Annotated in this window: 108 protein-coding genes and 4 tRNA genes (1 of these 112 running past the window's edge); 79 read left to right on the top strand and 33 right to left on the bottom strand. The window is 70.4% G+C overall.

Annotated elements, in window-relative coordinates:
* The 3 genes from NCG93_RS03650 to NCG93_RS03640 form a co-directional block, all read left to right on the top strand.
* A protein-coding gene (locus NCG93_RS03650) for a PAC2 family protein (RefSeq protein WP_194415365.1) crosses the window boundary here: on the top strand, positions 1–336 show its final stretch. It extends 585 nt beyond the left edge of the window; the window shows 336 of its 921 coding nt (coding positions 586–921); the start codon falls outside the window, past its left edge; the stop codon is at positions 334–336.
* A gap of 249 nt (positions 337–585) precedes the next feature.
* Positions 586–1,929: an RNA polymerase sigma factor gene (locus NCG93_RS03645; protein ID WP_252787430.1), complete on the top strand. Its 1,344-nt coding sequence runs from the start codon at positions 586–588 to the stop codon at positions 1,927–1,929.
* Positions 1,926–2,621 (top strand): coenzyme F420-0:L-glutamate ligase, encoded by a 696-nt coding sequence (locus NCG93_RS03640; protein ID WP_194415367.1) that lies wholly within the window; start codon positions 1,926–1,928, stop codon positions 2,619–2,621. Before NCG93_RS03645 ends, NCG93_RS03640 begins: the two co-directional genes overlap by 4 nt.
* A 79-nt stretch (positions 2,622–2,700) precedes the next feature.
* Here NCG93_RS03640 and NCG93_RS03635 read toward each other — a convergent pair whose 3' ends face one another.
* On the bottom strand, positions 2,701–3,723 hold the full coding sequence (locus NCG93_RS03635) for a sugar-transfer associated ATP-grasp domain-containing protein (RefSeq protein ID WP_194415368.1): 1,023 nt from the start codon (positions 3,721–3,723) through the stop codon (positions 2,701–2,703).
* 45 nt (positions 3,724–3,768) lie between these two features.
* Between NCG93_RS03635 and NCG93_RS03630 the strand changes: the two genes are divergently transcribed.
* Together NCG93_RS03630 and NCG93_RS03625 are read left to right on the top strand one after the other, a co-directional pair.
* A complete protein-coding gene (locus tag NCG93_RS03630; protein WP_252787429.1) occupies positions 3,769–4,497 on the top strand; it encodes an alanine racemase C-terminal domain-containing protein in 729 nt (242 codons plus the stop codon).
* Positions 4,494–5,540: an alanine racemase gene (locus NCG93_RS03625; protein WP_194415369.1), complete on the top strand. Its 1,047-nt coding sequence runs from the start codon at positions 4,494–4,496 to the stop codon at positions 5,538–5,540. The genes NCG93_RS03630 and NCG93_RS03625 overlap by 4 nt, the downstream gene beginning before the upstream one ends.
* Before the next feature lie 137 nt (positions 5,541–5,677).
* On the opposite strand, the gene NCG93_RS03620 is transcribed toward NCG93_RS03625, so the two are convergent.
* Entirely contained in the window at positions 5,678–5,896 is a 219-nt protein-coding gene (locus NCG93_RS03620) for a DUF7455 domain-containing protein (RefSeq protein ID WP_194415370.1), read from the bottom strand.
* Between the two features lie 168 nt (positions 5,897–6,064).
* Between NCG93_RS03620 and NCG93_RS03615 the strand changes: the two genes are divergently transcribed.
* Positions 6,065–8,164 (top strand): DNA gyrase/topoisomerase IV subunit B, encoded by a 2,100-nt coding sequence (locus tag NCG93_RS03615; protein WP_194415371.1) that lies wholly within the window; start codon positions 6,065–6,067, stop codon positions 8,162–8,164.
* 37 nt (positions 8,165–8,201) lie between these two features.
* Here the strand turns inward: NCG93_RS03615 and NCG93_RS03610 are convergent, their stop codons facing one another.
* A complete protein-coding gene (locus NCG93_RS03610; RefSeq protein WP_194415372.1) occupies positions 8,202–10,661 on the bottom strand; it encodes a DNA gyrase/topoisomerase IV subunit A in 2,460 nt (819 codons plus the stop codon).
* Between the two features lie 68 nt (positions 10,662–10,729).
* Between NCG93_RS03610 and NCG93_RS03605 the strand changes: the two genes are divergently transcribed.
* Entirely contained in the window at positions 10,730–11,848 is a 1,119-nt protein-coding gene (locus tag NCG93_RS03605; RefSeq protein WP_194415373.1) for an alkaline phosphatase family protein, read from the top strand.
* 7 nt (positions 11,849–11,855) lie between these two features.
* Here the strand turns inward: NCG93_RS03605 and sepH are convergent, their stop codons facing one another.
* Positions 11,856–12,896 (bottom strand): septation protein SepH, encoded by a 1,041-nt coding sequence (gene sepH / locus NCG93_RS03600; RefSeq protein ID WP_194415374.1) that lies wholly within the window; start codon positions 12,894–12,896, stop codon positions 11,856–11,858.
* Between the two features lie 262 nt (positions 12,897–13,158).
* Here sepH and NCG93_RS03595 point away from each other — a divergent pair, with 262 nt between their 5' ends.
* Positions 13,159–13,452: a DUF4193 domain-containing protein gene (locus NCG93_RS03595; protein WP_194415375.1), complete on the top strand. Its 294-nt coding sequence runs from the start codon at positions 13,159–13,161 to the stop codon at positions 13,450–13,452.
* On the opposite strand, the gene NCG93_RS03590 is transcribed toward NCG93_RS03595, so the two are convergent.
* Positions 13,427–13,945, bottom strand: coding sequence for a DUF3093 domain-containing protein (locus tag NCG93_RS03590; RefSeq protein WP_372495941.1), 519 nt, complete (start codon positions 13,943–13,945; stop codon positions 13,427–13,429). The genes NCG93_RS03595 and NCG93_RS03590 overlap by 26 nt on opposite strands.
* A gap of 12 nt (positions 13,946–13,957) precedes the next feature.
* Here NCG93_RS03590 and dut point away from each other — a divergent pair, with 12 nt between their 5' ends.
* The 5 genes from dut to dxs all read left to right on the top strand — a co-directional run bounded on the left by dut (position 13,958) and on the right by dxs (position 20,837).
* Positions 13,958–14,410 (top strand): dUTP diphosphatase, encoded by a 453-nt coding sequence (gene dut, locus NCG93_RS03585; protein ID WP_194415376.1) that lies wholly within the window; start codon positions 13,958–13,960, stop codon positions 14,408–14,410.
* Complete coding sequence (locus NCG93_RS03580) at positions 14,407–15,006, top strand: DUF3710 domain-containing protein (RefSeq protein ID WP_194415377.1); 600 nt, start codon at positions 14,407–14,409, stop codon at positions 15,004–15,006. Before dut ends, NCG93_RS03580 begins: the two co-directional genes overlap by 4 nt.
* Positions 15,003–15,800 (top strand): DUF3159 domain-containing protein, encoded by a 798-nt coding sequence (locus NCG93_RS03575; RefSeq protein WP_372495940.1) that lies wholly within the window; start codon positions 15,003–15,005, stop codon positions 15,798–15,800. The genes NCG93_RS03580 and NCG93_RS03575 overlap by 4 nt, the downstream gene beginning before the upstream one ends.
* A 133-nt stretch (positions 15,801–15,933) precedes the next feature.
* On the top strand, positions 15,934–18,762 hold the full coding sequence (gene acnA / locus NCG93_RS03570; protein WP_308212099.1) for an aconitate hydratase AcnA: 2,829 nt from the start codon (positions 15,934–15,936) through the stop codon (positions 18,760–18,762).
* Positions 18,763–18,860: 98 nt separating this feature from the next.
* Positions 18,861–20,837 (top strand): 1-deoxy-D-xylulose-5-phosphate synthase, encoded by a 1,977-nt coding sequence (gene dxs / locus NCG93_RS03565; RefSeq protein ID WP_194415379.1) that lies wholly within the window; start codon positions 18,861–18,863, stop codon positions 20,835–20,837.
* Here the strand turns inward: dxs and NCG93_RS03560 are convergent.
* From NCG93_RS03560 to NCG93_RS03540, 5 genes are all read right to left on the bottom strand, one after another.
* Positions 20,834–21,544, bottom strand: a complete 711-nt coding sequence (locus tag NCG93_RS03560; RefSeq protein WP_194415380.1) for an SPFH domain-containing protein — start codon at positions 21,542–21,544, stop codon at positions 20,834–20,836. The two genes, dxs and NCG93_RS03560, sit on opposite strands and share 4 nt — an antisense overlap.
* Positions 21,545–21,786: 242 nt before the next feature.
* Entirely contained in the window at positions 21,787–23,946 is a 2,160-nt protein-coding gene (locus NCG93_RS03555) for a 3-hydroxyacyl-CoA dehydrogenase NAD-binding domain-containing protein (RefSeq protein ID WP_194415381.1), read from the bottom strand.
* Between the two features lie 13 nt (positions 23,947–23,959).
* Positions 23,960–25,165 carry a thiolase family protein gene (locus NCG93_RS03550; protein ID WP_194415382.1) on the bottom strand — a complete coding sequence of 402 codons (1,206 nt, stop codon included), beginning with the start codon at positions 25,163–25,165 and terminating at the stop codon, positions 23,960–23,962.
* A 72-nt stretch (positions 25,166–25,237) separates the two neighbouring features.
* A complete protein-coding gene (locus NCG93_RS03545; RefSeq protein ID WP_194415383.1) occupies positions 25,238–26,437 on the bottom strand; it encodes a ribonuclease D in 1,200 nt (399 codons plus the stop codon).
* Entirely contained in the window at positions 26,430–27,020 is a 591-nt protein-coding gene (locus tag NCG93_RS03540) for a DUF3000 domain-containing protein (protein ID WP_194415384.1), read from the bottom strand. The genes NCG93_RS03545 and NCG93_RS03540 overlap by 8 nt, the downstream gene beginning before the upstream one ends.
* 25 nt (positions 27,021–27,045) lie before the next feature.
* On the opposite strand from NCG93_RS03540, the gene NCG93_RS03535 reads away from it, so the two are divergent.
* Complete coding sequence (locus tag NCG93_RS03535) at positions 27,046–28,248, top strand: alpha/beta hydrolase family protein (RefSeq protein ID WP_194415385.1); 1,203 nt, start codon at positions 27,046–27,048, stop codon at positions 28,246–28,248.
* Between the two features lie 23 nt (positions 28,249–28,271).
* On the opposite strand, the gene NCG93_RS03530 is transcribed toward NCG93_RS03535, so the two are convergent.
* Together NCG93_RS03530 and NCG93_RS03525 are read right to left on the bottom strand one after the other, a co-directional pair.
* On the bottom strand, positions 28,272–28,712 hold the full coding sequence (locus NCG93_RS03530; RefSeq protein ID WP_194415386.1) for a SufE family protein: 441 nt from the start codon (positions 28,710–28,712) through the stop codon (positions 28,272–28,274).
* Between the two features lie 54 nt (positions 28,713–28,766).
* Positions 28,767–29,672 carry a sulfurtransferase gene (locus tag NCG93_RS03525; protein WP_194415387.1) on the bottom strand — a complete coding sequence of 302 codons (906 nt, stop codon included), beginning with the start codon at positions 29,670–29,672 and terminating at the stop codon, positions 28,767–28,769.
* A 163-nt stretch (positions 29,673–29,835) separates the two neighbouring features.
* Between NCG93_RS03525 and zapE the strand changes: the two genes are divergently transcribed.
* From zapE to NCG93_RS20295, 3 genes are all read left to right on the top strand, one after another.
* Positions 29,836–30,864: a cell division protein ZapE gene (gene zapE / locus NCG93_RS03520; protein WP_194415388.1), complete on the top strand. Its 1,029-nt coding sequence runs from the start codon at positions 29,836–29,838 to the stop codon at positions 30,862–30,864.
* A 217-nt stretch (positions 30,865–31,081) separates the two neighbouring features.
* Positions 31,082–32,350, top strand: coding sequence for an ammonium transporter (locus NCG93_RS03515; protein WP_194415389.1), 1,269 nt, complete (start codon positions 31,082–31,084; stop codon positions 32,348–32,350).
* Between the two features lie 341 nt (positions 32,351–32,691).
* A complete protein-coding gene (locus NCG93_RS20295; protein ID WP_308212098.1) occupies positions 32,692–32,997 on the top strand; it encodes a type II toxin-antitoxin system PemK/MazF family toxin in 306 nt (101 codons plus the stop codon).
* A gap of 42 nt (positions 32,998–33,039) precedes the next feature.
* Here NCG93_RS20295 and NCG93_RS03505 read toward each other — a convergent pair.
* Positions 33,040–33,115: transfer RNA gene (locus NCG93_RS03505), tRNA-Val, on the bottom strand.
* 155 nt (positions 33,116–33,270) lie between these two features.
* Here NCG93_RS03505 and NCG93_RS03500 point away from each other — a divergent pair.
* From NCG93_RS03500 to NCG93_RS03490, 3 genes are all read left to right on the top strand, one after another.
* Positions 33,271–33,343: transfer RNA gene (locus tag NCG93_RS03500), tRNA-Gly, on the top strand.
* A 53-nt stretch (positions 33,344–33,396) separates the two neighbouring features.
* Positions 33,397–33,467: transfer RNA gene (locus tag NCG93_RS03495), tRNA-Cys, on the top strand.
* Positions 33,468–33,493: 26 nt separating this feature from the next.
* Positions 33,494–33,565, top strand: a tRNA-Val gene (locus NCG93_RS03490).
* A 228-nt stretch (positions 33,566–33,793) separates the two neighbouring features.
* Here the strand turns inward: NCG93_RS03490 and NCG93_RS03485 are convergent.
* The 11 genes from NCG93_RS03485 to NCG93_RS03435 all read right to left on the bottom strand — a co-directional run bounded on the left by NCG93_RS03485 (position 33,794) and on the right by NCG93_RS03435 (position 40,353).
* Positions 33,794–34,147 (bottom strand): hypothetical protein, encoded by a 354-nt coding sequence (locus NCG93_RS03485; RefSeq protein WP_194415390.1) that lies wholly within the window; start codon positions 34,145–34,147, stop codon positions 33,794–33,796.
* Between the two features lie 82 nt (positions 34,148–34,229).
* Complete coding sequence (locus tag NCG93_RS03480) at positions 34,230–35,675, bottom strand: terminase large subunit domain-containing protein (protein ID WP_194415391.1); 1,446 nt, start codon at positions 35,673–35,675, stop codon at positions 34,230–34,232.
* On the bottom strand, positions 35,672–36,190 hold the full coding sequence (locus NCG93_RS03475) for a helix-turn-helix domain-containing protein (protein WP_194415392.1): 519 nt from the start codon (positions 36,188–36,190) through the stop codon (positions 35,672–35,674). The genes NCG93_RS03480 and NCG93_RS03475 overlap by 4 nt, the downstream gene beginning before the upstream one ends.
* 23 nt (positions 36,191–36,213) lie before the next feature.
* The gene (locus NCG93_RS03470) at positions 36,214–37,089 is read right to left on the bottom strand and encodes a hypothetical protein (RefSeq protein ID WP_194415393.1); all 876 of its coding nucleotides are present in this window, start codon (positions 37,087–37,089) and stop codon (positions 36,214–36,216) included.
* Entirely contained in the window at positions 37,086–37,361 is a 276-nt protein-coding gene (locus NCG93_RS03465; RefSeq protein WP_194415394.1) for a hypothetical protein, read from the bottom strand. Before NCG93_RS03465 ends, NCG93_RS03470 begins: the two co-directional genes overlap by 4 nt.
* A 12-nt stretch (positions 37,362–37,373) precedes the next feature.
* Positions 37,374–37,772: a hypothetical protein gene (locus NCG93_RS03460; RefSeq protein ID WP_194415395.1), complete on the bottom strand. Its 399-nt coding sequence runs from the start codon at positions 37,770–37,772 to the stop codon at positions 37,374–37,376.
* On the bottom strand, positions 37,765–38,112 hold the full coding sequence (locus NCG93_RS20035) for a hypothetical protein (protein WP_194415396.1): 348 nt from the start codon (positions 38,110–38,112) through the stop codon (positions 37,765–37,767). The genes NCG93_RS03460 and NCG93_RS20035 overlap by 8 nt, the downstream gene beginning before the upstream one ends.
* Positions 38,109–38,585: a hypothetical protein gene (locus tag NCG93_RS03450; protein WP_194415397.1), complete on the bottom strand. Its 477-nt coding sequence runs from the start codon at positions 38,583–38,585 to the stop codon at positions 38,109–38,111. The genes NCG93_RS20035 and NCG93_RS03450 overlap by 4 nt, the downstream gene beginning before the upstream one ends.
* A 710-nt stretch (positions 38,586–39,295) precedes the next feature.
* Positions 39,296–39,778 (bottom strand): hypothetical protein, encoded by a 483-nt coding sequence (locus NCG93_RS03445; RefSeq protein WP_194415398.1) that lies wholly within the window; start codon positions 39,776–39,778, stop codon positions 39,296–39,298.
* Between the two features lie 15 nt (positions 39,779–39,793).
* A complete protein-coding gene (locus NCG93_RS03440; RefSeq protein ID WP_194415399.1) occupies positions 39,794–40,144 on the bottom strand; it encodes a hypothetical protein in 351 nt (116 codons plus the stop codon).
* Entirely contained in the window at positions 40,141–40,353 is a 213-nt protein-coding gene (locus NCG93_RS03435) for a helix-turn-helix domain-containing protein (protein ID WP_194415400.1), read from the bottom strand. Before NCG93_RS03435 ends, NCG93_RS03440 begins: the two co-directional genes overlap by 4 nt.
* A 282-nt stretch (positions 40,354–40,635) precedes the next feature.
* Between NCG93_RS03435 and NCG93_RS03430 the strand changes: the two genes are divergently transcribed.
* Complete coding sequence (locus NCG93_RS03430; RefSeq protein WP_194415401.1) at positions 40,636–40,905, top strand: hypothetical protein; 270 nt, start codon at positions 40,636–40,638, stop codon at positions 40,903–40,905.
* A gap of 56 nt (positions 40,906–40,961) precedes the next feature.
* Here NCG93_RS03430 and NCG93_RS03425 read toward each other — a convergent pair whose 3' ends face one another.
* The 3 genes from NCG93_RS03425 to NCG93_RS03415 all read right to left on the bottom strand — a co-directional run bounded on the left by NCG93_RS03425 (position 40,962) and on the right by NCG93_RS03415 (position 42,845).
* On the bottom strand, positions 40,962–42,131 hold the full coding sequence (locus tag NCG93_RS03425) for a tyrosine-type recombinase/integrase (protein WP_194415402.1): 1,170 nt from the start codon (positions 42,129–42,131) through the stop codon (positions 40,962–40,964).
* Entirely contained in the window at positions 42,128–42,340 is a 213-nt protein-coding gene (locus tag NCG93_RS03420; protein ID WP_194415403.1) for a hypothetical protein, read from the bottom strand. The genes NCG93_RS03425 and NCG93_RS03420 overlap by 4 nt, the downstream gene beginning before the upstream one ends.
* A gap of 292 nt (positions 42,341–42,632) precedes the next feature.
* Positions 42,633–42,845, bottom strand: coding sequence for a KTSC domain-containing protein (locus NCG93_RS03415; protein ID WP_194415404.1), 213 nt, complete (start codon positions 42,843–42,845; stop codon positions 42,633–42,635).
* 164 nt (positions 42,846–43,009) lie between these two features.
* Here NCG93_RS03415 and thrS point away from each other — a divergent pair, with 164 nt between their 5' ends.
* Positions 43,010–45,004 carry a threonine--tRNA ligase gene (gene thrS / locus NCG93_RS03410; protein ID WP_252787428.1) on the top strand — a complete coding sequence of 665 codons (1,995 nt, stop codon included), beginning with the start codon at positions 43,010–43,012 and terminating at the stop codon, positions 45,002–45,004.
* Positions 45,005–45,069: 65 nt separating this feature from the next.
* A complete protein-coding gene (locus tag NCG93_RS03405) occupies positions 45,070–45,639 on the top strand; it encodes an HIT family protein (protein WP_194416046.1) in 570 nt (189 codons plus the stop codon).
* Between the two features lie 62 nt (positions 45,640–45,701).
* On the opposite strand, the gene pdxY is transcribed toward NCG93_RS03405, so the two are convergent.
* Both pdxY and NCG93_RS03395 read right to left on the bottom strand, forming a co-directional pair.
* Positions 45,702–46,553 (bottom strand): pyridoxal kinase PdxY, encoded by an 852-nt coding sequence (gene pdxY / locus NCG93_RS03400; protein WP_194415405.1) that lies wholly within the window; start codon positions 46,551–46,553, stop codon positions 45,702–45,704.
* 7 nt (positions 46,554–46,560) lie between these two features.
* Positions 46,561–47,904 (bottom strand): aminotransferase class I/II-fold pyridoxal phosphate-dependent enzyme, encoded by a 1,344-nt coding sequence (locus NCG93_RS03395; protein ID WP_194415406.1) that lies wholly within the window; start codon positions 47,902–47,904, stop codon positions 46,561–46,563.
* Positions 47,905–48,032: 128 nt separating this feature from the next.
* On the opposite strand from NCG93_RS03395, the gene pdxS reads away from it, so the two are divergent.
* The 11 genes from pdxS (at position 48,033) to NCG93_RS03340 (ending at position 58,942) form a co-directional block, all read left to right on the top strand.
* The gene (pdxS, locus tag NCG93_RS03390; RefSeq protein ID WP_194415407.1) at positions 48,033–48,920 is read left to right on the top strand and encodes a pyridoxal 5'-phosphate synthase lyase subunit PdxS; all 888 of its coding nucleotides are present in this window, start codon (positions 48,033–48,035) and stop codon (positions 48,918–48,920) included.
* Entirely contained in the window at positions 48,914–49,519 is a 606-nt protein-coding gene (gene pdxT / locus NCG93_RS03385; protein WP_194416049.1) for a pyridoxal 5'-phosphate synthase glutaminase subunit PdxT, read from the top strand. Before pdxS ends, pdxT begins: the two co-directional genes overlap by 7 nt.
* A 37-nt stretch (positions 49,520–49,556) precedes the next feature.
* A complete protein-coding gene (locus NCG93_RS03380; RefSeq protein ID WP_194415408.1) occupies positions 49,557–50,078 on the top strand; it encodes a hypothetical protein in 522 nt (173 codons plus the stop codon).
* Positions 50,079–50,204: 126 nt separating this feature from the next.
* The gene (locus NCG93_RS03375; protein ID WP_194415409.1) at positions 50,205–50,966 is read left to right on the top strand and encodes a YebC/PmpR family DNA-binding transcriptional regulator; all 762 of its coding nucleotides are present in this window, start codon (positions 50,205–50,207) and stop codon (positions 50,964–50,966) included.
* Between the two features lie 65 nt (positions 50,967–51,031).
* The gene (ruvC, locus tag NCG93_RS03370; RefSeq protein WP_194415410.1) at positions 51,032–51,610 is read left to right on the top strand and encodes a crossover junction endodeoxyribonuclease RuvC; all 579 of its coding nucleotides are present in this window, start codon (positions 51,032–51,034) and stop codon (positions 51,608–51,610) included.
* A 77-nt stretch (positions 51,611–51,687) separates the two neighbouring features.
* The gene (gene ruvA / locus NCG93_RS03365; RefSeq protein WP_194415411.1) at positions 51,688–52,314 is read left to right on the top strand and encodes a Holliday junction branch migration protein RuvA; all 627 of its coding nucleotides are present in this window, start codon (positions 51,688–51,690) and stop codon (positions 52,312–52,314) included.
* Positions 52,307–53,332, top strand: a complete 1,026-nt coding sequence (gene ruvB / locus NCG93_RS03360) for a Holliday junction branch migration DNA helicase RuvB (RefSeq protein WP_194415412.1) — start codon at positions 52,307–52,309, stop codon at positions 53,330–53,332. The genes ruvA and ruvB overlap by 8 nt, the downstream gene beginning before the upstream one ends.
* An 84-nt stretch (positions 53,333–53,416) precedes the next feature.
* Positions 53,417–53,878: a preprotein translocase subunit YajC gene (locus NCG93_RS03355; RefSeq protein ID WP_194415413.1), complete on the top strand. Its 462-nt coding sequence runs from the start codon at positions 53,417–53,419 to the stop codon at positions 53,876–53,878.
* A 43-nt stretch (positions 53,879–53,921) separates the two neighbouring features.
* Positions 53,922–55,646 carry a protein translocase subunit SecD gene (gene secD / locus NCG93_RS03350; RefSeq protein ID WP_194415414.1) on the top strand — a complete coding sequence of 575 codons (1,725 nt, stop codon included), beginning with the start codon at positions 53,922–53,924 and terminating at the stop codon, positions 55,644–55,646.
* The gene (gene secF, locus NCG93_RS03345; RefSeq protein WP_194415415.1) at positions 55,646–56,638 is read left to right on the top strand and encodes a protein translocase subunit SecF; all 993 of its coding nucleotides are present in this window, start codon (positions 55,646–55,648) and stop codon (positions 56,636–56,638) included. The genes secD and secF overlap by 1 nt, the downstream gene beginning before the upstream one ends.
* A 54-nt stretch (positions 56,639–56,692) precedes the next feature.
* Positions 56,693–58,942: a RelA/SpoT family protein gene (locus tag NCG93_RS03340; protein WP_194415416.1), complete on the top strand. Its 2,250-nt coding sequence runs from the start codon at positions 56,693–56,695 to the stop codon at positions 58,940–58,942.
* Here NCG93_RS03340 and NCG93_RS03335 read toward each other — a convergent pair.
* The 3 genes from NCG93_RS03335 to NCG93_RS03325 form a co-directional block, all read right to left on the bottom strand.
* Positions 58,912–59,478, bottom strand: coding sequence for a type IV toxin-antitoxin system AbiEi family antitoxin (locus tag NCG93_RS03335; protein WP_194415417.1), 567 nt, complete (start codon positions 59,476–59,478; stop codon positions 58,912–58,914). The genes NCG93_RS03340 and NCG93_RS03335 overlap by 31 nt on opposite strands.
* Before the next feature lie 100 nt (positions 59,479–59,578).
* Positions 59,579–61,369 carry a DUF349 domain-containing protein gene (locus tag NCG93_RS03330; protein ID WP_308212096.1) on the bottom strand — a complete coding sequence of 597 codons (1,791 nt, stop codon included), beginning with the start codon at positions 61,367–61,369 and terminating at the stop codon, positions 59,579–59,581.
* A gap of 110 nt (positions 61,370–61,479) precedes the next feature.
* Positions 61,480–61,788 carry a dioxygenase gene (locus NCG93_RS03325; protein ID WP_194415418.1) on the bottom strand — a complete coding sequence of 103 codons (309 nt, stop codon included), beginning with the start codon at positions 61,786–61,788 and terminating at the stop codon, positions 61,480–61,482.
* Positions 61,789–61,959: 171 nt separating this feature from the next.
* Between NCG93_RS03325 and NCG93_RS03320 the strand changes: the two genes are divergently transcribed.
* The 30 genes from NCG93_RS03320 (at position 61,960) to NCG93_RS03175 (ending at position 96,908) form a co-directional block, all read left to right on the top strand.
* Positions 61,960–63,276, top strand: a complete 1,317-nt coding sequence (locus NCG93_RS03320; RefSeq protein WP_206687932.1) for a replication-associated recombination protein A — start codon at positions 61,960–61,962, stop codon at positions 63,274–63,276.
* 193 nt (positions 63,277–63,469) lie between these two features.
* Positions 63,470–64,099 carry a 30S ribosomal protein S4 gene (gene rpsD, locus NCG93_RS03315; RefSeq protein WP_194415420.1) on the top strand — a complete coding sequence of 210 codons (630 nt, stop codon included), beginning with the start codon at positions 63,470–63,472 and terminating at the stop codon, positions 64,097–64,099.
* Between the two features lie 170 nt (positions 64,100–64,269).
* Entirely contained in the window at positions 64,270–64,566 is a 297-nt protein-coding gene (locus NCG93_RS03310; RefSeq protein WP_194415421.1) for an ATPase, read from the top strand.
* A gap of 91 nt (positions 64,567–64,657) precedes the next feature.
* Positions 64,658–67,315: an alanine--tRNA ligase gene (gene alaS / locus NCG93_RS03305; RefSeq protein ID WP_194415422.1), complete on the top strand. Its 2,658-nt coding sequence runs from the start codon at positions 64,658–64,660 to the stop codon at positions 67,313–67,315.
* Positions 67,316–67,328: 13 nt separating this feature from the next.
* On the top strand, positions 67,329–67,796 hold the full coding sequence (ruvX, locus tag NCG93_RS03300) for a Holliday junction resolvase RuvX (protein WP_194415423.1): 468 nt from the start codon (positions 67,329–67,331) through the stop codon (positions 67,794–67,796).
* Positions 67,796–69,514, top strand: a complete 1,719-nt coding sequence (gene mltG, locus NCG93_RS03295) for an endolytic transglycosylase MltG (protein WP_194415424.1) — start codon at positions 67,796–67,798, stop codon at positions 69,512–69,514. Before ruvX ends, mltG begins: the two co-directional genes overlap by 1 nt.
* On the top strand, positions 69,484–70,359 hold the full coding sequence (locus NCG93_RS03290) for a shikimate dehydrogenase (protein WP_308212095.1): 876 nt from the start codon (positions 69,484–69,486) through the stop codon (positions 70,357–70,359). Before mltG ends, NCG93_RS03290 begins: the two co-directional genes overlap by 31 nt.
* Positions 70,360–70,389: 30 nt before the next feature.
* Positions 70,390–71,619 (top strand): chorismate synthase, encoded by a 1,230-nt coding sequence (gene aroC, locus NCG93_RS03285; RefSeq protein ID WP_194415425.1) that lies wholly within the window; start codon positions 70,390–70,392, stop codon positions 71,617–71,619.
* Complete coding sequence (locus NCG93_RS03280; RefSeq protein ID WP_194415426.1) at positions 71,603–72,139, top strand: shikimate kinase; 537 nt, start codon at positions 71,603–71,605, stop codon at positions 72,137–72,139. Before aroC ends, NCG93_RS03280 begins: the two co-directional genes overlap by 17 nt.
* Positions 72,136–73,212: a 3-dehydroquinate synthase gene (aroB, locus tag NCG93_RS03275; RefSeq protein WP_194415427.1), complete on the top strand. Its 1,077-nt coding sequence runs from the start codon at positions 72,136–72,138 to the stop codon at positions 73,210–73,212. Before NCG93_RS03280 ends, aroB begins: the two co-directional genes overlap by 4 nt.
* Positions 73,212–73,760: a GNAT family N-acetyltransferase gene (locus NCG93_RS03270; RefSeq protein WP_194415428.1), complete on the top strand. Its 549-nt coding sequence runs from the start codon at positions 73,212–73,214 to the stop codon at positions 73,758–73,760. Before aroB ends, NCG93_RS03270 begins: the two co-directional genes overlap by 1 nt.
* A gap of 37 nt (positions 73,761–73,797) precedes the next feature.
* On the top strand, positions 73,798–74,256 hold the full coding sequence (aroQ, locus tag NCG93_RS03265) for a type II 3-dehydroquinate dehydratase (protein WP_194415429.1): 459 nt from the start codon (positions 73,798–73,800) through the stop codon (positions 74,254–74,256).
* A 139-nt stretch (positions 74,257–74,395) separates the two neighbouring features.
* A complete protein-coding gene (efp, locus tag NCG93_RS03260) occupies positions 74,396–74,956 on the top strand; it encodes an elongation factor P (protein ID WP_194415430.1) in 561 nt (186 codons plus the stop codon).
* Between the two features lie 19 nt (positions 74,957–74,975).
* Positions 74,976–75,386: a transcription antitermination factor NusB gene (gene nusB / locus NCG93_RS03255; protein WP_194415431.1), complete on the top strand. Its 411-nt coding sequence runs from the start codon at positions 74,976–74,978 to the stop codon at positions 75,384–75,386.
* A 49-nt stretch (positions 75,387–75,435) separates the two neighbouring features.
* Entirely contained in the window at positions 75,436–78,705 is a 3,270-nt protein-coding gene (locus NCG93_RS03250) for a DEAD/DEAH box helicase (protein ID WP_252787427.1), read from the top strand.
* 87 nt (positions 78,706–78,792) lie between these two features.
* On the top strand, positions 78,793–80,367 hold the full coding sequence (locus NCG93_RS03245; RefSeq protein ID WP_194415433.1) for a Rieske 2Fe-2S domain-containing protein: 1,575 nt from the start codon (positions 78,793–78,795) through the stop codon (positions 80,365–80,367).
* A 172-nt stretch (positions 80,368–80,539) separates the two neighbouring features.
* The gene (locus NCG93_RS03240) at positions 80,540–81,076 is read left to right on the top strand and encodes a DoxX family membrane protein (RefSeq protein WP_194415434.1); all 537 of its coding nucleotides are present in this window, start codon (positions 80,540–80,542) and stop codon (positions 81,074–81,076) included.
* A gap of 143 nt (positions 81,077–81,219) precedes the next feature.
* Positions 81,220–81,768, top strand: coding sequence for a bifunctional pyr operon transcriptional regulator/uracil phosphoribosyltransferase PyrR (gene pyrR / locus NCG93_RS03235; RefSeq protein WP_194415435.1), 549 nt, complete (start codon positions 81,220–81,222; stop codon positions 81,766–81,768).
* A gap of 7 nt (positions 81,769–81,775) precedes the next feature.
* Entirely contained in the window at positions 81,776–82,789 is a 1,014-nt protein-coding gene (locus NCG93_RS03230; protein WP_194415436.1) for an aspartate carbamoyltransferase catalytic subunit, read from the top strand.
* Positions 82,786–84,096, top strand: coding sequence for a dihydroorotase (locus tag NCG93_RS03225; RefSeq protein ID WP_194415437.1), 1,311 nt, complete (start codon positions 82,786–82,788; stop codon positions 84,094–84,096). Before NCG93_RS03230 ends, NCG93_RS03225 begins: the two co-directional genes overlap by 4 nt.
* Positions 84,093–84,602 (top strand): PH-like domain-containing protein, encoded by a 510-nt coding sequence (locus tag NCG93_RS03220; protein ID WP_194415438.1) that lies wholly within the window; start codon positions 84,093–84,095, stop codon positions 84,600–84,602. The genes NCG93_RS03225 and NCG93_RS03220 overlap by 4 nt, the downstream gene beginning before the upstream one ends.
* Positions 84,599–85,822, top strand: a complete 1,224-nt coding sequence (carA, locus tag NCG93_RS03215) for a glutamine-hydrolyzing carbamoyl-phosphate synthase small subunit (protein WP_241742196.1) — start codon at positions 84,599–84,601, stop codon at positions 85,820–85,822. The genes NCG93_RS03220 and carA overlap by 4 nt, the downstream gene beginning before the upstream one ends.
* Positions 85,822–89,109 carry a carbamoyl-phosphate synthase large subunit gene (carB, locus tag NCG93_RS03210; protein ID WP_194415439.1) on the top strand — a complete coding sequence of 1,096 codons (3,288 nt, stop codon included), beginning with the start codon at positions 85,822–85,824 and terminating at the stop codon, positions 89,107–89,109. Before carA ends, carB begins: the two co-directional genes overlap by 1 nt.
* A complete protein-coding gene (gene pyrF, locus NCG93_RS03205) occupies positions 89,106–89,939 on the top strand; it encodes an orotidine-5'-phosphate decarboxylase (RefSeq protein ID WP_194415440.1) in 834 nt (277 codons plus the stop codon). Before carB ends, pyrF begins: the two co-directional genes overlap by 4 nt.
* Before the next feature lies 1 nt (position 89,940).
* The gene (gmk, locus tag NCG93_RS03200) at positions 89,941–90,882 is read left to right on the top strand and encodes a guanylate kinase (RefSeq protein WP_241742198.1); all 942 of its coding nucleotides are present in this window, start codon (positions 89,941–89,943) and stop codon (positions 90,880–90,882) included.
* A gap of 118 nt (positions 90,883–91,000) precedes the next feature.
* On the top strand, positions 91,001–91,255 hold the full coding sequence (gene rpoZ / locus NCG93_RS03195) for a DNA-directed RNA polymerase subunit omega (RefSeq protein WP_252787426.1): 255 nt from the start codon (positions 91,001–91,003) through the stop codon (positions 91,253–91,255).
* Positions 91,256–91,372: 117 nt separating this feature from the next.
* Positions 91,373–92,566 carry a methionine adenosyltransferase gene (metK, locus tag NCG93_RS03190; protein WP_194415441.1) on the top strand — a complete coding sequence of 398 codons (1,194 nt, stop codon included), beginning with the start codon at positions 91,373–91,375 and terminating at the stop codon, positions 92,564–92,566.
* A 10-nt stretch (positions 92,567–92,576) separates the two neighbouring features.
* A complete protein-coding gene (locus tag NCG93_RS03185) occupies positions 92,577–94,598 on the top strand; it encodes a primosomal protein N' family DNA-binding protein (RefSeq protein WP_252787425.1) in 2,022 nt (673 codons plus the stop codon).
* Positions 94,599–94,620: 22 nt separating this feature from the next.
* A complete protein-coding gene (gene fmt, locus NCG93_RS03180; protein WP_194415442.1) occupies positions 94,621–95,541 on the top strand; it encodes a methionyl-tRNA formyltransferase in 921 nt (306 codons plus the stop codon).
* Positions 95,538–96,908, top strand: coding sequence for an RsmB/NOP family class I SAM-dependent RNA methyltransferase (locus tag NCG93_RS03175; RefSeq protein WP_194415443.1), 1,371 nt, complete (start codon positions 95,538–95,540; stop codon positions 96,906–96,908). Before fmt ends, NCG93_RS03175 begins: the two co-directional genes overlap by 4 nt.
* A 20-nt stretch (positions 96,909–96,928) precedes the next feature.
* On the opposite strand, the gene glsA is transcribed toward NCG93_RS03175, so the two are convergent.
* Complete coding sequence (gene glsA / locus NCG93_RS03170) at positions 96,929–98,101, bottom strand: glutaminase A (protein WP_194415444.1); 1,173 nt, start codon at positions 98,099–98,101, stop codon at positions 96,929–96,931.
* Between the two features lie 20 nt (positions 98,102–98,121).
* Between glsA and rpe the strand changes: the two genes are divergently transcribed.
* The 15 genes from rpe (at position 98,122) to pyk (ending at position 114,209) form a co-directional block, all read left to right on the top strand.
* Positions 98,122–98,814, top strand: coding sequence for a ribulose-phosphate 3-epimerase (gene rpe / locus NCG93_RS03165; protein WP_194415445.1), 693 nt, complete (start codon positions 98,122–98,124; stop codon positions 98,812–98,814).
* Positions 98,815–98,846: 32 nt separating this feature from the next.
* Complete coding sequence (locus NCG93_RS03160) at positions 98,847–99,374, top strand: hypothetical protein (protein ID WP_194415446.1); 528 nt, start codon at positions 98,847–98,849, stop codon at positions 99,372–99,374.
* Positions 99,375–99,442: 68 nt separating this feature from the next.
* The gene (locus NCG93_RS03155) at positions 99,443–99,706 is read left to right on the top strand and encodes a phosphoribosyl-ATP diphosphatase (protein WP_045302883.1); all 264 of its coding nucleotides are present in this window, start codon (positions 99,443–99,445) and stop codon (positions 99,704–99,706) included.
* A gap of 43 nt (positions 99,707–99,749) precedes the next feature.
* Positions 99,750–100,592 carry an ATP phosphoribosyltransferase gene (gene hisG / locus NCG93_RS03150; protein ID WP_194415447.1) on the top strand — a complete coding sequence of 281 codons (843 nt, stop codon included), beginning with the start codon at positions 99,750–99,752 and terminating at the stop codon, positions 100,590–100,592.
* A complete protein-coding gene (gene hisF, locus NCG93_RS03145; RefSeq protein WP_194415448.1) occupies positions 100,592–101,380 on the top strand; it encodes an imidazole glycerol phosphate synthase subunit HisF in 789 nt (262 codons plus the stop codon). Before hisG ends, hisF begins: the two co-directional genes overlap by 1 nt.
* On the top strand, positions 101,377–101,742 hold the full coding sequence (hisI, locus tag NCG93_RS03140; RefSeq protein ID WP_194415449.1) for a phosphoribosyl-AMP cyclohydrolase: 366 nt from the start codon (positions 101,377–101,379) through the stop codon (positions 101,740–101,742). The genes hisF and hisI overlap by 4 nt, the downstream gene beginning before the upstream one ends.
* Positions 101,742–102,374, top strand: coding sequence for a Trp biosynthesis-associated membrane protein (locus NCG93_RS03135; RefSeq protein ID WP_372495947.1), 633 nt, complete (start codon positions 101,742–101,744; stop codon positions 102,372–102,374). Before hisI ends, NCG93_RS03135 begins: the two co-directional genes overlap by 1 nt.
* A 50-nt stretch (positions 102,375–102,424) precedes the next feature.
* Positions 102,425–102,655: a DUF6704 family protein gene (locus tag NCG93_RS03130; RefSeq protein ID WP_194415450.1), complete on the top strand. Its 231-nt coding sequence runs from the start codon at positions 102,425–102,427 to the stop codon at positions 102,653–102,655.
* Between the two features lie 2 nt (positions 102,656–102,657).
* The gene (gene trpC, locus NCG93_RS03125) at positions 102,658–103,467 is read left to right on the top strand and encodes an indole-3-glycerol phosphate synthase TrpC (protein WP_194415451.1); all 810 of its coding nucleotides are present in this window, start codon (positions 102,658–102,660) and stop codon (positions 103,465–103,467) included.
* A complete protein-coding gene (trpB, locus tag NCG93_RS03120; protein ID WP_194415452.1) occupies positions 103,464–104,741 on the top strand; it encodes a tryptophan synthase subunit beta in 1,278 nt (425 codons plus the stop codon). The genes trpC and trpB overlap by 4 nt, the downstream gene beginning before the upstream one ends.
* On the top strand, positions 104,738–105,532 hold the full coding sequence (gene trpA, locus NCG93_RS03115; RefSeq protein ID WP_194415453.1) for a tryptophan synthase subunit alpha: 795 nt from the start codon (positions 104,738–104,740) through the stop codon (positions 105,530–105,532). The genes trpB and trpA overlap by 4 nt, the downstream gene beginning before the upstream one ends.
* Positions 105,533–105,596: 64 nt before the next feature.
* Positions 105,597–106,568 carry a prolipoprotein diacylglyceryl transferase gene (gene lgt / locus NCG93_RS03110; protein ID WP_194415454.1) on the top strand — a complete coding sequence of 324 codons (972 nt, stop codon included), beginning with the start codon at positions 105,597–105,599 and terminating at the stop codon, positions 106,566–106,568.
* A gap of 78 nt (positions 106,569–106,646) precedes the next feature.
* Positions 106,647–111,254 (top strand): glutamate synthase large subunit, encoded by a 4,608-nt coding sequence (gene gltB / locus NCG93_RS03105; RefSeq protein WP_372495939.1) that lies wholly within the window; start codon positions 106,647–106,649, stop codon positions 111,252–111,254.
* The gene (locus NCG93_RS03100; RefSeq protein ID WP_194415455.1) at positions 111,247–112,713 is read left to right on the top strand and encodes a glutamate synthase subunit beta; all 1,467 of its coding nucleotides are present in this window, start codon (positions 111,247–111,249) and stop codon (positions 112,711–112,713) included. The genes gltB and NCG93_RS03100 overlap by 8 nt, the downstream gene beginning before the upstream one ends.
* Before the next feature lie 47 nt (positions 112,714–112,760).
* A complete protein-coding gene (pyk, locus tag NCG93_RS03095) occupies positions 112,761–114,209 on the top strand; it encodes a pyruvate kinase (RefSeq protein ID WP_194415456.1) in 1,449 nt (482 codons plus the stop codon).
* Positions 114,210–114,239 lie beyond the last annotated feature (30 nt).

The following is a 114,239-nucleotide window of genomic DNA, read 5'->3' as shown; positions in this document are numbered from 1 at the left end:
ATCCCGCACTACCTGGGTGACACGGAGTACCCGGCGGCCGCGCTGGCCGCCCTGGACAGTCTGACGGTGGCGACCGGCCTCGTTTTCGCGGGCGACGACCTGCGAGATGAGAATCGCGAGTACCTCGAGAAGGTCACGGAGCAGATCGAGGGAAGCGACGAGCTCGCCCGCATGGTCCAGGGGCTCGAGGAGCGCTACGACGCGTACATGGCGGGTTCGACCCTGGCGACCCCGATCATCCATACCGGCGATCTGCCCAGCGCCGACGAGCTGGCTGCCGAGCTGGAGCGATTCCTGGCGACGCGTCCTGCCGAGGACGACAAGCGCGGTTCCTGAGCCCGCCATTCGCCGGGGCGTTGGAATGACCGGCGCTACCGGAGCGTTGTTCCAGGGGATGGAGGTGCGCCGATCCACGCGGGGCGATGCTGGCGGCGCACGGCAAGTATGAGATACTAGACGCTCTGACCCGTTGTCAACCATCTTCGTCCGGCTTCCGGCCGAAGATCTGGACTTGACAAGGGTCTTACTAGTGTCCGAAACCGACCGGAGATGCGCAGGGGTGCGTCGACCGGTGAAAGGCGAAACGTGACTCCAGGCACGAACACCAAGGCTCGCTCGGCCGCGAAGGACACCGAGACGGACGAGACGAAGGCCCCCGCTGCGAAGAAGGCTCCCGCGGCGAAGGGCGCCCCGAAGGCGAAGGCAGCCCCGAAGACCGCGTCCAAGCGCGCGAAGAAGTCCGATGACGACTTCGAGGACGACGTCGAGGAGCTCGACGTCGAGCTCGAGGCCGGCGACGACATCGAAGTGGACGCTGCAGACGACGCGACCGACGCGGCTCCAGCCGCCAAGGACGCGAAGGCCTCGACCGACGAGACCGCCGCTGCCGAGGACGAGGAGGAGGACGAGGAGAGCACCAAGCCCGCGTTCACCGAGCCGCTCCCGACCGGCGCGATCGTCATCTCGTCCAGCGACGACGAGGACGTCCCGGTCTACTCGACGCAGATCACCGGCGCCACCGCCGACCCTGTCAAGGACTACCTGAAGCAGATCGGCAAGGTGCCGCTCCTGAACGCGGCCGAAGAGGTCGAGCTCGCCATGCGGATCGAGGCGGGACTGTTCGCCGAAGAGAAGCTGTCGCACATGTCGGCCGCCGAGAAGACCTCGCAGCTCGGACTCGACCTGCAGTGGGTCGCCCGTGACGGTCAGCGCGCCAAGAGTCATCTGCTGGGCGCGAACCTGCGTCTCGTGGTGTCGCTCGCCAAGCGCTACACCGGTCGTGGCATGCAGTTCCTGGACCTCATCCAGGAGGGCAACCTCGGCCTCATCCGTGCCGTCGAGAAGTTCGACTACACCAAGGGCTTCAAGTTCTCGACCTATGCGACGTGGTGGATCCGTCAGGCCATCACCCGCGCCATGGCCGACCAGGCACGGACCATCCGCATCCCGGTGCACATGGTCGAGGTCATCAACAAGCTCGCGCGCGTGCAGCGTCAGATGCTGCAGGACCTCGGTCGCGAGCCCACGCCCGAGGAGCTCAGCCGCGAGCTCGACATGACCCCCGAGAAGGTCATCGAGGTGCAGAAGTACGGCCGCGAGCCGATCTCGCTGCACACGCCCCTCGGCGAGGACGGCGACAGCGAGTTCGGTGACCTCATCGAGGACACCGAGGCCGTGGTTCCTGCCGACGCGGTGGGCTTCACGATGCTGCAGCGTCAGCTCGAGTCGCTCCTCGATTCGCTCTCGGAGCGCGAGGCCGGCGTCATCCGCATGCGCTTCGGCCTCGGCGACGGGCAGCCGAAGACGCTGGACCAGATCGGCGACACGTTCGGGGTCACCCGCGAGCGCATCCGCCAGATCGAGTCGAAGACGATGGCGAAGCTGCGCCACCCGTCGCGATCGCAGTCCCTGCGGGACTACCTCGAGTGAGCGAGGCGAACGCCGGCAAGGCGCTCACCGTTCAGGTCGAAGGCTCGTCGTTCGCTCGCATCCCGATCCGCACGCGGGTCGTGATGCCGGGCGACGACCTCGATGAGTTCATCCGCGAGTATGCGGCGGATGTCGTGCGCTCGGGCGACCTGCTGTTCGTGACGGAGAAGATCGTCGCGATCACGCAGGGTCGCTCGTACCTCGTGGACGACATCAAGCCCCGCAAGCTCGCGTTCTTCCTCTCGAAGTACGTCACGCGCACCCCGTACGGCATCGGCCTGGGCATGCCCGAGACCATGGAGATGGCGCTGCGCGAGTGCGGCCCGATCCGCATCCTGTTCGCGGCTGCGGTGTCAGCGGTGACGAAGCTGTTCGGCCGCAAGGGCGACTTCTACCGCATCGCCGGCGACAAGGCGCGAGCGATCGACGGCCCGACATCGGGCACCATCCCGCCCTACAACAAGGCAGTCGTGCTCGGCCCGGAGCGTCCGCGCGAGGTCGCCCAGCACATCAAGGCTCTCCTCGGCGATGTGCCCGAGGTGGCAGTGGTCGACATCAACGACCTCGGCGGCAACATCCTGGGCTCCACCCTCGACAAGCCGGCGGAGAAGCGCCTCGTCGCGATCCTCAAGGACAACCCGCTCGGCCAAGGACACCAGTCCACGCCGCTCGGCATCGTACGCGCGGTCTGATCGCCCTTCGACAAGCTCAGGGACCGGTTCCCGACGTCGCGCTCTCGCCGGGGCGCGGGTCGCTGAGCTTGTCGAAGCGTCAGAACCCGATGGCCTCGCGGTAGCGGGGCTTGTGACCGGTGCGGATGCCGGTCACGCTGGGCTTGTTCTCGTACACACCCGCGCCCCAGTTGCCCTCGACGAGCACCGGGCCCTCCGGCGTGACGACGATGTCCCAGCCCACGTACTGGATCTGCGGGACGACCCGCGCGACCTGGTCGACGAACTCCTTGACCTGCTCGACCATCGGGAGCTGGAAGTCGGCGATCACGAACCCGCTGTCGGGGTGGCGCACATGCACGTGGCCGTGGGAGTCGTACCCGGGCCCCACGGCGTGGCCGTTCTCGTCGAGCATCGTGTAGAAGCCGCCGAACGTCATCTGATCGCTCACCGCTCCGCGCCCGAACTTCTGCGCCATCGCGAGGATGTGAGTCTTGTCGCCGTCGAAGAAGGCCGTGACGCGCGTGGTGTTCACCGTGCCGGGGCAGACCGCCGCGAGGTCGGCGTGCTGACGGATGACCTCCTCGATCAGCAGCTCGCCGCGTTCGAGCAGGCCGCGGTGGAACTCGTCCCAGTCCGTGATGTCGGCCGCGTGGTAGCGATGAACGCCGGTGCCGGCCTGTCCGACGGGCTCCTTGGTGACGATGGTGCCCTGCTCCTCGGTGAAGGCGCGCACCGCGTCGGCGTTGCCCTCCCCGACGACCATCCAGTCGCGGCGGAGGAATGTGCTGAAGGTGCGGTCGAACTCGACCTTGTCCTGGAACAGGCCACGGTAGGCGGGCTGGTCGTACTTCTGCGAGAGCTCGTTCGACACCGGGTGGGTCATGTACGTCGCCCGCTCGGCCCGGTTCAGGATGGCGAAGTCGTAGTCGACGTAATCCTGGAACCCGACCTGGCGGAAGCCGGCCGACCACAGCATGTCGACCATCACGGCCGGGGTCCATTTGCCGTGCGCGTGCGCGGTCTCCCGCGCCCGCTCGACCACGGATCCGACATCGATGCGACGGACACGCCAGGCGAGGTAGCGAAGGCGGTTCGAGAGGGCGAGGCCCTGAGAAGGCATGCGTGCTCCGGGGTCGTGTGCGGGGGACCCCGATAGTCTAGAGGCGTGAGTTCCGCGATCCCTGGGCAGGGCATGCCCGTGCCGGGATCGGCGCCTCGCAGCAGCCCCGTCGCCCGGATCTCGCGTGGCGCTCTCACCGGCAACGCACGCATCGCCTGGGACCGCGGCATCCGTTCGTTCGATTCCTCCGTGCTCGAGGCGGATGCCTGGGGCCATGGCGCGGCCCTGGTGGAGGGTGTCCTCGTCACGGCGGGATTCACGCGCGACGAGCACGCGCCGGCGGCGTACGGCAGCGGTGGGGCGAACCACGCGATGGCGGCGCCGGCGCGCCCCGTGCTCACGCCGTCTCAGCTCCTGGGCATGCCGGGTACCGCTGCCACACCCGCGCTGCGGCTGAGCGGCGCCGTGCTGTCGGTGAAACACCTGCGTGCGGGCGAGGGCGTGTCGTACGGGTACGCGTACCGCGCCGAACACGACACGCGTGTCGCGCTCGTCACCGGCGGCTATGCGCAGGGCGTCGTCCGCTCGCTCGGCGGGGCCGTCGATGTCGCGATCGCGGCGGAGCGGCATCCGATCGTCGGGCGTGTCGCGATGGACGTGTGCGTGGTCGAGATCGGAGACTCCGTCGTGCATCGTGGCGACGAGGTCCTGCTCCTCGGCGACGCGGCGGCCGGTGAGCCGTCTCTGGCCGAATGGGTCGACGCGACCGGCATGTACGCGTTCGAGCTCGTCACGACGGTCGGCCTGCGCGCGATCCGGGAGGACGCGCCGTGACCGCGCGGCTGCACGTCGATCTGTCGGCCCTCACCGCGAACATCGCGCGCGTGCGCGAGACCGTCGCGCCGGCCGAGCTCATGCTCGTGGTCAAGGACGACGCCTACGGCCACGGGCTCGAGGCGGTCGTGCGCACCGCCGTGGACGCGGGCGTCCGGTGGTTCGGGGCCTTCGACGCCCGGACCGGAACCGCCGTGCGCGCCGCTGCCGGCGACGCGGTCCGCATCTTCACCTGGATCGCCGCATCGCGCGACGACCTGCGCGCCGCCCTCGCGGCCCACCTCGACCTCGGGATCGGCGACGCCGAGCTTCTCGAGGACCTTGCAGACGCCGCTTCCGGCGCCTCCGCTGCGCCGCGTGTGCATCTGAAGATCGACACCGGGCTGCACCGCAACGGCGTGCGCCCCGAAGCGTGGCCGGCGTTCGTCGACCGAGCCGCCGAGCTGCAGAGCGCCGGATTGCTCGAGGTCGCCGGGATCTGGAGCCATATCGCCGAGGCGTCCGACGCCGAGGATGACGACGCCCGGACCCTCTTCGAGTGGGCGCTCGACGAGGCGGCGGCCGCCGGCATCCACCCGTCCGTCCGCCACCTGGCCGCCAGTGCGGCGTCGTTCGCGCGGCCGGCGTTCCGCTACGACATGGTGCGCGTCGGGGCGTTCTGCTACGGCATCCGCTCGGCCGGCGGTCCGTCGGCCGGCGAGCTCGGGCTGGCCCCCATCGGTCGGCTCGAGGCGGAGGTGGTCGCCGTGCACGACGACGGTGTGCGGGTAGACATCGGCGCGCTCGCAGGACTTCCGACATCGCTGAGCGGTGGTCGGGCGCGCGTCGGCACGCCCGCCGGCGGTCGACGGCTGGAGATCGTGGGGGAGTCGCACTCGCTCGTCGAGGGATGGCCCGATGCCGCCGTGGGCGACACGGTTACGCTTTTCGGACCTGGCACGTGCGGGGAAGCCTCCGCGACGGATCTCGCCGAGCTCATCGGGACGATCGGCGAAGAGATCGCCCTCCGGGTGTCACCGCTGATCCCACGCGTGTACCGCTGAGGATTCACAGGACCTGAGGGCCGCCAGCACCGGGGTTCCGACTGAACCTGGCGCACGCACAGAAACGCCCCGCGAGACGGCGGGCGTCTCGCGGGGCGGTCGTCACAGGTGCCGGCGGGCGGCAGACCTCGCAGGTCTTATTCCGCCAGCCGCGCGGTCTCGTCGTGCCACGACGTCGCGATGCTGCGGAGCTTCTCTTCGTACTTGCGGCCGTGGTGGGCGCAGAAGAGCAGTTCGCTGCCGTTGACCTCGGCGGCGATGTAGGCCTGGGCGCCGCACGAATCGCAGCGGTCGACCGCCGTCAGGCGGTACTCGAGGACGGCGCCAGGCTCTGTGGGTGTCGATAGCGTGGTCATTTCGGTGCCTCCTCGTATATGTAGAACTCTTGGCCGGTGATGAGATACAACCACGCGGACGTTTCGAGAATGCCGCGAACGGGTGACATTTCGCTGAGCGCGTAGCGCTGGTCGGTGTGAAGCGTGTCTGTGCGGCCCGATCGGGCGCGCGGATTACGATGGGAGACTGTGACCGCCGAGTATTCCGCCCATCATCTCCAGGTGCTTGAAGGGCTCGAGGCGGTCCGCAAGCGCCCGGGCATGTACATCGGCTCCACCGACTCCCGCGGCCTCATGCACTGCCTGTGGGAGATCATCGACAACTCGGTCGACGAGGCGCTGGCCGGACACGGCACCCGCATCGATATCGTGCTGCACGCCGATGGCAGCGTCGAGGTGCGTGACCGTGCGCGCGGCATCCCCGTCGACATCGAGCCGCGCACCGGCCTGTCGGGCGTGGAGGTCGTCTTCACCAAGCTGCACGCCGGCGGCAAGTTCGGCGGCGGCTCGTACGCGGCCTCGGGCGGCCTGCACGGCGTGGGGGCGTCGGTCGTCAACGCCCTCTCGGAGCGTCTCGACGTGGAGGTGGACCGCGGCGGCAAGACCTGGGCGATGTCGTTCCACCGCGGCGAGCCTGGGCAGTTCTCCAACGGCAGCCCCAGCTCGACCTTCACACCCTTCGAGCAGCGCAGCGAGCTGCGGGTCGCCGGGCGCGCGGCAAAGGGCGTGACGGGCACCCGCATCCGTTACTGGGCCGACCCGCAGATCTTCACCAAGGACGCCACCTTCAACCTGCAGGAGCTCGAACAGCGGGCGCGGCAGACGGCCTTCCTCGTCCCCGGTCTCGAAATCGTCATCCGTGACGAGCGCCCTTCGACAGGCTCAGGGGCCGGCGCCGGCTCGGGCGAGCCGGTCGAGACGAGCTATCGCTTCGACGGCGGCATCTCCGAGTTCGCCGACTTCCTCGCGCCCGACGCGGGCATCACCGACACCTGGCGCCTCACCGGGAGCGGCACGTTCACCGAGACCGTCCCGGTGCTGCAGCCGACCGGCGCGATGGTGCCGACCGAGGTCGAGCGCGAATGCCACGTCGACGTCGCCGTGAGGTGGGGAACCGGCTACGAGACGATGTCCCGCTCGTTCGTGAACATCATCGCCACGCCGAAGGGCGGCACGCATCAGCAGGGCTTCGAGCAGGGCCTCATGAAGGTACTGCGCGATCAGGTCGCCCAGAACGCGCGACGCCTCAAGGTCGGCAACGACAAGATCGAGAAGGACGACATCCTCGCGGGCCTCACCGCCGTGCTCACGGTCCGCGTGCCCGAGCCGCAGTTCGAGGGTCAGACGAAAGAGGTGCTCGGAACTCCGGCCGTGCGCCAGATCGTCTCGAACGTCATCATCCGCGAGCTCAACGCGCGCTTCACGTCGACCAAGCGCGACGACAAGGCCCAGACCTCCCTCCTCCTCGACAAGGTGGTCTCCGAGATGAAGGCGCGCATCTCCGCGCGCACGCACAAAGAGACGCAGCGTCGCAAGAACGCCCTGGAATCGTCGTCGCTGCCGGCGAAGCTCGCCGACTGCCGGTCGAACGACGTGGGCGAGTCCGAGCTTTTCATCGTCGAGGGCGATTCGGCGCTCGGCACGGCTAAGCTCGCGCGCAACAGCGAGTTCCAGGCGCTGCTGCCCATCCGCGGCAAGATCCTCAACGTGCAGAAGGCGTCGATCAGCGACATGCTGTCCAACGCCGAGTGCGCGGCGATCATCCAGGTGATCGGCGCCGGCTCGGGGCGCTCGTTCGACCTGGAAACCGCGCGTTACGGCAAGATCATCCTGATGAGCGACGCCGACGTCGACGGCGCGCACATCCGCACCCTGCTGCTCACCCTGTTCTTCCGCTACATGCGACCGCTGATCGACGAGGGCCGCGTCTATGCCGCCGTGCCGCCGCTGCACCGCGTGGTCGTGATGAACCCCGGGACCAAGCCGAACGACACCATCTACACGTACTCCGAGGCGGAGCTCCACGGCCTCCTCACGAAGCTCGGCAAGGCGGGCAAGCGCTGGCAGGAGCCGGTGCAGCGCTACAAGGGCCTCGGTGAGATGGACGCCGACCAGCTGGCGACGACGACGATGGACCGCGCCGGCCGCACCCTGCGACGCGTGCGGATGCAGGATGCCGAGGCTGCGGCATCCGTCTTCGAACTGCTCATGGGCAACGACGTGGCTCCGCGCAAGGAGTTCATCATCGACTCCAGCGACCGGCTCGTGCGGGAGCGCATCGACGCCTGACCCGCCACCCCGGCCCACGAGGGAAGGGGCCGACGGCTCAGCGGATGCCGGTGCCGACCGCGCCGACGATGCCGTCGAGCGGCGTGCCGGACGCGTCGCGCTTGGCGCCCGCCGCCGGCAGCGCGCGCACCGCTCCGTCGGAGCCGGTCGCGCGCGGGTCGGTGCCCACCCAGGCGATCGTGAGCGCGTCCTCGCCCCGCAGGAAGCGGTGGGCGCGAACACCACCGGTCGCACGGCCCTTGGCGGGGAACTCGCTGAAGAGCGAGACCTTCGCGCTGACCGCGTCGGTACCGGCGAGTGCCGTCGTCGAGCCCGCGATCGTCACCACGACGGCGTCGAACTCGGACGGTCCGACGACGTCGAAGGCGATGACCTCGGCGCCGTCTGTCAGCCGGATGCCGGCCATGCCGCCGGCGGACCGGCCCTGCGGCCGCACCGACGACGCGTCGAAGCGGAGGAGCTGGGCGTCGTTCGCGACGAACACCAGCTCGGCCCCGTCGGAGGCGGGAGCGGCGCCGACGACCCGGTCGCCGTCCTTGAGGGCGATGATCGCGATGTCGTGTTTGTTGGCGAGCTCGCTCGCCGCGACCCGCTTGACCACGCCCTGCGCGGTGCCGACGGCGATCGGCGGGGAGTCGGTGAGCGGAACCAGGGCGACGACGTGCTCGCCGCCGCTGAGCCCGAGGTACTGATCGGCGCGCGTGCCGGCGCCGAGCTGCACCGAGTTGCCGGGGACGGAGGGCAGGTCGACGGGGGAGAGACGCACGAGACGGCCGAGGCTCGTGACCGCGCCGATGTCGCCGCGCGTCGTCGCGTCCACCGATGAGCGGATCGCGTCGTGCTTCGAGCGACGCGCGGGTGCCACCACGCCGCCGCCGGGTGCGTCGGCCACGAGCTCGGCGCGCACCATGCGTCCGGTGGCCGAGAGGAAGACGCGGCACGGGGCGTCCGCGATCTGCAGATCGGCGGCCGCCGCCGCGGCGCGCGAGCGCGGCTGCACGGGACCGCCGTTGAGCAGCAGCGTCCGCCGGGGCGTGCCGAACGCCTCCGCCGCGGCATCCAGCTCATGCGCCACCTGCGCGCGCAGCAGGACGTCGCTGCCGAGCAGCTCCTCGAGCTGCGCGATCTCTTTCTTCAGGTTGTCGCGCTCGGTCTCGAGCTCGATGCGGGAGAACTTCGTGAGCCGCCGCAGACGCAGCTCGAGGATGTACTCGGACTGCGCCTCCGACAGGTCGAAGACGCTCATCAGTCGCTGACGCGCCTGCTCGCCGTCGTCGGAGGTGCGGATGACCTGGATGACCTCGTCGATGTCCAGAATCGCGATGAGGAGGCCCTCGACCAGGTGCAGCCGTTCCTTGCGCCGTGTGAGGCGGTAGCGACTGCGTCGCGTGACGACGCTGATGCGGTGGTCGAGGTAGACCCGCAGGAGCTCCCGGAGCCCGAGCGTCTGCGGCTGTCCCTCGACGAGGGCGACGTTGTTGATGCTGAACGAGTCCTCGAGCGGCGTCAGCCGGTAGAGGTGGTCGAGCACCGCCTGCGCGTCGAAGCCGGTCTTGATCCCGATGACCAGGCGCAGACCGTGGTGGCGGTCGGTGAGGTCGGTGACGTCCGAGATGCCCTGCAGCTTCTTGGCGTTGACGGCGTCCTTGATCTTCTCGATCACGCGCTCGGGACCGACGAGGTACGGAAGCTCGGTGACGATGAGACCCGTGCGCCGCGGGCCGAGAGACTCGATCGAGACCTTCGCCCGGGTGCGGAAGCTGCCGCGACCGTTCGTGTAGGCGTCCTTGATGCCGTCGAGACCGACGATGATGCCGCCACCGGGAAGATCCGGTCCGGGAACGAACTCCATCAGCTCTTCGACGGTCGCCTCGGGGTTGTCGAGCAGATGCGTCGCCGCGCCGACGACCTCGATGAGGTTGTGCGGCGCCATGTTCGTCGCCATGCCGACGGCGATGCCGGTCGTGCCGTTGACGAGCAGGTTGGGGAACGCGGCCGGCAGCACTTCCGGCTGCTGGAACTGGCCGTCGTAGTTCGGGATGAAGTCGACGACGTCCTCGTCGAGGTTCTCGGTGAGCGCGAGCGCCGGAGGGGCGAGACGGGCCTCGGTGTACCGGGGCGCAGCCGGACCATCATCGAGCGAGCCGAAGTTGCCGTGGCCGTCGACGAGCGGCACCCGCAGCGAGAACGGCTGCGCGAGTCGCACCAGCGCGTCGTAGATGGGGGCGTCGCCGTGCGGGTGCAGCTTTCCCATCACCTCGCCCACGACGCGGGCGCTCTTGACGTGACCGCGATCGGGCCGCAGCCCCATGTCGGCCATCTGGAACAGGATGCGTCGCTGCACCGGCTTCAGCCCGTCGCGCGCGTCGGGAAGCGCGCGCGAGTAGATCACCGAATACGCGTACTCGAGGAACGACGTCTGCATCTCGGAGGAGACGTCGACATCCTCGATGCGTCCGTGGTCGGCGGGTGAGGAATCGGTGCGGGAAGCGGGCATGTGTCGATGAAGCCTCGGGTGACGGCGGGAGCGGTGGGGCTCGGCCGCGGTGTGCGAGACTGGCCCCGATGTCCCTCAGCCTACCCGCGGACCCGCCGCGCGCCCGGAGCCTCACCCGTGTCGTGCCCGAGATGTCGGCGGCACTGGACGGCCGATCGGAGTGGTTCGCCCCGGCGCGCAGCGCCATCGTCTGGGTGATCGACGGCCTCGGCGTGTTCAACCTCGGCGCCCGCGCCGGGCACGCCAGATTCCTGAGCGAGGCTCGGACGAAGCGGGATGCCGCGCGCACCGTCTTCCCCTCGACCACGGCAGCGGCCCTCACCAGCCTGCTCACGGGCGTCTTGCCGGGCGAGCACGGCATCGTCGGCTACCGCGCCCGCGTCCCCGGCACCGACGACATCGTCAACATGCTGCGCGGGTGGGACACCGATGGGCTGCCGTTGTCCTTCCAGCGCTCCGCGCCGCTGTCCGCCACGCTCGGGCGGCCCTTCTTCGCCGTGTCGCGCAACGAGTACGCCCGCACCGGCTTCACGGCGGCGACCCTCGGCGACGCCGAGTTCCACGGTGTCGACGACCTCGACGAACGCGTGCGGGTCGCCGCCGATCTGGCGGCGCGGCACCCGGGCTCGCTCGTCTATCTGTACGCGGCGGATCTCGACGCGGTGGGCCACAAGCGCGGCTGGGAGTCCGACGAGTGGGTGGCGGCTCTCGAGCGCGTGGATGCCGCGGCCCGCCGGCTCGCGGCATCCGTCGACCGGAGCACCGGCGTCGTCGTCACCTCCGATCACGGCATGATCGACGTTCCCCGGCACCGCCACATCCTGCTCGAGGACGCCGGCGACCTGCTCGACGGCGTCCGTCTCATCGGCGGTGAGCCGCGCATGCTGCAGCTGTATACCGAACCCGGGCAGGCTGATGCCGTGCTCACACGGTGGCGCGCGTCCGAGGCATCCCGCTCCTGGGTCTTCTCACGAGCCGAGCTCGCAGCATCGGGACTCATCGGCGCACTGGTGGACCCGGAGGTCGCCGCGCGCCTCGGCGACGTGATCGTCGCCGCACGCGCGGGGATCGCCTACTACGACGACCGGCTCGCCGACAAGGCACCCCAGAAGATGGTCGGGCAGCACGGCTCGCTCACCGATGAGGAGCGCGTGGTGCCGCTCATCCGGCTCGGCGCTTTCGCCTGACCGCGCGTCAGTCCTCTGAGCGAGCGCCGAAGACGATCTCGTCCCACGACGGCATCGACGTGCGACCCTTGCGACGGCCCGCCTCCGCCACGGCGGCAGGAGTCGGCTGGTGGTCGGATGCCGGCGGCTCGTCGTCGGCGGACGCCTCGTCGTAGCCCGGCTCGAGCGCGTCGAACAGCGCGACCGGCGCCGAGGACCGCTGCGGTGCCGCGGCCTCGTCGACAGTCGGCAGCGGTTCGCGCTGACCGCGGCGGCGTCGCAGCGCCTCGAGAAGGTCGGCCGTCTCGGCCGAGGTCACGACCGTGGGCTCGGTAGCCCGCTTGATCGCGGCCTGCTGGACGGCCGGGGCGGCGGGCGCCGGGATCTCGGGGGACTCGATGTCGGCGTCGGGAAGCCCGCGGGGCCCGAAAGCGCCGCTGTCGAACCGTGAGTCGTCCTTGGCCGGCATCGCGTCGAGCGCCCGCAGCCGGGGGATCAGCCCTTCGGGCAGCGCGCCCTGACGAGACAGCTGGATCGCATCGGAATTGAGCGGCGACAGCGTGCTGCGGCGGGGGTCGAATCCCCAGCGCGCGTCGTGGCCGATGTCGTTGGCCGTGAACTCCAGCTTGACGGTCCACCCGGTCGGCGCCTTCCAGCTGGTCCAGCGCTCGCCGATGGCGCCGGCCTCGGCCAGCTTGGCGCGCACGGCTGAGCCGAACGTGGTCTGGCCGTCGCCCTCGAAGTCGCCGCCGAGCAGCACGGGGACCGCGAGCGCCTGGCCCACGACATGCTCGCGCTCGGCCAGCACGGGACCCTCGAACCGGACGACGTCCTCCACGCGCGCGCCGAGCAGCTCCGCCACCTCCTGCGCAGACAGGCCCGAGCGGATGTGGGCCTGGATCTCGCGCGGGCTCGCGCGGGGCGTCTGCACGTCCGCGTCGCGATCGCGGCCGACCTTGCGCAGTTCGCCACGCAGCACGTCGTCGACATCGAGCGCGAATCTTTCACCGGACTCGGTCGCCAGGATGAGCTTGTCGTCCTCGGTTCCGATGACCTTGAGCTGTTCCATGCGAACGCCCCCTAGTTTTCCCTCGGGCTCACGGCTGTACTTGCGCTTCGGGCTCAGAGCAGTGGTTCGCTGCCTGATCCGCCCCATCGTGTCACAGGGAAGTACGGGGATCGGGAATATCCGACGCGTGCCGCGAGTTTCACGCGACGCACGGGGGCGACACCGCCGGACGCATTTGCGAAAAGGGGAACCGTCGTGCAAACTATCGCCGCCCGCAAGGGCGAGCGCAATCCGCGATACCCGGAAGTTGAGACGTTCACGCATGGCCACCGATTACGACGCCCCCCGCAAGACCGAGGATGACAGCGAGTCGATCGAAGCGCTCAAGGAGCGCGTCCCCGACAAGCTCTCGGGCTCGGTCGATGTGGAGGATTCCGACAACCCGTCGGGGTTCGAGCTCCCCGGCGCCGACCTGTCGGACCTCGAGCTCGACGTCGTCGTCCTCCCTCCCCAGGAGGACGAGTTCACCTGCTCGAACTGCTTCCTCGTGAAGCACCGTTCGCAGCTCGATCACGAGACCGCCGACGGCCCTATGTGCGTGGAGTGCTCCGCGTGATCTGAGCCCGCCGCACAGCGGCGGACAGTCGATCCGGCGTCCGCGAGGAGATCACCCACGCGGTCGTCGGGTCGTCGGCATCGGTCACCGGGATGACGACGAGTCCGTCGATCCCGCCTCGGATCAGATGCCACGACCGCGGGTCCAGACCCGCACCGCGCGCATGGCGCGCATCGTCGCCGAGGTGCACCTGCGGCATCCCGAGGAACTCCACGTCGATGTGAGCGCGCCCCGCGCGCAGCTCGCCGTCCCGCACCTCGACCACCGGGGCGGCCGCGATCATCAGCGCGATCAGCACCACGCCGATCGCGGCACCCACCACGAGCGCGATCGTCCGGTCGATGGGACTGATCACGAGCGCCGCCATCGGAGCCACCAGCGCCGCCGCGACGAGGATCCAGAGCGAGGGGCCCAGTCGCTCGCGGTAATGCGGCTCCTGATGGCCGTGAGTGAGCCCGCTGCGGGCATCGGCGTGACGCATGGAGTTCTGCATTACCCTCGTTGGGTGACTGAAACGGTGGACGTCCCCATTATCGCCTCCGAGGTCCCGGTGTACGCGCACCCCGGTGATGCCGGCGCCGACCTGGTCGCCGCCGAGGCGGTGCGCCTCGAGCCGGGCGGCCGCGCACTGGTGGGCACCGGCGTGCGGATCGCGCTCCCCGAGGGATACGTCGCCTTCGTCGTGCCCCGGAGCGGCCTCGCCGCCAAGCACGGCATCACGATCGTCAACGCCCCCGGCACGATCGATGCCGGATACCGCGGTGAGATCAAGGTCATCCTGCTCAACACCGACCGTGAGCACGCGCACGACATCTCGGTGGGCGATCGCATCGCCCAGCTCATCGTCATGCCGGTGCCCCGCGCCGTATTCATCCCCGTGGAGACCCTGCCCGACAGCGTGCGCGGCGAGGGCGGCTTCGGCTCCACGGGCTACCAGAAGGACGGAGTCCTCGCATGACAGACCCCTCATCGGCCGACGGACCGCGCAAGGTCGCACCCGAGGACCGCGCCACCACCGGCCCGTTCGACGAGTCCGAGGCGAACCCGGTGCGGCCGTACATCGACCTCGGCGGCATCAAGATCCTGCCGCGCGAAGGCCTCAACCTGCGCCTCGAGGTCGAGGAGCAGACCAAGCGCATCGTCGCCGTCGGGCTGGACTACTCCGGCTCGACACTGCAGGTCCAGCCGTTCGCGGCACCGCGCTCGGCCGGGCTCTGGGAAGAGACGCGCGAGCAGATCCGCCAGCAGATCCGCCAGCAGGGCGGCCGCGTCGAGGAGCGTGAGGGCCCGCTCGGCCCCGAGCTGCTCGCCGAGGTGCCCGTCATCGCCGGCCCGGACGGCACCGCGGGCAAGCGCCTCGCGCGCTTCGTCGGGGTCGACGGCCCCCGCTGGTTCCTCCGCGGTGTCATCGGCGGCGCCGCCACGTCGGATGTGGAGGCGGCTGCGGCCGTCGAGGACCTCTTCCGGTCGATCGTCGTCGTCCGCGGCGGATCGCCGATGCCGCCGCGCGACCTCATCCCGCTGCGCATGCCCGCCACGCCGGGCTCGGCGTGAGCGACGCCGCGCGCCCCGGTGACGCGGATCCCGAACGGACCGCGGACGCTGCTGCGGACGCCGTGGACGCTCCGTCGGACGAGACCGGCGCGCCGGCGTCGACGTCGGAGATGCTCGGCGCCGCGCTCGGCGGTGCCGCCCGGCGCGCGGGGCTCGATCCCGCCGACGGCCGCAGCACCGGCCACGTCGTCTGGAAGGCGATGGGCGGCTGGCGCGGCATCCTGGAATCCGTCCTTCCCGGGGTCGTCTTCCTCGTGGCGTGGACGCTGACGTACGACGCGGACACGCGCTCCGGCAATCTGCTGCTGAGCCTGGGACTGTCGGTCGGCCTCGCGGCCGTCTTCACCGTGGTGCGGCTCGTGCAGCGTCAGTCCGCGAGCGCCGCCATCGGCGGTCTGATCGCGGCCGCTGCCGCAGCCGCGCTGTCGCTGTGGACGGGCAGGGGAGAGGACAGCTTCATCCCCGGCTTCCTCACGAACACGATCTACGGGACCGCGTTCCTCGTGTCGGCACTCGTGGGATGGCCGCTCATCGGCCTCGCGGTCGGATTCCTGATGGGGGAGGGCACGGCGTGGCGGGCCGACCGCCGCAAGCGACGCGTCTTCTTCTGGTTGTCGCTCGCGTGGGCCGCCCTCTTCGCACTGCGCCTCATCGTGCAGCTGCCGCTCTACTTCGCGGGTGATGTGACGGCGCTCGGCACGCTCAAGCTCGTGATGGGGCTGCCGCTGTTCGCACCGCTGGTCGCGGTGACGTGGCTCGCGGTGCGCGCGCTCTATCCTCGGGCGCCGAAGTGATATATTTATCTTGACATCAAGATAGTTTTCCCTCGATCCGTTAGGTCGACCTCACTAGCCGCGGGCTTCGGGGCGGGGGAAGATGGGGATGCCGGACTCCGGCACGATCCCGCCGCCGACGAAGGAGACAGACGTGTCCACGGTTGACAGCTTCGGTGCGAAGAGCACCCTGACGGTCGGCAGCACCGACTACGAGATCTTCCGCATCGACAAGGTCGCGGGCTACGAGAAGCTCCCGTTCAGCCTGAAGGTGCTGCTCGAGAACCTGCTGCGCACCGAGGACGGCGCCAACGTCACCAAGGAGCAGATCGAAGCTCTCGGGTCGTGGGATGCCGCAGCCGAGCCGAACACCGAGATCCAGTTCACGCCGGCTCGCGTCGTGATGCAGGACTTCACCGGCGTTCCGTGCATCGTCGACCTCGCCACCATGCGCGAGGCGGTCACCGCGCTCGGCGGCGACCCGACGAAGATCAACCCGCTGTCGCCGGCCGAGATGGTCATCGACCACTCCGTCATCGCCGACCTCTTCGGCACCGAGAACGCCCTCGAGCGCAACGTCGAGATCGAGTACGAGCGCAACGGCGAGCGGTACCAGTTCCTGCGGTGGGGCCAGACCGCGTTCGACGACTTCAAGGTCGTTCCTCCGGGCACCGGCATCGTGCACCAGGTCAACATCGAGCACCTCGCGAAGGTGATCTACGACCGCTCCGTCGGCGGCGTCCTGCGCGCCTATCCCGACACCTGCGTCGGCACCGACTCGCACACGACCATGGTCAACGGACTCGGCGTCCTCGGCTGGGGCGTCGGCGGCATCGAGGCGGAGGCGGCCATGCTCGGCCAGCCCGTGTCGATGCTCATCCCCAAGGTCGTGGGCTTCAAGCTGTCGGGCGCGATCCCGACCGGCGTCACGGCCACCGATGTCGTGCTGACCATCACCGACATGCTGCGCAAGCACGGCGTGGTCGGCAAGTTCGTCGAGTTCTACGGCGAGGGCGTGGCCTCGGTGCCGCTCGCCAACCGCGCCACCATCGGCAACATGAGCCCCGAGTTCGGCTCGACCGCCGCCATGTTCCCGATCGACAGCGTGACCGTCGACTACCTGCGCCTCACCGGCCGTGACGAGCAGCAGCTCGCACTGGTCGAGGCGTACGCGAAGGAGCAGTCGCTCTGGCACGACCCCTCCCGCGAGCCGGTCTTCAGCGAGTACATGGAGCTGGACCTGTCGACGGTCGTCCCGTCGATCGCCGGTCCCAAGCGCCCGCAGGACCGCATCGTCCTCTCACAGGCGAAGCAGCAGTTCGAGAGCGACCTCACCAACTACGCCGAGGTCGACCACGACCTGGTCGACCTCGAGGGCTCGGAGTCGTTCCCGGCCTCCGACCCGCCCGGGAACTCGCCCGAGGACGAGTACAGCAACCACGAGCACCACCACCACAGCCACGCGCCGGCGACGGCGTCGAAGCCGACCCCGGTGACGCTGGAGGGCGGCGAGAAGTTCGTGCTCGACCACGGCGCGGTGACGATCGCCGCGATCACCTCGTGCACGAACACGTCGAACCCGTCGGTGATGCTCGCCGCTGGCCTGCTGGCTCGCAACGCGGTGAAGAAGGGGCTCAAGGCCAAGCCGTGGGTCAAGACCACTCTGGCCCCCGGGTCGAAGGTCGTCACCGACTACTACGAGAAGGCCGGCCTCACGAAGGACCTCGAAGACCTCGGCTTCTTCACGGTGGGCTATGGCTGCACCACGTGCATCGGCAACTCCGGCCCGCTCATCGAGGAGGTCTCGGCGGCGATCAACCAGAACGACCTCGCCGTGACGGCCGTCCTCTCGGGAAACCGCAACTTCGAGGGCCGCATCAACCCCGATGTCAAGATGAACTACCTCGCGAGCCCGCCGCTCGTGATCGCGTACTCGCTCGCCGGGTCCATGAACTTCGACTTCGAGGTCGACGCGCTCGGCACCGACCAGGACGGCAACGACGTGTTCCTGCGGGACATCTGGCCCGACTCGGCCGAGGTGCAGGCCACGATCGACTCGTCGATCAACAAGGACATGTTCACCCACCAGTACGCGAGCGTCTTCGAGGGCGACGAGCGGTGGCGGACCCTCCCGACCCCGACGGGCGATGTGTTCGAGTGGGATGACGCGTCGACGTACGTGCGCAAGCCCCCGTACTTCGACGGCATGACGATGGAACTGACCCCGGTCACCGACATCTCGGGTGCCCGTGTGATGGCCACGCTGCTGGACTCGGTCACCACCGACCACATCAGCCCGGCCGGAAACATCAAGGCCGACAGCCCGGCGGGCAAGTACCTCGCCGAGCACGGCGTGGATCGCAAGGACTTCAACTCGTACGGCTCGCGCCGCGGCAACCACGAGGTGATGATCCGGGGGACGTTCGCGAACATCCGCCTGAAGAATCAGCTGGTGCGCGCGGTCAACGACGGCGCCGAGGTCGAAGGCGGCTTCACCCGCGACTTCACGCAGGAGGGCGGCCCGCAGTCGTTCATCTACGACGCGAGCCAGAACTACCAGGCCGCGGGCACGCCGCTCGTCATCTTCGGCGGCAAGGAGTACGGCTCCGGCTCGTCCCGCGACTGGGCGGCCAAGGGCACCAGCCTGCTGGGCGTGAAGGCGGTCATCACCGAGAGCTTCGAGCGCATCCACCGCTCGAACCTCATCGGCATGGGGGTCGTCCCGCTGCAGTTCCCGGCCGGCGAGAGCTGGGCGTCGCTCGGACTCGACGGCACCGAGATCGTCTCGATCTCGGGACTCGAGCAGCTCAACGAGGGCGTCACGCCGAAGACGGTGCGCGTCACCGCCGAACCGAGCGAGTTCTCCGCGCCCGGCAAGGCCACTGTCGAGTTCGACGCGGTCGTCCGCATCGACACGCCCGGTGAGGCCGACTACTACCGCAACGGCGGCATCCTGCAGTACGTGCTGCGTTCGCTGGTCTGACAGCTGATTCACGGGGGACCGGATGCCGCGGCATCCGGTCCCTCCTTCATGCCCCGGGTAGACTTGCAGAGCCCTTCCCGGGCCGGAAAGGAGCGGGGATGTCGCTGCTGTCGTCCATCACCGGACCCCGCGACCTCGACGGACTGACCGCCGATCAGCTCGAGCAGCTCGCGAGCGAGATCCGCGGGTTCCTCGTCGAGAACGTCGCACGCACCGGCGGTCACCTGGGCCCCAACCTCGGTGTCGTCGAGCTCACCATCGCCCTTCACCGCGTGTTCGATTCTCCGAACGACCCGATGATCTTCGACACCGGGCATCAGTCCTACGTGCACAAGCTGCTCACCGGGCGGCAGGATTTCACCAATCTGCGCGCGCGTGACGGCCTGGCCGGCTACCCGCAGCGCTCGGAGAGCCCGCACGACGTCGTGGAGTCCTCGCACGCGTCGAGCTCGCTGAGCTGGGCGGACGGCGTATCGCGGGCGCTGACCCGCACCGGGCGCAAAGACCGGCACGTCGTGGCCGTCGTCGGCGACGGCGCGCTGACCGGTGGCATGACGTGGGAGGCGCTCAACAACATCTCCGACGACAACGACCGAAACCTCGTGATCGTCGTGAACGACAACGGCCGCTCCTACGCCCCCACCATCGGGGGCATGGCCCGCTATCTCAACCGGGTCCGCACGGCGGAGTCCTACCGCACCCTTCATCGCGGCTCCGACGACCTGTTCCGCAAACTCGGTCCCGCCGCACGCGCCGTCTACCGCGGCGTGCGCGGCGGCACGCACGGCTTCCTCTCGCGATTCACGAACAACGCGGCGCTCTACTCGAACCTCGACATCAAGTACCTCGGGCCCGTCGACGGTCACGACCTGCCGACGCTGATCGAGACCCTCGAGCTCGCGAAGTCGTACGGCGCTCCGGTCATCGTCCACGCCATCACCGAGAAGGGCCGCGGCTACGCCCCGGCGCTGGAGGACGAGGCCGACCAGTTCCATGCGGTGGGCAAGATCGACCCGATCACGGGCGAATCCCTCGGTGCGACGGCCGGCCTCAGCTGGACCGACGTCTTCGCCGAAGAGCTCGTCACGGTGGGTGATGCGCGCGACGACGTGATCGCGATGACGGCCGCCATGCTGCGCCCGACGGGGCTCCTGCCGTTCGCGCAGCGCTTCCCCGACCGCGTGTACGACGTCGGGATCGCCGAACAGCATGCTGTCGCGTCCGCGGCGGGTCTCGCGTTCGGCGGGCTGCACCCCGTGGTCGCCATCTATGCGACGTTCATGAACCGGGCGTTCGACCAGGTGCTGATGGATGTCGCCCTCCACCGCGCCGGCGTCACCTTCGTGCTCGATCGTGCCGGGGTGACCGGTCCCGACGGTCCGAGTCACCACGGCATCTGGGACCTCGCGATGCTGCAGATCGTGCCCCACATCCGCATCGCCGTGCCCCGCGACGCCGCGCGCCTGCGCGAGGAGCTCCAGGAGGCGGTCGCCGTCGACGATGCGCCCACGGTCATCCGCTTCCCGAAGGGTGCCGTCAGCCCGGAGCTGCCCGCCATCGAGCGCCTGCACGACGGCGTGGACGTGCTGGTGCGCTCCGATGCGGACGACGTGCTGCTGATCGGCATCGGTCCGATGGCGCACACCGCCGTCGACGTCGCCGAGCGCCTGCGCGCACAGGGCATCGGCGCCACCGTCGTCGACCCCCGGTGGGTCGTGCCGGTGCAGCCGTCTATCGTCGAGCTCGCGGCATCCCACCGTCTCGTCATCACGATCGAGGACGGCATCCGGGTGGGCGGCATCGGCACGCGCGTACGCCAGGTGCTGCGCGAGGCGGGCGTCGACACGGCGGTCGACGAGCTGGGCGTGCCCGACGAGTTCATCGACCATGCGAGCCGCGAGCAGATCCTCGACGAGGCGGGACTCACCCCCGCCAAGATCGCACACGACGTCGTGGCGCAGGTGCTCGGCACCCGCATCCCGGTGGCCCGCGGCGCCCAGAGCGGCGACGCCACGCGGACGGGCGAGATCCCGACGCTGTCGGATCTCGCCCGCAGCCGCGACGACCGCCCCTAGACGGACGAGAGCCGCGTCGCGAGGACGGATGCCGCGGCATCCCATTCCGCGGTCTGCCCGTCTGCGGGCCGCGGCGTGATCGCCTGCGAGAGCAGGTAGCCGTCCGTGAGCGCGTCGCCCGTGACGATGACCCGCAGCAGCTCTATCCCGCAGTCCGTGCGCACGAGGTCGGCGCACGCCGCGACGACGCGCGGCGACAGCAGGTCGTTCGGCGGAAGCACGGCACCGTCGAGCTCGTGAACGAGGTCGCGCAGCGCCGCCCCCACGATGTTGCCCGCGCGCTCCTTCACGTTGACCACGTCGAGCTCGAGCACGCGCAGGTCGTGCCCCGAGACGATAGGCCGCCAGTCGAAGGACGCGTGCACGAGATGCTGGTGCCCGCTGGCGGCGGTGAGGCTCCGCGCGGGAAGGTCGGTCGATCGCGCCCGCACGTCGACCATGCGGTACCAGTACACGATCGGGAACGCACCGTGGGTTCCGGGCCGCAGCACCATCACCTCACCACGGCCGTCGTCGGCGCCTCGGACGCGTCGGATGATCGGCTTGCCGTTGCGGGTGCGGATCGCGGCCGATCCCTCGTCCACCGTCACCAGGAACAGCTTCATGAGCGCGGGTACGACCACGAGCAGCGTCAAGGCGGCGCCACTCGTCTTCACCAGGACACCCAGCGCACTGCCGCTGAACATCCCCGAGATCACATCCAGCATCCGGACACCTCCCGTTCTGACGACCGTTCAGGGACAGGATGCCCTGCGTGACGGGGCCCGATCGTCCGAGAGGCGGCCTGGCGCCGACTGTTCACGTGTCGGACGGATCACGTTCCGCGAATCGAGGACGGACGTTCCCGCACTTCTCGACGCGACGGCGTCTCCCTGCCCGTGCGCACGCGAGCGCGCAGGGCGCACCCTCCTCGGAGGATGCGCCCTGCGCGAGACCGACGTGTGCGGTGTCAGCCGGCGATGCCCGTGATCGCCGGGTGGTGGAAGGTGTCACCGAACACCCGCTCGGACGCGCCCTCGCGGTCGAGGTACGGTGACGCGCCGCCGTCGATGAACGGCCAGCCGGCGCCGAGGATGAGGCACAGGTCGATGTCCTCGACCTCGGGGACCACGCCCGCGTCGAGCATGATCCTGATCTCCTGCGCGAGTCCGTCCTGCACCCGGGCGAGGATCGTCACGGCCGACGCGGGCGACGACCCGACGGCCGGCTTGAGCAGCTTCTCGGCCGCCTTCGTCCAGCCCGTCACGCGACCGCCCCTGTCCTTCTCGACGACCTCGGGAAGCTCCGCGAGGGCGTGGAAGTTCTCGTTCGCGTAGAACCGGTCGGGGAACGCGTGCACCATCGTGTCCTGGACGTGCGCGGCCACCTTCCAGCCGACGAGGTCGATGAGCTGGAAAGGCCCCATCGGCAGCCCGAGAGGCGCGAACGCCTTCTCGACATCGGCGATCGGGGTGCCCTCATAGACGGCGCGCGCCGCCTCGCCCATGACCTTCGCCAGGAGGCGGTTCACGACGAAGCCCGGGGCGTCGGCGGTCAGCACGGCGTTCTTGCCGAGGTTCTTCGCGACGACGAAGGCCGTCGAGAGTGCGGCATCGGACGTCTGCGGCGTCTTGACGATCTCGATGAGCGGCATGACGGCCACCGGGTTGAAGAAGTGGAAGCCGACGAGACGCTCGGGATGAGCGAGCTTCGCGCCGATCTCCTCGACCGACAGCGACGAGGTGTTGGTCGCGAGGATCGCGTCCTCGGCGATGATCCGCTCGATCTCGCCGAACACCTGCTGCTTGACGCCGACCTCCTCGAACACCGCCTCGATGACGAAGTCGCAGTCCGCGTACAGGCTCTTGTCGGTCGTGCCGGTCACGAGCGCCCGCAGTCTGTTCGCGCTGTCGCCGTCGAGCCGTCCCTTCGCCTCGAGCTTGCCGATCTCGTCGTGGATGTACGCCACGCCCTTGTCGACACGAGCCTGGTCGAGGTCGGTGATGAGCACCGGAACCTGCAGCTTGCGCACGAACAGCAGGGCGAACTGGCTCGCCATCAGGCCGGCGCCGATGATGCCGACCTTCCCGACCTTCTTCGCGAGTGCCTTGTCGGGCGCGCCGACAGGGCGCTTCGCGCGCTTCTGCACAAGATCGAATGCGTACATGGATGCCGCGAACTGGTCGCCCGTGACGAGCTCGGCAAGGGCCTCGTCCTCACGCGCGAAGCCTTCGGCCTTCGTGCCGCTCTTCGCCTTGTCGAGGAGCTCCAGCGCCGCGTACGGCGACTTCGGCACCGTTCCGATCTTGGACTCGAGCATCCCCCGAGCCATCTTGATCGCGATCGGCCACTTGGTGAGCCGCTCGATCTTGCCGGGCTCGTTCTTGCGGTCGACCTTCGTCTTGCCGGTGAGCACGCCGTCCGCCCAGGCCAGGGAGTCCTCGAGGTAGTTCGCGGCGGGGAAGATCGCGTCGACGATGCCGTAGTCGTACGCCTGCTGCGGCTTCAGCATGCGGTTCTGCTTGAGCGGGTTCGAGATCACCACCTCGAGTGCGTTCTCGATGCCGATGAGGTTCGGCAGCAGGTACGCGCCACCCCAGCCGGGGATGATGCCGAGGAACACCTCGGGCAGCGCGATCGCGGCGGCCGAGGCATCCACCGTCCGATACGTGGAGTTCAGTGCGATCTCGAGGCCACCGCCCAGGGCGAGGCCGTTCACGAAGGCGAACGTCGGCACGCCGAGCTCGGACAGCTTCCCGAACACCTTGTGGCCGAGCTGCGCGACCAGGCGGGCGTTGTCCTTGGAGCCCACCTTGGAGATGTCGGACAGGTCGGCGCCGGCGGCGAGGATGTACTGCTTGCCGGTGATGCCGACCGCCTGGATCTCGCCGGCGGAGACGCGGGCCTTGAGGGCGTCCAGTGTCTCGCCGAGCTGGGACATCGTGGCGGGACCGAGCGTGTTCGGCCGGGTGTGGTCGCGCCCGTTGTCGAGCGTCACGAGGGCGAGGACCTTGCCGGAGGCGAGACGGATGTCGCGCACCCGCGAGTGCGTGATCACCTCGCCTTCGGTGACGGCGAGGATGGGGGAGAAGTCGATCTCCGCGTACTGTTCGGAAACGGTGTTCGTCATTCGTGCCGGGCCCTTACTTCTTCCGCTTGCCGTCGTAGTGGGGGTTCTCCCAGATGACCGAGCCGCCCTGACCGAGCCCCACGCACATCGCGGTGAGGCCGTAGCGGACGTCCGGACGCTCGGCGAAGTGCGCTGCGAGCTGGATCATCAGGCGGGTGCCCGAGGCTGCGAGCGGGTGCCCGAAGGCGATCGCGCCGCCCCAGGGGTTCACGCGAGGATCGTCGTCGGCGATGCCGAAGTGATCGAGGAGCGAGATGACCTGGATCGCGAAGGCCTCGTTCAGCTCGAACAGCCCGATGTCATCGATCGTGAGGCCGGCCTTCTTCAGCGCCTTCTCGGTCGACGGGATCGGACCGATGCCCATGATCTCGGGCTGCACCCCCGCGAATGCGAACGACACCAGCTTCATCTTGGGAGCGAGGCCGAACTCCTTGACGGCGTGCCCGCCGGCCAGCAGCGACATCGTCGCACCGTCGGTGAGCGGCGACGAGGTGCCCGCCGTCACGCGCCCGTGCGGGCGGAAGGGCGTCTTGAGCGCCGCGAGATCCTCCATCGTGGTCTGCGGCCGGCGGCCTTCGTCCTCGGTCGCGAGAGCCCACGAGCCCTCGGCGTCCTTGATCGCGACGGGGACCAGGTCAGGCTGGATCTTGCCGGCATCGTATGCGGCCTGCACCTTGTGCTGGCTGAGCATGCCGTAGCGGTCGGAGCGCTCCTTGGTCAGGTGCGGGAAGCGGTCGAAGATGCGCTCGGCCGTGACCCCCATGTTGAGGGCGCCCGGGTCGACCATCTTCTCCGCGACGAACCTCGGGTTGGGGTCGGCGTTCGCGCCGATCGGGTGGTGGCCCATGTGCTCGACGCCACCCGCGAGGGCGACGTCGTACATCCCGATGCCGATCGAACCGGCCATCGTGGTCACGCTCGTCATCGCGCCCGCGCACATGCGGTCGATCGCGAAGCCCGGGACGGTCTCGGGAAGCCCGGCCAGGATCGCGACGCTGCGACCGAGGGTGAGCCCCTGGTCGCCGGTCTGCGAGGTAGCGGCGATCGCCACGTCATCGATGCGGTCCTTGGGAACGCCCGGGTTGCGCTCCATCAGTCCGATCGTCGCCTTGACGGCGAGGTCGTCCGCGCGGGTGTTCCAGTACATGCCCTTCTCGCCGGCGCGCCCGAAGGGGGTGCGCATTCCATCGACGAAGAAGACGTCCGAGATCTCGGCCACTCTGCCTCCAAAAATAGGGATGCCGTCAGCCTAGGAGGGGCCCGCGAGCGGCCGGAATCGGGTGGCGGAAACCTACGAAGCCGGTTCGGACGCCTCCGCAGGCTCTTGCACGGAATCGACAAAGGCATCGGCGATAACCTGTGCAGTCTGCTCAATCTGCCACGGCCGTGCGCCGAGGGACGCGAGCGCATCGCCGACGGATGCCGCGGTCGGCGGTTGCGGGGGAGACCACGCGACCCGCCGCAGCAGCTCCGGAGTCAAGAGGTTCTCGGTCGGCATGTGCAGCTCCTCGGCCCGGTGCTCGACGACGGGGCGCGCCGCCTTCAGCCGCGCATCCGCCTCGGGGTTGCGGTCGACCCAGGCCCGCGGCGGAGGCAGCGTGTCGCCGCCGGTGGCGCGCTCCAGGGGCAGCTCGGTCACGGCGCGTCCTGCCTCGATCGCCGCCCACCAGCGGTCGAGCTGGGAACGGCTGGCCCGCCCGGTGAACTCCTTGAGCGCCCCGAGAGCGTTCTTGGATGCCGGGTCCGCCAGCACCGCGGCGACGAGCGCCCGGTCGGGCACGAGCCGGCCCGGCGACACATCCTCCGCCCGCGCGTACTCCTCGCGCGCGATCCACAGTTCACGCGCGACAGCGAGCGCCTTGCGGCCGCGCACCGTGTGCAGGCCTGACAGCCGCCGCCACGGCTCCTCGCGCGCCGGCTTGGGCTCGCGATCGAGCACGGCACGGAACTCCTCGTCGGCGAAGCGGACCTTGTCCTGCTCCACGAGCTCCGCGGCGAGCTTGTCGCGCACGTCGACGAGGTGCTCGACATCGAGAGCCGCATACTCCAGCCACGACTGCGGCAGCGGACGGGTGGACCAGTCGGACGCCGAGTGCGCCTTCGCGAGGGTGATGCCCAGGGTGTCCTCGACGACCGCGCCGAGGCCGACCCGTTCGTGGCCCAGGAGGCGCGCGGCCAGCTCCGTGTCGAAGATGCTCGCCGGCTCCAGCCCGAGCTCCCGCAGCGACGGCAGGTCCTGGCTGGCGGCGTGCAGCACCCATTCCTCGCCGCCGATGGCCTCCTGAAGCGCGCGGAAATCGCCGATCGGCGGTGGATCGAACAGGAACACCCCCGCGCCGCGGCGGAACACCTGCACCAGGTAGGCCCGCTGCGAGTAGCGGAAGCCCGACGCGCGCTCGACGTCGACGGCGACGGGGCCCTCGCCTTCGGCCAGCGAGCGGGCGGCCTCCTCGGCGCGCTCCCGCTGATCGATCACATCGTATTCAGCCACGCGGCGACCTGTGCGTACCGAGCATCGCGATCCCTTCCGAGCCGGGGGGAAGACCGGCCAGCATGCAAACCAACTCCGCCCATGCTTCCACGTGCGCGGCGATCGCGCCTTCCGGCGACCAGGATGCGCGCAGTTCGATCTGCGCCCCGTCGCCCTCGGCCGCCAGCGCGCCGAAGCCTTTCGAGAGCGTCTTGGTGGCGGTGCCCGATGCCGAGTGGAAACCGGCGCCCCGCGACTCGAGCGCGTCGGTGAGCCACGTCCACGCCACATCGGCGAGGAGCGGATCGATGCCGATCTCGGGCTCGAGCGGAGCCTGTGCGAAGCACACGATCCGCCAGGGGCCGTTCCAGGGTGCGGGTTCGTCGGGGTCGTGCAGCAGGACGAGGCGACCGGTCCCGTACGGGGAGTCGGTGTCGTCAGGGGAGGAGCGCACATCGCCTGCGATCGCGATCGCGTCGGGGGCGAGACCCTGCGGCGCGGTGATCTCACGCACCGTGAGGTCTTCGCGGAAGCGGATGTCGCGCACCGCCTGCGCGGCCTGCTCGAAGGTGCTCGATGCCGCGGGGGGACGCTGCTCAGCCACGCGGACAGACTAGGATCGTTCCTCGATGGTCGCCTCCAGGCGCGCCGCAGTGCGCGCCGCATCCCCTGCTCTCGTCGCCGGCGTGAAGGCAGCGCTCACTGTCCTGAGCGTCGCCCTCGCCGGTGCGCTCGGCGCCCTGGCCGCCGGCTCCGTGCTGATGGCACGGAAGGTCGTCACCCCGGCACGCCGGCTGGCCGACACCCGCATCCTGGCGCTCGACACCGCCGCTCAGACCATCACGCTGTCGCGGACCGCCGACACCGAGCTGCCCGGCCGCTACGGACTGTTCACGACGGGGTCCGCCGATTACATCAAGCTCGGCTCCGTGCTGTCCGAAGACGCGACCAGCGTCAAGCGCAAGCTCCTCACCCACGTCCCGGCAGAGGCGCGACTGGAGCCCGAGGCGGCGTTCAGCGGCTGGTACTACGACCACCCCGATCAGCTGCACCTGCCGTTCACGCCGGAGCTGATCGGGTCGACGGTCGGTCCGTGCCCGGCCTGGCTGTTCCCCGCGGGCCAGGGCGACACCTGGGTCATCCAGGTGCACGGTCGCGGAACGACGCGTGCCGAATGCCTCCGTGCGGTGCCGGTCTTCCACGCGCTGGGCATCACCTCCCTGGTCGTCTCGTATCGCAACGACGCCGAGGCACCCCGCAGCCGCAGCGGGACCTACACGCTCGGCGCGACCGAATGGCGCGACGTCGACGCGGCGGTCGGCTTCGCCCGCCGCCGCGGCGCGCGGCGGATCATCGTCATGGGCTGGTCGATGGGAGGCGCCATCGCACTGCAGCTGTCCCTCAACTCGCCGCACGCCGACGCGATCGCCGGCCTGATCCTCGAGTCGCCGGTCGTCGACTGGCGTACGGTGCTGAGCTACCACGCACGGGCGGAGCGCGTGCCCGGCGCTGTGAGCCGGCTGGCCATGGAGGCACTGCAGGTCGAGTGGGCGTCTCCGCTGACGCGGGCGAGCGCGGGGATCCGACTGGATCAGCTCGACGTCGTGGCCCGGGCGGCCGAGCTGCGGCATCCGATCCTGATCCTGCACAGCGACGACGACGGCTTCGTGCCGTCCGACGCGTCCCACCGCCTCCTTGCGGCCCGTCCCGACCTGGTGGAGATGCAGGTCTTCGAAGTGGCGCGGCACACCAAGCTCTGGAACTACGACCAGGAGCGATGGAGCAGCAGCATCGGCGCCTGGCTGGCGAGCCAGGGAATCACCGCCGACTGAGCGGACCGCAGTCCGTCAGCGCGTCAGGCGGCTGTGGCCGCGCGGACCTGCCGCTGCGCCCGCAGCAGCATGCCGGTCATGCCCGAGATCCGCAGCGGCGACACCACGCGGGTGAGCCCGAGCGTCTGCGGGAAGTCGCCGGGCACCGCGAGCACCTCGGCCGCCGACAGTCCGGTGAGTCCCTGCGCCAGGATGCTCGCGAAGCCGCGCGTCGTCGGCGCCTCCGGAGGCGCAGTGGCGTGCATCGCGACGATGCCGTCGTCGTCGACGTCGACCACGATGAAGACGGGCGACTGGCACTCCACCACGCGCTCGTACCGCTCGGGATGGTCCTCGTACTCCGGAGGGACCGGCGGCAGCTCGTAGGAGTACTCCAGCAGCAGCTGGAGCCGGTCGGGCTGAGGCAGCTCCAGGAACTCGTCGCGGATCTCGGCGAGACGGTCGGGCAGGACGGCTTCGGTCATCCCTGCCATCCTCCCACGCGACGCGTCGACGGGATCCTGCTCAGCGGGGCTGAGTCAGCGGACGGGAGCGGCTCCCGGCTCCGCGCCGGTCACGATCGGCACGCGCACGGCGCTGCCCCACTCGGTCCACGATCCGTCGTAGTTGCGGACATCGCCGAAGCCGAGCAGGTGCCGGAGCACGAACCAAGTGTGACTGGACCGCTCGCCGATGCGGCAGTAGGCGACGATCGAATCGCCGTCCTGCAGGCCGACTTCGTCGCGGTAGATCGCGTCGAGCTCGGCGCGCGTCTTGAATCCGCCGTCCGCGGCGACCGCGCGCGCCCACGGCACGCTCTGTGCCGACGGGATGTGCCCGCCGCGCAGCGCACCCTCTTCGGGGTAGGCCGGGGCGGTGGTGCGGGAGCCGTCGTACTCCTCGGGCGAGCGGACGTCGATGAGCGGCCCGTTGCCCAGGTGCGCGAGCACATCGTCCTTGTAGGCGCGCAGCGCCGTATCGTCGCGCTCGACGACCGGGTACTCGGACGGCGTGGTGTCGGTTTGCGCGGTGGTGATCGGGCGGCCCTCGGCGATCCATCTGTCGCGTCCGCCGTCGAGCAGGCGGACGTCCTCGTGCCCGAACAGCGAGAACACCCACAGCGCATAGGCGGCCCACCAGTTGTTCTTGTCCCCGTAGATGACGACGGTGTCGCCGCGTGAGATGCCCTTGCGACTGAGGAGGGCGGCGAAGCCCTCGCCGTCCACGTAATCGCGCACCACAGGGTCGTTGAGCTCGGTGTGCCAGTCGACCTTGACCGCGCCCGGGATGTGACCGGTCTCGTAGAGCAGCACATCCTCGTCGGACTCGACGATCGCCAGACCCGGCCGCCCCAGATGCGCGTGCAGCCACTCGCCCGTCACGAGCCGCTCCGGCTGGGCGTACTCGGCGAACTTCGGCGAGGAGGTGTCGGTCTCGACGGGCATGGGATCTCCTGATGTCGGGTGCGGTTCGATCGGACGGCTGTCATCCGGCGTCAGGCGAGGCAGGCGCACACGGGCGACGGTTAGGGTTGAACCGTCGCCTCCGACCATAGATTCCCGGAGCGGCGTGCACAGCCCCTCTGTAAGACTCCGACACAGGATCCGCATGACCGCCTCCGCCACACGCACCGGCGTCGTCCATCTCGCGGAGCGCGCCCCCCAGCTCGCCGGCGCGGAGATGGTCGCCGCACTGGTCCCGCCTCCGCAGTTCGCCGACGCGACGTTCGACACGTATCGCGCAGATCCTGCCTACCCGTCGCAGCAGCAGGCGAAGGATCTGCTCCAGGCCTTCTCCGGCTCGTCGACGCCCGCCAAGGGCGGTCTCTTCCGACGCGCCAAGCGTCCCGAGCTCAAGCCGGGCGTCTACCTCGACGGCGGATTCGGCGTGGGCAAGACCCACCTCCTCGCCTCCGTCTACCACGCGATGTCGGCACGCCGGAAGTACTTCGGATCCTTCATCGAGTACACAGCGCTCGTGGGGGCGCTCGGCTACCAGAAGACGGTGGAGCTGTTCCGGGGAGCGGACCTGCTGTGCATCGACGAGTTCGAGCTCGACGACCCGGGCGACACCATGGTGATGACGCGCCTGCTCGGTGAACTCGTCGGATCCGGCACACGCCTGGCAGCGACATCCAACACGCCTCCCAACGCGCTCGGGGAAGGGCGCTTCGCCGCGCAGGACTTCCTTCGCGAGATCCATGCGATGGCAGCGAGCTTCCAGACCATCCGCATCGACGGCACCGACTTCCGCCATCGCGCCCTCGACGGCCACGCCGCCGTGCTGGAGCCGGCGCAGTACGAAGCCGCCATCGCGAATGCCGCGGCTGCGGGCCTCGCGTCTGACGACGCGTTCGACGCGCTCGTCGCCCATCTGGCCCGCGTGCACCCGTCGCGCTACATCCGGCTCATCGACGGGCTGTCGCTCGTCGGTCTGCGCGACGTCGCTCCGTTCGCGGACCAGTCCGCTGCCCTGCGGTTCGTGGCGTTCATCGACCGGGTCTACGACGCACAGCTGCCGATCCGTGCCACCGGCACGTCGCTCGACCTGGTCTTCCCCGAGGAGATGCTGGCCGGCGGCTATCGCAAGAAGTATCTGCGGGCCATCTCGCGGCTCGTCGCATCGACACTGGACTGAGCGACGACACTGGACTGAGCGACCCGACACCCGCCCGACCGGCCGACTCCGGTCGGATTCGCGGCCGCCGTTCGGCCCTGCGAAACACGATGTTTACGTGCGAGGCCCTCGCGTAACGCGGGAGAAACACGGGTCGGCCCGCTGCCGAAACGGACCGTGGTCACACTGAGGGGACCCGACGCTATACCTGCGTCCCTGCAGAGAGGTTCTCTTCGAGATGGATCAAGGCAACACCGCATTCATCCTGATATGCGCGGCGCTCGTCCTGTTGATGACGCCAGGACTCGCGTTCTTCTACGGCGGTCTCGTGAAGGCGAAGAGCGTCATCAGCATGATGATGCTCAGCTTCGGCGCGATGGGCCTCATCGGCGTCCTGTGGGTCGTCTACGGCTATGCGATCGCGTTCCCGGGCTCTGACGGCCTCATCCCGCCGTGGTCGATCGACTGGTCCGCCATCGGGCTCAAGGGCCTGCTCGAGGTGCCCGACGGTGCGGCGTACCCGCCCCTCGCCTTCGTCGCGTTCCAGGCCACGTTCGCCATCATCACCGTCGCGCTCGTCTCGGGCGCCATCGCAGACCGCGCCAAGTTCGGCTCGTGGATGATCTTCGCCGCCATCTGGGCGACGATCGTCTACTTCCCGGTCGCCAGCTGGGTCTTCAACTTCGGCCTCGCCGAGGACGGCAGCTTCGCCTACGGCGGCTGGATCACGTACGGCATGCAGGAGTGGTTCGGCGTCGGCGCGATCGACTTCGCCGGCGGCACCGCCGTCCACATCAACGCGGGTGCGGCAGCCCTCGCACTGGCACTCGTCCTGGGCAAGCGCCTCGGCTTCCAGAAGGGCGTCCACGTCCCGCACAACCCGCCGTTCGTGCTCCTCGGCGCCGGCCTGCTGTGGTTCGGCTGGTTCGGCTTCAACGCCGGCTCGGAGCTGGCTGCCGACGGCACCGCCGCCCTGGCGTTCGTCAACACCATCGCCGCACCGGCCGCTGCGCTGCTGGCATGGATGGTCGTCGAGAAGATCAAGGATGGCAAGCCCACGTCGGTCGGAGCCGCGTCCGGCGCTGTCGCAGGCCTCGTCGCCATCACGCCGGCATGCGCCTCGCTCGACCCGATCTGGGCGATCGTCCTCGGCCTCATCGCCGGCGCTGTCTGCGCCCTGGCGATCGAGCTGAAGTACAAGTGGGGCTTCGACGACTCGCTCGACGTGGTGGGCATCCACCTGGTCGGCGGCCTGATCGGAACGCTCTACCTGGGCTTCTTCGCCACCGCCACCGGCCTGTTCTGGACCGGCGACGCCACCCAGCTGCTGGTCCAGGCCATCGCCGCCGTCTCGGTGCTGGTGTACTCGTTCGTGCTCGCCTACGTCATCGGCTTCGCGATCGAGAAGACGATCGGCTTCCGCGTCAAGAACGAGGACGAGGTCGCCGGCATCGACACCGTCGTCCACGGCGAGGAAGGCTACGTGCTCGAGGGCACCCGCGCCTGACACGCACGGCAATGGCCCGAAGGGGCGCCGCGGTTCCCCCCGCCGCGGCGCCCCTTCGGCGTGTCACGGCGCCCGCCGGCGTGCGTGGGTGAAGTCGTCCCCGCTCCTAGGATGGCGATCGTGACACAGCGAAACGGGCTGTTCGGCATCCTGAACGGCATCCTGCGCCCCCGGCGGCGACCCGCTCCCTCGCACGCGCCCACCAGGGCGGTGCCTGCGGAGAGCCGCAGCGGCCCCGCCGCGACCGTGGAGGTGCCGCCGCCTGCGTCCGATGCCCTGCGGATCACGTATGCGCCCACAAGGACGGCGATCCCGACGCGGGCGAGATCGTCTGGACCTGGGTGCCGTATACCGAGAACGACGGTCGCGGGAAGGATCGCCCCGTTCTGGTGATCGCCCGGCAGAGCCAGGAGCGTGTCTACGCCGTCCGCCTGACGAGCAAGGCCCACGACGGCGACCGGGACTTCCTCGCCATCGGCCCGGGGGAGTGGGACGCGCAGGGTCGCCCCTCGTGGATCGACATCGAGCAGCTCTACAGCGTGCATCGCGAAGGCATGCGCCGCGAGGCATCCGCTCTCGAGCTCGATCGCTTCATGCGCGTGGCCGACGCGCTGCACCGCCGCTACGGCTGGAACGTCGGCGGCTGAAGGGACGAAAAAGGCCCGGTCACTCGCGTGGCCGGGCCGAAATGGTGGGCGATACCAGACTCGAACTGATGACCTCTTCCGTGTGAAGGAAGCGCGCTACCAACTGCGCCAATCGCCCGTTCCCCGAGGGGGACGACTACCGATCCTACCGGATGCCGGAGCGTGCCTCGGACCACGTCAGGGTGACACGCGCGGGGCGCGTCTGGTTTGGCAGGACGCCGCGGATCGGTTAGAGTCTTTCAAGTGCCCGGGTGAACAACCTGGGAACGAAATGCGGATGTAGCGCAGTTGGTAGCGCACAACCTTGCCAAGGTTGGGGTCGCGAGTTCGAGTCTCGTCATCCGCTCAAGTGCAGGGATCCTCTCCAGGGATCACAGCACGTGGGGTCAAACCACACGCGGTGGCGTGGCCGAGCGGCTAGGCACCGGCCTGCAAAGCCGTTTACACGGGTTCGAATCCCGTCGCCACCTCGCCGACAACTGAACAGCCCCTTTGGGCGCGATTGGCGCAGCGGTAGCGCGCTTCCCTGACACGGAAGAGGTCACTGGTTCGATCCCAGTATCGCGCACAGACGAAAACCCCGGATTAGCCGGGGTTTTTGCGTTTCGGGGGCACGGTCGAACGAGTCACGTGCCCCACACGTGCCCCTTTTCGAGGGCCTACGTGTGCCACGCGGCTCGGATGCGGCCGCGGCGCAGGCCGGTCGGCAGGCCTTCCGAACGCCCAGGGCTGTGAGGCGGCGCCCAAGTCCGCGGGCAGCGGCTCGCAGCAGTTGGCACGCGTCGCGGTCCACCGCTTACATAAACGGCAACGCCACGACGAACAGAGCGGTCGCGATCCCCACCGCCAGCGCAACCGAGGACGATACGACCGCTCTCGTGCGCGACCGGTGCGACTCCACTCTGCGACATAGCCCTAGGCAAACCGCCGCGCCCGCAATGCTCGCAGCGCAGAACGTGCCTGCAGTCATCCACGACGTGACGACTGGCAGACCCTCGATCAGATCCTGTTGCGCGAAGAAGATCGCCTGCCAGATCCACAGCCACGCGAGTCCGGACACGCCGAGGGAAACGATCGACCATCCCACAAGCACCCGAGTGCCGATCGGACGTGGAGCCCGATACAACGGCTGCGCGCCCTCATGCGTCATGGATCGGAGACTAACGACTCCCACTGACCGCGCGAGTCACGATCCCGCAACGACGCCCTCCCGCGACCGTCGGCCTCTCGGTCTAGCGCGTCGATCCCCGCCGGTAGCCGCTTCCGGGGTAGCTCGGGGCGAGGCCTCCGCCGCCGATGCGCGCGGGCACCGTGACGCCCATGCGCTGCGCTATCTCGGCGGGGTTGGAAATGTGCGCCGATCCTTCGGGCTGGGAGAGCAGCAGCACGGCAGCCATGGCGACGGTGACGGCGGCGTCGTCGTGCTCCCCGGCGGGGTTCTGCATCTTGACGTTGCCGCTCACACCTTCCACGAGTCGAACGGTCGCGAGCTGTCGGCGCAGCTCGGGGTCGGCGGGCAGCTCTACGGTCCGATCCCGCAGGGCGTTCGCGAGGCCGCGGGCGAGGCGGGCCGCGCCCGTCCCGCCGCCCGAGGCGCCGAACAGGTACGGGATGCACGAGACGCCCGCGCGTTCGAGTCGCTGCGTCAGCATCTCGGCTTGGTTCGGGTCGTAGTGCAGCGCGCTCACGCGGTACTCGCGGCACGCGGCCAGGGCGCCTGTCTCCACGTCGGTCAGGTCGACGCGCCCGCCGCGGGGCGGCTTCCACAGCAGCACGCGGTCAACGATGGCGACGCGCCCGCGCGGGAGCTGTGAGACGTGCGCGATGGTCAGCGCCGAGTAGTCCCGCCTCACGCCGAGGTCGAGGGTCGCGACGTATCGCGCGCCGGGCATGGGCGGCAGCGTCCCAGTCGCGCGGGTACAGGCGTCGATGTCGGCCTCGGTGGTCAGCGTGTCGTCGCCGAGCACGAACGCGCATTCCACGAGCCGCGCCCATTCCGAGGGGGTGAGGTCACCGCGCAGCGCGTCGACATCCTCGGGTGTCCACCACGGCGGCGGGCCGGGGTTGCGCGACGTGTGCCAGTGGTCCGAGGCGGTCGCGGTGCCCCACAGTCGCGCGCCGATGCTGTCGGGGGAGCCGCCCGTGCCGATGGCGAGCAGCCGCGAGCCGGGCACCTTCGGCATGGCCGAGACGATGGCGCCCCACAGGTCGGCGTGCTTACCGCGGTTCGGCCACATGCCCAGCTCATCGGCGACGAGCAGCCAGGGCCGTTGACCGTACGCGCTCACGGCGTCGGCGGCTTCGAGGGTGACGCTCGCACCGGTCGGGCGGTGGATGATCGCGCGGGCTTGCAGCTCCAGCTCATCGCCGAGTGCGGGCATCCGCGCGAGGTAGCCGCGGGCGGCGTCCATCGCGAACACGGTCTGGTCGTGGTCGGCGGCGTACCAGTGGCCGTGTCCGCCGACGGGCGCACGCCCGGCGAGCATGAGCGCCAGGATCAGGCCGACGGCATCGCCGGTCTTGCTCATGCCGCGCCCGCGCAGCCAGTCGTGACGGCGAGGGCCGGTGTCCGCGAGGAACGCGCGGGCGTCGGCGCGTTGCCACGGCTCGGCAGCATTGCCCCACAGCTCCCCGCCGTCGATGGGCAGGCGGCACAGCAGCCGATACGGGTCGATCATGCTTCAATCTCTGCGCGTGTCGGCGGCTGCGAGGCGAGCACTTCGGCGAGGGTGACGACGACGCGGGCGCGGGTCATCTTCGAGGCGGTGAGGGGGTCGAGGCCGAGCGCCCGGCCTCGCGCCTCGGCGTGCTTCGCTGCGGTGTCCACGACGGCGGCGGCAGCTTCGAGGTCGGCGAGGCTGTCGAGGTCGGGGGCGCGTCGCGTGAACAGGCGTTCGGCGATGCGCTCGCGGGCGACAGCTCGGGCGTAGCGGGTCACGTGTTCGGGAGCTGCGGCCAGCCAGGGCGCCCGGTCGAGCACGTCCGCGGCGATGGTGTCGGCCTCGGCTTCATAGTCCTGGCGGGCGCGTTCGGCTGCGCCGCGGTCGAGTGCGCGCAGCGGGCCGGGGTCGACGCCCTCGCACCAGCGCATGACGGTTGAGCGACCGACGCCGAGCTGTCCCGCGATGCTGCGCAGCGAATGCCCCTCGGCTCGGAGCTTCCGCGCTTCGAGATGTCCCGCAGGGTGTCCCATGATGTCCCGTTCCGTCGCTCTCGTCAGAGGGTCACGCCGACGAGGCGGGCCACGTCGCGGCGCAAGGCTTCGACGCCGCCGAGATGCGACCACGGGGCGCCGTTCCCGCCGCGCCTCTGCCGCCACGGCGTCGCGCCGTCGATGCGGGGGCGTCTCGGCATCCGGCGGCGAATCGCCCGGTCGGGGTCGACGGCCTGCCAGAGCGCATCATCCGAGGTCCCGCCGCCGGACTGCACGTCGGCGCAGGTGGCGCAGAGCTTCCCGATCCAGGCTTCGGAGGTGCGGCGCCCCATCGCGGTTGCCGTGCCGCACCATGCGCAGTGCTCGCCGTTCGGGTGGGCGAGCGGGCGCGCAGGCCGAGCGTCAGCGAGCCATTCGACAGCGGCCGCGCGGCACTCGGCGAGGGCGTCGAGTTCCACAGCGCTCCACGGCGTTCGGGCGGCGAGTTTCGTGGCGGAGTCGGCGAGCCAGACCGGAGAGAACCGGCGCGAGTACGCCACGACGGCGCCGGGAGCCGCGAGGCGGTGCACGAGGTCGCGGAGCCGAGCGGGAGCGATGTCCTGGCCGGGCAGAGGCTGGCCGAGGGCGCTGAGACCGTACAGCGCCGTCGTCGTCTGCCAGGCGGCGACGGAGCCGAGGGCGCGGCGGAGTCCGGGATGCGCGGCGACGATGGCGGCGGCGCTGGCCTCGATGTCGCGGCAGTCGGAGCACGTCGGCAAGGCGACGCTCGCGCCCTTCGGCATCGTGTCCGCGCGCTCGCCTGCCGCCGTCGCGACGACGCGGGAGAACACGGGGTAGTCGGTCGTCGGCCCGGTCGTCGGGATGCCGCAGACGGCACAGGGCGTCATCCCCTCGGGCGTGGCCTGGAAGCCGATGGGAGCGAGGTCGGCAGTGGTCATGGGCGGCGGCTTTCTGCGAGGGCGTATCGGTTGATGTCGTCGGGGCCGAGGTCGCGCCACGTGCGGCGCTTCGATTGCTCCGCGGGGGCAGGTCCGGCGGGCGGTTCCGCGGCAGGCGGTGCGGACTCGGGGCCGCGGGCGGCTTCGGCCTGTCGGCGTCGCGCGAGAGCGTCGACACGCTCGCGCTGTGCGGCCTGTCGGTCACGCTCGGCGAGGCGCTCGCGGGCTTGCTGGTGGTCCCAGGACTCACCGCGGTACAGGGCTTCGGGCATGGCGGTCTCCTCTCAGCGGCGGCGCGGACCGCGCCAGACGTGGGCGGGCATCGCGTCCGGGTCGGGCGCCTCGGCGCGAGCCATGCGGGCGAGGGTGAGCCGGGAGCCGCAGACAGCCCGCGGGTCGGCCCAGCAGTACGCGCCAGGCTCGGCGGCGTGCGTGCGGCATCCGACCGCGAGCGCTTCGGGCGTCACCGCGGACCGTGCCAGGGACACGCGCACGCTGTCGGCGTCGGGCTCGGCGCGGCGGTTCCGCGGGTCGCGTGTCCACGCGCGAGCGGCGCCATCGAGTGCCGCCGCGGGGGCGGCACGGCGGGCGTTGTGGGCGCGGCGGTCGCCCTCGCCGAGTGTGGCGGCGTCCGCCGCGTCGGTGTCGGGTCCGGTCGCGTAGGCGAGGCGGTGGTCAGGCATGGGTCATCTCCCAGTCGTAGGCGTCGTGATGGTCGGGGGTTGCGGCGAGGAGGTCGGCGGCGAGGCGCTCGCGTTCGCGGGCCATGTCCGACGCCCACGGCGCCAGGCGGGCGGCGCGGGCCATCTCGGCGCGGATGGCGGCGGCACGCTCGGCGATGGGGTCGCGGGGCGGACGAGCGACGGCGGCGGCACGGTCGGCGGCGAGCGCCAGACCGGCGCGGACATCGGCGACACGGGCCGCTCGGGCGGCGGCACGGTCGGCGGCGAGGCGCTGCGCGGTGACCGCCTCGGCGCGCGCACGAGCTGCGGCGAGGCGGCGGGAGGGGTCGCGCTCGCTCATGGTGTCCTCCGTCGTGAGGGTGCGGCCCAGTAGCGGCGGGGCTGAGGGCCGGCCTCGGGCTCGGTGAGGTCGAACAGGGGTTCGGGGTCGTGCTGCGGCGGGGGAGGCGTCGCGGGCAGCGGCAGGCCGAGGCGCAGCGCGCGGCGGCGGGCGCTGTCGTAGCGGGCATGGTCGGACCGGCACGCCGGACGGTAGCGCGCGAGGTCGAGGCTGTACGGCGTCGAGTGCCCGCGGCGGTCCTCGGTCGGCAGTCCGTCCAGCTCGCCGCAGAGCGCCCAGTGTGCGGCACGCCCTCCGCAGCCGAACGCGCAGCGGTATGCCGAGGCGGGGCCGAGAGCACGCCGGATGCGGGCATGGGCCGAGGCGTAGGCATAGCAGCCGATGGTCGCGAGAGGGGCACGTGTGGGGCACGAACGGCCAGGCGTCAGCAGCACGAGCAGCCGGGGCGCGTCGTTCCGCGGATCGGGGGCCATCGCGCCACTGGCATCTAGCCAGTAGTGCCCGCTCGGGGTGCCCGCTTCGTCATCGCGGGGATGCCCCTTGCCGTCGCCTGGCACCGGATTAAGGCGCGGCGGGGGCATCAGCGCGCGAATGGGGCCGGGGTGGGGTGATTGCCCGTCCGCGGCGCTCATCGCGTCTACCGGGCGCACAGCGGCGCGAGGCTGGCGCGTCCCCCGGGACGTCCCCCGGGACAGGTCGCACGTCTCGGCGGTTCGTGCCTCGCGCGCGTACGAGCGAGCGAGCGCCAGCGAGCGAGCGGGCACTGTCTCAGGACGGGCCACGTCCGCGAGGTGCAGGGAGTCTCGCGTCTCTGAGTCTGCCGAGTCTGGGTAGGCGCTTCGCGCCGCTGATGACGATGGCGAGGTGTCGGGTTCCGGGGTGGCTCTCGGTGCGGAGATGGTTGCTCGCCCGTGATGGCGTCCCCGGAGCGCGCTGGGTTGCGTGCCGCTGTCGTCATCCGTCGCCGAGACCAACACGTGCTCATCGCTCGCCATCGCCCGGAGGGTGATGGTTCCCCCCGCTAGGGGGGCGGAGGGGGGAGGGGTGAGCGCGTCCGGGTCGTGAGGTGCCTCGGAGAGGTGCCCGCCGAGCGGTAGCGAGGTGGTCGCCTCTAGGTGGCGCAGAATGTGCGCCACCAGTCGGGAGTAGGGCGAGCGGGCCGCGCGCGCGGTTTCGACGTGCGTCATCGCCGCGCCTCGCGTTCCCAGTCGTGGACTGGTGCCGCAGAATGTGCGCCACCTAGCGCGAACGCCTCGGGCACGGTCACCTCGGGCTCGCACTCGGGCGTTTCGCATGGCGTCAGGACGGCGTAGCGCAGGCCGCGCGAGAGCAGCGGCGCGGGTATGCCGGTGAGCCTCGGGCAGTAGTACAGGACGTGACGCACAGCGCCGCCCTGGGATCGCGCTTCGAGCCGTTCGAGTACGCCGAGCGCGGCCCATGCTCTCAGCGCGCGCTCTGCCGTGTCCGTGGCCGGAGCGCCGCGACGCGCGCCCTTCGCGACCCGGAGGCGGGCGGCGTCAGCGAGGCCGAACGCATCCGCCCAGCAGTAACCGCCCGGCCCGATGCGTTCGAGCACGGCGCGCAGCACGCGCAGGGCGGGGGTGGAGACGTTCACGGCGTCGTCGTCCGCGACGGCCAGCAGCAGGCCGTCAATCGCGGCCCGCATCGGAATCGCCACAGCTCAGCCCTCGGCCCGCTCGGGGTCGGCGTCGTGCCCGCCGTCCAGCTCATCCCGCAGCTCGGCGATGCGCTGCGCGTCGTCGGCGGCGGCTTCCGCCTCAGTGAGCGCAGCGGTCAGGGCGTCGGGCACCAGCTCGCCGCGTCCGCGCAGCTCGGCGACGTTCGCGGCGAGGATCGCGGCACGGCTGCGCGTCTCGGCGGCATCGAACCACAGCGGATCAAGCTCGGCGAGGGTCGCGGCGAGGTGGTCGATGCCGAGCGGGTGCAGGCCGCAGTAGCAGGGCGCGGACGGCCAGGCCGTGATAGCGCCGAACGGGGCGAACAGTTCCGAGCGGGGCAGGCGGTCGCTCATGCCGGGATGCCCCATGCGTCGAGGTCGCGGCGGCGGATGCGCAGATCGCCGCGAGGGCCGAACTTCCGGGCGGGCAGCTCGCCGCGGTCGATGGCACGGCGCAGCGTGTCGCGGTGCATCCCGAGGTAGGCCGCGGATGCCGTCAGCGGCAGATAGTGGTCGGCGGCTTCCGGTGTCAGCACGGGCGCGGGGCGCGGGGGTCGGGGCATGATCGGCTCCACGGGTAGGCGGGGGCGCGAGAGCGCGGGGGAGCGCAGCCCATGACGGGCCGCTGCGGCTCACGACAGCCGCGCCGATTCGCTCGGGTGTAGCGGCCCAGCTCCGATAGCCGGGGAACGCGCCTCGGCAGCCACCACGCCGCCTCGGGGCACTACGCCCCGCCTACCAGCAGACTACCGCGCAGGCCAGGTTTTGTACATTGATCTGCGTTTTTCCCGAACCGCGGTTAGGACCAGACGGGCGGTCGCGCCCGATGCGCATACGCTGGCCAGGTGGAATGGGCCAAGTACGTGTTCGTAGCAGTGTGGGCGGTCGTAGCCCTCGCGCTAGGGAGTCTGTTCGCGTTCAAACCGGAGGTACCGGCGGACATCTACATCAACTGGATGTCGATCACCCGCACCACGCATCGTCTTCAGCAGGCGATGATGCCGCGACGCTTCATCCTGATCTGGTACCGACTCGGCGGGGTGGCGTTCCTGGTTCTGGGCGTCCTGATCCCTGTGCTCATGTTCACGGGCGTCATCGGACCCAGCGCGCGGTAGATGGTCGCTGAACCTAACGAGAGCCCCGGCAGGGCGTGCCGGGGCTGGGTGAGAGGTCAGGCGCGACGAGCTGCGGCGTCCATCGCGGCCACTAGATCGGCCTCGCGTCCCGTCGAGTGCGTGTAGCGGAGCGCGATGCCCTCGCTCGCTTGCCCGAGCCGGTCGGCCACCTCCCGCGAGGTCGCGCCCGCGGCGCTGTAGTGGCTGGCGGTGTAGTGCCGGAGCGCGTGCAGCGGGAGGTCGGGACGGCCCGCCGCCTCGCGCGCCCTCTGCCAGTGCCGGGCAATGGTGGACTGGCGGAGGTGGCTCACGCCATCCGCGGCGGGCCACAGCAGCGCGTCGGCGTTGATCGGCACATGCTCGGCCATGTAGGCGCGCAGCGGACGCGCGGCCACCTCAGGCAGGAGCACATCGCGCACGCCCGCCGCTGTCTTTGGCCCGCCGACGACAGCACGCCCGCCCGCGTGCGTCACGCCTCGCCGCACGTGCAGCACGACATCGCCGCCGGTCAGCTCCACGTCGCCCCGGCGCAGCTCCCGCAGCTCCCCGCTGCGCAGCCCGCCGTAGGCAGCGACGAGCGCGAACGCGCGCAGCCGCTCGGGCAGCGTGTCGAGGATGGTCGCCAGCTCATCCGCGGTCGGAGGTGCAACACGCTTGCCGGTCGTCGCTCCCGCTGCGCCGCGGATCGGGCGCGGTGCCTCGGCGAGCAGCCCGCGGTGCACGGCGTCCGAGAGGATCGAGCGCAGCAGCGCGTAGGCGCGCGCCGTCTGCGTCACCTTCCCGCCCGAGAGCTGCGCGGCCCGCCAGTCCTGCACGGTCGCCAGGTCGATAGACGACACGGGGAGGTCGGCGAGGGGAGCGAGGGGGCCGCGCAGCAGTCGCTCATATTCGGCCCGTGTCGTCGCCGCGAGCGGCTTACCGGCGGCGTTGTATCGATGTCCGATCCATCGTTCGGCGAACGTGCCGAACGGCGTTCCGCGGCGCGCCGCCTCGGCATCGGCGGCAGCTCGGGCGGCGGCGACAGCCTCGCGTTCGGCGGCATCCTCGGCGGCGCTGCGCCAGGTGCCCGCGGCTATCTCACGTTCGGTGCGCTTCAAGAACTCGCGCGCGGCGTTCTTCGTCGTGAACGTCACGGGCGCGTTGTGCCGCTCGCCGTTGTGCCGGTAGCGCACCTGATACCGGCCCGAGGGGAGCAGCCGCAGCGAGCCGAACGCCTGGCGGCTCATCGCAGCATCTCGGCGTCGAGCGCGTGGAATGCGGCGCGGTACTCAGTGAGCGCTGCGGCCCGGTCCGCAGCGCGCAGGGCGTCGGCGGCGGGGGAGCGGTCGCCGGGCTCGGCGAGGTCCGCCATTTGGTCGTCTACGTCGAGGCCAGCGGCGAGCGTCAGCGCTGCGGCGTACAGCCTGTCCAGCGGTGAGCGGGTAGTGTCCTGCATCGGTCGATCCTTCCTATCGGCCTGACGGTCCCGAGGTGTGCAGCCTCGGGGCCGTCGCTCTGTCTGGGGGGCATGTGCCCCACGTCGTGCCCACACGTGCCCCGGGCGAATGCCCCAGAGTGCGTGCGTGTGCCCTAGTCCAGTATGCCAGTAACGCCGGAATGTCGGGGAATTCCGAGGGTTCGTGCCCCTATATCTCGCGCGCGTGCGCGAGGTTGCGTGTCTGGTTCGATCCCAGTATCGCGCACCACCTGAAACCCCCGCTTCGGCGGGGGTTTTCTCATTCCCCGGGTCAGTGGACGTGCTCGGACGGATAGACGTCCCGGATCCGCTCGCGGAAGAACCGGCCGGCGCTCTCGGCGGCGCGCAGTCCGCGGTGGATCGAGGGCGGCACGGCGAAGTAGCGATAGATCTCGCCGGACGTGAACTCGATCTCGAGCACGGCCGTGGCGGCGTCGTAGCCGGCCGACGCGATCGCCGTGGAGTCGATGTGGTGCCGCCGCATCCCGCTCAGGCTACTGGGTACACTCGAGGGGTGGAACTCGTCTGGTCGACCGCGACGGCGGCAGTGAAGACCGACACGCGAACGCTCGGCGCCTGAGCGGGCGGGGCGCGTCGTGCGTCCGAAGCTGAGTAGCCTTGATCCGAGCCATTCCCAGGAGAGTTTCCGTGACTGACGCTGTGTCCTATCCGACCGACGGCTTCGCCCTGTTCCCCGACCGCTCCGTGGTCGCACTGCGGGTGAACGGCGAGCTGAAAGACCTCGCGACGGTGGTGAACGACACGGATGCCGTCGAGCCGGTGCCGATCGACAGCCCGGACGGTCTGGCCATCCTCCGGCATTCGGCCGCCCATGTGCTCGCGCAGGCCGTGCAGCGCATCAACCCGCAGGCGAACCTCGGCATCGGCCCTCCGATCACCGACGGCTTCTACTACGACTTCGGGGTGGAGCATCCGTTCACCCCCGAGGATGTCAAAGCGATCGACAAGGAGATGCAGCGCATCGTCCGCGAGGGCCAGCGCTTCGTGCGACGGGTCGTCACCGACGAGGAGGCGCGGGCCGAGCTGGCATCCGAGCCGTTCAAGCTCGAGCTCATCGGCCTCAAGGGCGGCGGTGCCGAGAAGACCGAGGGTGCCTCGGTCGAGGTCGGCGCGGGCGAGCTCACGATCTACGACAACGTCGACCGCGACGGTCAGACGGTGTGGAAGGACCTCTGCCGAGGCCCGCACGTGCCCAACACCCGCGTGCTCGGCAACGGCTGGGCGCTGCAGCGCATCGCCGGTGCATACTGGCGCGGCAGCGAGAAGAACCCCCAGCTGCAGCGCATCTACGGCACCGCCTGGCCCTCGAAGGACGAGCTGCGCGCCTACCAGAGCCGTCTGGAGGAGGCCGCCAAGCGCGATCACCGCAAGCTCGGCAAGGACCTCGACCTGTTCTCGTTCCCTGACGAGATCGGCTCCGGCCTGTCGGTCTGGCACCCGCGAGGCGGTGTCGTGCGCGGCGAGATGGAGCAGCACGCGCGCCGGCGGCACATCGCCGGCGGCTACACCTACGTCTACACCCCGCACATCTCGAAGGAGGACCTGTTCCTCACCTCGAACCACCTCGTCACCTACAAGGAGGGCATGTTCCCGCCGATCGTGATGGACGAGGAGCGCGACGAGCACGGCGAGATCACGAAGCAGGGTCAGGACTACTACCTGAAGCCTATGAACTGCCCGATGCACATCCTCATCTACAAGGAGCGGGCGCGCAGCTACCGCGACCTGCCGATGAGGCTCGCGGAGAACGGCACCGTCTACCGCAACGAGCTGTCGGGCGCGCTCCACGGGCTCACCCGCGTGCGGGGCTTCACGCAGGACGACTCCCACCTGTTCGTCACCCCCGAGCAGCTGGAGCAGGAGGCCACCGACGTCCTGCAGTTCGTCATCTCGATGCTGCGCGATTTCGGCCTGGACGACTTCGAACTCGAACTGTCGATGCGGGACGACGAGAAGGAGAAGTGGATCGGCTCCGACGAGTTCTGGGACTACTCGACCAACGCCCTGCGCAACGTCGCGGTGGCGAGCGGCCTGAAGCTCACCGAGGTGCCCGGCGAGGCCGCCTTCTACGGCCCGAAGATCGACCTCAAGACCCGCGATGCGATCGGCCGCGTCTGGCAGCTGTCCACGGTGCAGGTCGACCCGAACCTGCCGGAGCGCTTCGAACTGGAGTACACGGACCGTGACGGCCAGAAGAAGCGGCCGATCATGATCCACCGTGCGCTGTTCGGCTCGATCGAGCGGTTCTTCGCCATCCTGCTGGAGCACTACGCCGGCGCGTTCCCGGTGTGGCTCTCGCCCGTGCAGGTGGTCGGCATCCCGGTCGCCGAGGACTTCGCGGACTACCTGGGCGAGGTGATCGACCAGCTGAAGGCCGAGGGCGTGCGCGCCGAGCTCGACCACAGCGACGACCGCATGCAGAAGAAGATCCGCACGCACACCACGCAGAAGGTGCCGCTCCAGCTGATCGCCGGCGCGCAGGACCAGGCCGCCGGCACCGTGTCGTTCCGCTTCCGCGACGGCACCCAGGAGAACGGCGTGCCGATCGCAGACGCGGTGCGCCGCGTCCGCGAGGCGATCGCCTCCCACGCCCTGGTGAACACCGCGGAGGACTTCGCGTGAGCGACGACCCGCATGCCGGGAGTCGCGCACGCGAGGTGACGGTTCCTGAGCCTGTCGAAGGGCGCGTGAGCGTCGGATCGACGAGCGCGGTCTCCGAGGAGGATGCCGCGCTCGTCGACGCGGCGACGCTTCCAGGCGTGCCGGACGAGTTCCAGCGCCTGTGGACACCTCACCGGATGGCATACATCCAGGCGGGTCCCGAGGTGCTGCGCAAGGAGTGCCCGTTCTGCGAGGCGCCGCGCAAGTCCGACGAGGACGGGCTGATCGTCTTCCGCGGCCGCACGGCCTACGCGCTGCTCAACCTCTTCCCGTACAACTCGGGGCACCTGCTGGTGTGCCCGTACCGCCACATCGCGACGTACGACCAGGCGACCGACGAGGAGGTCGCCGAGATCGGGTCGCTCACCCAGCAGGGCATGCGCGTGCTGCGTCAGGTGTCGCGGTGCGACGGCTTCAACATCGGCATGAACCAGGGCCACGTGGCCGGCGCCGGCGTGGACGAGCACCTGCACCAGCACATCGTGCCGCGATGGGCGGCCGACGCGAACTTCTTCCCGATCATCGCCAAGACGAAGGCGCTGCCCCAGCTCCTCAGCGACGTGCGCCGCGTCGTCGCCGACGCCTGGCAGGACTGAAGCCGGGAGCCGATCCCGGAGAGGGAGGGGATGCCGCGGCTCGCGGCATCCTCCCGCACTTGTCAGCGGACCTGCGTGACCTCGAACTGCAGGCGTGGGTGGGCGTAGGCCTCCTGCGATTCGATGAGCTGCAGCTCGCGCTCGCCCGACGCGTGCGTGCGCTCGAGCAGGTCGTACACGCTCGACGTCGTCCGGGCCAGTGCGTCGGCCGCGTCACCGGTGCGGCGGTAGTGCGCCGTGAACAGAGCGGCGGTGACGTCGCCCGAGCCGTTGGCCTTCATCGGGATGTGCGGGGTCTGCACGATCCAGGCGCCGTCGTCGGTGACCGCGAGCATCTCGATCGTGCCCTCGGGACGATCCGGGCGCTCGACGCTCGTGACGAGGACGGTGCGCGGCCCCATCGCGCGCGCGAGGTCGGCCGACGCGAGGGTGGACGCGAGGTCGGCGGGTTCGGTCCCCGTCAGGAAGCCCAGCTCGAACTGGTTGGGAGTGATGATGTCGGCGGCGGGCACGACGCGTTCGCGCAGCAGGACCGGGATGGCCGGCGCGACGAAGCACCCCGACTTCGCGTTGCCCATCACGGGATCGCACGCGTAGACGGCGGCGGGATTGGCGGCACGGACGCGGGCGACCGTGTCCAGGATGACGTCGGCGATGCCCTCACCGCCCTGGTAGCCCGAAAGCACGACGTCGATCTGGGGGAAGACGCCGCGCTCCTCGATGCCGAGGATCACGTCGCGCACGTCGTCGGGGGTGATCATCGGGCCGCGCCAGGCGCCGTAGCCGGTGTGGTTCGAGAAGTTCACCGTGTAGACCGGCATGACCTCGACGCCGATGCGCTGGAGCGGGAAGACGGCGGCGGAGTTGCCGACGTGACCGTAGGCGACCGCGGACTGGATCGAGAGGATCTTCACCGCTCGATCATGCCACTTCTCGCGTGACGAGCCGCCCACCGGCAGCACGGACGGCGGCCGCCACGTCGGCGGCGAGCCGCTCTGCGTCGTCGTCGTCGAGGTCGTGCACCGTGAGGCGCAGCCGGGGCGAGGCGTCGTCCGCGCCGAGCACGAACTCGTCACCCGGCCGTGCCAGCCACCCCCTTCGCATGAGCTGCTCCGCGACGGCTCGTGCGGGCACCGGCAGCGGGATCCAGAGGTTCAGTCCGTCGCCCGTGTCCGCGGGCAGGCCGGCGGCGGTGAGGCGCTCGACGAATGCCGCGTTGCGCGCCGCGTAGTGCGCACCAGCCCGCTCGATCGCGGCAAGGGTCGCGGCATCCGTCAGCAATGCCAGCGTCAGCCGCTGCAGCAGGTGACTCACCCACGTCGTTCCGGGGGTGAGCCGCATGGCGAGCCGCTCGGCTGTCTCGGGATCGGATGCCGTCACGGCGAGGCACATGTCGGGTCCGAGGAACTTCGACACCGACCTCACCAGCGCCCACCGCCGATGCCCGGGTGCGATGACGGAGTGGAAGGGCTGCTGCGACAGCAGCGAGAAGTGGTCGTCCTCGATCACCAGGACGTAGGGGTGGTCGCGGAGCACCTCGCGCAACTCCTCGGCACGGCGAGCCGACAGGCTCGCCCCGGTCGGGTTCTGCGCGCGCGGAGTGAGGATGACTGCCCGCACGCCCTGATCGAGGGCGGCGCGCAGTCCGGTGGGCGTCATCCCTTCGGCATCCACCGGCACCGGGACGGCGCGATACCCGCCGATGCGCACGGTATGGATGCTGGTGAGGAAGCAGGGATCCTCGAGGGCCACCGCGTCGTCGCGCGTGAGCGCTTGGGCGAGCAGCCGCTCGACGGCATCCGCCGCACCGCTCGTGATGGTCAGGCGCAGCTGGGCGGCCGACGGAAGGCCGTCGCGCATCCACTCCTGCGCCCAGCGCTCGAGACCGGGGTCGATCACGGGCTCGCCGTAGAGCACGGGGCGGCCGGCCATCCGGGCAAGGGCAGGGGAGAGGTCGGGGATGAGCTCGGGGTCCGGGTTGCCGGTGCCGACGTCGCGGAGCACGCTGCCTGCGGCGAACCCCTCCTGGGCGACAGGCGAGGGGTCGGCCACACGCGTGCCGCCGCGCCCGCGCGTGACGATCACGCCCGCCTGTGTCAGCTGCCGGTACGCGGCGACGACCGTGTTGCGATTCACGCCGAGATCATCGGCGAGAGACCGGACGGGCGGCAGCGGGTCGCCGGGGAGCAGGTCGCCGCGCTCGATGCCCGCGCGCACGCTGTCGGCGATCTCGGACGCGGATCGCCCGCTGATGTCGAGGGTCATGTGCCGCCCCTGCTGATCGTCCGGTGCCCGCCGATCGGCGAGCGCCCCCATGCTATCTTTTGGCCTAGGTCAATACCCGCATTGTCCTGATACTTGCGCTCCGGCGCCTCCGATCGAAGGGAAAGCTCGTGACCACCGACACGGGAACCGACCGCGTCAAGCGCGGCCTGGCCGAGATGCTCAAGGGCGGCGTCATCATGGACGTCGTCACCGTCGACCAGGCGAAGATCGCCGAGGACGCGGGCGCCGTCGCCGTCATGGCCCTCGAGCGCGTGCCGGCCGACATCCGCGCCCAGGGCGGCGTCTCGCGCATGAGCGATCCCGACATGATCGATGGGATCATCGAGGCGGTCTCGATCCCCGTCATGGCCAAGGCCCGCATCGGGCACTTCGTCGAGGCGCAGGTCCTGCAGGAGCTGGGCGTCGACTACATCGACGAGTCCGAGGTTCTCTCGCCCGCGGACTACGTGAACCACATCGACAAGTGGAACTTCACCGTGCCGTTCGTGTGCGGTGCGACCAACCTGGGCGAGGCGCTGCGGCGCATCAACGAGGGTGCCGCGATGATCCGCTCGAAGGGCGAGGCGGGCACCGGCGACGTGTCGGAGGCGACCAAGCACATCCGCAAGATCACGAGCGAGATCAACGTGCTGCGCTCGATGTCGAAGGACGAGCTGTACGTCGCCGCCAAGGAGCTGCAGGCGCCCTATGACCTGGTCGCGGAGATCGCCGAGACCGGCAAGCTGCCGGTCGTGCTGTTCGTCGCGGGCGGCGTCGCCACGCCGGCCGACGCCGCGATGATGATGCAGATGGGCGCCGACGGCGTCTTCGTCGGCTCGGGCATCTTCAAGTCGGGCAACCCCGCCCAGCGCGCGGCGGCCATCGTGAAGGCCACGACCTTCTACGACGACGCGAAGGTCATCGCCGAGGTGTCGCGCGGGCTCGGCGAGGCGATGGTGGGCATCAACGTGTCCGACCTCCCCGCCCCGCACCGGCTCGCCGAGCGCGGCTGGTGACCGCACCGGCTCCGCGCGTCGGCGTCCTCGCACTGCAGGGCGATGTCCGTGAGCACGTGCGCGTGCTCACGGACCTCGGCGCCGAGGTGACGGCGGTGCGCCGCCCGGCGGAGCTCGCCGCGATCGACGGTCTCGTGCTCCCCGGCGGCGAGTCGAGCGTCATCGACAAGCTCTCGCGCGCCTTCGGGATGCGGGAGCCGGTTCGTGAGGCGATCGCCGCCGGCATGCCGGTCTACGGCACCTGCGCCGGCCTCATCCTCCTCGCCGACCGCATCACCGACGGCATCGCGGGTCAGCAGACCTTCGGCGGCCTGGACGTCACGGTGCGCCGGAACGCCTTCGGCAGCCAGGTGGACTCTTTCGAGGTCGACCTCGATGTGCCCGCCCTCGGTGAACCGCCCGTCCACGCGGTGTTCATCCGAGCCCCGCTCGTCGAGGAGACCGGCGACGGCGTCGAGCGCCTCGCCGTGCTCGAGGACGGCCGGATCGTCGCGGTGCGCCAGGGCGCCCTCCTCGGCACCTCCTTCCATCCCGAGATGACCGGCGAGAACCGCTTCCACGCGCTGTTCCTCGACATGGTGCGCGACCGCAGTCGCTGAGCGTGCCACGCCGACACGGCGGGGTAGATTCTGACTCATGACGATCAACGACTGGTGGCGCGAGCTCCCGGAGGAGCGCTACTGGATGATCGCCCCGTCCCGCGGCGTGTTCGGCGATGCGCTGTCGGCTCCGAAGGCGGGGGAGGAGCGACGGTTCGAATGGTCGCACGAGCTCGTCGGATTCACCCAGCCGGGCGACACCCTCTTCGTCTGGGACCGGACGCTCCCCATCCCCGGCATTGCCGCCTGGGGGCGCGTGCTGGGCCCGCTCGGCGAGGAGACCCGGGCCCGTCGCGGCGACGACCTGCCGCACTGGCGGATGCCGATCAGCGACACACTGCGCCTGGCGTCGCCGATCACGCTGCCGAGCCTCCGACGGGTCGGCGGCGAGATCGTGGCCGTGCGAGACCGGGTGGAGCAGCTGACAGAAGGGCCCATCTACTTCCCGTTCATCGGCTCCGCCGAGAGGCTGACACCAGCCCCGGCCTACCTCACGAAGGTGCCCAGGGATCTGGTCGCGCTGCTGTCTTCGCGATTCGGCTTCGAGTTCGCCCTCTAGGAGCCCGCTCCGCGCAGCGCATCGTGAACCGATGTGGCACGGGGAATAGAATTGTTCGTCGGCGGTGCTCGTGCGCCAGGGCGCGGACCGACGTGACCCGCCGACGAGCGTGAATACAGGAGGACCATGTCCGGGCATTCCAAGTGGGCAACGACCAAGCACAAGAAGGCGGTCATCGACTCCCGCCGTGCGAAGTCGTGGGCCAAGCTCATCAAGAACATCGAGGTGGCGGCCAAGCTGGGCGGCCCCGACCTCCAGGGCAACCCGACCCTGTTCGACGCGGTGCTGAAGGCGAAGAAGACCTCGGTCCCGAAGGACAACATCGATCGTGCCATCAAGCGCGGTGCGGGCATCGGCGGCGAGTCGGTGGAGTACTCCTCCATCACGTACGAGGGCTACGGTCCCCACGGCGTCGCGCTGATGATCGAGTGTCTGACCGACAACAAGAACCGCGCCGCGGCCGAGGTCCGTACGGCTCTCACCCGCAACGGGGGCACGCTGGCGGATCCCGGCAGCGTCGCGTACAACTTCACCCGCAAGGGCGTCATCGTCGTGGGCGGCGAGACCACCACCGAGGACGACGTCATGCTGGCCGTGCTCGAGGCCGGCGCCGAAGAGATCGAGCCGCACGCGCAGGGCTTCGAGGTCATCACCGAGGCAGCGGATCTGGTGACCGTGCGGACGGCCCTGCAGGACGCCGGCATCGACTACGAGTCCGCCGACGTCGAGTTCGTCCCCAACCTCAAGGTCGAGGTCGACGCCGACACCGCCCGCAAGGTCTTCCGTCTGATCGACGCGCTCGAAGACAGCGACGACGTCCAGAACGTCTACAGCAACTTCGACCTCACCGCCGAGGTGCAGGCCGAGCTCGAGAACGACGACGAGTGAGTCTCGGATGCCGCGGGCAGGCGCGCCTGGCCGCGGCATCCGTTCTCCTCGCCTAGCGTGGGGGAGTGCCATCCGGAACCTCCCGCGGTCTGCTGCGTGTCCTGGGGATCGACCCTGGTCTGACGCGCTGCGGCGTGGGCGTCGTCGACGTCGCCCCCGACCGTTCCGCGACCCTCGTGCATGTGGGAGTGGTGCGCTCCGATCCCGGATCTCCCATCGAGGAGCGCTTGGCGCTGATCGCCGCAGGACTCCGCGCGGTTCTCGACGCACATGACCCTGATGTGGTCGCGGTGGAGCGTGTGTTCGCGCAGCACAACCGCACCAGCGTGATGGGCACCGCCCAGGCCAGCGGCATCGCCCTGCTCGTCGCAGGGGAGCGCGGCATCGCCGCCGCCACGCACACCCCGTCGGAGGTGAAGGCCGCGATCACCGGCTACGGCAACGCCGACAAGCGGCAGGTGCAGACCATGGTCGCCCGCGTGCTGCGGCTGGCGGAGCTGCCGCAGCCTGCCGACGCCGCGGACGCCCTCGCGCTGGCGCTCTGCCACGCGTGGCGCGGGGCGCCCGTCACCGGCGCCGCCTCCGGCCCGCTGACTCCCGCGCAGCGGGCCTGGGCCGACGCGGAGCGCCTCTCGCGCCGGTGAATCTGCGCCGCGGCGGTGGCGGCCGCCGGCTGCGTGTCGCTCGAACAAACGTCCGAACCGCATCGTAGGCTCGAGCCATGATCTCCTCAGTCCGCGGCACCGCCGTGCACGTCGATGCGGATGCGGTCGTCGTCGAGGTCGGGGGCGTCGGCCTCCATGTGGCCGTGACGCCGCAGGTCGCGCGCAGCACGCACCTCGGAGACGTCGTGACCCTTCACACCTCGCTCATCGTCCGCGAAGACGCGCTGTCGCTGTTCGGCTTCGAGACCCGGGAAGAACTGACGGTGTTCGGCCTGCTGCTGGGCGTCACCGGCGTCGGACCGAAATCCGCACTGGGGGTGCTCGCGACGCTGACGGTGCCGCAGATCGGCGACGCCGTGGCGGCCGACGACGATGCGCCGTTCCGCCGCGTCTCCGGCATCGGTCCCAAGACCGCCAAGCTCATCGTGCTGCAGCTCGCGGGCAAGATCGCGGTGACACGGCCCGCCATGACGGGCGGGACGGATGCCGCGACCGCCGCGGCGATCCCGGCACAGGTCGTGCAGGCGCTGGTCGGACTCGGCTGGTCCGAGCGTGTCGCGATCGAGGCCGTCGACGCCGTCGCGGCGGACGCGCCGGACCCGGATCGATCGTCGGTGCCGGCGCTGCTGCGCCGCACCCTCGCCGCCCTGGGACCGGCACGGAAGGAGCCCGTGAGTGGTTGACGTGCGCGAAGCCGGTGAGCCCGTCGACGAGACCGAGCTCGCCATCGAGGGCGCGCTGCGCCCCTCCTCGCTGGCCGAGTTCGTCGGACAGCAGAAGGTGCGCGGCCAGATGCAGCTGCTGCTCGACGCGGCGCGCATCCAGCAGCGTCCGGCCGACCACATCCTGCTCTCCGGTCCTCCGGGGCTCGGCAAGACGACGCTCGCGATGATCGTCGCGTACGAGAGCGGTCGCCCCCTTCGCCTGTCGAGCGGTCCGGCCATCCAGCACGCGGGCGATCTCGCCGCGCTGCTGTCGAGCCTCACACCCGGCGAGGTGCTCTTCATCGACGAGGTGCACCGCATGGCGCGCTCCGCGGAGGAGATGCTGTACCTCGCGATGGAAGACTTCCGCATCGACATCATGGTCGGCAAGGGAGCCGGCGCGACGAGCATCCCGCTGGACCTCGCCCCGTTCACGCTCGTCGGCGCGACGACGAGGTCGGGACTCCTCCCCAACCCGCTGCGCGACCGCTTCGGCTTCACGGCCCACCTCGAGTATTACGAGCCCGAAGAGCTCGAGCGGGTCATCGAACGGTCCGCGGCCATGATCGGCGTCACCCTGCCCCCTGCTGCGCGCGCCGAGATCGCACGGCGCTCACGCGGCACGCCGCGCATCGCGAATCGCCTGCTGCGCCGGGTGCGCGACTACCTCGTGGTGCATGGCCGGACCGGTGCCGACATCGCGGCAGTGGACGCTGCCCTGGACCTGTACGACGTGGACCGGATCGGGCTCGACCGGCTCGACCGGGCCGTGCTCGACGCCCTGGTGCGCCGTTTCCGCGGCGGGCCGGTGGGCCTCGGCACGCTGTCGGTCGCGGTCGGGGAGGAGGCGGACACGATCGAGTCCGTCGTCGAGCCGTACCTCGTGCGCATCGGCTTCATGGGACGCACCCCGCGTGGGCGGATCGCGATGCCCGAGGCCTACGCCCACATGGGGGTGCCGGCCGCCGACTCTGTGCTGGGATTCGATGACCTATAATCGCTGGAGGCTCCCGCCCACCCCCGCCTGCAAGGCATCGCCGCCCTCGGCGGCTGCCTCCTCCGAAAGGTGCTTCCAGCTCCCATGGACTTCGCTACGTTCCTGAGCAACTACGGCCTCATCATCCTGCTGGTCGTGCTCCTCGTCTTCATGTTCTGGAGCTCCCGCCGCCGCATGCAGAAGCAGAAGGCGGAGCAGGAGCAGAAGGCGCGCCAGACGGTCCCGGGCTCCGAGGTGCTTCTGCAGGGTGGTCTCTACGGAACGATCGTCTCGTACGACGCCGAGAACCTCGATCAGCCGGCCATCGTCGAGCTGGCGCCCGGCGTGCAGATCAAGGTGCACAGCCAGGCCATCCTGCGCGTGGTGACGCCGGAGGTCGGCACGGTCACGGAGGACGAGTACCTCGCCGCCGAGGAGAGCCACGCAGAGTACGCCGAGGGCGTCGCGAACGGCGACATCACTTCGATCAGCGATGACCAGAGCGCCGCCGGCGGCAAGGACAAGGTCGACCCCGACGCCGAGCCCGGCACCAAGTCGCAGGGCTGAAGCACGTCCGTTCGCCCGTTCGGGCTCTCAAGAAAGCAAAGACGTGGCGACATCCACTCCCGTCCGGCATGCATGGCGCGCGCTGACCGGACTTCTCGCGATCACCGCGATCCTGTTCGGCATCAACGCGCTCGGCGTGTATGTGTTCGGCCAGAGCTCCTGGACGCCCGCGCTGGCGCTCGACCTGCAGGGCGGCACGCAGATCGTGCTCGAGGCGCAGACCGAGGACGGTGCCGACCCGACTCCTGAGCAGATGCAGCAGGCCGTCACGATCATCCGTCAGCGCGTCGACGCCTCCGGTGTCGGCGAGGCCGAGGTGACGACGCAGTCGGGCAACCAGATCGTCGTCCAGATCCCCGGACAGGCCGACGAGGAGACCCGCAACCGCATCGAGGCGTCCGCACAGCTTCAGCTGCGCGCGGTGCTCTACGCCGGCGAGCCGGCGAACACGTTCGTGGGCGATGACGGCAATGCCACGCCGTACCCGACTCCCGACCCCTCGCTCCAGGCGACGCCGACGACCTCGCCGACCAACGGCAGCGACACCGCGTGGATCACGCCGGCTCTGCAGGCGCAGTTCGCCGCCTACGACTGTGCGGACCCCGCGAACGACCCCGCGAACGCCCCGGCGGACCAGCCGCTGATCACGTGCGACGCCGACGGCACCGTCAAGTACATCCTCGGCCCGGTCGAGCTCGACGGCTCGTCGATCGACGACGCCACCTTCGGCCTGCAGCAGAACAACAACCAGTGGGCAGTCAACCTCTCGTTCGACGCCGACGGCACGAAGACGTTCGGCGAGATCAGCCAGCGCCTGTACGGCGCGCAGGCGCCGCTCAACCAGTTCGCGTTCGTGCTCGACGGCTACGTCCTGTCGGCGCCGTCGATGAACGGCGTGATCCTCGACGGCAAGCCGAGCATCACCGGCAGCTTCACGCAGGAGAGCGCGAAGGTGCTCGCCGACCAGCTGAAGTACGGCGCGCTGCCGCTGAGCTTCACGGTCGAAAGCTCCAACTCGATCTCCGCGACCCTCGGTTCCCAGCAGCTCCAGATCGGCCTCATCGCCGGTCTGATCGGTCTGCTGCTCGTCGCGATCTACTCGCTGATCGTGTACCGGGCGCTGGGCTTCATCATCATCGCGTCGCTGGCGGTGATGGCGGTGCTGACATACGTCACGCTGTGCATCCTCGCCTGGCGCATGGGCTTCCGACTGTCCCTCGCCGGCGTCGCGGGTCTGATCGTCACGATCGGCTTCACCGCCGACTCGTTCATCGTGTACTTCGAGCGCATCCGAGACGAGCTGCGTGATGGCAAGTCGATCACCGCGGCCGTCGAGGACGGCTGGGGTCGCGCCAAGCGGACGATCTACATCTCGAAGTCGATCAACATCCTCGCCGCGGTCGTGCTGTACATCCTGGCCGACTCGACGGTGAAGGGCTTCGCGTTCACGCTCGGCCTGACGACCGCGATCGACGTCCTGATCTTCATCCTGTTCACGCATCCGGTGCTGCAGCTGCTGGCACGCACGCGGTTCTTCGGGTCGGGGCATCCGCTGTCCGGACTCGACCCGACGGCGCTCGGAGCGGTCTACCGCGGCCGCGCCCAGTTCCGGGAGCCCGTGCTCGCCACCGGCGCGGCGGGTCGACGCAACACGAAGTCGCGCGCCGAAGCCGTCCGCCGCCAGACGATCGCCGAGCGGAAGCAGGCCGAACTGGCCGCCGCCGACAACGCGAAACCCGGTACGACCGCCAAGGAGGGAGACGACTGATGCGCTCCATGAGCCAGCTCGGCAACGACCTCTATACCGGCAAGACCTCGTTCCCCTTCGTCGGGCGCCGTCGGCTGTGGTTCCTCATCGCCGCGATCCTCGTCGTCGGCTCGGCCCTCGTGCCGCTGTTCCGCCCCATCCAGTTCTCGATCGAGTTCACCGGCGGATCCCAGTTCACGGTGAGCGGCGTGGCATCGCCCGTCGATCAGTCGCTCGCGACCGATGCCGTCATCGGCGTCGTCCCCGATGCGACGACGAAGGTCGTCACGATCGGTGACGACGCGGTGCGGGTCCAGACGGATCAGGTGACGGATGCCGAGAGCCGGGAGATCTCGGCGGCCCTCGCCGAGGCCTACGACGTGCCCGAGAGCGAAGTCAGCTACGCGTTCATCGGCCCGAGCTGGGGCGCCGACGTCACCCGTCAGTCGCTCTGGGGCCTGGCGATCTTCCTCGCGCTGACATTCATCATCCTCGCGCTGTACTTCCGCACGTGGAAGATGTCGGTCTCGGCCATCATCGGCCTGGTCGACGTGCTCGTCATCACGATCGGCGTGTACGCGCTGTTCGGCTTCGAGATCTCGCCGGCCGCCGTGATCGGCTTCCTGACGATCCTTTCGTACGCGCTGTACGACACGACGGTGGTCTTCGACAAGATCAGAGAGAACACCAGCGAGGACGGCGAGGTCTCCGGACGCACGTTCGGCGAGTCCGTGAACCTCGCGGTCAACCAGACGCTCGTGCGCTCGATCAACACGACGATCGTGGCGATCCTGCCCACGGGGGCGATCCTGTTCATCGGCCTCATCTGGGCGGGTGCGCAGACCCTCACCGACCTGTCGCTGTCGATCTTCGTGGGAACGATCGTGGCCGCGTACTCCACCATCTTCGTCGCCGCGCCGCTGTACTCGCTGCTGCGTGAGAACGAGCCGGCCATCAGGACCCGCGACACGCGTGTCGTGGCCGCACGTGAGCTGGCGGGCACGCCGGCCTGAGGCCTCGCCGCCCGGGCGTAGGATTGGGAGGTCTGGCGGAGGGGAGGGGATCGAATGACCGAGACCGTTCCCCCCGCCCAGTCCTCGTCGCTGCGGCGTCTGGTGCCGCGGATCTTCTCGCGCTCGGCGCGCAGGGACGACGTCCAGCAGCTGCTGCGGACGGTGCGCACGCACCACCCGAAGGGCGATCTGTCGATCGTCGAGCGCGCGTACTCGGTCGCCGAGAACGCCCACTCCGGGCAGGCGCGCCAGAGCGGCGAGCCGTACATCACGCACCCCCTCGCCGTGGCTCAGATCCTCGCGGATCTGGGACTCGGCCCGCGCGCGATCGCGGCGGCACTCCTTCACGACACGGTGGAGGACACCGACTACTCGCTCGAGATGCTCACGAGCGAGTTCGGCGACGAGGTCGCGATGCTCGTCGACGGCGTCACGAAACTCGACAAGGTCAAGTACGGCGAGAGCGCCCAGGCCGAGACCGTCCGCAAGATGATCGTCGCGATGTCGCGCGACATCCGCGTCCTGCTCATCAAACTGGCCGACCGACTGCACAACGCCCGCACCTGGGGCTTCGTGCCGCCGGAGAAGGCCCGCAAGAAGGCGACCGAGACACTCGAGATCTATGCGCCGCTGGCGCACCGGCTCGGTATCCAGGCGATCAAGTCCGAGCTCGAGGACCTCTCGTTCGCGGTGCTGCATCCGAAGCTGTACGCCGAGATCGACAGCCTCGTCAAGCAGCGCACACCGCAGCGCGAGCAGTACGTGCAGAACGTCATCGACGCGGTGGACAGCGACCTCCGCGAGCTGCGCATCCGCGGCCGCGTGATGGGCCGTCCCAAGCAGCTGTACTCCGTCTACCAGAAGATGGTGGTCCGCGGGCGCGAGTTCGACGACATCTACGACCTCATCGGCATCCGCGTGCTCGTCGGCAGCGTGCGCGACTGCTACGCGGTCCTCGGCGCGATCCACGCCCGCTGGACGCCGCTCCCGGGGCGCTTCAAGGACTACATCGCGACACCGAAGTTCAACCTCTACCAGTCGCTGCATACGACGGTCATCGGCCCCGGTGGGCGCACTGTCGAGATCCAGATCCGCACGCACGAGATGCACCAGCAGGCGGAGTACGGCGTCGCGGCCCACTGGAAGTACAAAGAGCAGATGAACGGCGCCAAGCCGGACTCCAAGTCGCTCGACACCGACATGGCCTGGCTCGCCCACATCTCCGACTGGCAGGCAGAGACGGCCGACCCCGGCGAGTTCCTCGATTCGCTGCGCTTCGAGATCGGCGCCAAGGAGGTCTATGTCTTCACGCCGAAGGGTCGCGTGATCGGGCTTCCGGCGGGTGCGACCCCGGTCGACTTCGCGTACGCGGTCCACACCGAGGTGGGTCACCGCACGATGGGCGCGAAGGTCAACGGCCGACTCGTGCCGCTGGAGTCCGAGCTCAAGAGCGGCGACGTCGTCGAGGTGTTCACCTCGAAGAACCCCGACGCCGGCCCGAGCCAGGACTGGCTGGGCTTCGTACGGAGCACCCGCGCGCGCAACAAGATCCGCGGCTGGTTCACGAAGGAGCGCCGCGAGGAGGCCATCGAGCAGGGCAAGGAGTCCATCGCCCGCGCGATGCGCCGCCAGAACCTGCCGCTGCAGCGCCTGATGAGCCAGGACTCGTTCACCGAGGTGGCGCACCTGCTCCGCTACGAAGACGTGTCAGCGCTCTACGCCGCCGTCGGCGAAGGCCATGTCTCGACGCAGTCGGTCATCGAGAAGGTCACGGCGCTGGTCGCGGCCAACGACACCACCACCGGTCCCATCGACCTGCCCGTCGTCGGACGCACCCGCGCGCCGCGGGGCGGCGACTCGGGGGTCCTGGTGCGCGGTGCCCCCGACATCCTCGTCAAGCTCGCCAAGTGCTGCACCCCCGTGCCCGGTGACGAGGTCGTCGGCTTCGTGACCCGCGGCAGCGGGGTCTCGGTGCACCGCACCGACTGCACGAACGTCGCCGCGCTGATGGAGGACCCGCAGCGCATCATCGAGGTCGAGTGGGCCCCGACGACCAAGAGCGTGTTCCTCGTGCAGATCCAGGTCGAGGCGCTCGACCGCTCCGGCCTGCTGAGCGACGTGACGCGTGTGCTCAGCGAGCATCACGTCAACATCCTCTCGGCGACGGTCTCGACCTCGAACGACCGACTGGCCCTGAGCCGCTTCGTGTTCGAGATGGGCGACATCGTCCACCTCGATCGTGTGCTGAACGCCGTGCGGCGCATCGACGCCGTCTACGACGTGTACCGCGTCACGTCGTCCTGAAGCGCGGCGACGATCGCGCGCAGGCACGCCAGCGCCACCCGCTTGTGGGGGAGCACACCCGCCTCCAGCCGCGCGATCGCGCGATGCGCGGCATCCGGGTCCGCGCCGGCCAGCAGGCGCGCGGCGCGCACGTGATCATCGTCGCCGACTCGGGCGAGGTCGGCGAGGGTGCGCTCGGGGCTGGTGACCAGCACCCCTCCGAGCAGCTGCAGGTCTTCGCCCGCCACAGCGAGGTCGCGGTAGACCAATTGACGGTGCGGAACGACGTGGAGGCGACGCGCCACCGCGCGCTGCACCGTGTGGCGCGCCGGCGGCACCGGCAGGCCGCCGTGGATCCACGCCGCCGACAGATGCGTCGCCGCCAGCGTGTCCCCGAGCGTCCGCGCCAGCGAGCCGGCACGCAGCGCCGGAGTCTCGACCGCGTCGGCGGGCATGTAGGCGTCGCCGAGCGACACGAGATGCCCGTCGAGGCAGGCCGCGGTCAGCTCGGCGCTCGAGAGCCGCTCATCCGCGAAGTACAGGAAGGGGGATCCCACGTCCGCAGTCTGCCGCACCGGGTGAGGGCGACGGATGCCGCGTCCGGCGTCCTGTGGACAACCCGGGGACGGGCCCGTGGCGACGGCCCGTGGCGACGGGTCAGCCGCCGAGCGCCTTCAGCCAGGTGCGGCGCGCCTCGAGCGCGTCGGTGGCGTCGGCGATCGCCCGCTTGTCGCCCGACTTCTGGGCGGCCTCCAGTTCGTCCTCGAGCTTGCGGATGGCGTCCGTCAGCTGACGCGTCATGTCGTTCGCGCGCGCCTTCTGTGCGGGGTCGTTCCGCTTCCAGTCGGCTTCCTCGCGAGAGCGCAGGCCGTTCTCGATCCGACGCAGCTCGTCGTCCAGCGCACGCTCCGTGTCGCGGGGGAAGATCCGGCCGACCTCGTCCCAGCGCCGTTGCACGCCGGTCAGGATGGCACGCGCCTTGGCGATGTCGCGTTCGTCGGCGACGGCCTTCGCTTCGTCGAGCAGTGCGCGCTTGAGCTCGACCTTCTCGCGCGAGGCTTCGAGGTCTGCCGTCTCGCGCTCGATCCGTGCGCCGTACAGGGCGTCCCCGGCGGCCTTGAACCGGGCCCACAGTGCGTCGTCGACCTTCTTGCCGGCCCGACCGGCCGTCTTCCATTCATCGAGCAGGTCGCGGTAGGCCGGGATGCCGTCCTCGCCCTTGGGCGCGAGGGCCTCGGCCCGCTCGACCAGGCGCGTCTTGCGATCGCGAACGCCCTTGTGCGCCTCGTCGAGCTCGGCGTAGAACGCCCGGCGGTGCTTGTCGACGATCGCTCGCGCGTCGCGGAATCGCTTCCAGAGCTGCTGGGCGGTGGACTTCGGCAGACGCGGGCCGTTCTGCTGCTGCGACTGCCACTCGTCGAACAGCGTGTTGAGCTCGGAGGTCGCCTGCTTCCACTGCACCGTGCGCGGATCGCGGGCGGCCAGCGCCTCGGCCTTCTCGACGAGCTCCGTGCGCGCCTTGACCGCGTCGTCGACGGCCTCCCGCGCGGCCACGGCCTCGGTCTCGGACTCGGCGGCGAGCGTGGTCGTCAATGCGGCGACACGGGCGACGAGGCCGGCGAGGTCGCCGACAGCCGCGGCATCCTCGAGCTTGCCGTTGATCGTGCGCGCGGTCGCGCGGAGGTCGGCGACCGACGCGCCGCCACGGCGGTGGCGCACCTCCAGAAGCGTGACCTCGCTCGCCAGGTCGGCGTACTTGCGCTCGAAGTACGCGAGGGCCTCCTCGGGGGAGCCGTCCGGGTACTGGCCGACCACGCGCCATCCGCCGGCCTCGCGGACCGAGACGGTGCCGTCGTCGTCGACACGACCCCAGGGCTCGCCCGACGATGCAGCGGGTTCCGCGACGGCGGGCTTCGCCGCAGCCGGCTTCGGCACCGGGCGCGGCCGCGGCGCAGCCGGGGAAGGCGCGGCGGGCGTCGGCACGGGCGGGGTCGGTGCAGCTGCCTTTGCCGGCTCCGCGGCTGCAACTTCTGCAGGCTCCGCGGCGTCGGCCCCTGCAGGCTCCGCGGCGTCGGCCTCTGCAGGCTCCGCGGCGTCGGCCTCTGCAGGCTCCGCGGCGTCGGCCTCGACAGGCTCGGCGGTGTCAGCATCTACGGGCTCCGCAGTGTCAGCCTCTGCAGGCTCCACGGCGACGGCCTCGACAGGCTCGACGGCGTCAGCCTCCGGGCCCTCCACGGCGGCCTCCGTCGGGACATCGTCCGATCCCTCGTCGGCGGCGGCCTCTGCGGCAGACGCGGTCACAGGTTCGGCCTGACCGTCGGCCGAGGCCTCGGCATCCTCCACGGCATCCGCTGTGGGCGAGACGTCGTCGACGGCCGGAGTCTCGGTCTCGTCGGTCGCGGGGTTCTCGGCGTCGGTCTCGGGCTGGAAATCTGCTGCGGCAGTCACGGAAATGCACCTCATCGCGGCTCGCGCCGTCTGTAGGGAGTAGGACGGCTCACAGCCTAGTACGGCGGGTGCCGTGTCTCCGATGCCGTTGCGGCCCAGACCGCGGGACGTCAGGGGGTGGGGGTGGGAGTCACGCCGGGTTCCGGCGTCACGGTCGACGACGGCGTCGGGTTCGGCACCGTCGGGGTCGGGGTCGGCGTCGAGGAGGGGGACGGCACGGGGGCACCGGGGCCGGCGACGAAGTACACCGTCTGCGCGCCGATGAGGCCAAGGATCAGCACACCGCCGACGATGCCCGCGATGAGGTTGTCGCGCGTGCGGCGGCGCTCCTGGCCATCGTGGAACTGGCGTCGCGCTTCGTACAGACGCGTGCGCTCCCGCGCAGCCCGCGAGTCGCGGTCCTTACCACCGGTCGCCACGTGACCTCCTCGTTCGGTACGCCCGCAGGCTCACCCGGGCGGGTTGATCCTACGGGCCCGCGCGGCGGCGATCAAAACCCCGGCCGATCCCGTGTCGTGAGCGCGGGATAGCCTGGTGAGGTGACGAGTCCGACCGCGCTCTTCCAGGGGCTGACGCCCCTGGCGGTGCGCATGCGTCCGACGTCGCTCGACGAGGTCGCCGGCCAGTCGCACCTGCTCCGCGCCGGCTCGCCGCTCGTGACGCTGGCCAATCCGGATGCCGCAGCCCGCGCGGCGACGTCGGTGATCCTGTGGGGTCCGCCGGGCACCGGCAAGACCACGCTGGCACAGGCCATCGCCCGCTCCTCCGGCCGGCGCTTCGTCGAGCTGTCGGCCGTCACGGCGGGCGTGCGCGACGTGCGCGAGGTCATGCAGGAGGCACTCACCCAGCGCGACCTGTACGGGCAGTCCACGATCCTGTTCCTCGACGAGATCCACCGCTTCACGAAGGCTCAGCAGGACGCTCTGCTCCCCGGTGTCGAGAACGGCTGGGTGGTGCTCATCGCCGCGACCACCGAGAACCCGTCGTTCTCGATCATCTCGCCGCTGCTGTCGCGTTCGCTGCTGCTCACGCTCAAGCCGCTGACCGACGACGACCTCCGCATGCTGCTGGATCGCGCGGTCGCCGACCCGCGAGGGCTCTCGGGCGCCGTGGCGATCAGCGACGAGGCCCGCGACGCGCTCGTGCGCCTTGCCTCGGGTGACGCCCGCCGTGCGCTGACCGCCCTCGAGGCCGCGGCGTCGCTCGCCGTGCCCGAGGAGGCTGAGACCGACGAAGACCAGGACGGGGACGAGGATGCCGCGGGTGTCCCAGAGATCTCGCCCGAGCACGTCGCCCAGGCCGTCGACCGGGCGCTCCTGCGGTACGACCGTCAGGGCGACGAGCACTACGACGTCATCAGCGCCTTCATCAAGTCCATCCGCGGCTCGGACGTCGATGCCGCGATTCACTACCTCGCGCGCATGATCGAGGCGGGGGAGGACCCCCGCTTCATCGCCCGGCGCCTGATCATCTCGGCCGCTGAAGACATCGGTCTCGCCGATCCTCATGCGCTGCCGATGGCCGTCGCAGCCGCCGACGCGGTGCAGTTCATCGGCATGCCGGAGGGCCGCATCCCGCTCGCCGAGGCGACGGCTTATCTGGCGACGACCGCCAAGTCCAACGCGGCCTACCTGGCCATCAACGCCGCGATCGCGGATGTGCGCTCGGGCGGCTTCGGTCGCGTGCCGGTGCATCTGCGGGATGCGCACTACCCGGGTGCCAAGCGCCTCGGTCACGGCAAGGGGTACGTGTATCCGCACGACGCCGAGATCGGCATCGCGGTGCAGCAGTACCTGCCCGACGAGCTCGTGGGCCGCCGATACTACGAACCGAAGGCGCTCGGTGCGGAGCGCGACGTGCAGGCGCGCCTCGAGAAGATCCGCCGGATCCTCGACGGCGAACGATGACGACGGCGGCGTCGTGAGGGGCCTCCCGCCGATCTGGTAAGCTTGAGGGGCTCGAAACGCAGTTTTCGGGCATCCCCTCTCTTCTTGACCGACCTTCCGGCATGCCCCGGCGTGCAGTCCGGACAGGGCGAAGACAGGGCGATACGTCCGCGAGCCGTGAAAGACACGGCAGCGTCATCGAAAGGAACACTTCGTGGCAACGAAGTCCCAGGACCGCCGCAAGGTCCGCCTCTCCCGCGCCCTCGGCGTCGCGCTGACCCCCAAGGCAGCCAAGTACCTCGAGAAGCGCCCCTACGCGCCGGGTGAGCACGGCCGCACCAAGCGCAAGCAGGACAGCGACTACGCCGTCCGCCTCCGCGAGAAGCAGCGTCTGCGCGAGCAGTACGGCATCCGCGAGAAGCAGATGCGCAACACGTTCAACGAGGCCCGTCGCACCCAGGGCCTGACGGGTGAGAACCTCGTCGAGCTCCTCGAGATGCGCCTCGACGCGCTCGTGCTGCGTGCCGGCTTCGCCCGCACCACCGCGCAGGCCCGCCAGCTCGTCGTGCACCGCCACATCCTCGTGGACGGCCAGCTCGTCGACCGCCCGTCGTTCCGCGTGAAGCCGGGTCAGCTCATCCACGTCAAGGCCAAGAGCGAGGGCATCGAGCCCTTCCAGGTCGCAGCGCTCGGCGGTCACGCCGAGGTCCTGCCGCCCGTTCCCGGCTACCTCGAGGTCGAGCTCGACAAGCTCCAGGCCCGTCTCGTGCGTCGCCCGAAGCGCGCCGAGGTCCCCGTGGTCTGCGAAGTCCAGCTCGTCGTCGAGTACTACGCGGCGCGCTAAGCGTTTCGTCTCGCTTCGCTCGCTCAACGACCGAAGCAGAAGGGCGTCGGGGTTCACCCCGGCGCCCTTCGTCGTCGGCGGGCACGTCCGTCTGCATCGGCATCGGCATCGTCGTTTCGGCATACGATGGGGGGATGCCGCGCCCCGGCGGCCCGCGAGGAAGTGGTGACATGAAGAACCTCCTGTGGTTCCTGTTCGGCATCGCCGGCGGGTTCGTGCTCGCGCACCTGGTCGACAAGGACCCGCGCGGTCACGAGATCCTGGCCGACGTCGATGCCCGCATCACGGAGTTCACCGACCGCATGGGCGACGCCTACCGCGAGCAGGAAGCGCGGTTCTCGGGCCTGGTCGACGACGTGCGGGATGCCGCCGCCGACGCCGTGGGGTCAGCCCGGACCGCGGCATCCGATGTCGTCGACAGCGCGGCGGGCGCCGTCCAGAGCGCCGCCGACAAGCTCGCCGACTGATCCGCCACATCTTCTCGGCGTCCGTGCCTCGGCACCGGTCGCCGGATACCCCACGACACGCACGCATTCGCACGCACACGCAAGGACCCGAATGAAGACCGCCGAGATCGCACAGCGCTTCCTCGATTACTTCGAGAAGAACGGCCACACCATCGTCCCCTCGGCATCGCTGGTGACCGACGACCCGGCCCTGCTGTTCACGGTGGCCGGCATGGTGCCGTTCATCCCGTACCTCTCGGGCGACGTGCCCGCGCCGTACGCGCGCGCGGCCGACAACCAGAAGTGCATCCGCACCAACGACATCGAAGAGGTCGGCAAGACGCCGCGTCACGGCACCTTCTTCCAGATGCTCGGCAACTGGTCGTTCGGCGACTACTTCAAGGAAGGGGCCATCCGCTACGCCTGGGATCTGCTGACGAGCCCCGAGGCCGACGGCGGGCTCGGGTTCGACCAGAAGGATCTGTGGGTCACCGTCTACGAAGAGGACGACGAGGCGCACGATCTCTGGCTGAAGCTCACCGATCTGCCCGAGGAGCGCATCCAGCGCCTCGGCAAGGACACCAACTACTGGAGCACCGGCCTGCCCGGGCCGGCCGGGCCGTGCTCGGAGATCTTCTTCGACCGCGGTCCGGAGTACGGCATCGACGGCGGTCCCGCCACCGACGACGACCGCTACGTGGAGATCTGGAACCTCGTGTTCATGCAGTACGAGATCACCAACGTGCGTTCGAAGTACGACTTCGACATCGTCGGGGAGCTGCCGAACAAGAACATCGACACCGGCATGGGCCTGGAGCGCATCGCGTTCATCAAGCAGGGCGTCGACAACATGTACGAGACCGACCAGGTGCGCCCGGTGCTCGACAAGGCGGTCGAGCTGTCGGGTCGCACCTACGGCGCGAACCACGACGACGACGTCCGGTTCCGCGTGGTGGCCGACCACGTCCGCTCGTCGCTCATGCTGATGTCCGACGGTGTCACGCCGGCGAACGACGGCCGCGGCTACATCCTGCGCCGCCTGATGCGCCGAGTGATCCGCTCCATGCGCCTGCTGGGCGTCGACGGGCCCACGTTCAGCGTGCTGTTCGAGGCGTCCCGTGACGCCATGAAGGACGCGTACCCGGTCGTCGAGACCGACTGGGCGCGCATCTCGCAGTACGCCCTGGCCGAAGAGGCGACGTTCCTCCGCACGCTCGCGGCGGGGGAGTCGCTCCTCGATGAGTCCCTCGCCGAGACGAAGGCGACCGGCGGCACCACCCTCACCGGGTCCGAGGCGTTCCTGCTCCACGACACCTACGGCTTCCCGATCGACCTGACGCTCGAGATCGCCGAGGAGGCCGGCCTCAGCGTCGACCGTGCGGCGTTCGACGGCCTCATGCAGGAGCAGCGCGCCCGTGCCAAGGCGGATGCCCGCGCCCGCAAGCGCCAGCTCGCCGACACCAGCGTGTACCGCGACCTGCGGGCGCAGGGCGAGACCGTCTTCACGGGCTACACCGACCTCGAGGCGGAGTCGCAGGTGCTCGGCATCCTCGTCGACGGCGTCTCGGTCGACCGCGCGAGCGTCGGCCAGATCGCCGAGGTGATCCTGGCCGAGACCGCGCTGTACGCGGAGTCCGGCGGCCAGGTCGCCGACAAGGGCGTCATCGTCGGACCCGGCTATGAGCTCGAGGTCCTCGATGTGCAGAAGCCGGTTCCAGGCCTGATCAGCCACACCGTCGAGGTGTCGACCGGCGAGGTCGGCGTGGGTCAGCCCGCGACGACGGTGGTGGATGCCGCGAACCGCCGTGCGGCGCGCCAGGCCCACTCCGCGACCCATCTCGTGCACGCGGCGCTCCGCGACACGCTGGGCAAGACCGCGACGCAGGCGGGTTCGCTGAACCGCGCCGGCTACATGCGCTTCGACTTCTCCTGGGGTCAGGCGCTGTCCGACGCCACGAAGACCGAGATCGAAGAGATCGCCAACAACGCCGTGCGTGACAACCTCGAGGTCACCACGCGGGTGCTGCCGCTCGACGAGGCGAAGTCGCTGGGTGCGATGGCGCTGTTCGGCGAGAAGTACGGCGACACGGTGCGCATGGTCGACATCGGCGGACCCTGGTCGCGCGAGCTCTGCGCGGGCACGCATGTTTCGACGAGCGCCGAGATCGGACTCATCAGCCTGCTCGGCGAGTCGTCGGTCGGCGCCGCCAACCGACGGGTCGAGGCGCTCGTCGGCCTCGATGCCTTCCGCTCACTGGCGGCCGAGCGCGCCATCGTGTCGCAGCTCACCACGTCGCTGAAGGCGCCGCGCGATCAGCTGCCCGCGCGCATCGCCGAGCTGCAGGCCAACCTCAAGGCCGCGGAGAAGAAGATCGCGGCGTTCGAGACCAAGGCGCTCGGCGATCGTCTGCCCGCCCTGGCGGGGGCCGCGATCCGCGTGGGCGAGACGCTCGTCGTCGCCGAATCGCTCGGCACGGCGGCCTCCGCCGACGATGTCCGCTCCCTCGCCCTGCAGGTGCGCGAGCGTCTCGGCTCCGACGCCGCCGTCGTCGCGCTCGGCGCCGTGGTCAACGAGCGGCCCGTTGTGATCGTCGCCACCAACGACGCGGCACGGACTGCCGGCGCCAAGGCGGGCGTGCTCGCCAAGAGCGCGGCCGGCGTCCTGGGCGGCGGCGGCGGCGGACGCGACGACGTCGCGCAGGGCGGTGGAACGGATGCCGCGGCCCTGCCCGCGGCGCTGACCGCTGTGAAGGACGCACTCGGCGCGTGAACGGCGGGCGCCGGTGAGCGGGTTCAGGCGGGGCAGACGCCTCGGTATCGACGTCGGCAAGGCGCGGGTGGGTGTCGCGACGTGCGATCCCGACGGTCTGCTGGCGACGCCGGTCGAGACGGTGCCGCGCAACGACGACTCCGTCGCGCGGATCACCGCCCTCGCCGAGGAGTATTCGGCCGTCGAACTGCTCGTGGGCCTGCCGATGAACCTGCGCGGTGAGGACACCGCCTCCACGCAGGACGCCCGCGACTTCGCGGCGGCGCTGGCTGCGGCATCCGCTCTTCCCGTGCGCCTCGTCGACGAGCGCCTGTCGACCGTCTCCGCACACGCGGCACTGCGCAGTTCGGGCAGATCCCAGCGTTCTTCGCGTAGCATCGTTGACCAGGTCGCCGCGGTCGTCCTGCTCCAGCAAGCGCTCGACGTCGAGAAGAGCACCGGACGACCTCCCGGAACCCCCGTCCCCCAGGAGCCCGCCTGATGCCCGACTCATCGCCTGACGGCGACGCCGTTCCGTCGTCGCGCCGCGCCGCGCGCGAAGCGGCCGCCCGGCGAGCCGCGACGGGGGAGACGCCGACCCAGTCGGGAGCCGCACCGGACCGCACGTCGGCCGCACCGGCCCCGCAGGCGGCGGCCACGTGGGAATCCCTGATCACCGGCGCCACGCCGGTCGTCGGGAGCGGTCCCACCGTGCCGCCCGCAGCCGCGCCACCCACCGCGCCGCCCGCCGCCGCAGTCCCGCCGCCCGCCGCGGTCCCCACGCCCGCTGTGGACACTCCCGCCGCCGATACACCGGGCAGCGGCTTCCAGCCTGTGCCGCTGCGCACGCCGCGTCCGTCCCGCCCTGACATCGAGTCCACCCCCGAGAACGACCCGTGGCTCTTCTCGGGCGACACCATGCCCGCGATGCCCTACAGTCGCAATGCGGCGACCACGACGGTCTCCGCGGCGGCGACGCGCACCGCGACGCTGTCCGGCGAGGAGCCCACGCAGACCTCCGAGCGTCCGACCACGGCCACGCTCGACCAGCTGTTCGAGGGCTCCACCTCCACGGACGACATCGGATACGTGCCACCGAAGAACAAGAAGCGCCGCCGCATCGGCGGATGGATCGCGCTCGGCGTCGTGCTGCTGATCCTCGGCGGCATCGCCGGCGGCGCGTACTACGTGTGGAACACGTACGAGGACAAGATCCGCGAGGTCATGGGCTGGGAAGAGCCCAAGGACTACGAAGCGGGCCTGGCCAACGGCGAGACCACGATCACGATCGAATCAGGGTTCACCGGGCAGCCGATCTCGCAGGCGCTCTACGACGCCGGCGTGATCAAGACGCCGGATGCGTTCTACGACTACCTGATCGAGACCGGCCAGAACCCCACCTTCCAGCCGGGCGTCTACAAGCTGCAGAAGCAGATGACGTCCGAGGCAGCCCTCGCCGCCCTCATGGAGCCGGCGAACAGACAGGAGTTCACGGCGCAGATCCCCGAGGGGTTCACCCTCGACGGTACCCTGCAGCGCATCTCCGAGGGCACCGGCATCCCGCTCGCCGACCTGCAGGCCGCCGCCGCCGACTCGACCCAGTACGGTGTTCCGGCCGACCCGGCCGTCGTCGCAGCAGGTGGGCAGCCGCTCGAGGGCTGGCTGTTCCCGGCCACATACACCTTCGATCCCAGCGTGACCGCACAGTCGGCGATCAAGACCCTTGTCGACCGCACGATCCAGTCGCTCGACGCGGCGGGCGTCCCCGCCGACCAGCGTCAGAGGATCCTGACCATCGCCTCGATCATCCAGCGCGAGGCCCGCTTCGAGGCCGACATGCAGAAGGTGTCGCGAGTGATCCTCAACCGCCTCGAACCCGGCAACCAGGAGACGTTCGGCAAGCTGCAGATGGACTCGACCGCGCAGTACGGCTTCGGCGAGATGCACGACGGCACGGTCAGCTCGTCCGAAGAGGCATTGAACGACCCGAACCCGTGGAACACGTACTTCCACACGGGGCTGCCCGTCGGTCCCATCTCGAATCCCGGCGACGTGGCGATCGACGCCGCCATGCATCCCGCCGACGGGCCATGGCTGTACTTCGTGACGGTCAACCTCGACACCGGTGAGACGCAGTTCACGAGCACCTACAGCGAGCACCTGAAGTACGTGGACCAGTGGCAGCAGTGGTGCTCCGAACACCCGGACTCGGGGTGCTGAGCCCGCACGCGACGCGTCTGGAGGTCTGGGGCGATCCCATCGCGCACAGCCGCTCGCCCCAGCTGCACGCCGCGGCGTACGCCGTGCTCGGCCTGGACTGGTCGTACGGCCTCCGCCGCGTCGACGAGGCGTCGTTCCCGGGGGAGTTCGCCGAGCTGGACGACAGCTGGCGCGGCCTCTCGCTCACGATGCCGCTGAAGAGCGTCGCCTTCACCGCGGCCGCCCACCGGGACCGCCGCGCCGAGCTGACCGGCGCTGTCAACACGCTGCTGCTCGCCCCGACGGGGCCGTACGGCTTCAACACCGACGTGGGCGGCATCGTGCGCTCTCTCGCGGACGACGGCATCACCGACGTCGAGCGCGCCCGCATCGTCGGCGCCGGCGCGACGGCGACCTCCGCGCTCGTCGCCCTGTGCGAGCTCGGAGTGCGCGAGATCGACGTGGTCGCGCGCCGGCCCGAGGCGGTGACGCCGCTCGCCGAGCTCGGTGGCCGACTGGGCATCGAGGTGACCGCCGCATCGTTCGCAGCATCCCACCACTCCGCCGTGGACCTCACCATCGCGACGCTGCCGGGCGAGGCACCGGTGACGGATGCCGCGGCCGACGCGCTGGCGCGCTCCGGCGGACTGCTGCTCGATGTCGTCTACGGACACTGGCCGACCGTGCTGTCGGCTGCGTGGGGGCGTGCCGGGAACCCCGCGCGGTCGGGACTCGGAATGCTGCTGCACCAGGCTCTGCTGCAGGTGCGGATCTTCCGCCACGGCGATCCGGACGCGCCGCTCGCGAACGAGGTCGAGTCGCTCCAGGCGATGCGCCGGGTGCTCGAGGAGCCCACGACGGCGTAACGGCGAGCCGGGGCGTGGGAGACTGGACCAATGCTCCGCGTGCTCACGGCCGGCGAATCGCACGGCCCCGAACTCGTCGCCGTCATGGAGGGCCTGCCTGCAGGCGTCCCCATCTCCCGCGCCGCGATCCAAGCGGATCTCGCGCGCCGCAAGCTCGGCTACGGCCGCGGCTCGCGCATGAAGTTCGAAGAGGACGAGCTGACGATCTCGTCGGGTGTGGTGCACGGCACCAGCCTCGGCAGCCCCATCGCCCTGCGCATCGGCAACACCGAATGGCCCAAGTGGGTCGAGGTCATGAGCCCTGAGCCCGTCGAGCTCACGGAGAAGTCCCGCGGCCGCGGCGCCGCACTGACCCGCCCGCGTCCGGGCCACGCCGATCTCGTCGGCATGCAGAAGTACGGCTTCGACGAGGCCCGCCCGATCCTCGAGCGTGCGAGCGCCCGCGAGACCGCCGCTCGCGTCGCGCTCGGCGCTCTGGCCCGCGGGTTCCTGGCCGAGCTCGGCATCCGTCTCGTCAGCCACACGCTCTCGATCGGTCCGGTGCAGGTGCCGGCAGGCTCGGCCCTGCCCACGCCGGATGACGTGGAGGCGCTCGACGCCGATCCGCTCCGCTGCTTCGACGCCGCCACGAGTGCGGCCATGGTGGCCGAGGTCGACGATGCACGCAAGGACGGCGACACGCTCGGCGGCATCGTCGAGGTGCTGGCCTACGGCCTGCCGCCGGGGCTCGGCTCGCACGTGCACTGGGATCGCCGCCTCGACGCCAAGCTGGCGCAGGCGCTCATGAGCATCCAGGCCATCAAGGGCGTGGAGGTCGGCGACGGCTTCGAGACCACCCGCCGTCGCGGCTCCGCCGCCCACGACGAGCTGTTCGTGGCAGACGACCGCATCACGCGATCGAGCGACAAGGCGGGCGGCACGGAGGGCGGCATGTCGACCGGCACCGTGCTGCGCGTGCGCGCCGGAATGAAGCCGATCGCGACGGTACCGCGGGCCCTGCGCACCGTGGACGTCGCGACGGGCGACGCCGCATCCGCGCACCACCAGCGCTCCGACGTGTGCGCGGTGCCGGCGGCCGGCGTCGTCGCCGAGGCGATGGTCGCCGTGGTGCTGGCCGATGTCGTGCTGGAGAAGTTCGGCGGCGACAGCGTGGCTGAGACGCGCCGCAACCTCGAGGGCTACCTCGCCGCCATCCCCGACGCGCTGCGCAGTGCGGCCGAGAGCGACGCCGGCCTCGCCGAGCATGACCTCGCACTCTGACGCCGTCGTGCTCATCGGCCCGATGGGGGCCGGTAAGACCAGCATCGGCAGGAAGGCTGCACGCGCGCTCGGCGTGTCCTTCTTCGACACCGACGCCGCGGTCGTCCGCGATCACGGACCGATCGAGAAGCTCTTCGTCGAGCACGGCGAGGCGCACTTCCGCGCCGCCGAGCGCGCTGCCGTCCGCGAGGGACTCGCCACGGCCGGCATCGTCTCGCTGGGCGGCGGCGCAGTGATGGACCCCGACACCCGCGCCGAGCTCGCGCGCCACCGCGTCGCACTCCTCACCGTCACCCCACGGGTGGTGGCCGGCCGCGTGCGCGACTCGAACCGGCCGCTGCTGCAGGGCGGCGATGACGCCATCGAGCGCTGGACGGCGATCTTCGAAGAGCGCCGCCCCGTCTACGAAGAGCTCGCCGACGTGACGTTCGACACGTCGACGGGTCCGCTGCAGGACATCGTCGACGCGCTCGTCGCATGGGTGCGCGCGAGCAGACCCGACCAGGAGGAGACGGCATGACGGATGCCACGATCATCACCGTGAGCGGAGACGCGAGCTACGGCATCACTGTGGGCCACGGCATCCTGTCGTCCCTCGGCGAGGCACTGCCCGCTGCGGCCCGCAAGGTGCTCGTGATCCACCCGCCGACGCTTGCGGCGCAGGCCGAGAGCCTGCGCGCGCAGCTGGTCGGCGACCGCGAGGTGCTGCTGGCCGAGATCCCCGACGCGGAGGCCGGAAAGCGCATCGAGGTCGCGGCGTTCTGCTGGCAGGTCATGGGCAAGGCCGACTTCACCCGCACCGACGTCGTCGTGGGCTTCGGCGGGGGAGCGGTCACCGATCTCGCCGGCTTCGTCGCCGCCACGTGGCTGCGCGGCGTCGAGGTCGTGCAGGTGCCGACGACGGTGCTCGGCATGGTCGATGCCGCCGTCGGCGGCAAGACCGGCGTCAACACGGCAGAGGGCAAGAACCTCGTCGGTGCCTTCTGGGCGCCGCGCGCCGTCATCTGCGACCTCGATCTGCTCGGCTCACTGTCGCGCAACGAGCGCGTCGCGGGCTACGCCGAGGTCGTGAAGGCCGGGTTCATCTGGGCGCCCGAGATCCTCGACCTCGTCGAGGCCGACCCCGAGACCGCGGTGGACCCGCAGAGCGCCGCATTCCGCCGCACCATCGAGCTCGCCATCGAGATGAAGGCCCGCGTCGTGGGGGAGGACCTGCGCGAAGCCGGCCTGCGAGAGATCCTCAACTACGGCCACACCCTGGGTCACGCCATCGAGCACGCCGAGCGCTACCGCTGGCGACACGGCGCCGCGATCTCGGTGGGGATGGTGTTCGCCGCCGAGCTGTCGCGGCTCGCCGGCCGGCTTCCGGATGCCGCCGCCCAGCGCCATCGCGACATCCTGGAGTCGCTCGGCCTGCCGACCACCTACGGGGCGGGACGCTGGCCCACGCTTCTCGCGACGATGCAGCGCGACAAGAAGAGCCGCGGCGGCATGCTGCGCTTCATCGTGCTCGACGACATCGCCAAGCCCACCGTGCTGCAGGCGCCGGACGAATCGCTGCTCTTCGCCGCCTACCAGGAGGTGACGGGCTGATGCCGGCGTCCGCCGCGCCCGGCCTCACGGTGCGCCGCATCCGTGCCGACGAATGGGCGGCGGTGCGCGACCTGCGACTCGAGTCGACGAGCGACCCCGATGCGGCCGTCGCGTTCCTCGAGACTCCCGAGCAGGTGGCCGCGCGGACCGACGATTTCTGGCGCGAACGCAGCGAGAAGGCGGCCACGAGCGAGACCACCGCCCAGTTCGTCGCCGTCGTCGACGGGGACTGGGTCGGCAGCCTCTCCGTGCTCATCCGCGCCACCGGGCAGAAAGACCACCTCGGCCGGTACGTCGATGACCGCCGGGCCGACGTCGTGGGCGTATATGTGAACCCCGGCCACCGCGGCGCCGGGACGGTCGACGCGCTGCTCGCCGCGGCGGCCGAGTGGGCGGCGGGCCTCGGGCTCGACCGGATCTCGCTCGACGTGCATCGCGACAACCATCGCGCCCAGGGCGCGTACCGGCGTGCCGGCTTCGCACCCACCGGCGAGACGTACTCCAGCGCCATCGGGCCGGAGATCGTCATGTCGCGCCCCCTGCCGTGACCGGCCTGCCATCTGCGGCCGCTGATATCGTGCGACCATGACCACGCCTCGCCGCCTGCTGCTCGTCAACGGACCGAATCTCAACCTCCTGGGCACCCGCGAACCCGGCATCTACGGCACGGCGACGCTCGCGGACGTGGAGCAGGTGGCGACGGATGCCGCGGCCCGCCGCGGCTTCGAGGTCAGGGCGGTGCAGAGCAATCACGAAGGCGTCCTCCTGGACGCCATCCACGCGGCACGCGAGGACTGCGCCGGCATCGTCATCAACCCGGGCGGACTGACCCACACGTCCGTCGTGCTGCGGGACGCACTCTCCGGCGTCGGCCTGCCGGTCGCCGAGGTCCACATCTCGGACGTGAAGGCGCGCGAGGAGTTCCGCCACCATTCGTACGTCGCCGACGTCGCCCAGGTCCACGTCATCGGGGAGGGCGTGACGGGTTACGCCACCGCCGTCGCGCGGCTCATCGACATCCTCACCGGGCAGGCCGAGGGCTGACGAATCGGCCGGGGACCAGGCATCCCGTAGAATCGAACGTCGGCGCTGCCGGTCCTCGAGCTTCTCGGCGGGCAGCGGCCGCCTCGCACTTCACGCCGCCGGCACCACACCTCACACAACGAAACGGATTCGCACCCTCATGGCATCCACCGCAGACATCAAGAACGGCGTCGTCCTCAGCATCGACGGTCAGCTCTGGAACGTCATCGAGTTCCAGCATGTCAAGCCGGGCAAGGGTGGCGCGTTCGTCCGCACGAAGCTCAAGAACGTCGTGTCGGGCAAGGTCGTCGACCGCACGTACAACGCCGGCGCCAAGATCGACATCGAGAACGTCGACCGCCGCGACTTCACGTACCTGTACAACGACGGCGACAACTTCGTCTTCATGGACGTCGCCGACTACGACCAGATCAACGTGGCGGCCGCGACCGTCGGCGATGCCGCGAACTTCCTGCTCGAGAACCAGCAGGTGCAGATCGCGCTGAACAACGGCAACCCGCTCTACGTCGAGCTTCCCGCCTCCGTCATCCTGGAGATCACCTACACCGAGCCGGGCCTCCAGGGCGACCGCTCGTCGGCCGGCACCAAGGCCGCGACCGTCGAGACCGGGTACGAGATCCAGGTGCCGCTGTTCGTCGAGACCGGCACCAAGGTCAAGGTCGACACGCGCACCGGCGACTACCTCGGCCGCGTCAACTGACGTCGGCGGCCGCTGACTCATGAGTGCCCGTACGAAGGCGCGCAAGCGCGCGCTCGACATCCTCTTCCAGGCCGACGTCCGCGGCGACACGCCGGCGACCGTCCTCGCCGCCGAGGCGAAGCGGGCCGCGAACGAGCCCGCCCGCGAAGCCTCGTGGCTGTACGCCCGTGAGATCGTCGACGGCGTGATCGACTACCAGGACGCCATCGACGAGCAGATCACGACGTTCGCGAAGGACTGGACGCTCGCGCGCATGCCCGCCGTCGACCGTGCCGTGCTGCGCATCGGCGCCTGGGAGATCCTCTACAACGACGAGGTGCCCACCGCGGTCGCCATCGACGAGGCCGTCGAGCTGGTCAAGGAGTTCTCGACCGACGAGTCGGGCTCGTTCGTCCACGGCGTCCTCGCCCGGATCGCGCGCGCGGGCTGATCGTCCGACGCTCGCCGCGGTGTCGGCGGGACTTGGCAGGATGGATGCCGTGACCCCGCTGTCGGCCGGCCCCCCGCCGTTCATCGATCCCGGGCACATCCGCCGGCACACCGACAGCGGCTCGTACGAGCGCGGTGTGGCGTACTTCGCCGACGGCGCGGTGCAGCAGCTGCAGTGGGACCCGGTCACGTCCGTCATCGAGGCGGTCGTCGCGGGCAGCGCGGGACGCACGTACCGCTGTCGCGTGCGGCTCGACCCGCAGCGGGTGGACCACCCCATCGCCGCCACCTCGTGCACGTGCCCGGTGCAGTTCGACTGCAAGCACACCGTGGCGACGCTGCTCGCGGCCAACAGGCTGGCGACCTCGGCCCCGGGGTCGGGGGAGTCGTCGTGGCGCGCGGTGTTCGCCGCCCCGGCGCCCGTCGCGCGGACGCACACGCCCCTCGCCCTGGGCGTCGAGCTGCGCCAGCGCGTGCGTCGCGGAGCGTCGGCCTGGGCACCGGCGCGGGTCGAGTCGGCAACGGCCCGCGGGCTGCATCAGCACGGGCAGGACGTGCTGGTGGGGCTTCGCCCGCTCGCGCGGTCGGGTCGGTCCGACGCGTGGATCAAGGGCGGCGTCTCCTGGGACGCGCTGCGGCGGCCGACCACGGAGTACGACCCGGCGCAGACGCGATGGTTCGCCGAGCTGCACAGCATCGGCCGCGACGTCCGCTCGTTCGGCGCGTTCTCGGACGTGTCGGAGTGGCTCACTCTCGACGACATCGAGTCGAGTCTGCTCTGGCCGCACCTGGCGTCCGCCTCCGACCTCGGCATCCCGTTCGTTGCGACCAAGCGCGGTGCGACGGTCGCCCAGGCCTCGACGGCGTCCGTCGCCGTGCAGGCGCAGCGCACCGCGCACGGCCTCGAGATCGTCCCGATCGTCACCATCGACGGCGAGCAGATCCCGGCCGCCACCCTGCGCCCGGTCGGGCGCACCGGTGTCTACCGCTTCACGGTGCATCGGGACCGCATCGACCTGGTGCTCGCCGCCGTCGCGCTGCCCGACCCGGTGCCCGCGCTCCTCACCGCGCGCGAGGCCATCACCGTCCCCGCCGACGACGCCGAGGAGTTCGTCCGCGAGCACCTGCCCCGCCTCGCGCGACGCGTGGAGATCGATGCGCCGGGGATCGACGTCGCCCCGCCTCCCCGGCCGCAGCTCGTGCTCCTCGTGCGGTTCGAACCGAACCACCGGCTCGTGTACACGCTGGCGTGGCGTTACGGCGACGGCGAGCTGCGGGGCCTCGACACGGCGGGCGATGATCGCGACGCCGAAGCCGAGGCGGCGATCCGCGGCCGCGCCGAGGCGCTGTGGCGCGACCACGCGCCGGTGGACTTCGCCTCCGCCGGCACGCTGTCGGGGATCGACGCGGCCGAACTCGCCTCACGGCTGCTCCCTCTGCTGGAGGCCGAGGCCGACATCCGCGTGGAGATCTCGGGCGAGCGTCCGCCGTACCGCGAGCTCGCGGGCGACCCGCGCATCGACATCACGTCGGTCGAGACCACCGACGCCGACTGGTTCGACCTGGGCGTCGTCGTGACGGTCGACGGCCGCCGCGTCCCGTTCGGCACACTCTTCACCGCGCTGTCGCGCGGCCGCAAGAAGATCCTGCTGAGCGACGGCGCGTACTTCTCGCTGTCGCACCCGTCGCTGCAGCGCCTCCGAGATCTCATCGACGAAGCCGGCGAGCTCGACGAGTGGGAGACCGGGCCGCGCATCAGCCGCTATCAGACCGCCCTGTGGGCGGATTTCGAGGATCTCGCTGACGAAGCGCAGCCCGCGGTCTCGTGGCGCGCGACCGTCGAGGCGCTCCGCGACGCCGACGGGGTGCCCGCCACGCCGCTCCCGTCCGCGCTGCAGGCTGACCTGCGTCCGTATCAGCGGGTCGGCTACGACTGGCTCGCGTTCCTGTGGCAGCACCGGCTCGGCGGCATCCTGGCCGACGACATGGGCCTCGGCAAGACGCTGCAGCTGCTGGCGCTCATCGCGCACGCCCGCGAGGGCGGCGAGGAGCGTCCCTTCCTGGTCGTGGCGCCCACATCCGTGCTCTCGACGTGGCGCAGCGAGGCGGCCCGCTTCGTTCCCGACCTGCACGTCGCCGTCATCGATGCGACCCGCGCCAAGCGGGGGACGACGGTGGCGGATGCCGCAGCCGCCGCCGACATCGTCGTGACGTCGTACACCCTTCTGCGTCTCGACGAGACCGAGTTCGGACGCGTCGCGTGGGCCGGCCTCATCCTGGACGAGGCGCAGTTCGTGAAGAACAGCCAGACGAAGGCCTACCGGGCGGCGCGCGACCTGCCGGCGGACGTCGTCTTCGCCGTCACCGGCACGCCGCTCGAGAACAGCCTCACCGAGCTGTGGGCCCTGCTCTCGCTCACAGCGCCCGGGCTGTTCCCGTCGGCACGCCGGTTCCGCGAGGAGTACGTCGGCCCCATCGAGAAGGGCAAGGTGCCCGAGAACCAGGAGGGCGGCGCATATCGCGCCGGACGTCTGGCGCGCCTGCGGCGCCGCATCCGCCCGCTCGTGCTGCGGCGCACGAAGGAGCTGGTGGCGGCCGACCTCCCTGCGAAGCAGGAGCAGGAGGTGCGCATCGAGCTCGGCGCCGCCCACCGCGCCCTCTACGACACCGTCCTGCAGCGCGAGCGTCAGAAGGTGCTGGGACTGCTCGAAGATCTCGACCGCAACCGCTTCATCGTGTTCCGCTCGCTGACGCTGCTCCGCATGCTGAGCCTCGCCCCGGAGCTGGTCGATTCCGCGTACTCGCACATCGCCCCGAGCAAGCTCGGCGCCCTGTTCGAGCAGCTCGACGAAGCACTTGCCGAGGGACACCGCGCGCTCGTGTTCAGCCAGTTCACGTCGTTCCTCGGCCTGGTGTCGGCGCGGCTCGAGGAGCGGGGCATCCCGTTCGCCTATCTCGACGGGTCGACGCGCGATCGCGATGCGGCCGTCGAGGCCTTCCGTGGGGGAGAGGCCCCGGTCTTCCTCATCAGCCTCAAAGCGGGTGGCTTCGGGCTCACGCTGACGGAGGCCGACTACGTGTTCCTGCTGGACCCGTGGTGGAATCCCGCCGCCGAGGCGCAGGCCGTCGACCGCGCACACCGCATCGGGCAGCACCGCAGCGTCATGGTGTACCGGCTCATCGCGAACGGAACCATCGAGGAGAAGGTGATGGCGCTGCAGCAGCGCAAGGCGCGCCTGTTCCGGTCGGTGATGGACGACGACGCGCTGTTCGGCCAGGCGCTCACCGCCGACGACATCCGCGGGCTGTTCGACGACTGAGACTTGCCGGTCGACGGGCCGGGCACCCTCGGTGCCCTCGCCTAGACTCGTCTGGTTCGTTCGACTGTTGGATAGGGGAGGAGTCCCATGCGCATCACGGGCCTCGGCCACGCCGGAATGTTCATCGAGACGGCGGGAGGAAGCATCCTCTGCGACCCGGTGATCGGCCCGACCTTCTTCGGGTCGTGGTTCCCGTTCCCCGACAACCGGGCACTGGACTGGCACAAGTACGGCAATGCCGACTTCCTGTACGTCTCGCATCGCCACCGGGACCACTTCGACCCGGCGCTCATGCAGCGCCACGTGCCGAAGGACATCAAGGTGCTGCTCCCGGATTACCCGACCGACGATCTCGAGCAGGATCTCCGCCGGCTCGGCTACGACAACATCGTCTACACGCAGGCGGGCGTGCCGCTCGAGTTCGGCCCCCTCAAGCTCATGGTGACGCCGTTGCGCGCGCCGAGCGACGGGCCGATCGGCGACTCATCCCTGAGCGTGGACGACGGCACCGCCAGCATCCTGAACCAGAACGACTCCCACCCGCTCGACCTCGAGAAGCTGCTCGGCTTCTCGAAGCCCGAGGCGTACTTCACTCAGGTATCGGGCGCCATCTGGTGGCCGATGGTCTATGACCTGCCCCAGGACGCCAAGCAGAACTTCGCCAAGCTCAAGCGCGACGCACAGAACAAGCGCGCGATGTACTACATCGAGAAGGTCGATGCCGAGCACGTCTTCCCGATGGCCGGGCCGCCGATGTTCCTGCGCGAAGAGCTGTTCAAGTACAACGGCTACGGACTCGACGACGATGCGATCTTCACCGACCAGCGGCAGTTCCTGGCACACATGGCAGAGCTGCGGCCGGACCAGAAGGGCTACGAGTTCGTGCCCGGCACGGTCGTCGAGCTGAACGGCGGCGAGCTGTCGGTCACCCAGACGCTGTACACGGATGCCGAGATCGACCGCATCTTCGACGACAAGTGGTCGTACCTCGCCGAGCAGCGCGACTCCCGTCAGGACGAGATCCGCGCCGAGGAGGCCTCACGTGCGGCAGTGCTGCCGCCTGCGGTGATGCTCGCGGCGATCAAGGAGTGGTGGGAGCCGCTGCTGCGTCGCGCCCGTACCATCCGCAACGGGGTCGGCGGCATCGTGCGCTTCCGCATCGGCGACCTCGACATGGTGGTGGACTTCCCGAAGGCGAAGGTCCGCGAGTACGCCGACGACGAGTGCATCTACTGGTACACGATCCCGGCCGACCTCGTCTCGACCAACATCGCCGACCACGAGATCGACTGGTCGAACTCGATCTTCCTGTCGATGCAGTTCGAAGTGGGGCGCAGCGGCAAGTTCAACGAGTTCCTCACCACGTTCCTGAAGTGCCTGTCACGCGATCGCATCGAGTACGTCGAGAACTGGTACGCCGAGCAGACCGACCAGACCGAGGACGCGCAGCTCGGCGACTGGATCGTGCAGCGCCGCTGCCCGCACCTGCGGGCGGATCTCACCAAGACCGGGAAGATCGAGGACGGCGTCCTTACCTGTTCCCTCCACGACTGGAAGTGGGATCTGGCGAGCGGCAAGTGCCTGACCAGCCAGGGGCACCCGATCCGCGCGTCCCAGGTGGAGGACGCCCTGTTCCGCGAGGCGACCACGCCCGCGGCCTGAATCATCGATGGCGCCGTCTGATTGTAGGTCTCCGACAATCAGACGGCGTTTTCGTGCCGTTCGATGTGTATTCCGCCCGCAATCCCGTGCCCGTCCGTATCACCGCGGCTCCCCCCGGATCCTGATCACCGTGCCCGCGGTCGCGGGCGATCAGCATCGAAGGAGTCACGCCATGACCACCGTTCCCGTCCACGGCGCCGCCGGCGTCGTCGTCCCCGCATCGACCCGTCAGTCGAGCCCCATTCGAGCGATCCTGTCGTGGGAGGCGCGGGCCGAGGCCGCCGTCAAGGTCTCGCTGCAGCGCTGGAGCATCCCCGCCCTGCGCATCGCACTCGGAGCCGTCTTCGTCGTGTTCGGCGCCCTGAAGCTCTTCCCGGGCGTCAGCCCGGTCGAGGCGCTGGTGAGCCAGACCTGGGAGAAGCTCACCTTCGGGCTCGTCAGCGGACAGGCCGCGCTCGTGGCCACCGCCGTGATCGAAGTCACGGCGGGCGCGCTGCTGATCGCCGGCCGCGGCTTCGCACGAATCGGGCTCGTCGTGCTCGCGATCGCCTACGTCGGGATCCTGTCGCCGATCGTGCTCCTCCCCAGCGAGGTCTTCGGTCCCGTGGGCCCGACGCTGACCGGCCAGTACATCTTCAAGAACGTCGTGCTGATCGCTGCGGCGCTCGTCGTCGCCTCCCGGGTGCTGCGCGGTCCTGCCGCGCGGTGATGACCAGCGGCGTCGCGAGGGCCATCCCGGCGCCGATGTGAGGGCCGGTCCCGATTCGGGGCCGGCCTTCGCCGTGCCCTAGACTGGACGACGATCACAGCAACCTTTAACCCCGTCCCGTGAGGCGGAGAAGGGAGCGGCGGATGAGCACGCCCACCGTGCAGCCTCGCACCGTCATGACCGGCGCCGACATCGCCCGGGCCCTGACTCGGATCTCCCACGAGATCCTGGAGTCCAACAAGGGCCCCGAGGGTCTGGTCCTCCTCGGAATCCCCACGCGCGGCGTCACCCTCGCGCATCGGATCGGCGCACTGGTGGAGCAGTTCGGCGGCGCCGCGGTGCCGGTCGGCGCCCTCGACGTCACGATGTACCGGGACGACCTGCACCGCAACCCGACCCGATCGCCGCAGCGGACGCAGATCCCACCCGGCGGCGTCGACGGCAAGGTCGTCGTCCTGGTGGATGACGTGCTCTTCTCGGGACGCAGCATCCGTGCGGCGCTCGATGCCCTGCAGGACATCGGCCGCCCCGCCGCGGTGCGACTCGCGACGCTCGTCGATCGCGGCCACCGCGAGCTGCCGATCCGCCCGGACTTCGTCGGCAAGAACCTCCCGAGCTCCCGCGACGAGCGCGTCAACGTGCGCCTCGACGAGACCGACGGCTCCGAGGCCGTCACCATCGAAGGACGGTGACCCGCTCATGAGGCACCTGCTCGACACGCGGACGCTCGCCCGCGCCGACGCCCTGCGCATCCTCGACGTCGCCGAGGACATGGCCGACACGCAGCGCCGCGAGGTGAAGAAGCTGCCCACCCTGCGGGGCAGGACCGTCGTCAACCTGTTCTTCGAGGATTCGACGCGCACGCGGATCTCGTTCGAGGCGGCCGCCAAGCGCCTGTCGGCCGATGTGATCAACTTCTCCGCCAAGGGCTCCAGCGTCTCGAAGGGGGAGTCGCTGCAGGACACCGCGCAGACCCTGCAGGCGATGGGAGCGGATGCCGTCGTCATCCGCCACGGAGCGTCCGGAGCACCGCGCACCCTCGCCACGAGCGGCTGGATCAGCGCAGGCGTCGTCAACGCGGGCGATGGCACCCACGAGCACCCGACGCAGGCATTGCTGGACGCGTTCACGATCCGCAAGAGGCGCTTCGGCGACGACAGCCGCGGTCGCGACCTCACCGGCGTGAAGGTCACGATCGTCGGTGACGTGCTCCACTCGCGGGTCGCCCGTTCGAACGTCTGGCTGCTCGACGCCCTCGGCGCTCACGTCACGCTGGTCGCACCGCCCACCCTGGTCCCGCAGGACATGTCGCAGTGGCCGGTGACGATGCTGTACGACCTCGACGACGCGATCTCCGCCGCACCGGACGCGCTCATGATGCTGCGCATCCAGCTGGAACGTATGAACGCGGCGTATTTCCCCACTGAACGGGAGTATTCGCGACGCTGGGGTCTCGACGCGCGCCGCCTGCAGGCGCTCGGAGCGGATAGCATTGTCATGCATCCCGGACCCATGAACCGGGGTCTGGAGATCTCCGCCGAAGCCGCGGACTCGCCCCGCTCGACCGTCCTCGAGCAGGTGGCGAACGGCGTCTCGGTGCGCATGGCCGCGCTCTACCTGCTTCTGGCGGGAGCGGAGCACGACGCAGCCGACAGCACACCCGCGACGGACGCCCCGGTCACCGGCGGCGAAGAGAAGGAGAACACCCCATGAGCGAGACCCTTCTCTTCCGAGGCGCACAGGTCGAAGGATCCACCGCCGCTGATCTGATCGTCGAAGACGGCGTCATCGCCGAGATGGGTCCCGGCCTCAGCCGCGCCGGGGCGACCGCGATCGACGTCGACGGTCTCGTGCTGCTGCCGGGCCTGGTCGACCTCCACACGCATCTGCGCGAACCCGGCTACGAGGCATCCGAGACGATTCTCACCGGCTCGCGGGCCGCCGCCGCCGGTGGCTACGCCGCGGTGTTCGCCATGCCCAACACCTCGCCCGTCGCCGACACCGCCGGTGTGGTCGAGCAGGAGCTCGCCCTCGGCGAGGCCGCCGGTTTCGTCACGGTGCAGCCCATCGGCGCCGTCACCGTCGGGCAGAAGGGCGAGCGGCTGGCCGAGCTGGGCGCTATGGCCGATTCCCGTGCCCGGGTGCGCGTCTTCAGCGACGACGGCTTCTGCGTCTGGGATCCGCTCATCATGCGGCGAGCGCTCGAGTACGTGAAGGCGTTCGACGGCGTGATCGCCCAGCACGCGCAGGACCCGCGCCTCACGGAGGGTGCGCAGATGAACGAGGGCGCCGTGTCGGCGGAGCTCGGGCTGGCCGGCTGGCCCGCGGTGGCCGAGGAGTCGATCATCGCCCGCGACGTGCTGCTCGCCGAGCACGTCGGGTCCCGGCTGCATGTGTGCCACCTCTCGACCGCCGGCTCGGTCGACATCATCCGCTGGGCCAAGCGCCGCGGCGTCGATGTGACCGCCGAGGTCACTCCGCATCACCTGCTCCTGACCGACGAGCTCGTGCGCGACTACGACGCGCGGTTCAAGGTCAACCCGCCGCTACGGCGAGAAGAGGACGTGCTCGCGGTGCGCGAGGGCCTCGCCGACGGGACCATCGACATCGTCGCGACGGATCACGCGCCCCACCCGGCCGAGGCGAAGGCCTGCGAGTGGCAGGCGGCCGCCAACGGCATGGTGGGTCTGGAGAGCGCCCTGCGGGTGGTGCAGCAGTCGATGATCGACACCGGGCTGCTGACGTGGGGCGACGTCGCCCGCGTCATGTCGCGGGAGCCCGCGCGCATCGGCCGGCTTGCCGGACACGGGACACCGCTGACCGAGGGCCAGCCGGCATCCCTCGCGTTCTACGACCCCGCGCCGCGCCGCACATTCACGACCGACGATCTGCGCGGCCGCAGCGTGAACTCGCCGTACCTGGGTCGCGAACTGCCGGGCGAGGTGCGCTGGACGCTCCACCGGGGCACCGTGACCGTCGCCGACGGCGAGCTGCTCGATACGCCGGGGGCACGCGCATGACCCGCGAAGGCGCCCTGGCGATCATGATCGCGGTCGCCGTCGTGCTTCTCGCCGCACTCGCGTGGGCGTGGTGGCGACGAACGCGGCGGGACGCGACGCCCCTCGTCGTCGCCGGCGAGCTTCCCGCCGACGCGCACGTGCGCGCGACCTTCGACGCGCTGTACGTCGCGACGACCGCCCGCGACGCTCCGCTGGAGCGCATCGCAGCACCGGGCATGGCCTTCCGCTCCAAGGCGACCGTCACCGTCGCCGATGAGGGCGTGGCGGTCGGCCTCACCGGGCAGGACCCCTTCGTGCTGACTCCCGACCGCATCGTCGACGTGGGCCAATCCACCGTCGCGATCGACCGCGTCGTCGAGACCGGCGGCCTCACACGGCTGACGTGGCGCACCGACGCCGGCTCGACCGTCGACACCTACTTCCGACCCCAGGATGCCTCGGCCCGCGCTCTCGCGGACGCTGTGGCCGGCATCCTTCCCCCGACCCAGACGGGAACCGATTCATGACCTCCCTCTTCCAGACCGATCCCGCCGTCCTCGTGCTCGAGGACGGGACCCGCCACGTCGGACGCGCGTACGGCGCCCAGGGCACCACCATCGGCGAGGTGGTCTTCGCCACCGGCATGACCGGCTACCAGGAGACGCTCACCGATCCCTCGTACGCCGGCCAGATCGTGCTGCAGACGGCACCGCACATCGGCAACACCGGCATGAACGACGAAGACCCCGAGTCGCGCCGCATCTGGGTGTCGGGCTACATCGTGCGCGACCCCTCGCGCGTCGTCTCGAACTGGCGCGCCGACGAGTCGCTCGACGATGCGCTGGTGGCGGACGGCGTCGTCGGCATCAGCGGCATCGACACGCGCGCCGTGACGCGCCACATCCGCTCGGCCGGGAGCATGCGCGGTGCGATCTTCTCCGGCGAGGCAGCGGCGATCGACCCGGACGAGCAGCTTCGTCTCGTGCGCGAGGCACCCGAGATGGCCGGCCGCAACCTCTCTGCAGAGGTCTCGGTCGCCGCCGCCGAGGTGACGAAGGCGACCAGTGAGCGCATCGGCAACCTCGCCGTGCTCGACCTCGGCGTCAAGCAGGCGACGGTCGACAACCTCGCGGCACGAGGTTTCGACGTGCACGTCCTGCCGCAGGACGTCACGATCGACCAGATCCGCGCGATCGACCCGGTCGCGGTCTTCTACTCGAACGGCCCCGGCGACCCGGCAGCCTCGGGCGACCACGTCGACCTGCTGCGCGGCGTGCTCGACGACGGGCTGCCGTTCTTCGGCATCTGCTTCGGCAACCAGCTGCTCGGCCGCGCGCTGGGTCTCGGCACCTACAAGCTGCCCTTCGGCCACCGCGGCATCAACCAGCCGGTGCTCGACAAGTCGACCGGCCGCGTCGAGATCACCGCCCACAACCACGGGTTCGCCGTGGACGCGCCGGTGGACGGCGAGTTCGACAGCCCCCACGGGTACGGCCGCATCGAGGTCAGCCACGTCGGGCTGAACGACCAGGTGGTCGAGGGCCTGCGTGCCCTCGACATCCCCGCCTTCTCGGTGCAGTACCACCCCGAGGCGGCGGCGGGTCCGCACGACGCCAACTACCTGTTCGACCGCTTCCGCGACCTCGTCGTCGCGACCCTTCGACAAGCTCAGGGACCGGCCGTTCGACAAGCTCAGGGACCGGCCGTTCGACAAGCTCAGGGACCGACTCAGGAGGCCGGCAAGTAATGCCCAAGCGCGACGACATCAACTCCGTCCTGGTCATCGGCTCCGGGCCGATCGTCATCGGGCAGGCGTGCGAGTTCGACTACTCGGGCACGCAGGCCTGCCGCGTGCTCCGCGAGGAGGGCGTGCGCGTCATCCTGGTGAACTCGAACCCGGCCACGATCATGACCGATCCCGACTTCGCCGACGCGACCTACATCGAGCCGATCAACTGGCGCGTGATCGAGACGATCATCGCGAAGGAGAAGCCCGACGCGATCCTGCCGACGCTGGGAGGTCAGACGGCGCTCAACGCGGCGATCGACCTCCACAAGCACGGGATCCTCGAGAAGTACGACGTCGAGCTCATCGGCGCCGACTTCGAGGCGATCAACAAGGGTGAGGACCGCCAGATCTTCAAGCAGCTCGTGCTCGACGCGGGCGCCGACGTCGCGGCATCCCGGATCGCCCACACGATGGACGAGGTGCTCGCGGCCGCAGACGAGCTCGGGTACCCGCTCGTCGTCCGCCCGTCCTTCACGATGGGCGGCCTGGGCTCGGGCTTCGCGTACGACGAGAACGACCTCCGCCGCATCGCCGGCGCCGGTCTGCGCGACTCGCCGACGACCGAGGTGCTGCTCGAGGAGTCGATTCTCGGGTGGAAGGAGTACGAGCTCGAGCTGATGCGCGACACCGCCGACAACACGGTCGTCGTGTGCTCGATCGAGAACGTCGACCCGGTCGGTGTCCACACCGGCGACTCGATCACCGTCGCCCCGGCGCTCACCCTCACCGACCGCGAGTACCAGAAGCTGCGCGACATCGGTATCGACATCATCCGCGCGGTGGGGGTCGACACCGGCGGCTGCAACATCCAGTTCGCCGTCGACCCCGCCACCGGTCGCATCATCGTGATCGAGATGAACCCCCGCGTCTCGCGGTCGTCGGCCCTCGCTTCGAAGGCGACCGGCTTCCCGATCGCGAAGATCGCCGCGAAGCTCGCGATCGGCTACCGCCTCGACGAGATCCCCAACGACATCACGAAGGTCACGCCGGCGAGCTTCGAGCCGACGCTCGACTACGTCGTCGTGAAGGTGCCGCGCTTCAACTTCGAGAAGTTCCCGGCCGCCGACACCACGCTGACCACCACGATGAAGTCCGTGGGCGAGGCGATGGCCATCGGCCGCAACTACGCCACGGCGCTGCAGAAGGCGCTGCGCTCGCTCGAGAAGCGCGGGTCGAGCTTCCACTGGGGCGACGAGACGCGCTCGGCCGACGAGCTGCTCGAGATCGCCCAGCGTCCGACCGACGGGCGGATCGTCGTGCTGCAGCAGGCGCTGCGCAAGGGGGCCACGGTCGAGCAGGCGTTCGAGGCGACCAAGATCGACCCGTGGTTCCTCGATCAGATCGTCCTCATCAACGAGGTGGCCGAGTTCGTGCGCCAGGCGGGCGAGCTGGATGCCGCCACCCTGCGCATCGCGAAGGAGCACGGGTTCAGCGACGCCCAGATCGCCGAACTGCGCAGAGACAGCGAAGCCGCGGTGCGCGGCATCCGTCACGCGCTCGGCATCCGTCCCGTCTACAAGACCGTCGACACCTGCGCGGGGGAGTTCCCGGCGCTGACGCCCTACCACTACTCGAGCTACGACTTCGAGACCGAGGTGACGCCGTCGGAGCGCACCAAGATCGTCATCATCGGATCCGGCCCCAACCGCATCGGACAGGGCGTCGAATTCGACTACTCGTGCGTGCACGCCTCGTTCGCACTGGCCGACGCCGGCTACGAGACGGTGATGGTCAACTGCAACCCCGAGACGGTGTCCACCGACTACGACACCTCCGATCGCCTCTACTTCGAGCCGCTCACCCTGGAGGACGTCCTCGAGGTGCTGCACGCCGAGGCGCAGTCGGGCGAGATCATGGGCGTGATCTGCCAGCTCGGCGGCCAGACGCCGCTCGGTCTCGCGAAGGGGATCGAGGACGCCGGATACACCATCCTCGGCACCAAGCCGGCGGCGATCGACCTCGCCGAGGAGCGCGAGCTCTTCTCTCGCCTGCTCGATGACGCGGGTCTGGTCGCACCGCGCAACGGCACGGCGATCGATGTCGACGGCGCCGTCTCGGTGGCCGAGGAGATCGGCTACCCGGTGCTGGTGCGGCCGAGCTTCGTGCTCGGCGGCCGTGGCATGGAGATCGTCTACTCGACGGAGGCGCTGCGCGACTACTTCGTGCGCATCGCCGACGCCGCGATCATCGGCCCGGGGATGCCGCTCCTGGTGGACCGCTTCCTCGACGACGCCATCGAGATCGATGTCGATGCGCTGTTCGACGGCGAAGAGCTGTACATCGGCGGCGTCATGGAGCACCTCGAGGAGGCCGGCATCCATTCGGGCGACTCCAGCTGCACGCTGCCGCCGGTGAGCCTCGGCCGCACCGACATCGACCGCGTCCGGATCGCGACGCACGCGATCGCCGAGGGCGTGGGCGTCCGAGGCCTCCTCAACGTGCAGTTCGCCATCTCGGCCGGCGTGCTCTACGTCATCGAGGCGAACCCGCGCGCCAGCCGCACGGTGCCGTTCGTGTCGAAGGCGCTCGGGATCCCGCTCGCGAAGGCCGCCGCGCGGATCATGGCGGGCGCGTCGATCGCCGATCTCAAGGCCGAGGGACTGCTCCCCGAGCAGGACGGCTCGCGCGTGCCGCTGGACGCCCCTGTCGCCGTGAAGGAGGCAGTGCTGCCGTTCAAGCGGTTCCGCACCGCCGACGGACAGACCGTGGACTCGGTGCTCGGCCCCGAGATGCGCTCCACCGGCGAGGTCATGGGCATCGACCGCGACTTCCCCACGGCCTTCGCGAAGTCGCAGGACGCCGCGTACGGCGGCATGCCGCAGTCCGGCACGGTGTTCATCTCGGTCGCCGACAGCGACAAGCGCGCGGTGATCCTGCCGGCCCACCGCCTGCAGGAGCTCGGCTTCGATCTCGTCGCGACCGAGGGCACCGCCGAGATCCTCGCCCGCAACGGCATCGCGGTGCGCGTGGTGAACAAGTACTCCGAGACGCAGGAGTCGGGCGGCACCAACATCGTCGACCTCATCAACGCCGGCGAGATCGACATCGTGGTGAACACGCCGAGCGGTGGCAGCGCCCGCGCCGACGGCTACGAGATCCGCGCGGCGGCGGTAGCCGGCGATAAGGCGCTGTTCACGACCATGGCCGTGCTCGGCGCCGCGGTGAGCGCGCTGCCGGTGCTGCGCGAGGGCTTCAAGGTCAGAAGCCTGCAGGAGTACGCCGAGGATCGGCGGGCACGCGGATGACGTCGTTCGGCGAACGGGTCCGTGCGGCCTTCGTCACGCACGGGCAGCTGTGCGTCGGCATCGATCCGCACCCCCACCTCCTGGGCGAGTGGGGATTGGATGCCGCGGCCGCCGGCGCCCGCGAGTTCGGCCTGCGCGTGGTCGGGGCCGCCGCCGGCCGTGTGGGCGTGGTCAAGCCGCAGGTCTCGTTCTTCGAGCGCTACGGGTCGGCCGGCTTCGCCGCGCTCGAGGACGTTCTCACCGCCGCCCGCGCCGCCGGGCTGCTGGTGATCGCCGATGCCAAGCGCGGCGACATCGGATCGACCATGGACGCCTACGGCGAGGCGTGGCTCACGCCCGGCTCTCCCCTCGAAGCCGACGCGATGACGGCCAACCCGTTCCTGGGCGTGGGCACGCTCGAAGGCACCTTCACGGTCGCGGAGCGCCACGGCAAGGGCGTATTCGTGCTGGCGGCCACGAGCAATCCCGACGCACGCACCGGCCAACGGGCGGTCCTTCCCAGCGGCGAGACGGTCTCGGCCGCGATCGTGCGCGAGGTCTCGGAGCGCAACGCCGGCACGACGCCGGAGGGCCACTGGGGGAGCGTGGGCGTGGTGATCGGCGGCACCGTGGACTGGGCGGATGCCGGGCTCACGGCGTTCTCCCCGGTCGCGCCGATCCTCGGTCCGGGCTTCGGTCACCAGGGTGCGCAGGCGCATCAGCTCCGCGCGCGCTTCGGCGGCCTGGCGGAAGCGGTGATAGCGTCGGAGAGCCGCAGCATCCTGGCTGCCGGACCCGACCGGCTCGCCGCGCGCATCTCCGAGCGCGCCCTTCTCTACCGTGGTGATTGACATGCCCGATTCCCGTACCCCTCCCGATGGGGCTTCGCCCCGAACCACGGGGGCGCAGGCCCGCCCGCCCGAGGTCGACCGCGTCGCCGCGTCGCGCCGCGCCGTCGCGGCCCGCCGTGAGCGCGCGGCGCTCAAGAAGGACGTCGCGATGCGGGTGATCACGCCGCAGGAGCTGCTGCGGCGCGCCCTGGCGGATCCCACCTCGCCGGCCGGCGCCATGCGCGTGCCGGAGTTCCTCACCGCGATCCCCGCGATCGGCGAGGGCAAGCGCGACCGGATCCTGCACGATCTCGAGATCTCGCCCGTCAAGCGTCTGGGCGGACTGGGCTCGCGCCAGCGCGAAGACCTCCGGAGCTTCCTCGACGCCCGTTGGCCGGAGCTCGAGCCGCGCGGGGGGCGCAGCCGCCTCGTCGTGCTCGCCGGTCCCACGGCCGTCGGCAAGGGCACGGTCGCCGCGCACATCAAGGCGCACCACCCCGAGATCCTGCTCTCGGTGTCGGCGACCACGCGCGCGCCGCGCCCGGGAGAAGTGGACGGCGAGCACTACTTCTTCGTCGACGACGCCGAGTTCGACCGGATGATCGCCGACGACGAGCTGCTCGAGTACGCGACCGTGCACAACGCATATCGCTACGGCACTCCCCGCACGCCCATCGAGAAGGCTCTCGCCCAGGGGCGCACCGTGCTGTTGGAGATCGACCTGCAGGGCGCCCGCCAGGTCCGCGAGGCCGACCCGTCGGCGACCCTCGTGTTCCTGCTGCCGCCGAGCTGGGACGAGCTCGTGCAGCGCCTCGTCGGTCGCGGCACCGAGGACACCGCGGAGCGCGCACGACGGCTGCGCACGGCCAAGACCGAACTGGCGTCGCAAGCCGAATTCGACTTCCGCGTCGTGAACGACGACATCGCCCGGGCGGCCGACGAAGTCGCTCGCCTCGCGCACTGAGGACTCTCAGGGCCGCGGTGGGCACGCGGGGGAGCACGGTCCCGTAGAATGGTGGGATGCCTCGGCACCCCGAGGCCCGCAGACTCCCATTCCGACATCCGATCCAGGAGGTTTCGCCATGGCCGGAACGAACCAGGGCATCATCGAGCCCCCCATCGACAGCCTGCTCGGGAAGGTCGACTCGAAGTACCAGCTCGTGATCTTCGCGTCCAAGCGCGCGCGTCAGATCAACGACTACTACTCCGACCTCCACGAGGGCAACCTGTTCGACAACGTGGGCCCGCTCGTCGACTCGACCGTCGAAGACAAGCCCCTCACGATCGCGATGCACGAGATCCACGAGGACAAGCTGCGTCTGCGCCGCGCGGAGTAATCCCGTTACAACCCTTGTGCCCTCGAAGACGGTGATGTCCGTCTCCGGGGGCATACTGGTGTCCGCCGCTCGCCACCGGACACCAGGGCGACCGGCGCCACGACAACTGGAGTACCGATGACCGACCTGCGTCTGTTCACGTCCGAATCCGTCACCGAGGGCCACCCCGACAAGATCTGCGACCAGATCTCCGATTCGATCCTCGACGCGATCCTCGAGGCGGACCCGAACGGACGCGTGGCGGTCGAGACGCTCGTCACCACCGGCCTCGTCCACGTCGCCGGCGAGGTCTCCACCTCCGCGTACGTCGAGATCCCGGCGATCGTCCGCGGAGTCGTGAACCGCATCGGCTACACGTCGAGCGAGACCGGCTTCGACGGCGAGTCGTGCGGCGTCAGCGTCTCGATCGGCGCACAGTCCTCCGACATCGCCGCCGGCGTCGACAAGGCCTTCGAACGTCGCGAGGACGGATCCCAGGACCCGCACGACCTGCAGGGCGCGGGCGACCAGGGCATCATGTTCGGCTACGCGACCACCGAGACGCCGCAGCTCATGCCGATGGCCGCGTGGACCGCGCATCGCATGGCCGAGCGCCTCGCCGCGGTGCGACGGTCGGGCGAGCTGCCGTTCCTCCGCCCCGACGGCAAGACGCAGGTCACGCTCGGCTACGACGGTCAGACGCCGAAGACGGTGGAGTCCGTCGTCCTTTCCACCCAGCACCACCCCGACATCTCGCAGAAGGCGCTGCGCGCCGCGGTCCGCGCCGAGGTCATCGACCCGGTGCTCGAGGCGACGGGGCTGGACCTCCCCGATGTGAAGTTCTACATCAACCCCGCCGGTCCGTTCGTCATCGGCGGCCCGAAGGGCGATGCCGGTCTCACCGGCCGCAAGATCATCATCGACACCTACGGCGGCGCGTCACGTCACGGCGGTGGCGCGTTCAGCGGCAAGGATCCCTCGAAGGTCGACCGCTCCGCGGCGTACGCGATGCGGTGGGTCGCGAAGAACGCGGTCGCCGCCGGCCTCGCGGACCGCCTCGAGGTGCAGGTCGCGTATGCGATCGGCAAGGCCAAGCCCGTGGGCCTCTACGTCGAGACCTTCGGCACCGGCCGGGTCGCCGACCACGTGATCACCGATGCGATCCTCGAGGTGTTCGACCTGCGTCCGAAGGCGATCATCGATCAGCTCGACCTGCTGCGGCCGATCTACGCGCAGACCGCGGCCTACGGACACTTCGGCCGCGAGCTGCCCGACTTCACGTGGGAGCGCACCGACCGCGCCGACGCACTGCGCGCGGCCGCCGGGCTCTGACGCCGGCCGCGTGATCGCGGTGCACGACGACGAGAACGACCCGGTCGAGGGCGCGCGACCGCCGCGCCGTGTCGCGCGCGTGCTCATCGATTCCCCGCTGCCCCAGCTGGACCGGCTGTTCGACTACGAGATCCCCGCCGCTCTGGCCGCCGACGCGCAGCCGGGCGTGCGCGTGCGGGTCCCGCTGCGCAGCGCCGGGCGGATGGTGGACGGCCTGCTCGTCGAGCTCGGCGAGCCGGATGCCTCCGACCGGCCCCTCTCTCAGCTCGAAGCCGTCGTCTCCTCCGTTCCCGTGCTGAGCCCGGCGCTCTACGCGCTGGCCCGCCGCGCCGCTGATCGCGCGGCGGGCTCGGCCGGCGACATCCTGCGGCTGGCCATCCCGAAGCGCATGGTGCGTGCCGAGAAGGCGTGGCTGGCCGCGGAGCCGGTCGCGCATCCCGAGGTCGAAGAGGCGGATGCCGCGTGGGCGGCCGACGTGCTCGCCGTGTATCCCGGGCTCGCCGAGGCCCTCGACGCCGGGGAGCGCCTCGCACTCGACGCGCCGCCGGTGCCCGCCCAGCTCGAGGACGGCACCGTCGTCGGTTCGTGGGCGGTCCTCCTCGCCGCCGCGGCGACCCGGGTGCTCGCGGCGGGGCGCAGCGCCGTCATCGCCGTTCCCGACCACCGCGACCGCGCGCAGCTCGAGGCGGCCCTCTCGAGCCGCATCCCGGCGGACGCCTTCGTCCGCGACGACGCCAAGCAGAGCGGCCCCGCGCGGTATGCCGCGTTCCTGCGCACCCTCGCTGACGCGCCGTGCGTGGTGATCGGCAACCGCTCCACCGTGTATGCGCCCGTCGCCGAGCTGGGCCTGATCGCGCTGTGGGACGACGGCGATCCCCTCCTGGCGGAACCGCTCAGTCCGGGCGTCCATGCCCGCGACGCGGCACTGCTGCGTCAGGAGCTGCACGGCGGCGCCCTCGTCTTCGCGGGGCACACCCGCACCACCGATGTGGAGCGGCTCGTCGCCGTGGGGTGGGTACGCGACCTTCCGGCCGCGCGCCGGCTGAGTCCGCGCGTGGTGCTCAGCGCGAACCGGGAGGGCGAATCCCGCGCGGCGCGTGTGCCCTCCTCGGCCTTCGCCGCGGCACGCGCGGCTCTCGCGGAGGGTCCCGTCCTGGTCCAGGTCGCGCGTCCCGGGTACGCTCCGGTGCTGGTCTGCGCGAAATGCCGCCACCCCGCCCGGTGCCCGCATTGCGGTGGGCCCCTCCACGCCGCACGGCAGGGTGCGGTCCCGACCTGCTCGTGGTGCGGGCGCGCGGCACATGCGTGGGCGTGCCCGGAATGCTCGTCGACCCTGCTGCGCATGGCCTCCTCGGGCAGCGAGCGGACGGCCGATGAGCTGGGGAGGGCTTTCCCGGGGACCCGTGTGATCATCGCGGACGGCGATCATCCGGTCACCGAGGTGGACGGGCGTCCGGCCCTCGTGGTCGCGACGCGAGGCGCCGAACCGCTCGCGATCGGCGGATACCGCGCGGTGATCCTGCTCGACGGGGATCGGATGCTGATGGCCGAGGACCTGCGCATCGGCGAGTCGTGCCTGCGGTGGTGGTCGAATGCGGCAGCCCTGGCCGCTCCGGGCGCCCCGGTGCACCTCGTCGGTGTCGGAGGCGAGGTCGCCCGTGCGCTGGCGACGTGGACGCAGGCGGCCTACGCGCGGGCCGAGCTCACGGACCGCGTGCCGCTGCGCATGCCGCCCGCGGTGCGGGTGGCGGCCGTCGAAGGCCCACGCCGAGCCGTCGACACCGCACTGGCCGAGCTCCGCCACGCCGTACCCGAGCTCGACGCCGAGGCCGTGCTCGGGCCGCTCGCCCACGGCGAGTCCGTCCGCGCTCTGGTGCGATTCGACTACGGCCTCGGGACGCGCGTGACGGAGAGCCTGCGGGCGTCGGTGGTGAGCCAGGCGGTCAAGGGCCGACGGCCGGCGAAGGGGCGCGCGCCGGGCGCCGCCCATACACTGAAGGTCCGGGTCGACGTGCCCGACCTCGACCTCTGACCCTCGATCGTTCAGGACCGTCATGCGCCTCGTCTTCGCCGGCACGCCCGAGCCCGCCGTGCCGTCATTGCGGCGGCTCGCATCGGCTCACGACGTCGTCGCCGTCATCACCCGCCGGGACGCCCCGCTCGGGCGCAGGCGCGTGCTCACCCCGTCTCCCGTCGCGGCCGCCGCGGAAGAGCTCGGCATCCCGGTGATCCGCGCCGACCGGCTCGATCCGACCGTGACGTCCGAGATCGCCGCCCTCCAGCCCGAGCTCGGGGTGATCGTCGCCTACGGCGGCCTGGTGCGCGAGCCGCTGCTGTCGACGCCCGCCCACGGGTGGATCAACCTGCACTTCTCGCTGCTCCCGCGCTGGCGCGGCGCGGCGCCCGTGCAGCACGCCCTCATCGCCGGCGATGCGCGCACCGGGGCGAGCGTGTTCCAGCTCGTTCCCGAGCTCGATGCCGGCGACGTCTTCGGCGAGCTCGCGCTCGACGTGCCCCCAGACGCTACGGCGGGGTCCCTGCTCGCAGCACTCGCGGACGACGGCGCGGAACTGCTCGCCGACGTCGTGGATGCGATCGCCGCAGGCTCCGCGGCATCCCACCCCCAGGTGGGCGAGCCGACCTACGCCTCGAAGCTCGGCGACGACGACGGCCGCATCCGCTGGGACGAATCCACGGACGCCGTGATGGGGCGCATCCGCGGCGTCACGCCAGAGCCCGGCGCCCACACCACGATCGCCGGCGCGCGGCTCAAGGTGCTCGCCGTCGCGCCGGCGCCGGCGGGAGCGCCGCAGCTGGCGCCCGGCGCCCTCGCCCTGCACGAAGGCCGGGTCCTCGCGGGCACGGCGTCCGCGCCCATCCTGCTCGAAACGGTTCAGCCGGCGGGCAAGGGCGCCATGCGCGCCGCGGACTGGTGGCGAGGCCTGCGCGACCCGGCACCGGTGGTGGGATCGTGAGCCGCACCGTGGCGGCACGCCGCGTCGCCTATGAGACCCTGCGTGCGGTGCACGAGTCCGACGCCTACGCGAACCTCCTGCTGCCGACAGCGATCGCCCGCGCCGGCCTTGCGACGCCCGACGCGGCGCTCGCGACCGAGCTCACCTACGGCACCCTGCGCCGCCAGGGGACATACGACGCCGTCATCGAGATCGCCGCCGACCGGCCGATCGCCGAGATCGATCCGGCCGTGCTCGACGCCCTCCGGCTGGGCGTGCACCAGCTGCTGTCGACCCGCGTGGCCTCGCACGCCGCGGTCAACGAGTCCGTCGAGCTCGCACGCTCCGCCGGCGGACGCGGCGCCGCGGGCTTCGCCAACGCTGTGCTGCGACGGGTCTCCCGCGACACGCCGGGCGATTGGATGACGCACGTCGCCGAGAGCGCGCGCTCCGACGACGAGCAGCTCGGCCTGCTGTTCTCGCATCCGGTGTGGGTGGTCCGCGCCTTCCGGCGCGCACTCGCCGCCGAGGGTCGTGCCGAGGAGCTCGAGGCGCTGCTCACCGCCGACAACGCGTCGCCGCGGGTGACGATGGCCGCGCTTCCCGAGCTCGCGGACGTGCCGGAAGACACCCGTCGCACCCCTTTCTCGCCGATCGGATTCCGACTGGGCGGCGGTGACCCCGACTCGATCGTGCGGGGCTCAGGCGGCCGCATCCGGGTGCAGGACGAGGGTTCGCAGCTCGCGGCCCTGGCACTCACGCGCGCCCTTCCGGTCACGGCGGGGGAGCGCTGGCTCGACCTGTGCGCGGGGCCCGGCGGCAAGACCGCGGTGCTCGCCGCCGAGGCGCTGGCGCAGGGCGCGTCGCTCGAGGCGAACGAGATCTCCCCGGCGCGCGCAGGTCTGGTGCGGCAGGCGCTGGCAGGGGTACCCCTCGACGTGCCGGTGTCGGAAGAAGACGGGCGGCTGCGTGCACAGGACGCACCCGAGACCTACGACCGCATCCTGGTCGACGCACCCTGCACCGGCCTCGGCGCCCTCCGTCGGCGCCCCGAGGCGCGCTGGCGCAAGGCCCCGAGCGACGTCCCCGCGCTCACCCAGCTGCAGCGCGAGCTGCTCACCGAGGCGGTGAGCGCCCTCAAGCCCGGCGGCGTGGTGGCCTACGTGACGTGTTCACCTCATCTCGCCGAGACGTCGGGCGTCGTGGCCGACATCCGTCGCGAATGGGACGGTGCGATCGAGGAGCTCTCCGCGCGAGACGTCATCACGTCGCTGTCGGATGCCGACCCCGGCCTTCCGCCGCAGTCGGATGGCAGCGGGCGCGCCCAGCTCTGGCCCCACCGTCACAACACCGACGCGATGTCGGTGACGCTGCTGCGCCGCGTCTGAGCTGCCGCGCGGCGCCCGGCTCACTCGCGCAGGCGGATCCCGTGGGGCATCTGCTCGAACTCCGTGCGCAGGGCGATGAGAGCCGCGCTGTGCGTGCGTCCGAGGTCGCGCGCATCGACGGTCACCACTGCGCCCTCGGGCAGCGACTCGGCCAGATCCCGGAGCACGGCGACCACGCGCTCCGTCCCCGCGAGGCCGAGTTCGCCGGCCAGTCGCAGCACGCTCCCTTCCTCGGTGTGCTGCACCGTGAACGCCGGAACGGCGACGCTGTCATGCGGCTCCAGCGTGTGCATGCCGAACCGCTCGGCGAGGGTCTCGAGCAGGGCGATGCCCCGCACCGAGTTGCCATGGGCATCCAGGCGCGGGCTGAACGCCGCGACGCCGAACTGCGAGGGCGCGACGGCGAGGAGCCCGCCGCTGACACCGCTCTTGGCGGGCAGCCCCACGCGCAGCAGCCACTCGCCGGAGAAGTCGTACATGCCGCAGCTCGTCATGATCGACAGCACGTCACGGGCCACGACCTCGCTGACGACCCGCTCCTCTGTGACGGGGTTGACCCCGCCGAAGGCGAGCGTCGCCGACATCACGGCGAGGTCGCGCGCGGTCACGAGCAGCGAGCACTGCCGGAAGTACGTCTCCACGGCGACGTCGACCGATCCCTCGAGGACGCCATGGGAGCGCAGGAGGTGAGCCAGCGCGCGGTTGCGATCGCCCGTGGCGGATTCCGACTCGTACACCTGCTCGTCGACCCACAACGAGCGTCCGGCGAAGGCGGAGAGACCCTCCGCAATACGGGACGTGCGGTCATCGACACCGTCGCCGGGGATGAGCGCCGACGTCGCGATCGCGCCCGCATTGACCATCGGGTTGGCGGGGCGTCCGGTGCCGGGTTCCAGGCTGATGGCGTTGAACGGCTCCCCGCTGGGCTCGGCTCCGACCTTGCGCAGCACCGCCTCGCGGCCGCGATCGGCGAGCGCGAGAGCCAGGACGAACGGCTTCGAGATCGACTGGATCGTGAACTCGTGCCCGATGTCGCCCACCGCCCTCACACGGCCGCGGGGACCGACGACGGCGAGCGCGAGATGCTCGGGGTCGGCGGCGGCGAGCTCGGGGATATAGGCCGCGGGCGCGCCGTCGCGGAGCGGGCGGATGTCTTCGAGGACCTCGTCCAGAAGCACGGTGATGGGGTCCACAGGTCGACCATAATGGACGCGTGCCCCCGATCGACGAGAACGGCCGCCAGGTCGGCATCCGCATCAATCCCAGCATCCTCGCCGCCGACTTCGTGAACATGCAGTCGGAGCTCGCCCGGATCGCGACCGCGGACTTCGTGCATGTCGACGTGATGGACAACCACTTCGTCCCCAACCTCACGTTCGGGCGCCAGATGGTCGAGCGCATCCAGGCCACGAGCCCGGTGCCGCTGGACGTCCATCTGATGATCACGAACCCGGACCGCTGGGCCCCCGAGTACGCGGAACTGGGCGCAGCATCCGTCACGTTCCATCTCGAGGCGGCCAAGGAACCGGTCGCCCTCGCACGCCGCCTCCGCGAGATCGGCGCGCGGGCCGGCGTCGCCGTGAAGCCGGCGACCCCCGTGGACGGTCTCTTCGATCTTCTCGACGACTTCGATCAGATCCTGGTGATGACCGTGGAGCCCGGGTTCGGAGGCCAGTCGTTCATGCCCGAGACGATGCCGAAGCTCCGGCGCCTGGCTGACGAGGCTCGCCGCCGCGGGTCGTCGGTCTGGCTCCAGGTGGACGGCGGCATCGGCGAGTCGACGATCGCCCAGGCGGCCGAGGCGGGCGCCGACACGTTCGTCGCCGGCTCGGCCGTGTTCGGTGCGAGCGATCCGGCGAACGCCATCACCGGGCTCCGGGCGTCCGCCCGCAGCCACGCACACTGACGCCGGCGCGTCACCGAGCCGAGAGGGAGCGCATGGCCACCGACGACGAGGCTGCCCCCGCCCAGCCCGCGCAACGCCGCCGACGCGACCGCCTGCTCGACGCCTACAGCGGTGAGCACGCGGTGTACGGCCTGGTGCTGGTCACGGCGCTCGTGGCGGTCGGCTGGGAGGAGGACACCGACTTCGAGGTGCTCCTGTTCGTGATCGGCACGGTGGTCGTCTTCTGGCTCGCCCACATCTACGCCGCAGTGGTCGCCAGTCGCGCAGAGCATCCGGCGAAGCCGGTCGCTGCCGCGGTCCGCGACGGCGCCCGTCATTCCTCGGGGATGCTCGTGGCCATGCTCGTCCCGGCCGCACTGCTGCTCCTGGGCACGCTGGGGCTCGTCGAGGAGTACACCGCGTACTTCCTCGCGCTGGGCAGCGGCATCGTCCTCCTCGCGGTGATCGGCTACGCGAACGCCGCCCGCAACGGCAGCTCCTGGCCGTGGCGGATCGCCGGGCTTCTGGCGACGACGCTGCTGGGCGTGCTGGTGATCGGGCTGAGCATCCTGGCCCACTGAAGCCCCCGCGCACGGGCCATCGCGTCACGCGGCGCCGCGGCATCCGTCTCGTTCGATACCCTGGCATGGTGAAGACGTTCGACACGCTGTACGCCGAGCTCGCCGCGAAAGCGGCTGAGCGCCCCGAGGGATCGGGAACCGTCGCACAGCTGGACGCGGGCGTGCACGCGATCGGCAAGAAGATCGTGGAAGAGGCCGCCGAGGTGTGGATGGCGGCCGAGTACGAGTCGACGGATGCCGCAGCCGAGGAGATCTCGCAGCTGCTGTACCACCTGCAGGTGCTCATGCTCGCGAAGGGACTGAGCCTCGAGGATGTCTACCGACATCTCTGAGCCGGCACCCTCACCCGTCCTCGAACCCGAAAGCCACGCTGCCATGCTGCGAATCGCCGTGCCGAACAAGGGATCGCTCGCCGAGACCGCCTCAGAGATGCTCCACGAGGCGGGCTACACCGGACGTCGCGACCCCAAGGACCTCCACGTCATCGACCCTCAGAACGAGGTCGAGTTCTTCTACCTCCGTCCCAAGGACATCGCCACGTACGTCGGATCCGGCGCGCTGGATGTCGGCATCACCGGCCGCGATCTGCTGCTGGACGCCCGGATGCCGGGCGCCCGCGAGATCGAGCAGCTCGGGTTCGCGGCCTCCACCTTCCGCTTCGCCGCGCCCGCCGGCCGCTTTTCGGAGGTGACCGACCTCGAGGGGGCACGCATCGCGACCTCGTATCCGGGTCTGGTCGACGCCTTCCTCGATGAGCATGGCGTCGCCGCCGACCTCGTGCCGCTCGACGGCGCCGTCGAATCCGCCGTCGAGCTGGGCGTCGCGGACGCCATCGCCGACGTCGTCGAGACCGGCACCACGCTGCGACAGGCCGGCCTGGACGTCTTCGGGCCCGTGATCCTCAGATCCGAGGCCGTGCTGATCGGCGCGCCGACGGACGCGGAGGGCATGGAGACGCTGCTGCGGCGCCTCCGCGGCGTCATGGTCGCGCAGCGCTACGTGATGGTGGACTACGACCTGCCGGCGGAACTCGTCGACGCGGCCGTCAAGATCGCCCCCGGCATCGAGTCGCCCACGATCTCGCCGCTGCGCGACGCCGCGTGGGTGGCCGTGCGCGTCATGGTGCCCCGCAAGGGCGTCAACCAGGTCATGGACGCGCTGTACGCGATCGGCGCGCGCGCGATCCTGGTCACCGCGATCCACAACGCGAGGCTCTGATGGCGCTCGTCTGCCGCGTCATCCCGTGTCTCGACGTCGCCGCGGGGCGCGTCGTGAAGGGCGTCAACTTCCAGAACCTGCGCGACATGGGCGATCCCGTCGAACTCGCCCGCGAGTACTTCCACCAGGGCGCCGACGAGATCACCTTCCTCGACGTCACGGCGACCGTCGACGAGCGGTCCACGACCTACGACGTCGTGCGCCGCACTGCCGAGCAGGTCTTCATCCCGCTGACCGTCGGCGGGGGAGTGCGCTCCGCGGACGACGTCGCCCGCCTGCTGTCGGTGGGGGCGGACAAGATCGGCGTGAACTCGGCGGCGATCGCCCGCCCGCCGCTCCTGGACGAGATCGCCGACCGGTTCGGCGCGCAGGTGCTCGTGCTGTCGCTCGACGTCAAGCGCGCCTCGCCGGAGCTGCGCGACCGGGTCCCCTCGGGATTCGTCGTCACGACGCACGGCGGCCGCACCGAGACCGAGCTCGACGCACTGGAATGGGCGCGTGAGGCCGTCGAGCGCGGCGCGGGGGAGCTCCTCGTCAACTCGATCGACGCCGACGGCACGAAGCAGGGCTTCGACCTCGAGCTCGTGGCGCTGATGCGCGAGGTGGCGAGCGTGCCCGTGATCGCCTCGGGCGGGGCGGGCGCTGCCGCCGACTTCGCCCCCGCCATCGCCGCGGGCGCGGATGCGGTGCTCGCGGCATCCGTCTTCCACTCCGGCCAGCTCACCGTCGGCGAGGTGAAGGCCGCGATGACCGCTGACGGCATCGCGGTGCGGGAGGTGACGGCATGAGCGACACCGTCGACGAGCGCATCGCTCGCGTGACCTTCACCGCTGACGGCCTGGTCGCCGCCATCATCCAGCAGTGGGACACCCACGAGGTGCTCATGCTCGGATGGATGGATGCCGAGGCCCTCCGCCGCACGCTCACCGAGGGTCGCGTCACGTTCTGGTCGCGCTCGCGGCAGGAGTACTGGCGCAAGGGCGACACGTCCGGGAACATCCAGCTGGTGCGCGGAGCACGCCTCGACTGCGACGGAGACGCCGTGCTCGTGCAGGTCGAGCAGGTCGGACCGGCCTGCCACACCGGCACCCGCACGTGCTTCGACGCCGACGACCTCGACGCCGTGCGCGGACCGGAGGCTGTCGCGTGATCCGCAGAGCGCGGCTGCTCGCCGTCGCGGCGATGGTGCTGTGCGGAGCGCTGGGCGTCATCTCGTCCACCCAGACCTGGCTCACCGTCGTCCTGCAGGACGGCGCCCGTCACGCGCTCGAGGTGCCCGGCGCCTCCGCGCTGCCGGTGCTGGCGCCGCTCAGCCTCGCCGTACTCGCGCTGGGTGCTGCGCTCTCGATCGTGGGATTGGTCCTGCGCTACGTCTTCGGGGCGCTGGCCGTACTCATCGGGGGCATCCTCGCGTGGCTCACGGCGCGCATCGTTTTCGAGCATCCGGTCTCGGCCGTCGCCTCGGTCGTCACGGAATCCACCGGCATCGCGGGGGAGTCCTCGGTCGCGAAGCTCGTCGCGTCCATCGACGCGACGGCGTGGCCGGCCGTGACGCTCGTGGTCTGGATCGCGCTGATCGCCGCAGGCGGCTTCGTGCTCGCCACCGCCCACGGCTGGTCGCGCACCGGCCGTCGCTACCGCACCGACGACGACTCGCAGCCGTCTCCCGCCGCCGCATCTCGAAGCCGCGCGGAGGACGGTCCCCGGCCCCACGACGCCGCGGGATCCCGCGCCATCGACGACTGGGACGACCTGTCGCGTGGCGGGGATCCGACCGCCTGACCGCTAGACTGGCGGCGGCCGCGCTTCCCAGGATTCACGAGGAGACACCCATGAGCAACAACATCGGCGACCCCGGCCACGGACACTCGCCCGCCGCCTGGACGGCCGTGGTGATCATGCTGGTGGCGGTCGCACTCGGCACCCTGTTCTACTTCCTCGACATGCCCGTTCTGGTGTGGGCCTCCGCCGCCCTCCTCGTCGTCGGACTGATCGTCGGCTGGGCGATGTCCCGCGCCGGCTACGGCGTGAACGGCTCGAAGTACGTGGCGAAAGAGCACTGATCGTGCTCGCCGACCTGACGGCCGGCGCGGTTGAGGATGCCGAGGCCCGCGCCTCGGTGCGGTCCCTGGCAGCGGTCGAGGCCGCAGCGCTGGCGCAGCGCCCCGCGATCGACGCCGTCGCCGCCCTCGCTCCCGCCGAGCGGGTGAAGATCATCGCCGAGGTCAAGCGCGCGAGCCCCTCGCGCGGCGACCTCGCGGCGATCCCCGATCCCGCGCTGCAGGCCCGCCGCTACGAGGAGGGTGGAGCCTCCGCGATCTCGGTCCTCACCGAGGGCCGGCGCTTCAAGGGGAGCCTGGCCGACCTCGAGGCGGTGAAGGCCGCCGTCACGCTGCCGGTGCTCCGCAAGGACTTCATCGCCACCGAGTACCAGGTGCTCGAGGCCCGCGCCGCCGGTGCGGATCTCGTGCTCCTCATCGTCGCCGCGCTCGACCAGGAGGTCCTCGCCCGCCTGCATACGTTCACGCGCGAGCTGGGCATGACCGCGCTCGTCGAGACGCACTCGGCCACCGAGGTCGATCGGGCGGCCGAGATCGACGCACAGCTCATCGGCGTCAACGCGCGCGACCTGTCGACGTTCCAGCTCGATCGCGACCTGTTCGGGCGACTGGCGGAGCGCATCCCCGCAGGTGCCGTCCGCATCGCCGAGTCGGCGGTGCTCGTCCCGGCCGACGTGGCCCACTACCGGGCGGCCGGCGCCGATGTCGTCCTCGTCGGCGAGGCGCTCGTCACCAACGATCCCGTATCGACGCTGCGCGCCTTCCTGGAGGCCGGCAGCGGCGATGCACTGAACGAAGGAAGGGCGAGGTCGTGAGTCTTCGCGAGGCCCCCGGGCCGCTGTTCGGCGAGTTCGGCGGGCGCTACATGCCCGAATCCCTCATCGCCGCCATCGACGAGCTGTCGGCCGAGTACGAGGCGGCGAAGGCCGATCCTGCGTTCCAGGCCGAGTTCGTCCGGCTGCTCCACTCGTACGCGGGCCGTCCCTCACCCATCACCGAGGTGGCGCGGTTCGCCGAGCACGCCGGGGGAGCGCGGGTGTTCCTCAAGCGCGAGGACCTCAACCACACCGGCTCTCACAAGATCAACAACGTGCTGGGCCAGGCGCTGCTCACCCAGCGCCTCGGCAAGACCCGCGTGATCGCCGAGACGGGTGCCGGCCAGCACGGCGTCGCGACCGCAACGGCCGCCGCCCTGTTCGGATTCGAGTGCACGATCTACATGGGCGAGGTCGACACGGAGCGCCAGGCGCTCAATGTGGCGCGCATGCGGCTGCTCGGCGCCGAGGTCGTGCCGGTCAAGACCGGCTCGCGGACGCTGAAGGACGCCATCAACGAGGCGTACCGCGACTGGGTCGCCAGCGTCGAGACGACCAACTACATCTTCGGCACCGCCGCCGGACCCCACCCGTTCCCCGCCATGGTGCGCGACTTCCAGAAGGTCATCTCCGAAGAGGCGCGGGTGCAGCTGCTCGAAGAAGCCGGCCGGCTCCCGGATGCCGTCATCGCGTGCGTCGGCGGCGGCTCCAACGCGATCGGCATGTTCGACGCGTTCCTGGACGACGATGTGAAGCTCTACGGCGTCGAGGCGGCCGGTGACGGCGTCGACACGCCGCGGCATGCCGCATCGATCGAGCGCGGACGCCCTGGGGTGCTGCACGGCGCCAAGACGTTCGTGCTGCAGGACGATGACGGCCAGACCGTCGAGTCGCACTCCATCTCGGCAGGACTCGACTATCCCGGCGTCGGGCCGGAGCACGCCTGGCTCGCCTCGATCGGGCGCGCCGAGTACATTCCCGCGACCGATGACGAGGCGATGCAGGCCCTGCGCCTGCTGTCCGAGACCGAGGGCATCATCCCGGCGATCGAGTCGGCGCACGCCCTCGCCGGCGCCCTGCGCCTGGGCCGCGAACTCGGTCCGGACGCGATCCTCGCCGTGTGCCTGTCCGGCCGCGGCGATAAGGACATGGACACCGCCGCCCGGTACTTCCACCTGTACGACGCGGCCGCGGCCGCGGCTCGGGACGACGCCGGCGTGGTCGCGACCCCGCCGGCCGATGACGCCGCCAAGGGAGAGGGCACCAAGCTATGAGCTCGCGTGTCTCCGCGGCGATCGACGCCGCCCACGCTGCCGGGCGGGGCGCATTCGTCGGGTACCTGCCGATCGGCTTCCCCGACCTCCGTACGAGCATCGACGCGGCCGTCGCTCTCGCCGAGAACGGGGCCGACGTCCTCGAGCTGGGCCCGCCCTACTCCGACCCGGTGATGGACGGCACGGTCATCCAGGAGGCGACCCAGGCGGCTCTCGCCGGCGGCTTCCGTCTGCGCGACACCTTCACGGCGGTGCGCGAGATCACACGCCGCACCGATGTGCCGGTGCTCGTGATGACGTACTGGAACCCGGTGCTGCAGTACGGCGTCGACCGTTTCGCGGATGACCTGGTCGCCGCCGGGGGAGCGGGCCTCATCACGCCCGACATCACGCCCGAGGCCGCGCCCGAATGGCTCGCCGCCAGCGAGCGCACCGGGCTGGACCGCGTCTTCCTCGCCGCACCGACATCCACCGACGAGCGCCTCGAACTCATCGTGCGGAGCTCGACGGGCTTCGTGTACACCGTCTCGACGATGGGCATCACCGGAGAGCGTGCGCAGCTGGATGCCGCCGCCCGCACGCTCGTCGCCCGCCTGCGCGAGCACGGGGTCGCGCACGCGTGCGTCGGCATCGGCATCTCGAGCGCCGATCAGGTGTCGGGCGTCCTCGAATATGCCGACGGTGCGATCGTCGGCACCGCGCTCGTTCGTGCGCTGCGTGACGGAGGGATCGACGGGCTCGCCGAGACCGCGCGCCACCTCGCCGCAGGCACCGCGCGCAGCGCGAACTAGACTTCTCAGGTCGGCGCGCGCGCCGGCCCCTCCCGCACGGATCCAGCAAGGACACGGTTCTCCCATGATCACCGCCGCCGCGAGCGTCGTCGCCAGCATCCCGAGCCCGTCGATCAGCTACTTCGACATCGGGCCTCTGCGGATCCACATCTACGCGCTCTGCATCATCACGGGGATCATCGTCGCCGTGCTGTGGACGAATGCCCGCCTCACCAAGCGCGGCGCCGAGCCGTGGGTCGTCATCGACATCGCCCTCCTCGCGGTGCCGATCGCGATCATCACCGCCCGGATCTACCACGTGCTCACGCACTGGAGCTTCTACTTCGGCGAGGGCGCGAATCCGCTGTCGGCGCTGTACATCTGGGAGGGCGGCATCGCGATCTACGGCGCCCTCATCGGCGGCGCCATCGGCGCTTGGCTGGGCTGCCGATGGACCGGCATCCGCTTCTGGACCTTCGCGGACGCTCTCGCCCCCGGTCTGCTCCTCGCCCAGGCGATCGGCCGCTTCGGCAACTGGTTCAACCAGGAGCTGTACGGCCTGCCGACCGATGTGCCGTGGGGCCTGGAGATCGACTATCCGAACCCCGCCTGGCCCATCGGCCTCCCCGAGGGGACGCTGTTCCACCCCACGTTCCTCTACGAGGTGCTCTGGAACGCCCTGGGCGTCCTGGTGATCGTGTGGGTCGGTCGCCGCTTCCGGCTGCAGTGGGGCCGGCTGTTCGCCGTCTACCTGGTCTGGTACAGCGCCGGACGCATCGTGTGGGAGTCGATCCGCATCGATCCGAGCGACATCTTCCTGGGTCTGCGCACCAACGTCTGGGCCGCCATCCTGGGCGTCGTCCTCGGTGTCGTGATCTTCTTCGTCCAGAAGCGCCGCCATCCGGGTCTCGAGCCGTCGCCCTATGTGTCCGGCCGCGAGTGGAACGCCGGACAGGCTGTACAATCGCAGAACACCGACGACTTCGTCGACGTCAGCGAACCCCCGACGTCCGAGGTCGAAGAGGTCAGAGCCACAAGCACCCCTGCCACCAAATAACGCCGCTCAGTTCCCCGAGGAGCGTGCGCCCAGGGCCGACGTCGTCCCATCTTGACTATCAACGTGAGGACGGTAGGTATGGCTTCGAGCCCCCGTCACGACGCCTCTTCGGAGGCGGACTTCCCCGCTTCGTCCGGCCGCGCCGGCTTCCCGCAGAAGCAGGGGATGTACAACCCTGCCTTCGAGAAGGACGCCTGCGGACTGGCCATGGTCGCGACCCTCCGCGGCGAGGCGGGCCACGACATCATCGATCTCGCGCTGACCGCCCTGCGCAACCTGGAGCACCGTGGTGCCATCGGCTCGGACGCCGGCACCGGCGACGGCGCGGGCATCCTCACCCAGATGCCGGACGCATTCCTCCGCGCGGTGGCCGGCTTCGAGCTGCCGCCGGTCGGGGAGTACGCGGCCGGAATGGTGTTCCTCCCGCGCGACGCCGACGCTCGCGCGGCGCAGAAGACGGGCATCGAGCGGATCGCGGCCTCCGAGGGCCTCACCGTCCTCGGCTGGCGCGAGGTGCCGACTTCTGACGAGAACCTCGGCAAGCTGGCCTTCGAGGCCCGCCCGTTCTTCGAGCAGCTCTTCGTCTCGCACCCCGCCTCCGGCGAGCGGGCCGCGCTCTCGGGCATCGCGCTCGACCGCCGCGCCTACCGCCTGCGCGCCCGCGCGCGCACCGAGCTCGACGCCTACTTCGTCTCGCTGTCGGCGCGCACGCTCGGCTACAAGGGCATGGTCACGACGCTCCAGCTCGAGCCGTTCTACCCCGACCTGCAGGACGAGCGCTTCGCCTCCGAGCTCGCGGTCGTGCACTCGCGCTACTCGACCAACACGTTCCCGTCGTGGCCGCTCGCGCAGCCGCTGCGCATGCTCGCGCACAACGGCGAGATCAACACCGTCAACGGCAACCGCAACTGGATGCGCGCACGGCAGTCGCAGCTCGAGTCCGAGCTGCTCGGCGACATCCGTCCGCTGCTGCCCATCTGCACCACCGGCGCCAGCGACTCGGCCTCGTTCGACGAGGTGCTCGAGCTCCTCACCCTGACCGGCCGCAGCCTGCCCCACGCCATCATGATGATGGTGCCGGAGGCGTATGAGAAGCAGGCCGACATCGACCCGAAGCTGCGGGCCTTCTACGAGTTCCACTCCATGCAGATGGAGCCCTGGGACGGACCGGCCGCGCTGATCTTCACCGACGGCACGCTCGTCGGTGCGACCCTGGACCGCAACGGCCTGCGGCCCGGCCGCTGGACCGAGACCACCGATGGCCTTATCGTCATCGGCAGCGAGACCGGCGTGCTGGACTTCGAGCCCGAGCGCATCAAGCGTCGCGGGCGGCTGCGCCCCGGCCGCATGTTCCTCGTCGACACGGCGCAGCGCCGCATCATCGAGGACGACGAGATCAAGGCGCAGCTGGCCGACCAGGAGCCGTGGCAGGAGTGGCTCGACGCGGGCCGCGTGCGCCTGGCCGAGCTTCCGGAGCGCGAGCACATCGTGCACCCCATCGCCTCGATCACCCGGCGCCAGCGCACGTTCGGCTACACCGAGGAAGAGGTAAGGATCCTCCTCACCCCGATGGGGCAGAACGCGGCGGAGCCCCTCGGAGCGATGGGTTCCGACACGCCCGTCGCCGTGCTGAGCGAGCGCCCGCGCCTGCTCTTCGACTACTTCACCCAGCAGTTCGCGCAGGTGACCAACCCGCCGCTGGACTCGATCCGGGAGGAGGTCGTCACCTCGCTGAGCCTCGGCCTCGGGCCGGAACGCAACCTCCTCGAATGGGGCGCCGAGCACACGCGCGTCGTGACGCTCGACTTCCCCGTCATCGACAACGACGAGCTGGCCAAGATCCAGCACATCGACACCGCGCTCCCGGGCCGGACGTCCGTCACGATCCGCGGTCTCTACCGCGTCGAGGCGGGCCACAAGGGCATGAAGAAGCGCCTCGAGCAGATGTGCCAGGAGGTCGACCAGGCGATCGAGGACGGCGCGGAGTTCATCGTGCTCTCCGACCGCGACTCGAACAAGGATCTCGCGCCGATCCCGTCGCTGCTCATGCTGTCCGCCGTGCACCACCACCTCATCCGCAAGGAGACCCGCATGAAGTGCGGCCTCGTGGTCGAGGCCGGCGACGTGCGCGAAGTCCACCACGTCGCAACACTCATCGGGTACGGGGCATCCGCCGTCAACCCGTACCTCGCGATGGAGACCGTCGAGTATCTCGTTCGCGCGGGATTCATCACGGGCATCTCTCCCGAGAAGGCCGTCAAGAACCTCATCTACGCGCTCGGCAAGGGCGTGCTGAAGATCATGTCGAAGATGGGCATCTCGACCGTGTCGTCCTACGCCGGCGCACAGGTCTTCGAGGCCGTCGGCCTGTCGGACGAACTCGTCGACGCCTACTTCACGGGCACGGAGTCCAAGCTCGGCGGCGTCGGCCTCGACGTCATCGCGGCCGAGAACGCCGCGCGTCACGCGTACGCCTACCCCGAGGATGCCGCCGTGCGCGCGCATGAGCGGCTCTGGACGGGCGGCGAGTACCAGTGGCGACGCGACGGCTCGCCTCACCTGTTCAACCCCGACACGGTGTTCCGGCTGCAGCACTCGACCCGCACGCGCCGGTACGACATCTTCCGCGAGTACACCAAGCTGGTCGACGACCAGGCGAGCGAGCTGAAGACACTGCGGGGCCTCTTCGGGCTGAAGACGGAGGGCCGCACTCCGGTGCCGATCGACGAGGTCGAATCGGTGTCGTCGATCGTCAAGCGCTTCTCCACCGGTGCGATGAGCTACGGGTCGATCTCGCGCGAGGCTCACGAGACCCTCGCGATCGCGATGAACCGGATCGGCGGCAAGTCCAACACCGGAGAGGGCGGCGAGGACGCGGACCGTCTGCTCGACCCCGAGCGGCGCAGTTCGATCAAGCAGGTCGCCTCCGGGCGTTTCGGCGTGACGAGCCTGTACCTCACCGAGGCCGACGACATCCAGATCAAGCTCGCCCAGGGCGCGAAGCCCGGCGAGGGCGGCCAGCTGCCGCCGACCAAGGTGTACCCGTGGGTCGCGCGCACGCGCCACGCCACCGCGGGCGTCGGTCTGATCTCGCCGCCGCCGCACCACGACATCTACTCGATCGAAGACCTCAAGCAGCTCATCTACGACCTGAAGCGCGCCAACCCGGGCGCCCGCGTGCACGTGAAGCTGGTCAGCCAGTCGGGCATCGGCGCGGTCGCCGCCGGCACCGCCAAGGCGCTGGCCGACGTCATCCTCGTTTCGGGGCACGACGGCGGCACGGGCGCGAGCCCGCTCAACTCGCTCAAGCACGCCGGCACCCCCTGGGAGCTGGGCCTGGCCGAGACCCAGCAGACCCTGATGCTCAACGGCATGCGGGACCGGGTCGTGGTGCAGGTCGACGGCCAGCTGAAGACCGGACGCGACGTCATCATCGGCGCGCTGCTCGGCGCCGAGGAGTTCGGCTTCGCGACGGCCCCGCTCGTGGTGTCGGGCTGCATCATGATGCGGGTCTGCCACCTCGACACCTGCCCGGTCGGCGTCGCCACGCAGAACCCCGCGCTGCGCGCGCGGTTCAACGGCAAGCCCGAGTTCGTCGTCAACTTCATGGAGTTCATCGCCGAGGAGGTGCGCGAGTATCTCGCGGCGCTGGGCTTCCGCTCGCTCGACGAGGCGATCGGCCGGAGCGACCTGCTCGACGTCAACGGTGCGGTCACGCACTGGAAGGCGAGCGGCCTCGACCTGGCGCCGGTGCTCGAAGGACCGGTGTTCGCCGAAGACGAGCCGCGTCGCAACACCACCGGGCAGCTTCATGAGCTGGACGAGCACTTCGATGTCGCACTCATCGAGCGCGCACAGAACGTCATCGCCGACGGCGGCGAGATCACGATCGACCTGCCGATCCGCAACACCGAACGGGCCGTCGGCACGCTCCTCGGTCACCACGTGACCAAGGCGCGCGGCGAAAACGGCCTGCGGTCGGGCAGCATCGTCGTCAACCTCACGGGCTCGGCGGGACAGTCGTTCGGCGCCTTCATGCCGTCGGGCATCACGCTGCGTCTCGAGGGCGACTCCAACGACTACGTCGGCAAGGGACTCTCCGGCGGCCAGATCGTCATCCGGCCACCGCGACGCGCCACCTTCGACGCGTCGAAGAACGTCATCGCCGGCAACGTGATCGGCTACGGCGCGACCCTCGGCACGATGTTCCTGCGGGGTGTGGTGGGCGAGCGCTTCTTCGTCCGCAACTCCGGCGCCACGGCGGTCGTCGAGGGGGTCGGAGACCACGCCCTCGAGTACATGACGGGTGGCCTCGCGGTGATCCTGGGCGCGACCGGACGCAACCTCGGCGCCGGGATGTCCGGTGGCACGGCGTACGTGTACCGCCTCGACAGCAAGCTCGTCAACCGGGAGGCGCTGGCCTCCGGCGAGCTGGAGCTCGGCGAACTCGGCTCGGGAGACGCGGAGATCCTCCGCGACCTCCTCGAGCAGCATGTCGCCGAGACCGAATCGACCCTCGCCCAGGCTCTCCTCGATGACTTCGAGGCCGAGCTGGCGAACTTCGTCAGGGTCATGCCGCGCGACTATGCCGCGGTGCTGCAGACCCGTCAGACGGCGGTCGCCGAGGGGCTCGACCCCGACGGCGACGTCGTCTGGACCCGCATTCTGGAGGTGACGGGTGGCTGACCCGAAGGGCTTTCTCAAGGTCACCGAGCGCGAACTGCCCTCGCGGCGGCCCGTGCCGGTGCGCATCATGGACTGGAAAGAGGTCTATGAGCCGGGCGACGGCGCCGTGCTGCGCCGGCAGGCAGGCCGCTGCATGGACTGCGGCGTGCCGTTCTGCCACAAGGGCTGCCCGCTCGGCAACCTCATCCCGGAGTGGAACGACCTCACGTGGCGCGGCGAGGGCCGCGCAGCCAGCGAGCGTCTGCACGCGACGAACAACTTCCCCGAGTTCACGGGGCGCCTGTGCCCGGCACCGTGCGAGAGCGCGTGCGTGCTCGGCATCAACCAGCCCGCGGTCACGATCAAGCAGGTCGAGGTGTCGATCGCCGACGAGGCCTTCGCGAACGGGTGGATCGAGCCCGAGCCGCCGGGGCGCCTGACCGGCAAGACCGTCGCGGTCGTCGGCTCCGGTCCTGCCGGGCTCGCCGCCGCTCAGCAACTCACCCGCGCCGGTCACACTGTCGCGGTCTTCGAGCGCGATGACCGTATCGGCGGACTCCTGCGCTACGGCATCCCGGACTTCAAGATGGAGAAGAAGCACCTCGAGTCGCGTCTTCGCCAGATGCAGGACGAAGGCACCCGCTTCCGCGCCGGCGTCGAGATCGGCCGCGACATCTCGTGGTCTGACCTCCGCGCCCGCTACGACGCGGTGGTCATCGCGACCGGCTCCACGGTGCCGCGCGAGCTTCCCATCCCGGGCCGCGACCTCGCCGGCGTGCACTTCGCGATGGAGTATCTCGTCGAGTCCAACAAGGCGGTGGCCGGCGACGCCGTTCCCCACCAGATCACGGCCGAGGGCAAGCACGTCGTCGTGATCGGCGGCGGTGACACCGGTGCGGACTGCATCGGCACCGCCCACCGGCACGGCGCGCTCAGCGTCACGAACCTGGCCATCGGCCGCCGCCCTCCCGGCGAGCGTCCCGAGCACCAGCCGTGGCCGATGGACCCCCTCGTCTTCGAGATGCAGTCGGCTCACGAGGAGGGCGGCGAGCGCACCTACCTCGCCTCGACCGTCGAGTTCCTCGCGAATGACGCCGGCGAGGTGCGCGCCCTGCGCGTCGCCGAGACCGAGTTCGTCGACGGTCGCCGCGTGCCCAAGAGCGGCACCGAGCGCGAGATCCCCGCCGACCTGGTCCTCATCGCCATGGGCTTCACCGGTCCCGAGCGCGCGTTCCTCGAGGAGCAGCTCGGCGCTCGATTCACCGAGCGGGGCAACGTGCGCCGCGAGGACGACTACCAGACGACCGCCCCGGGCGTGTTCGTGGCCGGCGACGCCGGCCGCGGGCAGTCGCTCATCGTATGGGCGATCGCCGAGGGACGTGCCGCCGCAGCCAGCGTCGACCGCTTCCTCATGGGGGAGACGGAGCTGCCTGCTCCGGTCCGCCCGACCGATGTCGCCATCGGCATGCAGCCCGCGTAGGCTTGCCGAGGCACTCGCCACCTTCAACCCACCCGGAGATACCACGGATGAGACGCGCCAAGATCGTCGCCACCCTGGGGCCCGCCACGTCGACATATGAGATGGTCCGCGCGATCATCGATGCCGGCGTCGACGTCGCCCGCTTCAATCTGAGCCACGGGGACTACTCGGTCCACGACAACAACTTCGCCAACGTGCGCAAGGCCGCCGACGACGCCGGAAGGGCGGTCGCGATCCTCGTCGACCTGCAGGGTCCGAAGATCCGCCTGGGCAAGTTCGAGAACGGACCGCACGAGCTGGCGGTCGGCGACATCTTCAAGATCACCACGGACGACATCCTCGGCACCAAGGAGATCGTCGGCACCACGTTCAAGGGTCTGCCGCATGACGTGAAGCCGGGAGACTTCCTCCTGATCGACGACGGCAAGGTGCGCGTGGAGGTCGTCGAGACCAGCGACACCGTCGTCACCACCAAGGTGATCGTCGCGGGTGCCGTCTCGAACAACAAGGGCATCAACCTCCCCGGCGTCGCGGTGAACGTCCCCGCACTGTCGGAGAAGGACGAGGCCGACCTCCGCTGGGGTCTGCGTGCCGGTGCCGACCTCATCGCGCTGTCGTTCGTGCGCGATGCGAAGGACGTCCAGCGCGTCCACGTCATCATGGCCGAGGAGGGGGTCCACGTCCCCGTCATCGCCAAGATCGAGAAGCCGCAGGCGGTCGACAACCTCGAGGAGATCATCGACGCGTTCGACGGCATCATGGTCGCCCGAGGCGACCTGGGCGTCGAGCTGCCACTTGAGGCGGTGCCGATCGTGCAGAAGCGCGCGGTCGAGCTCTGCCGCCGCATGGCGAAGCCGGTCATCGTCGCGACGCAGATGCTCGAGTCGATGATCGAGAACCCCGTTCCCACCCGTGCCGAGACGAGCGACGTCGCCAACGCCGTGCTCGACGGCGCGGACGCGGTCATGCTCTCGGGCGAGACCAGCGTCGGCAAGTACCCGGTCGGCGTCGTCGAGACCATGGCCCGCATCGTCGACTCCACCGAGGAGCACGGGCTCGAGCGCATCCTGCCGCTCACGACCAAACCCCGCACGCAGGGCGGCGCGATCACGCTCGCCGCGCTCGAGGTGGCGGAGTTCGTGGACGCGAAGTACCTCTGCATCTTCACGGAGTCCGGCGACACCGCCCGGCGCATGTCGCGGCTGCGCCCGCGCATCCCCATGATCGGCTTCGCCCCCGAGCCGGCGATCCGTCGCCGCATGGCGCTCACGTGGGGCGTGCGCTCGACGCTGGTCGAGCACGTCGCGCACACCGACCTGATGTTCATCCAGGTCGACGACTACCTGCTGTCGAACGACCTGGCCAAGGTCGGCGACAAGGTCGTCGTGATCTCGGGATCGCCTCCCGGAATCATCGGCTCCACGAACGACATCCGCATCCACAAGGTGGGCGATGCGGTGCACGGCAAGGCGCCGATCTACAAGACACGCGACTGACACCTCTCTCCCGCGGACGGCTGCGACCAC

Source organism: Microbacterium yannicii (assembly GCF_024055635.1).
Lineage (GTDB): Bacteria > Actinomycetota > Actinomycetes > Actinomycetales > Microbacteriaceae > Microbacterium > Microbacterium yannicii.
This window is presented reverse-complemented; position numbering and strand designations above follow the sequence as displayed.

Coding starts and splice junctions, on each gene's coding strand:
- NCG93_RS03635 (WP_194415368.1), bottom strand. CDS start 3,723: ATGCCTTCTCAGGGCCTCGCCCTCTCGAACCGCCTTCGCTACCTCGCC.
- NCG93_RS03620 (WP_194415370.1), bottom strand. CDS start 5,896: ATGACCACGCTATCGACACCCACAGAGCCTGGCGCCGTCCTCGAGTAC.
- NCG93_RS03610 (WP_194415372.1), bottom strand. CDS start 10,661: ATGCCCGCTTCCCGCACCGATTCCTCACCCGCCGACCACGGACGCATC.
- NCG93_RS03605 (WP_194415373.1), top strand. CDS start 10,730: ATGTCCCTCAGCCTACCCGCGGACCCGCCGCGCGCCCGGAGCCTCACC.
- sepH (WP_194415374.1), bottom strand. CDS start 12,896: ATGGAACAGCTCAAGGTCATCGGAACCGAGGACGACAAGCTCATCCTG.
- NCG93_RS03595 (WP_194415375.1), top strand. CDS start 13,159: ATGGCCACCGATTACGACGCCCCCCGCAAGACCGAGGATGACAGCGAG.
- NCG93_RS03590 (WP_372495941.1), bottom strand. CDS start 13,945: ATGCAGAACTCCATGCGTCACGCCGATGCCCGCAGCGGGCTCACTCAC.
- NCG93_RS03580 (WP_194415377.1), top strand. CDS start 14,407: ATGACAGACCCCTCATCGGCCGACGGACCGCGCAAGGTCGCACCCGAG.
- dxs (WP_194415379.1), top strand. CDS start 18,861: ATGTCGCTGCTGTCGTCCATCACCGGACCCCGCGACCTCGACGGACTG.
- NCG93_RS03560 (WP_194415380.1), bottom strand. CDS start 21,544: ATGCTGGATGTGATCTCGGGGATGTTCAGCGGCAGTGCGCTGGGTGTC.
- NCG93_RS03555 (WP_194415381.1), bottom strand. CDS start 23,946: ATGACGAACACCGTTTCCGAACAGTACGCGGAGATCGACTTCTCCCCC.
- NCG93_RS03535 (WP_194415385.1), top strand. CDS start 27,046: ATGGTCGCCTCCAGGCGCGCCGCAGTGCGCGCCGCATCCCCTGCTCTC.
- NCG93_RS03530 (WP_194415386.1), bottom strand. CDS start 28,712: ATGACCGAAGCCGTCCTGCCCGACCGTCTCGCCGAGATCCGCGACGAG.
- NCG93_RS03525 (WP_194415387.1), bottom strand. CDS start 29,672: ATGCCCGTCGAGACCGACACCTCCTCGCCGAAGTTCGCCGAGTACGCC.
- zapE (WP_194415388.1), top strand. CDS start 29,836: ATGACCGCCTCCGCCACACGCACCGGCGTCGTCCATCTCGCGGAGCGC.
- NCG93_RS03515 (WP_194415389.1), top strand. CDS start 31,082: ATGGATCAAGGCAACACCGCATTCATCCTGATATGCGCGGCGCTCGTC.
- NCG93_RS03485 (WP_194415390.1), bottom strand. CDS start 34,147: ATGACGCATGAGGGCGCGCAGCCGTTGTATCGGGCTCCACGTCCGATC.
- NCG93_RS03480 (WP_194415391.1), bottom strand. CDS start 35,675: ATGATCGACCCGTATCGGCTGCTGTGCCGCCTGCCCATCGACGGCGGG.
- NCG93_RS03475 (WP_194415392.1), bottom strand. CDS start 36,190: ATGGGACACCCTGCGGGACATCTCGAAGCGCGGAAGCTCCGAGCCGAG.
- NCG93_RS03470 (WP_194415393.1), bottom strand. CDS start 37,089: ATGACCACTGCCGACCTCGCTCCCATCGGCTTCCAGGCCACGCCCGAG.
- NCG93_RS03465 (WP_194415394.1), bottom strand. CDS start 37,361: ATGCCCGAAGCCCTGTACCGCGGTGAGTCCTGGGACCACCAGCAAGCC.
- NCG93_RS03460 (WP_194415395.1), bottom strand. CDS start 37,772: ATGCCTGACCACCGCCTCGCCTACGCGACCGGACCCGACACCGACGCG.
- NCG93_RS20035 (WP_194415396.1), bottom strand. CDS start 38,112: ATGAGCGAGCGCGACCCCTCCCGCCGCCTCGCCGCAGCTCGTGCGCGC.
- NCG93_RS03450 (WP_194415397.1), bottom strand. CDS start 38,585: ATGGCCCCCGATCCGCGGAACGACGCGCCCCGGCTGCTCGTGCTGCTG.
- NCG93_RS03445 (WP_194415398.1), bottom strand. CDS start 39,778: ATGCGGGCCGCGATTGACGGCCTGCTGCTGGCCGTCGCGGACGACGAC.
- NCG93_RS03440 (WP_194415399.1), bottom strand. CDS start 40,144: ATGAGCGACCGCCTGCCCCGCTCGGAACTGTTCGCCCCGTTCGGCGCT.
- NCG93_RS03435 (WP_194415400.1), bottom strand. CDS start 40,353: ATGCCCCGACCCCCGCGCCCCGCGCCCGTGCTGACACCGGAAGCCGCC.
- NCG93_RS03425 (WP_194415402.1), bottom strand. CDS start 42,131: ATGAGCCGCCAGGCGTTCGGCTCGCTGCGGCTGCTCCCCTCGGGCCGG.
- NCG93_RS03420 (WP_194415403.1), bottom strand. CDS start 42,340: ATGCAGGACACTACCCGCTCACCGCTGGACAGGCTGTACGCCGCAGCG.
- NCG93_RS03415 (WP_194415404.1), bottom strand. CDS start 42,845: ATGCGGCGGCACCACATCGACTCCACGGCGATCGCGTCGGCCGGCTAC.
- NCG93_RS03395 (WP_194415406.1), bottom strand. CDS start 47,904: ATGACCCTCGACATCAGCGGGCGATCCGCGTCCGAGATCGCCGACAGC.
- NCG93_RS03380 (WP_194415408.1), top strand. CDS start 49,557: ATGACGATCAACGACTGGTGGCGCGAGCTCCCGGAGGAGCGCTACTGG.
- NCG93_RS03375 (WP_194415409.1), top strand. CDS start 50,205: ATGTCCGGGCATTCCAAGTGGGCAACGACCAAGCACAAGAAGGCGGTC.
- ruvA (WP_194415411.1), top strand. CDS start 51,688: ATGATCTCCTCAGTCCGCGGCACCGCCGTGCACGTCGATGCGGATGCG.
- NCG93_RS03355 (WP_194415413.1), top strand. CDS start 53,417: ATGGACTTCGCTACGTTCCTGAGCAACTACGGCCTCATCATCCTGCTG.
- secF (WP_194415415.1), top strand. CDS start 55,646: ATGCGCTCCATGAGCCAGCTCGGCAACGACCTCTATACCGGCAAGACC.
- NCG93_RS03340 (WP_194415416.1), top strand. CDS start 56,693: ATGACCGAGACCGTTCCCCCCGCCCAGTCCTCGTCGCTGCGGCGTCTG.
- NCG93_RS03320 (WP_206687932.1), top strand. CDS start 61,960: ATGCGTCCGACGTCGCTCGACGAGGTCGCCGGCCAGTCGCACCTGCTC.
- NCG93_RS03310 (WP_194415421.1), top strand. CDS start 64,270: ATGAAGAACCTCCTGTGGTTCCTGTTCGGCATCGCCGGCGGGTTCGTG.
- alaS (WP_194415422.1), top strand. CDS start 64,658: ATGAAGACCGCCGAGATCGCACAGCGCTTCCTCGATTACTTCGAGAAG.
- mltG (WP_194415424.1), top strand. CDS start 67,796: ATGCCCGACTCATCGCCTGACGGCGACGCCGTTCCGTCGTCGCGCCGC.
- aroC (WP_194415425.1), top strand. CDS start 70,390: ATGCTCCGCGTGCTCACGGCCGGCGAATCGCACGGCCCCGAACTCGTC.
- NCG93_RS03280 (WP_194415426.1), top strand. CDS start 71,603: ATGACCTCGCACTCTGACGCCGTCGTGCTCATCGGCCCGATGGGGGCC.
- aroB (WP_194415427.1), top strand. CDS start 72,136: ATGACGGATGCCACGATCATCACCGTGAGCGGAGACGCGAGCTACGGC.
- NCG93_RS03270 (WP_194415428.1), top strand. CDS start 73,212: ATGCCGGCGTCCGCCGCGCCCGGCCTCACGGTGCGCCGCATCCGTGCC.
- aroQ (WP_194415429.1), top strand. CDS start 73,798: ATGACCACGCCTCGCCGCCTGCTGCTCGTCAACGGACCGAATCTCAAC.
- efp (WP_194415430.1), top strand. CDS start 74,396: ATGGCATCCACCGCAGACATCAAGAACGGCGTCGTCCTCAGCATCGAC.
- nusB (WP_194415431.1), top strand. CDS start 74,976: ATGAGTGCCCGTACGAAGGCGCGCAAGCGCGCGCTCGACATCCTCTTC.
- NCG93_RS03245 (WP_194415433.1), top strand. CDS start 78,793: ATGCGCATCACGGGCCTCGGCCACGCCGGAATGTTCATCGAGACGGCG.
- NCG93_RS03240 (WP_194415434.1), top strand. CDS start 80,540: ATGACCACCGTTCCCGTCCACGGCGCCGCCGGCGTCGTCGTCCCCGCA.
- pyrR (WP_194415435.1), top strand. CDS start 81,220: ATGAGCACGCCCACCGTGCAGCCTCGCACCGTCATGACCGGCGCCGAC.
- NCG93_RS03230 (WP_194415436.1), top strand. CDS start 81,776: ATGAGGCACCTGCTCGACACGCGGACGCTCGCCCGCGCCGACGCCCTG.
- NCG93_RS03225 (WP_194415437.1), top strand. CDS start 82,786: ATGAGCGAGACCCTTCTCTTCCGAGGCGCACAGGTCGAAGGATCCACC.
- NCG93_RS03220 (WP_194415438.1), top strand. CDS start 84,093: ATGACCCGCGAAGGCGCCCTGGCGATCATGATCGCGGTCGCCGTCGTG.
- carA (WP_241742196.1), top strand. CDS start 84,599: ATGACCTCCCTCTTCCAGACCGATCCCGCCGTCCTCGTGCTCGAGGAC.
- carB (WP_194415439.1), top strand. CDS start 85,822: ATGCCCAAGCGCGACGACATCAACTCCGTCCTGGTCATCGGCTCCGGG.
- pyrF (WP_194415440.1), top strand. CDS start 89,106: ATGACGTCGTTCGGCGAACGGGTCCGTGCGGCCTTCGTCACGCACGGG.
- gmk (WP_241742198.1), top strand. CDS start 89,941: ATGCCCGATTCCCGTACCCCTCCCGATGGGGCTTCGCCCCGAACCACG.
- rpoZ (WP_252787426.1), top strand. CDS start 91,001: ATGGCCGGAACGAACCAGGGCATCATCGAGCCCCCCATCGACAGCCTG.
- metK (WP_194415441.1), top strand. CDS start 91,373: ATGACCGACCTGCGTCTGTTCACGTCCGAATCCGTCACCGAGGGCCAC.
- fmt (WP_194415442.1), top strand. CDS start 94,621: ATGCGCCTCGTCTTCGCCGGCACGCCCGAGCCCGCCGTGCCGTCATTG.
- NCG93_RS03160 (WP_194415446.1), top strand. CDS start 98,847: ATGGCCACCGACGACGAGGCTGCCCCCGCCCAGCCCGCGCAACGCCGC.
- hisG (WP_194415447.1), top strand. CDS start 99,750: ATGCTGCGAATCGCCGTGCCGAACAAGGGATCGCTCGCCGAGACCGCC.
- hisF (WP_194415448.1), top strand. CDS start 100,592: ATGGCGCTCGTCTGCCGCGTCATCCCGTGTCTCGACGTCGCCGCGGGG.
- hisI (WP_194415449.1), top strand. CDS start 101,377: ATGAGCGACACCGTCGACGAGCGCATCGCTCGCGTGACCTTCACCGCT.
- NCG93_RS03130 (WP_194415450.1), top strand. CDS start 102,425: ATGAGCAACAACATCGGCGACCCCGGCCACGGACACTCGCCCGCCGCC.
- trpA (WP_194415453.1), top strand. CDS start 104,738: ATGAGCTCGCGTGTCTCCGCGGCGATCGACGCCGCCCACGCTGCCGGG.
- lgt (WP_194415454.1), top strand. CDS start 105,597: ATGATCACCGCCGCCGCGAGCGTCGTCGCCAGCATCCCGAGCCCGTCG.
- gltB (WP_372495939.1), top strand. CDS start 106,647: ATGGCTTCGAGCCCCCGTCACGACGCCTCTTCGGAGGCGGACTTCCCC.
- pyk (WP_194415456.1), top strand. CDS start 112,761: ATGAGACGCGCCAAGATCGTCGCCACCCTGGGGCCCGCCACGTCGACA.